The organism is Phyllobacterium sp. 22229, assembly GCF_052056495.1.
Taxonomy (GTDB): domain Bacteria; phylum Pseudomonadota; class Alphaproteobacteria; order Rhizobiales; family Rhizobiaceae; genus Phyllobacterium; species Phyllobacterium myrsinacearum.
This window is the reverse complement of record NZ_JBQEPA010000016.1, coordinates 1-114,718: the sequence shown is the minus strand read 5'-3', so window position 1 is coordinate 114,718 and position 114,718 is coordinate 1. Positions and strand designations below refer to the sequence as shown.

Here is a 114,718-nt window from a genome sequence, read left to right as displayed (position 1 = left end):
AGGCCCGGCAGGCAGATGACCAGCATGGCCAGGAACAGGCCGACGAGATGCAGGACTTTCAGGCCGCGGCGCTTGAGACGATGTGCGTTGTTCTGATCCATCTTACCACTCCGCTCCGATCTGCTGGCGCGCCGCGGCGAGCTTTCTGAAGAAATACACGGTGAACAGGATGGAGAGCAGGATCGAAATATAGGCCATGGCATTGGCCATGCCCATGCGCGCATCGCTGTAGGCGGTGCGGCCGACCAGCGTCCACAACAGTTCCGTGCGTTTGGCCGGACCGCCATCGGTCATGATCTTGACGATGTCATAGGCACGCGCCACGTCGAGCGAGCGGATGGTCATGGCGATCATGGCGAAGGGCATGAGGTAAGGCCAAGTGACATAGCGGAAGGTCTGCCACGGCGTGCAGCCATCGACACGCGCGGCTTCCACGGGCTCCTGCGGCATGGCCAGCAGGCCGGCAAGGATCAGGATCGCGAAGACCGAGGTCGAAGACCAGATTTCCGCGACAATGATCGAGAACAGCGCCAGATTGCCGTCGATCAGCCACGGGATGGCCGATGTGGTTATCCCCAGCGACTGCAGCACATTGTTGACGAAGCCGATATTGTCATTGAACAGGAATTTGAACTGAAAGCCGACGAGCACCGGTGAGAACATCATCGGGAACATCATCAGCGTGCGCAACAGACGCTGGCCGCGCGTGGCCTTGTTGACCAGCATGGCAACACCGAGGCCAAGGAACATTTCGGCATTCAGAGCGATGGTCAAAAGCAGAACCGTCCGCCCGAACGCCGTCCAGAATTCCAGGCTGGTCAGCGCGCTCACATAGTTGCGGAAGCCGATGACAACCCAGATCGTCTCGGGTTTCGTCAGCCGGAACGGCGTGAAGCTGGAGTAGAGCGAAAACAGCAGGGGCAGGACGATGACGGCAGCCAGAACGATAATGGCGGGCAGCAGCAGAAGCGTCGGCGCTGATAATTTGGGAAATTTCATCTGGAGTATGGGCCTTTTAATCTCTGCTCCCGGATAGGTTGCATGCGTTACCCCCTGTCCGGCAGGATAGAAGCGGGGTGATATCCATCACCCCGCCTCCCAACCGCATCAAAGCTTGCCGGCATCCTTGAGAATATCGGTTGCCTTCTGGGCAGCGGTGTCGAGCGCTTCCTTGGAGGTCTTGTCGCCAAGGATGGCGGCCTGCAGCTCCGGATAGACGGCGTTGGAAATCTCGATCCATTCGGCCAGCGGCGGAACCGGGAAGGCATTCTTCGCCGCTTCCTGGAAAGCCGCCAGAACCTCCGTCTTGTACGGATCGCTCTTGGCCTGATCGATATCCCAGGCCCAGACCGCCGTGCGGGTCGGCAACGGCCCGGCCTTGGCTTCCAGCTTCTGGCTGTCTTCATTGGTCAGCCACCAGACGAGCGAAGCGGCGGCGTCCTTGTTGGCGCAGGCTTCCGTGACCGAGAAGCCGTGGCTGCCGGACCAGCCGGTCCGCTTGCCCGATGACCCCGCCGGTTGAACCTTGACGCCGACATTGCCGGCAACCTTTGAGGACTTCGGATCATTGAAGAAGCTTGCCCAGCCCGGCCAGTCCAGATTGATGGCAATGGAGCCGGAGGCAAAGCCCTGGCCAAGATCGTCCCACAGATAGTTGGTTGTACCGGCGGGAACAGCCTTGGCCTTGTAGAGATTGACGAACCAGTCGAGCGCCTTGATGCCCGCGGCCGAATTGAAGGCGGGCTTGCCGTCCTTGTCGATGTACTCGCCGCCCTCGGCAACCAGCATTTCATAGAAGCGGCCGTTGATCGCCTCTTCCTTGCCGGCAAATTGCGTGCCGTAGAAATCCGGCGCCTTGGTGAAGAACAGCGCCTGATCCGTCACCTGCTGCCAGGTATCGGGCGGTGTCAGCTCATAGCCATACTTGGCCTTGAAGGCCTTCTTGTTGGCTTCGTCGGCATAAATGCTCTTCTGGTAGTACAGCGCGGAAACGTCGAACTGCGCGCGCGGCAGCATCACCAGCTTGCCGTCGAGGGTCGAGGCCTTGATGTTGGCCGGCACGAAAGCAGCGACTTCCGCCGCCGGTATCAGCGGCGTCAGATCCGTATAGATGCCCGGATATTGCGGCGCAAAGGATGAATGGTTCGAACCGACGCACCACTTCAGGCTGCCCGAAGCGATATCCGACTTGATCTCCTTGTCGAGCTCGAAGTGATTCTTCTTGGACAGGATGTTGACCTTGGCGCCGGTCAGCTTCTCCCATTCGCCGATACGCTCATACAGCGGCTCATATTGCTGGCCGCCGATCAGTTTGGCGTCGATGGTGACGCCCTCGAACTTGCCCGGCAGTTCAGCGCCAAAGGCAAGGCTTGTGCTCAAAAGCGCAATAGCGCCGGCCGAAACACTGGCTAGCAGGTTTTTCATGCAGTTCCTCCCAACATCCAGAGTGCCGCCTCCCGGCACTTTTCTTCACCCATATATGGGCGTGTCATTCATATACAAACATTTACAGGCTTGACCGTCAAGCGCGGAAACGCTTTCCTATGAAGATAATCTTCGTATATGCATTGGGTGAAATGAGGGGATAACCATGTTGGAAGAAGACGACAGCGACCGGTATCGCGCCCCGGCACTCGACAAGGGACTGGACATTCTCGAGCTGCTTTCGGGCATTGATGGCGGCCTCACCCAGGCGGAAATTGCCAAGCATCTTGGCCGCAGTCCCAATGAGTTCTACCGCATGCTCGACCGGCTGGTCCGGCGCGGCTATGTCACCCGGCTCGAGGGCGACCGCTATTCCCTGACCCTGAAACTCTTCGGCCTCGCCCAGCTGCATGCCCCGGTTCGCCGGCTCGCCTCCTATGCCACGCCGCTGATGCGCGATCTTGCGGTCCTGACCAAGCAGGCCAACCAGCTCAGTGTGTTTGACCGGGGTGCGGCCGTCGTCATTGCCCAACAGGAGGCGCCTGATTATTGGGGCATTTCCATCCGCGTCGGCTCGCATATCAGCCTCTTCAACACCGGCTCCGGTCATGTGCTTCTGGCGTTCCGCTCGGATGAGGAACGCGCCATGATGATTGCCGAATATGAAAAACATGCCGACGACATTGCCCAGCCTGCGGATTTTCGCGAGCGGCTCGACCATATCCGTGCGCGCGGCTATGAGATCATGCCCAGCGCCCAGACCGCAGGCGTCTACAATATATCCGCGCCAATCCTGGGACCCGATGGGCGGTCCATCGCGGCCCTGACCTGCCCCTATATCAAGCTCCTGAACATCCCCGACGCGCCGGACGTTGATCAGGCGCGCGAAATGCTGGTGACGACAGCACACAAACTCTCCGAGCTTGCGGGCGCGGATGTCATCCATTCCAGCGTTGTGCGCCACGCGTGAACGGGAGCAGATCAGGCATGTTCATCGATACACACCTTCATCTCATCGACCAGTCGGCCCTGCATTATCCTTGGCTTGCCGGTGTCGAGGCACTCAACCGGGATTTTCTCTACGGCGAATATGCGCTGCAGGCGCAGCGGGCCGGAATTACCCGGGCGCTGCACATGGAAGTGGATGTGACCCCATCCGAAATCCAGACCGAAATTGACTACGTCGCGGGCCTTTCGAAGGGTGAAGGCAGCCTGATTGCCGGGGCGATTGCCGCCTGCCGCCCGGAAGAGGCCGGCTTTTCCGCCTACCTTGAACGCCAGCGGGCCAACCCGTTCGTCAAAGGCTTTCGCCGCATCCTGCACACCATGCCGGACGATCTGTCGGAGAGTTCCCTCTTCCGCGACAATATCCGGCGTATGGGCGGATCGGGCCTGACCTTCGATCTGTGCGTGCTGCCGCGCCAGACGGACCGGGCGATCACACTGGTTGATCTTGCTCCTGATGTGACCTTCATTCTCGATCATTGCGGCGTGCCTGACATCAAGGGCGATGATTTCGCCGTCTGGCGCGGCGGGATCACCGAAATCGCCAAACGCCCCAATGTCATCGCCAAGATTTCCGGCGTCGTTGCCTATGCCGATGCGCAATGGCAGGCGGAAACGCTCAAACCCTATGTGCACCACGTCATCGGCAGTTTCGGCTGGGACCGGATTGTCTGGGGCAGCGACTGGCCGGTCTGCACGCTGGGCGGCGGCCTTGCCACATGGATCGCCGCCACGCACGCACTGGTTTCGGGATGCAGCGAAAGCGAAAAGACCAAACTGTTTTCCGGTAACGCCGAGCGGGTGTGGACGCTTTAGGCGTTGGTTCACCTCCCCCCCCCTCTGGTAGGGCAGAGGGGGGTGATAAACCATCCGCAAGCTCAAATCCCTTGCCTGCCAGGCCCCGGCGCTTTACCTCTGGTCACCAGCAGCACAACCAATGGCGGGAGATACAATGGCAGCGGAGCTTCACGGACCGGACCTTCTCAGTGCCGTCGTGCTTTTGGGAGCAGGCGTTGTCGCCGTGCCCGTCTTCAAGCGGCTCGGGCTTGGTTCCGTCCTCGGCTATCTCGCCGCCGGTCTGGTGATCGGGCCTTTCGGCCTTAAATTCTTCTCCGATCCGCAGACGATCCTGCACGTCGCCGAACTTGGCGTCGTCATGTTCCTCTTCATCATCGGCCTTGAGATGCAGCCCTCCCGCCTCTGGGGCCTGCGCAAGGAGATTTTCGGCCTTGGCGCCCTGCAGGTCGGCGTGTGTGCACTCCTGCTCACCGGGGTTGGCATCGCCACCGGCTTTCCCGTCGCCATATCCTTCGTCGCCGGTGCCGGTTTCGTCCTGACGTCGACGGCCATCGTCATGCAACTGCTGGAAGAGCGCGGCGAGATATCGAGCACCAAGGGCCAGCGCATGGTCTCGATCCTGCTGCTGGAAGACCTTGCCATCGTGCCGCTTCTCGCCCTCGTCGCCTTCCTCGCGCCGATCGCCGCCACCGACGCGCCGCCGTCGGGCCTGCGCTGGATGGATATCGGCATTGGTGTCGGCGCGGTCGTCGGCCTCATCGTCGCCGGCCGTTACCTGCTCAATCCCCTCTTCCGTTTCCTCGCCCAGTCGCGGGCACGCGAGGTCATGACCGCCGCCGCGCTCCTCGTCGTGCTCGGCGCCGCGCTCGTCATGCAGGTCAGCGGCCTCTCCATGGCGATGGGCGCTTTTCTTGCCGGTGTCCTCCTGTCCGAATCCACCTTCCGGCATCAGCTCGAAGCCGATGTCGAACCGTTCCGCGGCATCCTGCTCGGCCTGTTCTTTCTCGCCGTCGGCATGTCGCTGGACCTGAGCGTCGTCACCACCAACTGGCGCAGCGTGCTGTTCTATGTCGCCGCCTTCATGGTGGTGAAGGGCATCGCGATCTATATCGTCGCCCGCCTGATGCGCTCGTCCCACACGGAAGCGCTGGAGCGCGCCGTCGTGATGGCGCAGGGCGGCGAATTTGCCTTCGTGCTCTATTCCACCGCCACCTCGGTCGGCATTCTCGATGGCCGCGCCAATGCCATGCTGACGGCCATCATCATCATCTCCATGGTGCTGACCCCGATCGCCATCATCGGCCTGCGCTATATCCTGCCGCGCGAAAAACAGTCGCTCGATGGCGTCGATGTCGCGGAAGGCCTGTCGGGCAGTGTCCTCGTCATCGGCTTCGGCCGGTTCGGCCAGATCGCCAGCCAGCCTCTGCTGATGCGCGGCGTCGATGTCTCGATCATCGACAATGACATCGAAATGATCCAGGCGGCAGCCGAATTCGGCTTCAAGGTCTATTACGGCGACGGCACCCGTCTCGATATCCTGCATGCCGCCGGCGCAGGCCGCGCGCAAGCCGTCCTCATCTGTGTCGACAAGCCTGACACCATTCTCGCCATCGCCGAGCATATCAAGGCGGAATATCCGCTTGTGCAGGTCTATGCCCGCTCCTTCGACCGCGGCAACACGCTGGCGCTGATCAAGGCCGGTGTCGAGTATCAGATCCGCGAAACCTTCGAGTCCGCTTTGTCATTTGGCGAGAACACGCTCATCGGCCTCGGCGTCGCGCCAGAGGAAGCAGCGGAGATCATCGGCGACGTGCGCCAGCGTGATGCCGAACGCCTCGACCTGCAGCTTGCCGGCGGCATCCATGCCGGCAATGACCTGATGAAGGGCAATGCACCGGTTCCAGGACCCCTGGTCAAACCTCGGCAATCCGGCCGGGCTCTGAGCGAAGAAACCGCCCGCGTGCTGCCGGCGGCGCAAACCGCCGACAGTGCAAACTGATTGCAACCACCATGGAAGGACAAGCAATGGCTGAAACCGATCAGGCGATCATCGACGGTATTGTCGGCTTCTGGCGCAAGGCCGGTGCCGACGCCTGGTTCAAGAAGGACGCGGCGTTTGACGAAACCTTCCGCCAGACCTTTCTCGACAGGCATTTCGCCGCCGCCCGGCGCGACTATAACCACTGGATCGAGACCGCCGATGGCGCGCTGGCATTGATGATCCTGCTTGACCAGTTCCCGCGCAATTGCTTTCGCGGCACCGGTCACATGTATGCGACGGACTCGCTGGCGCGCCATTACGCCGGAGAGGCGCTGGAAAGAGGCCACGATCTTGCCCTCGAGCCGTCCGTGCGCGGCTTTCTCTATCTGCCCTTCATGCATTCGGAAGATATCAATGAGCAATTGCGCTGCGTGAAGCTTTACACCGCATCGGCCCCGAGCCAGCTCGAATGGGCCGAAGATCATTACAATATCATCCGCCGGTTTGGCCGGTTTCCCCACCGCAACGCCATTCTCGGGCGGAAATCCACGCCGGAAGAACAGACTTTCCTCGATGCGGGCGGCTTTGCCGGGTAGGCGGATTTCCTGCCCCGCTGCCGAATTTTCGCCACATCCTCTTGAACGCAGCCGTGCAGACTGCCATTATAAGCGCACCTGGCACCCGTAATTTTCACCAATGACGCCAGTCAAACAGGGACTGACCGCGCCTCGATGCCGGACGAACAATCTGAAGAGCCTCCAAGTCCGGACTTGCGAAGCAAGCTGACTCTGCCCGTGCAGCGTCAGCAACAACTCCCGTTTATCTCCCCAAAATTCGATTTGGCCTGCATTGCGGGCGGATGTGCGCTGGCTTTCCCAGCCGCATCCGCACGCCATGCCGTGCACTGACCCGTATCTCTTAGAAGGAACCGACTTCCCAATGGAATGGATTGCCGACCCCAATGCCTGGATTGGTCTCGCCACGCTGATCGTGCTCGAGATCGTACTCGGGATCGACAACCTCGTCTTCATCGCCATCCTTGCGGACAAGCTGCCGCCCAGCCAGCGCAACCGCGCGCGCATCGTCGGCCTGTCCCTCGCCCTCATCATGCGCCTGGCACTGCTCGCCTCCATCTCCTGGGTGGTGACGTTGACCACGCCGCTTTTCAGCGTGGCGGGCTTCGGTTTCTCGGGGCGCGACCTCATCCTGATTGTCGGCGGCCTGTTCCTGCTGTTCAAGGGCACCATGGAGCTGCACGAGCGCCTTGAAGGCCATATGTCCGCCAAGGAATCCAATGGTGTCCATGCGGTCTTCTGGCAGGTCATCGCCCAGATTGTCGTGCTCGACGCCGTCTTCTCGCTCGACAGCGTGATTACCGCCGTCGGCATGGTGAAATATCTGGAAGTCATGATGATCGCCGTCGTCATCGCCGTGGGCGTGATGATGCTGGCCTCCAAGCCGCTGATGGCCTTCGTCAGCCGTCATCCGACCGTTGTGATCCTCTGTCTCGGCTTCCTCATGATGATCGGCTTCAGCCTGATCGTCGAAGGCTTCGGCTTCCATATTCCGAAGGGCTATCTCTACGCCGCCATCGGCTTCTCCGTGCTCATCGAAGCTGCCAATCAGGTTGGACGGCATAACCGCGACAAGCGCATCACCACGATGGATCTGCGTGACCGCACGGCAGGCGCGGTGCTGCGCCTTCTGGGCGGCGGCCGGACCGGCGATGCCAGCCACCACTCGGATGCGCTGGATGTGATTGCCGAGCAGACAGCCGCCGGTGAAGTCTTCCATCCGGAAGAAAAGGAAATGATCCGCGGCGTACTCGACCTGGTGGAGCGTCCGGTGCGCTCCATCATGTCGCCGCGCAACGAGGTCGAATGGCTTGACCTTGATGAAACCAACGAGGAACTGCTGGCGGAAATCCGCACGCTCTCCCATAGCCGCGTGGTCCTCGCCCGGGGACGGGTCGATGAATTTGTCGGCGTCGCCCTGACCAAGGACCTGCTGTTCGCCATTCTCGACGGCGGCAAGATCGACTGGGACAAGGTCACCCGCCAGCCGCTGATCCTGCATGAAAATGCCAATGTCCTGCGCGTCATGGAGCAGTTGCGCGGCACGACGGTGCAGATGGCGATTGTTCTCGACGAACATGGCTCATTCGAGGGCGTGGTCACGCCAACCGACATTCTCGAGGCCATTGCCGGCGACTTCCCGGACGAAGGCGAGGAAAGCCCGATCCTCGAGCGGTCGGAAGACGGCAGCATGGTGGTGGACGCCTATATCGACATCCGCCGCCTCGGCGGTCTGATCGAACGCGATCTCGTCGATGACGGCGACCGCTACACGACGCTGGCCGGTTACATCCTGTGGAATCTCGGCCACATCCCGGCCCAGGGCGAAAAGCTGAAAGTCGATGATTACGCGTATGAAATCGTCGAAATGGACGGCCGCAACATCGGCAAGGTGCGGATTTCGCCCACGGAGACGGCGGCTTATATTTGATCCTGCCCAAAAATATTCCCGCCCCGGCTGACCCCGGGACGGGAATGAGGCATCGCCCGTCAACACGACGCGATGGATTTGGCCAATGGTCCCAACGGTGTGATCGTCGTATTTATCGTGCGACGCGCAAGCGATAACCCGATCAATCCGGCCAAAATCAGGCGGCCTGCCGCGCCCAGCTGGGAAATGGGTCGAACAGGTCCTCCCATTTACCCGGCGTGAACGCCTCCGCATCCACCAGGCACGCGTCCAATTGCGCCCGCAGATGCACTTCGTTCATCGGATCGACTCCGATGAAGACAATCTCCTGCCGCCGGTCGCCCCAGACCTTGTGCAGGTAGGGTTTCATGGATTTCAGCCATTCCGGATGCTCCGGCCAGCGGTTGCGCGGGATCGACGACCACCACAGGCCGCGTTTTTCCGCGCGCACCAGCGCACCCGCCTGGCTCAGTTCGCCGACGTAATCCGGCCGCGTCGCCAGCCAGAAGAATCCCTTCGAGCGGATGACGCCGGGCCAGTTCTTGTCGAGAAAGGCCTGGAATTTCTGCGGATCGAACGGACGCCTCTCCCGGTAGACGAAGGAGCGGACGCCATATTCCTCGGTCTCCGGCACATGGTCGGCAAAGCCGTTGAGTTCCTTGAACCAGAGCGGATGCTCCTGCGCCTTGTCGAAGTCGAACAGGCCGGTACTGAGCACCTCATCCAGCGGCACGTCGGCAAAATCCGTCTCGATGAGTTTTGCATCCGGGTTGAGCGCGCGGATGATCTTGCGCGCCAGATCGCGGTCGTACAGGGACGAGTCGGAAATCTTGTTGAGGATGATGACATCGGCAAACTCGATCTGATCAACAAGCAAATCCACCAACGTACGGTTGTCGGTATCGCCGAGCGATTCACCCCGGTCCTTCAGAAAATCCGCCGAGGCGTAATCCTTCAGCAGATTAGCCGCGTCGACCACGGTCACCATGGTGTCGAGCCTTGCCACATCGGACAGGCTGCGGCCGTTCTCATCACGGAAATCGAAGGTCGAGGCCACCGGCAACGGTTCGGAAATGCCGGTCGACTCGATGAGGAGGTAATCAAAACGTCCCTGCTTGGCCAGGGCTTCCACCTCCTGCAGCAGGTCATCGCGCAAGGTGCAGCAGATGCAGCCATTGGTCATTTCGACCAATTGTTCATCGGTGCGCGAAAGATTGGCGCCGCCGTCGCGTACAAGCGCGGCGTCGATGTTCACCTCGCTCATATCGTTGACGATGACGGCAACGCGCCGCCCCTCGCGGTTGTTGAGAATATGGTTGAGCAAAGTGGTCTTGCCGGCTCCGAGAAAGCCCGAGAGCACCGTGACCGGAAGGCGGTTGGGTATGGCTGTGTTGTGCATGGCTATTGCCCTCTTGGAATGGCCTGCCGCGAGGGCCGCAGCAGGCCGGATAACGTCAGTCGTGAACTTCGCCGGAGCCGCCGACGGCCACGACATTGAAAGGCTTGCCTTCGAGTGCGACCTCGCGGTCCTTCGCGAAGGCGGCCGCCTTGATCACGTGCAGACGGCTCTTCAGGGGATCGCTGACGATGATCTCGTCACCGGCAACGGCGATGCGCGGCCGCGGCAGGCTCCAGTGACCATCCATGCTGTAGGGTTCCGTCAGCTTGATCGACTGTTCGATTTTGGCGGTAATGACATTCAGCTGATGCAGCTGCCCGTCCTCGGTGAAGATGTAGGCGAACCGCGGGCGCGCCGAATCGACGGCGAAATGCACGCGGCGGGCGGGCAGTTCGATCCGGCGGAACGGTTCGGCATTGCCCGGCTCGACCAGCACCACCGCCTGCGGACCGTAATTGCCGAGGAAATACTGCAAGCCCTTGCCGCCGAGAAGCGTGGTGATCTTGCCGTCAGGCAGCGATGACGCATAGGCGAGATGGTTGATCTCGGGCGCATCCGCGCCGGATTTGACCAGAAGCAACCCGGTCTTGCAGGCGATGGCCAGAATATTGCCGGACGACGCTTCCCCATGCAGGTCGGGACATGCATGCAGCGCGCCGACGGGATAGCCGTCGCCGCCGAGAACCTTGATGCCGATGGGGAGCTCATCCACCGGCTTTTCCGGGTGCGGCTCCGTCACCAGCACCGCGCCACCATAGGAGACGGCAACGCCGTGATGCGGTGACGCGAGCTTGATGCTGCGCACATCGGTTTTTCCGGCAAGCACATCCTTTTCCCTGACGACCTTCACCACGCCATCGCCGTCAAAGAACTGGGCGATGTTGCCGTTGTGATCGACGAAGTGCGAAGGCCGCTGGCCTTCCAGCTTCAGATCAAGCAGTTTCGGCGCCTCGACCTTGAGATCGCCATGGGCGCCGTGGTCCTCGACGGCAATCCCGGTCGACAGGACCGCCACCTCGCCGCCGTCCCGCTGTACCGCAAAAATTGTTTTCCCGCTGTCGGACAGCGACAGCCCGGCCGGTGCCTTCACCTTGAACGTATCGACAATCCCGCCGGTTCGCGGGTCGAGCACGCGGATGGTCGGCTCCGCATGATCGGAGACGAAAACGCGCCAGGCGGTCTGCTCATTGGCCAGTGCGGGCAAGGCGGCAAAGCCGAGGACCATGGCGAGGGGCAAAACTTTTTTCAGATGTCGTGACATGCTTGTTCCTTATGCGTCGTGGGAGTCCGCTGAGATAATGTAATAACATTACATTCGTGCCAATGAAAAAAGCGGAGTCATCCCCCGCTTTTTCCGCTTCGGCCGATCAGCTGCCGAGAATGGCCTTTTTGAAGGCGCTGATATTGTGGTGCATCATGTCGATATAGGTGCTGGCGCCTTCGCCCGGTTCCGACAGGGCATCGGAAAACAGTGTGCCGCCGACATTCAGCTTGGTCTCGCTGGCGATCTGCTCTATCAGGCGCGGGTTGGTGATGTTCTCGACGAAGATCGCCGAGGCCTTGTCTTCCTTGACCTGCTTGATCAGCGCGACGACATCGGCAGCGGACGGCTCCGCATCCGTTGAAAGACCTTCGGGCGCCAGGAACTTCAGCCCGTAGGCATGCTCGAAATAGCCGAATGCATCGTGGGAGGTGATGATCAGGCGCTTGGCCTCCGGAATGGCGGCAATACCGGCCTTCACGTCGATCTCGGTCTGATCCAGCTTCTTCGTATAGTCCGCACCATTCTTCTTGTAGGTGTCGCAATTCGCCTTGTCGGCATTGCAGAAGGCATCAACGATGTTCTTCACATAGATCTTGGCATTGGCAATCGACTGGAACGCATGCGGGTCGAATGCACCGTGGTGGTGATGTTCGCCGCCGGCCTCCGCGTGCCCTTCCTCTTCTTCCTGCGCCTTGAGCGGTTCGACACCCTTGGTCAATTCGACAATGGGCGCCTTGGTGCCGCTGGCCTCGACCAGACGCGGCAGGAAGCCTTCAAACCCCAGGCCATTGACCAGAACGACATCGGCCTTTGCCAGTGCCGCCGCATCGGAAGGCTTGGGCTCATAGACATGGCTGTCGCCGTTCGGGCCGACGAGGTTGGTCAGGGAAATCTTGTCGCCGCCGACATTCTTGGCAAAATCCTCGATAATGGAAAAGCTGGAAACAACCTTCAACTCGGCAGCAAAGGCCGTGGAAGAACCCGCACCAAGTAATAGTATAACGTTTAAAGCCGTGGCGAATGTGAAAGCCTTGTGCATTGATAGTCTCCTTTATCTGGGTTTAGGCGGTTCTGTGGCGGTGGGAACGCATGCGGCTGCTGAGAACGCCGCGTGAGCCGGCAAGAATGGAGGCGATATACATCGCGCCAGCGGAAAGGATGATCGCCGGGCCGGACGGCAGGGCGAAATGATAGGAGATCAGCAGGCCCGCGATGCAGGATATGACCCCGATAAGAATGGCGACGGCGCACATCGGGCCGACACGGGTCGTCCAGAAGCGGGCGCCGGCGGCAGGCAGCATCATCAGGCCGACCGACAGCAGCGTCCCGAGCGCCTGGAAGCCGCCGACGAGATTGAGCACCACCAGCGCCAGGAAGATGAAATGCACGGGCGTGCCGATGCGGCTGACCGAGCGCAGGAACAGGGGATCAAGGCACTCGGCCACCAGGCCGCGCCAGAAAATGGCGAGGGTCACGATGCTGACGCCGCAGATCAGGCCGATCAGGCTCAGCGCTTCGTTGTTGAGGGCAAGGACCGTGCCGAACAGCACATGCATCAGGTCGACATTCGAGCCGCGCAGCGAAACGATCATCACCCCCAGCGCGAGGGATATCAGGTAGAAGGCAGCCATCGAGGCGTCTTCCTTTTGGATGGTGAAGCGGGACACCGCCCCGGCGCCAAGCGCCACGATCACCCCGGCGATCAGCCCGCCAATGGTCATCGGCACGATCTGCAATCCGTAGAGCAGGAAACCGGCGGCAGCACCCGGCAGGATGGCATGCGACATGGCATCGCCGGTCAGGCTCATCCGCCGCAGCATCAGGAACACGCCGACGGGACAGGAGCTGAGCGACAGCGCCAGCGAACCGAGCAGGGCGCGCTGCATGAAGCTGTAGTCGACGAAGGGTGCGATGAGAAAATCATACATCCGGATCAGGCCCCTGCCCGGCTGTGGCCATCATGATGGGCATGGTGCGGATGATCATGCACATGATCATGATTGTGACCGCCGGCGGCGGACGATTGCGCGTCATCCTCGCACCAGGGCGCACTCTCGGCCCAGGCCTCATGGAACTGGCGGGCATGCAGCAGGTTTTCAGGACGAAGCGTCTCCCGCGAGGCACCCCAGGCAATGGGCTTGCGCGCCAGAAGCAGGGTTTCGGGGAAATGCTCCCGCACCAGGTCGAGATCGTGGACCACGACCATGATGGTGCGCTTTTCGCCGTGCCAGCGCTTGATCAGCGCAATGAGATCGCCAACCGTTTTGGCATCGATGGCATTGAACGGTTCATCGAGCAGGATCAGATCGGCATCCTGCACCAGCACCCGGGCAAACAGGGCGCGCTGCAATTGCCCGCCGGAAAGACTGTCGATGGGGCGCTTTTCAAAGCCGCCCAGCCCGACACCCATCAATGCCCTTGAAACCTGCTCGCGATCGCCGGCGGTAAAGCGGCCAAGCAGGCCGCGCTTCGGCCACAGCCCCAGGGAAACGAGATCGATGACCCGTGCCGGAAACGAGCGGTCCAGCTCCGATTGCTGCGGCAGATAGGCGACACGGATGTCCTTCTCGACCACGACGGAACCCGACATCGGCTTGAGAACACCGACGATACCCTTCATCAGCGTCGACTTGCCCGAACCGTTCGCCCCCACGACGGCGGTCAGCGACCCGCGCTCAACCACGCCGCTCAGGTGATGAACGGCCGGATGGCTGCGATAGCCAAGGGTAAGGTCACGAAAGGTCAGGCATTGGTCGGTCATGATACATCCGCATGCACGTGATAAGGGAAGTTCAACGGCTCACACCCATCACGTGTTTTCTTGACGTCTCGATATGTGATGTTATTACATTAGTCAACAATGGCGATTTTGAGAACGGGACAAATAATTTATCCACTGGCAGTCAACAGCGCCGCCACCTATCTTAAGGAGAGCAGATTTTGCGAAAAGAGACTTGTTTGCCGCTGTTTCACGCGATAGCTGCTTGGAAGTGCACTTTCAGGAGACCCGAAGGCAATGACAACCGCCCATGAGCTGACGAAGAACCAGGCGCTGGTGTTCAATACGTTGTCGCGCGCCGAAGGCCCCTTGAGCGCCTACACCATCCTCGACCAGCTGCGCGGCGACGGTTTCCGTGCACCGCTGCAGGTCTACCGCGCCCTGGAAAAACTGCTCGACTACGGCATGGTCCACCGCCTCGAAAGCATCAATGCCTTCGTCGCCTGCGCGCATCCCCACAATCACAGCCACAATCATGGCATGATCGCCTTCGCCATCTGCGAGAAATGCGGGCAGGTCTCGGAATTTTCCGACGATGTCATCACCCAGAGGGTCCGGGAATGGACCTCCCAGAACGGGTTCAAACAGACCAAGACGACAATCGAAATCCGCGGCGTCTGCGCCGCTTGCGGCACCGCCTGATCAGGCCTTGTAGGCCTTGAGAAACAGGTCGACGCCCGCCGTCACGGTCTTGCGGATCTGCTCCGGCTCCGGTTCCAGCTCCATCTGGCCGAACAGGCGGCGGCGCAGCAGGCCCGAATGGAAGAGGTCTGAAAGCTGATAGGCTGCCAACTCCGTATCCTCGATCGCGAGAGATCCGGCAGCGACATGTTTGTCCAAAAGCGCGCGCATCAGGGCAAGACCCTTTTTCGGCCCCTTTTCGTAAAAGCTGGAACTCATGGAGGGCATGCGCTCCGCCACGCCGATGATGACGCGCTGCGCCCGGATACCGGCATTCGATGTAATCAGCGTCGACAGTGAGATGCCGAACTGGATCAAGGCTTCGCGCAGGTCGCTGTTATTGCTCTCCAGCGCCTGGTAGATGCCGTCGAACAGTGCCGCCTTATATTGCTGGCACAGATCGATGAACAGCTCTTCCTTGTTGTTGAAATAGACATAGATCGTGCCCTTGGACACGCCCGCCTCACGGGTGATGTCATTCATGCTGGCCGCATCGAAGCCCATCTGCGAGAAGACGCGATTGGCCCCATCCAGTATCTGCTGCCGTTTGACGGGGTCCTGCCCTGCGGCCAGACGGCCGGGGCGTTCGGAAGCGGTCATGCCTGGGTCCACAACGGATGCCTTGGTAGACGACATATTAGTCAAGTTTCCTCATTTTTGATTCTTTTTCGAACCAAGCGGTTCGATCCCCTTGATATGCGCTCTCATTTGCGCTATGTCAACGATCGAACCGATTGGTTCAATCAGTTTTCAGATTGAACATCTGTAGAAAGAGCCCTCTATGTCCGCGCCGAAATCCACCAACGAGGCTGAGATTCGTCAGTTCCCTGCACCTGCCCCTGCTTCCAAGGTGGAAGCACCGGCGAAAAGTGAAGCCCCGCAGCATGAGGTGGCCGCCACGACCCCGGCACCGCCAAAACGCTCGGTGAAGCGCTTCATATTGCCCGTCATCATTGTCGCTGCCGTCGGCGCCGGTGCCTGGTATGGCCATGAATGGTGGACAACGGGCCGCTTCATGGTCTCGACAGACGACGCCTACATCCAGGGCGACATCACGGCCATTGCGCCGAAGATCACCGGCTATATCGATACGATCAACGTCGTTGCCAACCAGCGCGTCAAGGCGGGCGATCCGCTGATCACACTCGACAATGGCGACTATACCATCGCGGAAGAACAGGCCGAGGCGCAGATCGCGACACAGCGCCTGACGCTTCTGCGCATCCAGGCCCAGACGGAAGCTGCCAAGGCATCCGTCAAGCAGGTCGAAGCCGGCAAGGTCGCCGCACAGGCGGTTCTGACCAATGCGGAAGCCGCCGCAACCCGCGCCGGCCAGCTGCATGCGACGCGTTTTGCCTCCCAGTCCCAGCTCGACGACGCCACCGCCGCGCTGGATCAGGCCAAGGCGAACCTCGTTTCCGCCGATGCCCAGATCGCTGCGGCGGTTGCCAATGTCGGTGTGCTCGAAGCCCAGTACAAGGAAGCCGAGGGTTCCATTGCCTCGCTGCAGCTGAGCAAGGACAAGGCCGCCCGCGACCTCTCCTTCACCGTCATCCGCGCGCCTCTCGATGGCGTCGTCGGCAATCTCTCGGCCAAGAAGGGCGATCTGGTCACCCCCGGCCAGCGGCTTGCCGCCCTCGTTCCCGTCAATTCGCTCTATATCGACGCGAATTACAAGGAAACGCAGCTGCGTGACATCGTGCCGGGCGAAAAGGTGCGGGTACGGGTCGATGCGCTCTCCGGTGACACGTTTGAAGGCACCGTCGCCTCGATTGCTCCGGCATCGGGCGCCGTCTTCTCGCTGCTCCCGGCCGAAAATGCCACGGGCAACTTCACCAAGGTTGTCCAGCGCGTGCCGGTGCGCATTGCCCTGCCCGCCGACATTCTGGCATCCGGCAGGCTTCAGGCGGGCCTGAGCGTCATCGTTGACGTCGATACCCGCACGGCACCGGCCAAGTAAGCGTCCCCAGCAGCGGAACCCGGATCATGTCGAGCACGACCATCAGCGGAAAGCCAGCGGCACCGGCCGTGCCGTCCGACCATATCGATCCGAAGAAAGCCATCGCCTTCGTGGCGATGGTCTTCGGCATGTTCATGGCCATTCTCGACATCCAGATCGTGTCGGCGTCGCTTGCCGAAATTCAGGCGGGTCTGAGCGCAAGCTCCGACGAGATTTCCTGGGTCCAGACCTCCTATCTCATCGCCGAAGTCATCATGATCCCGCTGTCCGGCTTTCTCGGCCGGCTCCTGTCGACGCGCGTCCTCTTCACCATTTCCGCGGCGGGTTTCACCGCGGCCAGCATTCTGTGCGCCACCGCCTCCAACATCGACCAGATGATCGTCTACCGCGCCATCCAGGGTTTCATCGGCGGTGGCATGATCCCCAGCGTGTTCGCGGCAGCCTTCACCATCTTCCCGCCTTCCAAGCGCTCGATCGTCTCGCCCATCATCGGCCTCGTGGCAACGCTTGCGCCGACCATCGGACCGACCGTCGGCGGCTATCTCAGCCACGCCTTTTCCTGGCACTGGCTGTTCCTCGTCAACGTCATTCCCGGCATTATCGTTGCCTTTGCCGCCTGGAACCTCATCGACTTCGACAAGGGCGACAAGTCACTGTTCAGCAAGTTCGACTGGTGGGGCCTGGCCGGCATGGGCGCATTTCTCGGCTCGCTCGAATATGTGCTCGAGGAGGGCCCGCGCAATGACTGGCTGCAGGACAGCACCATCTTCTTCTTCGCCATCGTTCTTGTCATCGGCGCGCTGCTGTTCTTCTACCGTGCCTTCACCGCCGAGGAGCCGATCGTCGATCTGCGCGCCTTCAAGAACCTCAATTTCGCCTTTGGCTCGGTATTCTCCTTCATCATGGGCGTCGGCCTCTATGGCCTGACCTATCTCTATCCGCTCTATCTCGGCCGCATCCGCGGCTATGATGCGCTGATGATCGGCGAAGCCCTGTTCGTCAGCGGCCTGGCCATGTTCATGACCGCGCCCGTCGCCGGTTTCCTGTCCAACCGCATGGATCCGCGCCTGATGATGATGATCGGCTTCATCGGTTTTGCCGCCGGCACCTGGACCATGACCGGCCTCACCGCCGACTGGGATTTCTACGAATTGCTGCTGCCGCAGATCCTGCGCGGCTGCTCGCTGATGCTGTGCATGGTGCCGATCAACAATCTGGCGCTCGGCACCCTGCCGCTGTCCCGCCTCAAGAACGCTTCGGGCCTTTTCAACCTGACGCGCAACCTCGGCGGCGCCGTGGGCCTTGCCGTCATCAACACGATTTTGACGGATCGCGGCGTCAAGCATTATGCCCAGCTGTCCGAAAAAGTGCGCTGGGGTAATCCGGAAGCCGAGAATCTGATGGCCAGCATGGCCAAGAATTTCCAGTCCCGCGGCATTGACGGCTCAAGCGCCGCGCTCAGCCGGATTTCCGGCATGGTGCACCAGCAGGCCTCGCTGATGTCGTTCATGGACGTCTTCTATATCCTGACGATGCTGTTCGCCACGCTCGCCCTCTTTGCCGTGCTCATGCGCAAACCCGCACCCGCTGCCTCGGGCGGCGGAGGCGGCGGGCACTAACCCGCCTGTTCGCCCTTGAGGCGGCTTGACCAGTCCTCGACCTTGCCGGTGACCAGACGGCGCTCGGCATAGCGGCGCCATCCATCGGGAAGCCGTTCCAGCGCGGCCATCTGCGCCAGTTCATCGAGGTTCATGGTGTCCACATACAGCGTGCGCCACAGCCGGTGGATAGTCCACTCGGGCGAAGTCCGGTCAATGAGCGCCAGCGTGTCACCGGGTGCGACATAGCCGCTTTGCAGAACCCGGTAATACCAGCCGGTCCGTCCCGTTTTCTGAACCCGCATGGACATGTCGGCGACGCCGAAACGCGCGGTCAGCTTCCAGCAGGGCTGGCGTCCCTGCGAGACCTCGACACGCGCCCCGCCCAGCTGGAACACATCACCGAGCGCCACCGTGGTCTCATCAAGCCCGGTGGTCGATATATTCTCGCCGAAGGCCCCGGCCTGTTCGAGCAGGGGGATTGCCCCGATATCGGCAACCCATTTGTCATAGTGATCGTAGGGATAGTGGTGGACGGCCTTCTCGATGCCGCCATGGCGCACGGGATCGCCCTGCGCATCCCCCTCAAAACCGGTCTCGCCAAGCCAGAGCCGCCCGTTGACCGGCTTTTTTACGATCCCGCTCGGTATTTTTTTGTCGCCGAGCGGCGCGAGGGCACCGGTCAGCAGTGCGATTGTACAATCTTTGATCGTCATGATGCCCGGTTTTCTAGCAGGATTTGCGCCGAATTGCGACCCGAATCCAGCACCGCGATTCCACCGGAAAACGGTGGTGCCGCGGTATCCGCCAGACGCGGCAGATCCCCGAATTTTTGCAAAATAATGTTAGTCCGCTAAGCGGATTTTTCGAGCCGCCGCCGGTCCTTGTGGACGAGCATGTCGCAGGAAATCAAATGCGACATTCATTATTCGGCTAAGTGACGCTCACGCCAATCTTTTTGTCGTTATGGGAGCAATTCCGCGCCCTGTCCGGACACTGTCATAATTCTCGCGCGAGCGAATTGCTAAGCCACCAAAAAAATGTTTCACTTCTTTCCACTGCTCAGGAAAAGACGTTCGCGGGCCTGTCATCTAACTGACATGAGAGCCCTATATCGGGAGGCAGGAACGTCGAAAAAGAGCCAATGACGTTTGTCGCTTAAACAGGGGTGTTAAAATGGTTGTTTCTTCAAAACGCTTGCTCTCTCTATCGACAGCGCTGCTGTTCGCAAGCACCACGCTTTCGTTCGCGGACGCACCAGCCGATCTGGTTGCCGCCGCGAAAAAGGAAGGGTCGCTGACGACGATCGCATTGCCGCACGACTGGTGTGGTTACGGCGACATCATTGCCGGCTTCAAGGCAAAGTATGGCCTGACCGTCAACGAACTCAATCCGGATGCCGGATCGAAGGACGAAGTCGAAGCGATCAAGGCCAACAAGGACAACAAGGGCCCGCAGGCGCCTGACGTCATCGACGTCGGTCTTTCCTTTGGCCCCGATGCCAAGAAAGACGGCCTGACACTGCCTTACAAGGTTTCCACCTGGGATTCGATCCCGGCAGAACTGAAGGATGCCGATGGCCATTGGTATGGCGACTATTACGGCGTCATGTCGTTCGAAGTGAACACCGACATCGTCAAGAATGTTCCGAAGGATTGGGCTGACCTGCTCAAGCCGGAATATGCCAATACCGTTGCGCTTGCCGGTGATCCGCGCGCTTCCAACCAGGCGATTCTCGCCGTCCAGGCTGCCGGCGCATCGACCGGTGCCAAGCCCGGTGCCGCTGCCGCTGAAGCCGGCCTGAAGTATTTTGCCGACCTCAACAAGGCAGGCAATTTCGTTCCGGTTATCGGCAAATCCGGTACGCTCGCCCAGGGTGCAACCCCGATCATCATCAACTGGGACTACAATGCGCTTGCCGGCCGCGACACACTCAAGGGCAACCCGCCGGTTGAAGTCGTTGTGCCAGCATCGGGCGTTCTTGCCGGTGTGTATGTTCAGGCCATCAGCGCCTACGCACCGCATCCCAATGCCGCCAAGCTCTGGATGGAATATATCTATTCCGATGAAGGCCAGATCGGTTACCTCAAGGGCTATTGCCACCCGACCCGCTTCAAGGATCTGGTGAAGAACAACAAGGTACCGAAGGAAGTCCTCGACAAGCTGCCGCCGGCTGCTGCCTACGAAAAGGCCTTCTTCCCGACGCTTGATGAACAGGCTGCCGCCAAGGAAGCCATCACCAAGGGCTGGGACAAGGTTGTCGGCGCCAACGTCAAGTAATCTCTGTCTACCGGGTCCCCGTGGAAACATCCGCGGGGATTCCCCTTTTCAGAGACAGGGCGTCCCGCGGCGGCCTCGGCTTGAACCGGCGGCCAGTTTGTTCGCTTCGCAATTGATGCGGCAGCGGCTATAGTGTAGCTCAGAAAGCGGTCTTCAAAATCCATGAGTGCGATTTCAGAAGCAAGCACCTCCTCCATCCCACCTGCCGCCACCCAGGAGCGCAAGCGCTTGTCGCTTGACTGGCTCGGCGTCATGCCGTTCTTCCTGTTTGCCGTAATGTTCCTGGTTTTGCCGACGATCTATCTCGTCGCCGGCGCGTTTCAGGATGCGCAGGGCAATCTGACATTCGCCAATCTGGTTAACCTGTTCCAGCCGTCCATCATCGATGCATATGTGATATCGATCAAGATTTCGCTGACATCGGCGCTGCTTGGCGCATTCATCGGCTTCAGCATTGCTGCTGCGATCACTTTGGGCGGCCTGCCGAGCTGGATCCGCGCACCGATGATGACATTCTCGGGCGTTGCCTCGAATTTCGCCGGCGTTCCGCTTGCCTACGCCTTTCTGTTCACACTCGGACGCACCGGCCTCGTCACGTACCTTCTGGTCAACGTCTTCGGGTTCAATCTCTACGCCCACGGCTTCAATCTCCTCAGTTTCTGGGGCCTGACCATCACCTATCTCTACTTCCAGATTCCGCTGATGGTGCTGATCATCACGCCTGCGCTGGACGGGCTGAAGCGGGAATGGAAGGAAGCCGCGCTCATTCTCGGCGCAACCGGGCCGCAATACTGGCGCATGGTCGCCTTCCCGATCCTGTGGCCGGCCCTGCTTGGCACCATTCTGCTGCTTTTCGCCAATTCCTTCGGTGCCATCGCCACGGCCTATGCGCTGACCGGCTCATCGCTGAGCATCGTGCCGATCGTCCTCTACGCGCAGATTCGCGGTGACGTCCTGCAGGACCCGCAGCTCGGCTATGCCCTGGCCTTCGGCATGATCGTCATCACCGGTATTTCCAACGGCATCTACATCTGGATGCGTGCCCGCAGTGAACGGTGGCTCAAATGAAGAAAAACCGTTTCTGGTCCTGGGTCGCCCTCGCCTTCGGCATCCTCTATTTCGCCCTGCCGCTGATCGGCCTGTTTGAGTTTTCGCTGCGCATGCGGCGCGGGGTCTATTCGCTTGATGCCTATTGGGTCGTGCTGAGCGATCCCGGCTTCCAGGCGACCTTCGCCTATTCCGTCGTCATGGCCATCGCCACCATTTTCGTCGGCGTGCTGCTCATCGTTCCCACCGCCTATTGGGTACGCCTGCGCCTGCCGGGCTGGCGGCCGTTCATCGAGTTCATCACGCTGCTGCCGCTGGTCATTCCGGCGATTGTCATCGTGTTCGGCTATATCAGGCTGTACAACACGTCATCGATCCTGCCGCTGACCGGTTCGGCCATGGGCACCAACATCCTTTTATGCTTCGGCTACACGACCCTGGCGCTGCCCTACATGTACCGCGCGGTCGATACCGGCCTTGGCGCCATCGATATCCGCACCATGACGGAAGCCGCCGAAAGCCTGGGCGCAAGCCGGATAACCATCATGGCACGCATCATCCTGCCCAATGTGCTGATTGCGGTGCTGTCGGGTGCGTTCCTGACCTTCGCCATCGTCATCGGCGAATTCACCATGGCCGCCCTCCTGAACCGTCCGGCATTCGGGCCGTTCCTGCAGCTGCTTGGCGCCAACCGCGCCTATGAACCGGCGGCACTTTCCGTCATCGCCTTTGCCATCACCTGGGTTTGTATGGGGCTTATCCAGGTCGTCACCCGTTTCAACAAATCCCTCGCTGCAACCAAGCGATAATCGGGAACCTTGCCAATGTCATTTCTCACCATCAGCCATTTGAAAAAAAGTTTTGGACCCACGACGGTCGTTCACGATTTCAATCTGGACATCGAGAAGGGCGAATTCATCTCCTTCCTCGGCCCCAGCGGTTGCGGCAAGACGACGGTGCTGCGCATGGTGGCAGGCTTTGAAACACCGACGTCGGGCACGATCAGCATCGGCGGCAAGGACGTCGTCAATCTCAAGCCCAACCAGCGCAATATCGGCATGGTGTTCCAGGCCTATGCGCTTTTCCCCAACATGACCGTGGCGCAGAATGTCGCCTTCGGCCTGAAGGTTGCCAAGAAGCCGCAGGCGGAGATCAACGCGACGGTGCATGAGATGCTGTCGCTGATCAAGCTCGACCATCTGGCCGAGCGTTTCCCCTACCAGCTCTCCGGCGGCCAGCAGCAGCGCGTGGCGCTTGCCCGCGCCCTTGCCACCAAGCCGCAGGTTCTCCTGCTCGACGAGCCGTTGTCAGCGCTCGATGCCAAGATCCGCGTGTCGCTGCGTGAAGAGATCAGGGCGATCCAGCGCAAGCTTGGCATCACCACGATTTTCGTCACCCACGATCAGGAAGAGGCCCTGTCGATCTCCGACCGCATCGTCGTCATGTATGAGGGCAAGGCCGAGCAGGTCGGCGCGCCGTTCGAGATTTACAACCAGCCCTCGTCGCGTTTCGTCGCGTCCTTTGTCGGCACGCTCAACACGCTGGATGCGGTTGTGCGCGACGCGGCCACAGGCACCATCACCGTCGACGGCAAGGATGTTTCGATCGGCCTGAAGCGGCTCAACGGCCACAAAACAGGCGACAAGATTTCCCTGGCCGTGCGCCCGGAAGCCGTGAGCCTCGGCGACGCGACCGGCAACCGCGAGACGACGCTGGACGGCAAGATCAACAGCGTGCATTTCCTTGGCTCGGTCATCCGCATCCGCGCCTCGCTCGGCCAGAACACCGTGTCCTTCGACACGTTCAACGATCCAAGCGCACCGCCGCCGGTGCCCGGCGAAGATGTCAAGGTCAGCCTTGCCGCCAAGGACCTGCTGGTTCTGGAGCATTAATTTCCAGCGTAATGGCTAAACAAAACGGGGTGCTGCTGCCAGCACCCCGTTTCAATTTGACGATTGAAGCAGGCCGGAGCCTATCCTTCAATCGCTTCGTCCAGCAGCTTGAGCGCTGCTTTCTTTGTCAGTTTGACCGGATTGCCGCCGGCGGTCGGATCGACAATCGCCATGTCGGCGATCAGTTCCTTCTGCTTCTTGCTCATGTTCAGATCCTTGATCAGACCAGGCAGCGCATGCGGCACCTTCAGCTCCTTGCGCAGCTTGAGGATCGCCTTGGCAAAACCGTCGAATCCGCCCTTGATGCCGATATAGCTGGCCAGCCGCGCAATGCGCTCTTCCACCGCATCGCGGTTGAAAGCCAGCACATAGGGCATGAACACCGCATTGGTCATGCCGTGGTGGGTGTCGTACAGCGCGCCGATGGGATGCGACAGCGAATGGATCGCGCCGAGGCCCTTCTGGAAGGCGGTGGCGCCCATGGCCGCGGCGCTCATCATATGGGCGCGCGCCGTCAGGTCCTTGCCATTGGCATAGGCCTTGGGCAGGTTTTCGAACACAAGCCGGATGCCTTCGACCGCGATGCCGTCGGCCATCGGGTGATAGCCCGGCGCACAATAGGCCTCGAGGCAATGCGCCAGCGCGTCCATGCCGGTACCGGCGGTGATGAAGGCGGGCATACCGACCGACAATTCCGGATCGGCGATGACGATTGCCGGGAGAAGTTTCGGATGGAAGATGACCTTCTTGGTGTGGGTCTCTTCATTGGTGATGACACCGGCGCGGCCCACTTCCGAACCCGTCCCCGCCGTGGTCGGCACGGCGATGATCGGCGCGATGACATCGCTGTTGGCGCGCGTCCACCAGTCGCCCACATCCTCGAAATCCCAGACCGGCCGGGTCTGGCCCGCCTGGAAGGCGATGAGCTTGCCAAGGTCGAGCGCCGAGCCGCCGCCAAAGGCGATGACGCCGTCGTGCTTGCCCTTCTTGAACACGGCAATGCCGGCGGTGAGGTTGGATTCGACCGGGTTGGGTTTCACCTCGGAGAAAACGCCGTAGGGAACTTTGGCGTCATCGAGGATTTTCAGCGTGCTCGCCACCACCGGCAGCTTGGCCAGGCCGGGATCGGTGACGAACAGCGGCCTCTTGATGCCGGTCGCCTCGAGAACCTCGGGCAGTTCCTTGATACGGCCCGCACCGAAGCGAACGGTGGTCGGGTAATTCCATTTGGAGATCAGCTTGCTCATCATGTGTCTCTTTCAGAAAATCAGATCGCTTCACGCAGGTGGAAGGATTTGGGACGGGTCAGGTTGCCGTAACCGATGGCCGACATGGCGGCGCCCTTGCCGGTTTCCTTGACGCCGGTCCACACCAGCGCCGGATCGATATAATCGCAGCGGTTCATGAACACCGTACCGGTTTCGATCCGCTCGCCAATGGCGGCGGCCCGGTCCGTATCGGTGGTCCACAGCGACGCCGTCAGGCCATACTGGCTGTCATTCATCAGCGCGAGGGCTTCCTCGTCATTGCGCACCTTCATGATGCCGACAATCGGGCCAAAGCTTTCCTCGCGCATGACGCTCATCTGGTGGTCGACGCCGGTCAGCACTTCGGGCGCAAGATAGGGCGATCCGGCCGCGTCATTGGCAACGCGCATATTGACATGCGCCCTGGCGCCCTTGCGCAGGGCTTCCGCCTTCTGTTCACGGATGAGTTCGGCAAAGCGCGTCTGCGCCATCGGCCCCATCGTGGTGGCCGCATCCAGCGGATTGCCGACCACATACTGCTTCGTCAGGTCGACAAAGCCATCGACGAAACGGTCATAGACATCCGCATGCACATAGATGCGCTCGATGCCGCAGCAGCACTGGCCGGAGTTGAAGAAGGCGCCGTCGACCAGATTGGCCACCGCATGGTCGAGATTGACATCAGGCAGCACATAGGCCGGGTCCTTGCCGCCAAGTTCAAGCCCGAGCGACATGAAGGTGCCCGCCGCCGCCTTTTCGATGGCGCGGCCGCCACCGACCGAGCCGGTGAAGTTGACGTGGTCGATCCGGCCCGACCCCAGCAGTTTCTCGGTCTGGGCATGGTTCAGCACAATGTTCTGGAACACGCCTTTCGGCAGCCCGGCCGCAGCAAAAGCCTGGGCGAAACGCTCGCCGACAAGCAGCGTCTGCGCCGCATGCTTGAGGATGACGGTGTTGCCAGCCATCAGCGCCGGGATGATCGTGTTGACGGCGGTGAGATACGGATAGTTCCATGGCGCGATGACCATGACGACACCCAGCGGCACGTGCCGGATGTAACGGCGGAAGCCCGGCTTGTCATTTTCGATAACAGGCGCAAGCGCCCGTTCGGCAATCGCGACCATGTAGCGGGTGCGTTCCTCCACGCCGCCCTTTTCCCCGCCATAGCGCACCGGACGGCCCATCTGCCAGGCGATCTCGGGCACAATCTCGTCATTCATGGCAAGCAGCGCATCCAGCGCCGCAAGGCAAAGCCGGCCGCGTTCGGCAATGCTGGTCTGCGACCAGCCGGCCTGCGCCTGCCTTGCCGCTTCCACGGCCGCGTCGATGGCCTTGTCCGTTGCAACGGGACGCTCCGCGTAGACGGAGCCGTCAATGGGGGTGATCAGTTTGACCGTCTCGGTCATGGGTAAACCTCTAGCCTGTGTTTTCCAAAAACTGGCCCTGCCCCGCAAATGCTTGCCGCGGGACAGGCCTTTGCCGTGATCTTCAATACCGTTCGAAACCGCGATGCAACTCCCAATCGGTGACGCGGCGGTCATATTCGAACTGCTCCCACTTGGCGGTGTGCACGTAATGCTCGACCACCTCGTCGCCGAGCGCCGTCTTCAGCATTTTCGACTTCGCCAGCGTTTCGGTCGCCTCGCGCAGGGTCTTGGGGATTTCGCGCAAGCGCGCCCCGCCATAGGCGTCGCCCTGGAACGGTTTGTCGAGTTCCAGTTTCTCGTCGATACCCGCCAGACCCGACGCGATCAGACCGGCAAAGGCGAGATAGGGATTGAGATCAGCCCCGCCAATGCGGCATTCGATGCGGATGCCCTTGGTGCCTTCGCCGCACAGGCGGAAGCCCGCCGTCCGGTTGTCGAGGCTCCAGACATTCTTCGTCGGCGCGAAGGTGCCCGCCTGGAAGCGCTTGTAGGAGTTGATATAGGGCGCGAGGAAGAAGGTGAAATCATCAGCATACTTCAGCTGCCCCGCCACCCACTGCCGCATCAGCGGCGACATGGTGTATTCGGCGTTCTTGTCATAGAACAGCGGCGTCTTGCCATCGGCGCTCCACAGCGAGTTGTGCACATGGCTCGAGCTTCCGGCGAGCGCATAATCGTACTTCGCCATGAAGGTGATTGCCTTGCCCATCTGGGTGGCGATTTCCTTGCAGCCGTTCTTCATGATCACATGCCGGTCGGCCATTTCAAGCGCTTCGGCATAGCGCACGTTGATTTCCTCCTGGCCCGGACCCCATTCGCCCTTGGAGTTTTCCACGGGAATGCCCGCATCGAACAGACCGTTGCGGATGGCGCGCATGACGGCGTCTTCCTTGGTGGTCATCTGGATCACATAGTCCTGGATGTAGGGCGATGCGGTGGTCATGCCCTTCCAGTGCTTGGCACGCGCACTCTCATAGGTCTCGTCGAACAGGTAGAATTCCAGTTCCGAGGCGAAGTAGGCGAGATAGCCGCGATCCTTCAGCCGCGCCAGCTGGCGCTTCAGGATGGCGCGCGGCGAATGCGTGAGATCCTCGTGATGGTGATGGTCGAGAATATCGCACAGGACCAGCGCGCATTTTTCCAGCCACGGGATATGGCGGATGGTGGAAAGGTCGGGCTTGATGACGAAATCGCCATAGCCCTGCTTCCAGCTGGCGGCCTTGTAGCCGGGCACCGGCTCCATATCGATGTCATTGGCCAAGAGATAGTTGCAGCCATGGGTCTCGTCATGGGCGGAGTCGACGAAGAAGCTGGCATGAAAGCGCTTGCCGATCAGGCGGCCCTGCATGTCGACGAAGCAGGCCAGCACCGTGTCAATCTCGCCATTGGTTACATGGCGCTTTAATTCGTCGAAACTCCAATGTCCGGGCATTTCGTGTCTATCCTCAAACAGAATTTGGATTGGGTCAAAAGACAGGGCGGCGGGCTCAAGCCGGCCGCCCCCGTTTTTGCAATCAGCCGCGTTCGCCGACGGCCTTTTCAGCGGCAGCAATATCGGCGGCACGCTTGGCCACGGCATCGCCGATGGGCGGGCCCTGGAAGCGGCGGCGTTCGAAACCGAACCAGACAAGAGCCGTCACCACCAGGAAGCCGACGGTGATGTACAGCGCCCATTCATTCGGCGGCTGGATGCCGATGATGAAGATCAGCGCCATGGCGAGGATCGACAGGATGGCGAACAGCTTGAACATGCCTTCGCCGAGATTCCATGGCCCCATCCGGTTCCATTTCGGCGTGCCCCAGGCGAAAAAGCCCAGTGCGATCGGAATGGCGAAGGAGAAGAACAGGAAGATGACCGTGCAGGAAACCACCACCGAATAGACCGGCGTGTCACCGATGGACACCATGTTCGAACCCCAAACGAACAGCACCGCCAGGGTGGCGCCCGTCCAGATCGCGGCGACAGGTGTGCGGTATTGCGGGCTGACCTTCGACAACAGGCTCGATCCCGGCAGGCCCTTGTCGCGGGCAAAGGCGAAAATCATGCGCGAGACCGAGGTGACCGTCGCCAGGCCGCAGAGGAACTGGCTGATGAAGATCAGGAAGTAGAGAATGTTCTTGACGACAGGATTGACCTGTTCGCCCATCGCCCAGAAGAAGACATTCCAGCCCTGTGCCGCCGCCGCATCCATGTTCGGCAGCATCAGCACGAACGAGCACAGCATGATATAGCCGAAGACGGCCGACCACAGCACCGACGAAACCATGCCGCGCGGCACGGAATGCGCCGCCTTGACGGTTTCTTCGGATGTATGGGCGGATGCATCATAGCCGGTGATCGTATAGATCGGCAGCAACAGGCCGAGCAGGAACACCCACAGGCTTGAGCTTGTCGGCCAGACCGGGCTGCCGGTCATCGTTCCGTCCGCCGCCGGTGTCGGCATGCCGGAATAGTTGGCGAAGGTGAACAGGCGGCTGAATTCGAACGACTTGGCCGAAGCGAGGCAGACCACCGACAGGGCAATCGCCGTGGCGAAAATCAGATAGCCGGAAAAGTCGGTCAGCTTGGCGGTGAGGCCGATGCCCATATGGTTGACCAGGGCCTGGATGCCGGTCAGGATGATCAGGAAGATGATCTGCACCGTGATGGAATCCGTGATCCCGAGATAGGTGCCGAAGGCGCCGATGAAGAAATAATAGGTGCCGACATTGATGGCGCCGAGCACGGTGATCAGGCCGAGCAGGTTGAACCAGGCTGTCAGCCAGCCCGTGCCGCGATTGCCGAGGATCGATCCCCAGTGATAGAGGCCGCCTGCGGTCGGGTAGGCCGAGCTGATCTGCGCCATGGCGATGGCGAAGACCGCCGACACGAGGCAGCCGAGCGGCCAGCCGATGCCGATGGCCGCACCGCCGGCACCAGCCGTCGCCTGTCCCAGCGAGTTGATGCCGCCGGACAGGATGCAGATGATCGAAAATGAAATGGCGAAGTTGGAGAAACGGCTCATGCGCCGTTCCAGTTCCTGGGCATAGCCCATGCCGTGGAGAACTTTGATGTCCTCCGATTTATCCACGTCGGTATAATCTTGGTGTGTCATCGCACTCACGTTCCCCGTTATTCTTGAGAGATTTCTAACGTCAGATACCAGTCTTCCTCAGATCCTGTTTGCAGCCTTCCTGGTTGTGGAAAGCGGCCCTTGGGCAATTTCCTTCAAAATGGCCGAGAGTGTCCCGGCCCATGCTTTTTCTTCTTTGGGCGTGGTGATGAGATCGTTGCGGATCTCGATCATCACCGCGGCAAGTCCTTGCGCCGATGCGTGGCGGTCAAGCGTGTAATAGACCCGGTCGGCGGGCGAATAGGGCTCATTGATGCCGACGCAGTATTGATCGAGCGCCTGCAGGCCCGCGATCAGCGGTGCGGCAACCTGATCGTATTCGTCATGAATGATGCCGATGTGCCAGGGCCGGTCGACCCCGCGATAGACCGGCGTGAACGAATGCACCGCCACATAGACCGGCGCCGGAAATCCCTTGCGCGCACGGTCCCTTGCCAGTTCTTCGATGGCCGCATGATAGGGCTGATGCGACAGTGCGATACGCCGCTGCCTTTCCAGCGCATCGAGGTCCGTATTGGCGGGAACCGTGGTCAATTCGCTCGTGGCCGGGATGAGATCGGGCGCATCGAGCGGCCGGTTGCAATCGATGATCAGCCGCGAGACGCAGGATTCGACCAGCGGCGCATCCAGCAGCGCAGCCATCCCCTGGCTGACCCCCAGCGCGCCGGGGTCCCAGGCGATATGCTTCTGCAGATCGTCCGGCTCAAGGCCGAGACGGCCATAGGGCGCGGGAATGTGGTTGGAAGCATGATCGCACAGAATGACAAACGGCGAACCGCCATCGGGGTTGGATACCCGGACCGGCTCCCAGACACTGTGCGTGGCCTGCGATAATCCCATTTTGCCCTCTTCGGCAATTTGTACTTTGTATTACATTTTGTATTTTTATTTCCACTCACGTATGATTTGATACACAAGTCGCAAAATTGTCAAATGCGAAAATTGCGTTTCTTGACTTTGACCGAAAGAAGTTTGATGGGAACAAGCATTTCCGAACTGATCAGCGAAAAAATCGATGCCATGTCGACGTCGGAGCGCAAGGCCGCGCAGACCCTCATCGCCAACTACCCGCTGATCGGCCTGCGCACGGTGGCGGAGTTTTCGGCGCAGGCGGGGGTCAGTTCGCCGACGATCCTGCGTTTCGTCTCGCGTCTCGGCTTTCAGGGCTATCCGGAGTTCCAGCAGGCCCTGCAGCAGGAACTCGCCGCCCAGATCCAGTCGCCGCTCAACCGCGCGACGATCATTCAGTCATCCAAGAGCAGCACCGCTTACCCGCTGATGGAAGCAGCCATCGAGAACATCCGTGAAACGTTTCACCATCTTTCGACGCAGCAGCTCGACGATGCGACGGAAGCGCTCAGCCGCACCCGCACCCATGTCTATCTGCTCGGCGGCCGCTTCACCGATCCGATCGCCATCTACATGGCCGCGCATCTGAAGATCATCCGTTCCGGCGTCACCCATCTCACCGGCCAGGAAAGCAACTGGCGCGACCAGCTGATCGACATGGGCAAGAAGGACGTCCTCGTCATCTTCGATATCCGCCGCTATCAGGACAGCCTCATCCGCTTCGCCGAGAAGGCACAGGTGCGCGGTGTCGAGATCGTGCTGGTCACCGACCAGTGGCTGTCGCCCATCGCCCGCTTTGCCCGCCATGTCATTGCCGGGCGCACCGCCGTGCCTTCGCCCTGGGACTCCTCCACCACGCTTTTCCTGATGGCGGAAACCCTGATCGCCGGGGTAACGCAGAAGCTGCAGAACAGCAGCGCCGAACGCATCCGTGACATGGAACAGCTGCGCGACGGCTGAGATTGTCATTGCCCGGAATACACATTGATATACAAATGCTCACCCGGGCTCTGGGCCTGCGTTCGAATCGAATAAAGCAAGGACATAATCATGCAGCAAGCTGACATTGGATTGATCGGCCTTGGCGTCATGGGTGCCAATCTCGCGCTCAATATTGCCGAAAACGGTTATCGCGTCGCGGTTTACAACAGGACGGTGGAAAAGACCCACGCCTTCCATCAGGAAGCGGGCGCCCTCAAAGACAAGATCATTCCCTGCGAAACGCTGGAAGACCTGGCCAAAAACATCCGCGCGCCCCGTCCGATCATCCTGATGGTAAAGGCCGGTGAAGCCGTCGATGAGCAGATTGCAGCGCTGAAGCCCTTCCTTGCCAAGGAAGACATCATCATCGACGCGGGCAATGCCAACTTCCACGATACGGTCCGCCGCCTGAAGGAACTCGGTGCCAATGATCCGACCTTCGTCGGCATGGGCGTTTCCGGCGGTGAAGAAGGCGCGCGCCACGGCCCGTCGATCATGGTCGGCGGCACGCCCGAATCCTATGCGCGCATCGAACCGGTGCTGACTGCCATTTCGGCGAAGTATGAAGGCGAATCCTGCGCCGCGCTGCTCGGCCCCGATGGCGCCGGTCACTTCGTCAAGACGATCCACAACGGCATCGAATATGCCGACATGCAGATGATCGCCGAAATCTACGGCATCCTGCGTGATGGGCTCGCACTGTCGCCGGTTGAAATCGGCAAGATTTTCGACACATGGAACAAGGGCCCGCTCAATTCCTACCTGATCGAAATCACCGCCAAGGTGCTCGCCGCCACCGACACGGAAACCGGCAAGCCGGCCGTCGAGATCATCGTCGACAGCGCGGGCCAGAAGGGCACCGGCCGCTGGGCCGCCATCGAGGCGCAGATGCTTGGCATTCCCGCAACCGGGATTGAAGCGGCGGTTGCCGCGCGCTCGATTTCGGCGCTGCGCGACGAACGCGCCAGGGCGGCCAAGGCCTATGCTTCGCTCGGCGCCCCCAAGCTTGCGGGCACGGATCAGTCATTCATCGATGCACTCGAACAGGGCCTTCTCGCTGGCAAGATTGCCGCCTATGCGCAAGGCTTTGCCGTCATGTCAGGCGCTTCGGCCGAGCATGGCTGGAACATCCCGCTCGACACCACGGCGAAAATCTGGCGCGCCGGCTGCATCATCCGTTCGCAGTTCCTCGACGAGATCGCCTCGGCGTTCGCCGGTGGCGGCCAGGACAATCTGCTGCTGGCGCCATCCTTCGTCGAACGCATGAAGACAGCCTCGACGGCATTGCGCGATGTGGTTGCCAAGGCGGCCCTCGCCGGTCTGCCGACCCCGGCGCTGGCCGCCGCCCTCGGCTATTTCGATGGTTACCGGCAGGCACGCGGCACGGCCAATCTCATCCAGGCCCAGCGGGACTTCTTCGGCGCCCACGGCTTCAAGCGCGTGGACAAGGAAGGCGATTTCCACGGCCCGTGGTCGGATATCGGCTGATCACGGCATTCCCCGCGCCCCGCTTGGCGGGGTGGCGTGGATGCGGCCCCAGGCGCGGCGCAGCTGCCGCGCCGAAGCGAACCCCGTGCGCTCCGCCACACCTTCCATGTCAAGCCGCGTATGGCTGAGGATTTCCTGCGCCAGCGCCACCCGCAGGCGGTTGAGGTAATCGGGAATGCTCATGCCCGCATGTTCGTTGAACAGGCGTGACAGATGCCGCGGGCTGGTTGCGGCGATATCCGCCAGGCTTTCCAGCGTCCAGCGTTGCGCCGGGTCGGCGGCAAGCCGGTCCTGCACCCGGTGGATCGCCGGGTGGATGTGATTGCGCCCGTCCAGCCATGGCGACCATTGCGGATAGGTGCCGCTGCGCCTGAGATAGACCACCAGATAGCGCGCGACGGCCACCGCGCAGGCGGGCCCGGCCATCTGGCTGACCAGATGCAGCATCAGATCGATGCCCGCCGTGATCCCCGCGCTGGAAAAACGGTTGCCGTCCTCGACATAGAGCCGGTTGTCCAGCACCCGCGCCGTCGGCGCCAGGGCGCGCAGATCGTCAACGGAGGCGAAATGGGTGGTGCAGCTGCATGCATCGAGCAGACCGGCCCGCGCGGCGAGAAGCGCGCCGGAGCAGATCGTCACCAGCGTCTGGCTTTCCCCCACATGTGCCTTCAGCCAGGCGACAATCTCCCTATCGCGGTGTCCATGCGCCTCCGCCCCGCGGCTCGCCGCCGTGTCCATAAGGATCGTCGTATCGCCCGCCAGCATGATCATCGCATCATCCGGCACATGGTGGGGCAGCGGCTCGATCCCGCTGATGGTCAAGCCGATGGATGTGGTGACGCTCGCCAGCGGGCCGACATAGCGCACGCCGAAATGCACCGCGTCCTGCTCCAGATTGGCCTTGCGCAGCACCTCGACCGGCCCGGCAATATCAAGCAGCAGCGCCCTTGCGGGCACCACCACCAGAACATCGATGTGCCGGCGTTCCTCCAGCGTCATGCGGCCAGCGCCTGCCCCGCCCCGTTCAACGCCTCGTCGACGGTGACGATGCGGGCAAAGCGTCCGTCCAGCACCAGTTCGGTGCGGGCACGGATCTCGTCGGCGCTGAAGGTGCGCCCGGCGGCATTGGTCATGGCGAAGGTCAGCGTGGCCTCGGAGACGTAATCGACGGTATAGCCGAGGTCCGACGCATGGCGCGTCGTGGTTTCGCAGCACTGTTCGGTGCGGATACCCGATACCAGTAGCTTGCGGATGCGGTTCTCCGTCAGCCAGACATCAAGCCCGCTGCCGACAAGCGCGCTGTGCCGGGCCTTGTGGAACACGATATCGGCCTCGAGCGAAACCGGTGCCAGCGGCTTGATGAAGCCGGAGTCCAGCGCAAACGGACCGTCGCCGTCGACATGGAAAATCTGGATGACCGGCAGGCCGGCAGCCTTGGCCCCATCGATCAGGCGCTGGATGTTGGCAATGAAAGGCTGCGCTTCGGCTTCGTTCCAATAGCCGCGCTGGCGAAAGGATTCCTGCACGTCGATGACGATAAGAGCAATATCTGCGGACATTTCTGGCATCTCCTGTGTGTTGATAGCCCAACAATACAACGCGATGCAATCGGCTGATACGCATGCAATGGACGGGAAGCGGACAAAAAAGGACATCGATTGATGGAGTACATCCATTGCAAGCGTTGTCAAAGATTTCAGAACCATGCGCGCCCGCTGTCTACGCCACGGAGACAATCCATCAAGCGGCGGGCAGCTTTCACGCCAGCCGCCGCCGCGCCATATGTGAGGCAACACGCACAATCACGAAGCCCGGCGCCGGGCGGAAAGGACGGACATGTCTGCGAACACCTATCAGCACCGCATCCATGCAGCGCATACCCCGAACAGCCCCCTCTTCTTCGTTTTTCACGGAACGGGCGGCGACGAGAACCAGTTCTTTGATTTCGCCCGCCGCCTGATCCCGTCTGCGGGTATCGTCTCGCCGCGCGGCGATGTCTCGGAGCATGGCGCCGCGCGCTTTTTCCGCCGCACCGCCGAAGGCATCTACGACATGGACGATCTGGCGGTGCGGACGCAGGCCATGGCGGATTTTGTCAAAGCCCATAAGGACGCTGCCAATCCATCCGGCGTTGTCGGTCTTGGCTATTCCAACGGCGCCAACATTCTTGCCTCGGTCATGCTGGAGCAACCGGAGCTGTTTGACACGGCCATCCTGATGCATCCGCTGATTCCGTGGACACCGGCGCCCCAGCCGAAATTGGCGGGAAAGCGCGTGCTCATCACCGCCGGGCAGCGCGACCCGATCTGCCCGCCCGGCCGCACACAGGCGCTGGCGGATTATCTTGCGGCTCAGGGAACGGATGTGCGTATTGCCTGGCATCCCGGCGGACACGAAATCCAGCAGAGCGAGATCGGCGCAATCCAGGACTTTCTGACCCGCTAAACAAAAAGCCGGCCAAAGGGCCGGCTTTTCCATTCAGGCGGAGAACCGCAGCGAGACCGGAATGATCCGCATTGCCCGCGAGGAGCGGCGGCCTTTCGGCGTCAGCAGGCCCTTGGCACCATCCAGATGCCCCGGCTTCAGCTCCAGCGCGAGGAAGCGGCGGCGTTCGACCGGACCCGGCATGGCAAGCCCCGCCGTCTTTGCACCGGTAAAGCCGAAGCGTTCGTAATATTCGGGATCGCCGACCAGGATGATGGCGCCATGGCCGAGCCGGGCGGCTTCCTTGACCGCATGGCGCATCAGCGCCGAACCGATGCCGAGATCCTTCGATGCGGGATCGACGGCAAGCGGTCCGAGCAGCAGCGCGCGCACGCCCTTGCCCGCCGCGTCATGGCCGGCCTGGATGTCCCAGAGCCGGACCGTACCGAGCAGCGCGCCGCCGGCACCGCGTGCCGAGAAGGCAAGACCTTCCGACGGCAGGCGGCCGCGGCGCAGCTTTTCCGACGACTTGCGGCGGCGGCCCTCGCCCATGGCGCGGTCAAGCAAATCTTCGCGCGCCTTCTCGTCCTGCGGCAGTTCATTGACGATGGTATAGGCACCTGCGCCGGCGAAATACAGGCCGTCGGGTACCAGGTTCTGTTCGATGTTTTCTGCTGCGTCCATTGTCTCGACCAATCATCTCATGTGCGTGTCACCGCTGCCCGGCGCGTTGCCGGGCAGAACGTTTCAACCGGGCTCAATGCCGGTTTAGATGACGTATGATCGGAGTGGTTCGAAGCCGTTGAAGGCCACCGCGGAATAGGTCGTGGTGTAGGCGCCCGTTCCCTCGATCAGCACCTCATCGCCGATGGTCAGCGAAATGGGGAGCGGATAGGGGTTCTTTTCGTACATCACGTCGGCGGAATCGCAGGTCGGACCGGCCAGCACGCAGGGTTCGCTGCGATCGCCATCCCGCGGGGTGGTGATCTGGTAGCGAATGGCTTCGTCCATGGTCTCTGCCAGGCCGCCGAACTTGCCGATGTCGAGATAGACCCAGCGAACATTGTCATTGTCGGCCTTCTTCGACACCAGCACGACTTCCGCCTTGATGACACCGGCATTGCCGACCATGCCGCGGCCGGGCTCGATGATGGTCTCGGGCAGGCGGTTGCCGAAATGCTTGCTCAGCGACTGGAAGATCGCCTGGCCATAGGCCTGCGCGGTCGGCACGTCCTTGAGGTAACGGGTCGGGAAACCGCCGCCCATATTGACCATCTTCAGCGTGATGCCTTCTTTGGCCAGCGCGTCGAAAACCTGCTTGGCATCGCCCAGGGCACGGTCCCAGGCAGCCAGGTCCGTCTGCTGCGAACCGACATGGAACGACACGCCATAGGATTCGAGGCCGAGCTTCTGCGCTGCACGCAGCACGTCGACGGCCATGGCCGGCACGCAGCCGAACTTGCGCGACAGCGGCCATTCGGCGCCCGCACCATCGGTCAGGACGCGGCAGAACACGCGGGCGCCGGGAGCGGCACGGGCAACCTTTTCGACTTCTTCAACGCAGTCGACGGCGAACAGGCGGATGCCGAGTTCGAAGGCGCGGGCAATGTCGCGCTCCTTCTTGATGGTGTTGCCGAAGGAAATACGGTCGGCCGATGCACCGGCATCAAGCGCCATTTCAACTTCTGCAACCGACGCGGTGTCGAAATTCGAGCCAAGCGAAGCCAGGAGGCGCAGGATTTCCGGCGCGGGGTTGGCCTTCACGGCATAGAAAATCTTCGAGTCCGGCAAGGCCATCTCGAAATTGTGGAAATTTTCGCGCACGACTTCGAGGTCGAGCACCATGCAGGGGCCATTCGGGCGTCGGGTATTGATGAAATCGAGAATGCGCTGTGTAGCCATCTTGGGTCTCCAATCGTGACGGCACTTCCGGCCGCCTCAACAAGTCGCGATCGCAGGGGTTTCTCCCCCGTATGACCGCCAGGACAAAGTGCGTGAATCCATCTCGCGCGAAGCCAGCCTTTGGAGATGCTGGAAACACGGACAAGTTCATGCGGCGATGGATCTACGCTAAGCCAGCGTTGATCCGCTTTGTCTGCCTTGGTTTGGATGAAGCCATCCGCACTACCGGCAATGAAGGTGTGCCTCTTCAGTAATTCCGGCTTATGGACAGCCGAAAGACACCAGAAAGGCCCGCACCGTCGTTGCTTCAAGATGTCCTCAGTTTGGCAGTAGGCCGTCAAACTGACTGGAGGGGTTAGTTCCAGGTACCATACCGTTTCTTCACCATAATGAAGATCGGCGGACACCCATGGGGCACGTGCGACTTTGGGCAAGGGCGATATAAGTCCAAACTTGTGTCCAATCAATGACAAATCTCGCATCTGCGAAATTTTTTTATTCATTGAACAAAGGGGGCCAAATCACATAGAATTATTGAACGATGCGCACGATTTCACCGCTGAATGCCCTGCTGAATCTGCCTTTTCAGGCCTTTCCACCGGTGGAGGGTCCGCTGAGCGGTTATACGCTCGCCGTCAAGGATATTTTCGATGTGGCCGGTTTGCCAACGCAATGTGGCAATCCTGGGAAAAATCACGAATCAGCCGCACATGTTACCGCGCCGTCGGTGCAGAAATTGCTGGATTCAGGCGCCCGTTTCATCGGCAAGACGCAGACGGATGAGCTGGCGTTTTCGCTGATGGGGCAGAACAGCCACTACCCCTTTCCGGTCAACCCGAAGGCGCCGGACCGGGTCACCGGCGGATCGTCATCCGGTTCCGCTTCCGCCGTGGCGGGCGGGCTGGCCGACATTGCCACCGGGTCCGACACCGGCGGCTCGATCCGCGCTCCGGCAAGCTTCTGCGGACTGATCGGCTTGCGCACCACGCATGGCCGCATTTCGCTGGCCGGCACCATGCCGCTTGCCCCCTCACTCGACACGTTCGGTTGGTTCGCCCGCGACAGGCACCTCTACGAAAAGGTCGGCGCGGTCCTGCTTGGACCGGATGCGGAGGATTTCAAGCTCAACCGCCCGCTGTTCATTCCGCTGCTTGAGCACTATCTGCTCGGCGAGGCGGAAGACGCCGCCTTCCGCGCCATGTACCGGCATATCGCCGCCCATCTCGGCCATGCCAAATCCGCCCGCCAGTCCACAGCCTCCATGGACGATCTCTATCTCTGCTTCCGGCAGATTCAGGGCTTCGAGGCCTGGGCTTCCCATGGCGCCTGGATATCGGCAGGCGAGCGCGGCCTCGGTCCCGGCGTCAAGGACCGTTTCGACTATGGTTCTGCTATCGATGCGCAGACCTATGAGGCACAGACCCGGCGGCGCGATCTCTTCCGCCGCGAGCTTGCCGATGTGCTGGGAGATGACGGCGTCATGGTGCTGCCGACCGTTCCCGGCGCCGCGCCGCTGGTCAGCTCGCCCTTCGAAGACCTGCAGACCTACCGGGAACGCGCCCTGCACCTCCTCTGCCTGTCCGTCCTTTCGGGCTTTCCGCAGATCACCTTGCCGCTCGGCGAAGTCCATGGTGCACCGTTCGGCATTTCCCTGCTTGGCCCCAAGGGCAGCGACAGCGCCCTCATCCGGCTTGGCAGCGCCATCCTGTCCGCCGCGGAAGGAAACCACTGACATGGACACACTCACGCGGATGCGGGCCTATATCGATGTGGTGGAGGCGGAAGGCTTTTCCGCCGCAGCCCGGAAGATCGGCCGCTCCAAGGCGCTGTTGTCCAAATATGTGCGGGAGCTGGAGGACGAGCTCGGCGCGCTGCTGCTCAACCGCACCACCCGGCAATTCTCGCTGACCGAAGCCGGGCACACCTATTACCAGCGCGCCAGCGAAATCCTGCGCGAGGTGGAGAGCCTGCAGGAAACGGTGCGCGAATCGAGCAGCGACATCAAGGGCCGCATCAAGATATCGGCGCCGCGCACCTTCGCCGATGCGGATATCGGCCAATGCCTGATCGACTTCTGCATCGAGCAGCCGGATATCATTCTCGATGTGCGCCTGGACGACCGGTTCGTCGACCTGGTCGAAGAGGGTTTCGACCTCGCCATCCGCATCACCCGCCTGCAGGATTCCTCGCTCATTGCCAAGCGCATCGCCCCCTTCGGGACGCTGCTGTGCGCCTCGCCTGAACTGATCGAGCGGGTCGGCCGCCCCACCCGTCCCGAGCAGCTGGCCTCCCTGCCCTGCATCATCGACACCAACAACCGCTCGCGCAACAATTGGCAGTTTCTCAACGACAGCGGCCCGACGATCTCCGTGCAGGTATCCGGCCGGATGGAAATCAACAGCCCGCTGTCCACCCGCCGTGCCGTGCTGGCCGGGCTGGGGTTCGGTTCCATGCCGGATTTCATCGCCAGGCCCGATATCGAAAGCGGCAGGCTGGTCAGCGTGCTGGAGGATTTTTCGCTGCGCGATGGCGGGATTTATGCGGTTTACCCGCACCGCCGCTATCTGCCGGCCAAAGTGCGCGTGCTTGTTGACTATCTGGCAAAATGGTTCAAGGACAACCGCCGGGCGTGAATATGTTATATCGTCCCAATTTCGACACGTTCGGAATGTCCTTTGCGCTCATGTTACAGGCGGAATAATGCATCAACGAATCGCGATTTTCGTCGCAACCCTCGCAACAGGCCTGATGATCGCCACGCCGGCGTATGTGCATCCGCACGTCTTCGCCGAGGCGCGTCTCGATATCACCATCAATCCCGACGGAACCGTGCAGAAACTCGGCCATGTCTGGCGTTTCGACGATCTCTTCTCCAGCACCGTCCTCGTCGAATTCGACAAGAACGGCGATCTGAAGCTGGACGAGAAGGAACTGACCGATCTCGCAAACACCATCAATGCATCGATTTCCGAATTCGACTATTTCCAGACCGTGACGCTCGACAACAAGAAGGTCGTCATGGCGCCGCCGGAGCACCTGATCGCCGATTTCCAGAACAATCAGCTGCTGATCATCTTCGAGAGCAAGCCGAAACAGCCGCTGAAGCTCGGCAAGGTCACCAGTTTCGGCGTCTATGATCCGACCTTCTACACGGCGATCGATTACGTCAATGACAGCGATATTCACGTCACCGGCCTGCCCGCCAACTGCAAATCCAAGGTGGTGCGGCCCAATCCGGATGAAGCGCTTGCCGCCAATCAGGCAACGCTGACCGATTCGTTCTTCAACGACCCATCCGGGACCAACATGTCGAAAATCTTTGCGACCAAGCTGGAAATCGACTGCCCGGCAAAAGGATAAGATGATGCGGAAAACAACCCTTGTTTGTGCCCTGGTTCTCGCAGCGCTGGCCGGCGGCCATGCATGGGCGCAGACCTCCTCGCTCGGCATCGGCTCGAACGAGGTGGCGATGCAGCCGACCGGGCCTTTCGCCGAAATCATCCTGTGGATCAACATCCAGCAGCGCAATTTCTACCTCGCCATGACCCATGCGCTCAAAGCCATGCGCGAGGATCCCTGGCAGGCCTCGGTGCTTGTTGGCCTCTCCTTCCTCTACGGCATCCTGCATGCGGTCGGCCCCGGCCATGGCAAGGCGGTGATATCCTCCTACATGCTGGCCAACGAGACCACGCTCAAGCGCGGCATCCTGTTGTCCTTCGCCTCGTCCATGCTGCAGGCCATCACCGCGCTGTTCATCGTCGGCCTGGCCTGGCTCGTCTTGCGCGGCACCACCGTGTCGATGAACGATGCGGCGCGCTATATGGAGATTGCCAGTTTCGTCCTGATCATCGCCTTCGGCCTGTCCCTGCTCTGGCGCAAGCTGCCGCTCCTGTTCGGCCCGCGCGTCGCCCATCTCATGCCGGAAAAACACGATCACGGTTCGGTGCTGACCGACCACCACCACGACCATCATCACAGCCATGACGATGACTGCGGTTGCGGACATGACCATCATGACCATGACCACCACAGCCACGCGGCGCATGCGCATGATCACGCCCATCACGCGCATGATCATCACGATCACCATCATGCGGCGGGCGAGGTCTGCGCCACCTGCGGGCATTCGCACGCGCCTGATCCGGCGATGCTTGGCGGCGAATTCAACTGGAAGACCGCATGGTCGGCCATTGTGGCGGTGGGCCTGCGCCCCTGTTCCGGCGCGCTGATCGTGCTGACATTCTCGCTGTTGAACGGGCTGATGCTCGGCGGCGTGCTCTCGGTCTTCGCCATGGCTTTTGGCACCTTCATCACCGTGGCGGTGCTGGCGACGCTGGCGGTCACGGCCAAGAATGTCGCCCTGAGGATTTCCGGCGGCGGTGCGCTTTCAACCCGCGTTCAGAACACCATCGAAGTCGGCGGTGCGCTGTTCATCGTGCTGGTCGGCGTGCTGCTGCTGACGGCAGCGCTGCGTTTTTAACGGAAAGGCTCTAGAGCCTTTCCTGCTTAAATAGAATCGTTCTGCCGGAGGGAATTTGGTTCAAGACCGAGGGGTTTGGCGAGACCGATGTTTATCCATCGGGCGAAGCCGAAGCCCGATGGCATTGGGCCAAATTCACCCGGCCCTTCGGGTTTCCGGTTGGCGGACACCCACTTTGTCAGGCAGCGTCGTCCGATGGATAAACATCGGCCTCGCTACCTTCCGCGTGGATTGTCTCGCCATCCGGGAAACAGAACTGGTTCTATTTAAGCAGGAAAGGCTCTAGTCCCTGCGGCGCTGGCTCCTGCCACGCAACCAGAACACCAGAAAAAAACCAACCACAAAGACAGCAGCGAAAATGCCTGCCAGCATGGGCGAGCGGGCACCCAGCGCGATCATCATGGTGGGCATGTAGAATGCGGCAATTCCGAAACCAAGCATGATACAGGCTGCGGCGATGGCAGCATTGCGGCTTTTGGGATCACTCACGGTCATGGTCTTTCCTGGGTACAACAGTCGCAGCCTTTTTAGCCCCGTTGCGCCCGAACGCAAGCTCTAACCCGCGCGCAAATCCTCAAGCCGTCTGATCTGCATGCCCTGAGCATCGAAATTATCCGGCGACAGCCATGCCTGATAGGCGGCTTTCAGCGCCGGCCATTCGCTGTCGATGATCGAGAACCAGGCGGTGTCGCGGTTCTCACCCTTCTGCACCATGTGCTGGCGGAAGATGCCTTCGAAGGTGAAGCCGAACCGCTCGGCCGCCCGCTTGGACGGCTCATTGGCATTGTTGCATTTCCACTCGTAGCGGCGGTAGCCGAGCGTGTCGAAGATATAGGAGGCGAAGAGATACTGCGCCTCGGTGGCCGCCGGTTTGCGCGCGATCAGCGGCCCCCAGTAGATGTTGCCGATTTCGATGACACCGAAGGCCGGGTCGATCCGCATCAGGGTCTGCCGTCCCGCTACCTCACCGGATGCCTTGTCGATGACGGCAAAGAACAGCGGGTCCTTGCTGGCCGAGACCTTTTCCAGCCACGCGTCGAATGCCGGGCGGTCGCCCGCTGGCGTTTCAAACAGATAGCGGAAACGGTCGGCCGCGTCCGCAACGCTCGATGCCGCGTAGAGCCCGTCGCCATGCCTGGCGGCGTCCAGCGGCTCCAGAGTGACGTATCGCCCCTCAATGGCTTCGCGGGCGGGCAGAGGGCGCGGTGTCCAGTCCTTGAGATCGGTCATGCTACCAAACCTGTTTTGCATATGAGTATTTGACTCCATACAATCGGAACCGCACAAAGCAGAAGACATAAATTGTATGTGAGACAAGATAATGCTGCGTACCATCTCCGGTTTCGACCGTATCGGTGAAGAAAATGCCTTCGCTGTTCTCGCCCGCGCCACCGCCCTCGCCGCCCAGGGCAAGGACATCATCAATCTCGGCATCGGCCAGCCGGATTTCAAAACGCCCGCCCATATCGTCGAAGCCGCCATCAAGGCGCTGCGCGATGGCCATCATGGCTATACGCCGGCAACGGGGCTGCTCGCCGCGCGCGAGGCCGTGGTGCGCCGCACGCTGACCACCACGGGTGTGGAAGTCTCGCCGGAGAATGTCATCATCGTTCCCGGCGGCAAGGTGACCATGTTTGCCGCCATCCTGATTTTCGGCGAGCCGGGCGCGGAAATTCTTTACCCCGATCCCGGTTTCCCGATCTATCGCTCGATGATCGAATTCACCGGCGCGACGCCGGTTCCCGTGCCGGTCCGCGAGGAGAACGGCTTTGCCTTCTCGGCTGAGGAGACGCTTGCGCTCATCACGCCCAGGACGCGGCTGCTGATCCTCAATTCACCTGCCAACCCGACCGGCGGCGTCACCCCGAAGACCGAGATTGAAAAGCTGGTCAAGGGGCTGGAGGCGCATCCGCATGTCGCCATCATGTCCGACGAGATCTACGATGTCATGACCTATGATGGCGAGGAGCACTGTTCGCTCCTGACCTTCCCGTCGATCCGCGACCGGCTGATCGTGCTCAACGGCTGGTCCAAGACATGGGCAATGACAGGCTGGCGCATGGGCTGGTCGATCTGGCCGGACAGCCTTTACGACAAGGTGCGCAAGCTCGCGGTCAATTGCTGGTCCTGCGTCAACGCCCCCAGCCAATATGCCGGCATCGCCGCCATCGACGGCCCGCAGGACGATGTGGAAAAGATGTGCCGCGCCTTCGACAGCCGCCGCAGAATCGTCGTCGACGGCCTCAACAGCCTGCCCGGCATCAGCTGTGCCACGCCGAAGGGCGCGTTCTATGCCTTCCCCAACATCAAGCAGACGGGATGGCCGGCCAAGCAGCTGGCGGCGGCCCTGCTGGATGAAGCCGGTGTGGCGCTGATCGGCGGTCCCGATTTCGGCATTCTCGGCGAGGGCTATATCCGCCTCTCCTACGCCAATTCGGAGGAAAACATCCTGCGCGCCATCGAGCGCATCGAGCGGTTTCTCGCCAAGTAACGGATCAGCCGCGCAACACGCCGCGATCCACCGATGCGGCCTTGACCAGGGCGAACACCGCCTCGCCCTGTTTGAGCGCAAGCTCGCTCGCCGACTTGCGCGTCAGCCGCGCAACGATGGTCTGGCCGCCAATGTCGAGCGTCAGGTCGCAGTCGGGACCGTCATTGCCGGTGATGGCGGTAATTTTCGCGGGCAGGATGTTACGCACGCTGATGGCCTGCGGCAGTGCGCGGGCGATGGAAACGTCCCGCGCCCTTATCCGCAGCCGCAGCTTTGTTCCGGCGGCAAAGCCGAGCCTGGCGATCTGGAACGGCTGGCCGCCAATGTCGAGGGATGTCAGCCCGAAAGCCTCGTCGCTTGCCGTGACCACGCCCGTCACCAGTGCACCGGCATCGTCGTGGCTGCCGAGCCGCGAAAAGATCGCCTCGGCCGGTCCGCTCGCCGTGACCCGGCCGCCCTGCAGCAGCACGATCTCGTCGGCGAGCCGCGCCACCTCGTCGATCTCGTGGCTGACATAGAGGATCGGCAATCCGGTTTCATCGCGCAGGGTTTCGAGGAAAGGCAGGATTTCCTGGCGGCGCGAATGATCGAGGGACGACAGCGGCTCGTCCATCAGCAGCAGCGCCGGATTGGACAGAAGCGCCCGCCCGATCGCCACGCGCTGGCGCTCGCCGCCGGACAGGAGCGCCGGGGCGCGTTGCTGCAGATGCTCAAGGCCGAGCAGCGCCACCACCCGGTCATAGGACAGGCCTTCGCTGCGCCGCCCGGCCCAGCGCGCATAGGTCAGGTTGTTCCTGACCGAAAGATGCGGAAACAGCCGCGCATCCTGGAAGACATAGCCGATCCGGCGCTGTTCCGGCGCAAGGTGAATACCCCTGGCGCTGTCGAACAGCACGTGATCGCGGATGGCGATCCGGCCCTTGGCCGGGCGCGTGACCCCGGCAATCATTTTCAGAAGCGTGGTCTTGCCCGCACCGGATTCGCCGAACAGCGCGGTGACGCCGCCGCCTGCCGTGAATGCGGCGGTGACGGGGAATGACCCGACCTGGCCCTCAACCGAGACGAACAACGTATCGCTCATGTCCGCCCTCCGCTGAGCCGCCGCTGCAGCCATTCGGATGCCACCACCGCGACGATGGAGATCACCACGGAAACCAGAATCAGCCGCAGCGCGGCCACGTCGCCATTCGGGCTCTGCAGCAGCGAATAGATGGCCAGCGACAGGGTCTGTGTTTCGCCGGGAATATTGGACACGAAAGTGATCGTCGCGCCGAATTCGCCCAGCGCCTTGGCAAAGCCCAGCACCGCACCGGCGAGAATACCCGGCAGCAGGAGCGGCAGCGTCACCGTCAGGAACACCACGATGCGCCGGGCGCCCAGCGAGCGCGCCGCCTCCTCAAGGCCGCGATCGAGACTTTCGATGGAAAGCCGCATCGGCCGCACCAGCAGGGGAAAGGCCATGACACCGGCCGCCAGCGCCGCACCGGTCCAGCGGAAGGAAAAGGTCAGCCCGAACACGTCATTGAAGAAGCCGCCCAGCATGCCGCGCGCGCCGAACCACACCAGCAGGAGATAGCCGGTGACGACGGGCGGAATGACCAGCGGCATGGTGATGAGCGCCTGCAGCAGGCTTTTGCCCCAGAAGGAAAAGCGCGCCAGGATCCAGGCGAAAACGAAAGCAAAGGGCAGAGCGACGAGGATCGCGACCAGCGCGACCCTCAGCGACAGAAGAACAATGGCCCATTCTGTCTCACCCGGCACGATCAGCCTGCCTTGTCAGATGCGCCGACAAAGCCCTTCGACTTGATGATCTCCTGGCCTTCATCGCTGGCGAGGAAATCGAGGAACGCCTTGCCTTCAGCCGAAGGCTCCTTGCCGACCAGCGCAGCCGGATAGAGAATGGGCTTGTGCGTCGAACCGGCGAAACGATAGGCTTCGATCAGTTCCGGCGCAGCGGTATGATCCGAGGCGTAGACGATGGCGGAATTCGCCTCGCCGCGGCGCACGAATTCCAGCGCCGCGCGCACATTCTCGGTGAAAACGGCGTTCTTGGCGACGTCGTCCCAGACTTTCAATGTCTCCAGCGCACTCTTGCCATACTTGCCCGCCGGCACGTTGCTGGGATCGCCCATGGCAAAGCGCCCGGCCTTCAGGATGGCCGCGGCATCACCCTTGTCAGCCTTGGTCAGAATGACAAGCGCATTGCCCGCAACAATCTTGCGCGACGGCTTGTCGATGAGATTGCGCTGCTCGAGATAGTCCATCCAGTCGAGATCGGCGGAAATGAAGAGGTTCGCGGGCGCGCCCTGCTCGATCTGCTTGGCCAGCACCGACGATGCGGCAAAGGAGGAGGTCACTTTCGTGCCGGTCTTTGCTTCAAATTTCGCAGCCGCCGTTTCGACCACTTCCTTCATGCTCGCCGCGGCAAACACCGTTACCTTTTCGGCGGCAGAGGCACCGTTGACACCCGCCATCGCCGCCAGAACCATAAAGCCCAGAATGAGAATTTTTTTCATGAGGTCCACCCCTGTCCACGAATCCATGGCGGTCTCACACCGGCCATGCATCCAGTTGCATACATCAGACATGATGGTGGGTCCGAACAAAGCGCGCGCGACCCGGACGCTCTCAAAACCCTTGACGCAATGGCAGCCATCGACACTGCCCTTATGTCCTGACGAACCCTCGGCCCCGAGTCAGAACGCGTCAAACTAGACTGGAGTCGTTCGTCTTGTCGAGAGCAAAACACCCGCCTTGCGGGGCGGGTGTCTTCAATGCCGGTTCGCTCGCCGTTACGCCTGCGGCGCGGGCGTTTTCACATTGGCCACGGTGGCTTCGATATGATCGATGAGATTATCCGGCAGTTTCAGACGTCCCGCCAGAAGATCGAGATAGCCGCGTTCGGCGCGGGTCTTGGCCTCGATGGCAAGGCGCGACGCCGTGTAAAGCTCGACCTTCTGCGCATCGGTGACAGCGGCGGCAACCAGCGCGTCGACATTGACGGGGGCATTCAGCTCCGTGGCGAGGAATTCCTGCGCGTCGCTGTTCATGCCGGACAGCGAGAGCTTTTCAACGATGCGGGCACGCTCCGCCTCATCCACATGGCCGTCAGCGCGGGCAGCGGCAATCATGGCGCGCACCAGCACCAGCGCGAACGCATGCTCGCCCTGCGGCGCCGTCGCCGGATGGAAGCTTGAATCGTCAGGCGGCGGCAGCAGGTCCGGCTCCCCGGTCTTTGCCGTCTCAGCCGGTGCATTGCCCGACTGGTAATTCTGATAGGCCTTGTAGGCGAGCCCGGCCACGGCAGCGAGGCCGCCGAGCTTCAGCGCACCGCCAGCGATGTCGCGGCCCGTGCCTGTGCCCAGCAGCACCGCAGCCAAAGCGCCTGCCGCCAGCGGATTGTCCTTGGCCATCTGTGTTGCCTTGCCGGCCGTATCTCGAACGGAGGTTCCAGTTCCGGGAATACTGCTTCCCAGAAAATCATCAAGAATCTTCTTCGGGTCGAACATGCAAATCTCCTCATGGCTGCACGGATGCGTCCCGACCTAGTTAGGGTCGGCATGGCGGCATTGCAATGACCGATGGATTTTTTGTGATCAGGAGCCGATATGCTGCTTTTCGCCGCGCAATTTGGCGAGTTTCACCTGTTTTTGCCGTTCGGCAAAGCGGGCGCGGTCGGCATCCGTCCGCTCGTGATAGCAGTTCGGGCAGGAAATGCCTTCGGCAAACAGCGGGGACAATTTGTCCTCCGGCGCAATCGGATTGCGGCAGGCATGGCACAGCTCCGCGTCGCCCTCGACCAGTCCATGACCGACCGAGACGCGTTCGTCGAAGACAAAGCACTCGCCTTCCCAGCGGCTTTCCTCGGCGGGCACGTCCTCGAGATATTTGAGGATGCCGCCCTTCAGGTGGAACACATCGTCAAAACCCAGCCCCTTGACGAAGGCCGTCGCCTTCTCGCAGCGGATGCCGCCGGTGCAGAACATGGCGATCTTCTTGCCTTCCAGTTCGTCGCGGTGGTTTTCCACCCATTGCGGGAACTCGCGAAACGTCTTTGTCTGCGGGTCGACCGCATTGGCAAAGGTGCCGATCGCCGTTTCATAATCATTGCGCGTATCGATGACGATCGTGCCGGGATCGGAAATCAGCGCGTTCCACTCCTGCGCGGACACATAGGTGCCGACGCTCTGGAGCGGGTCGATATCCTCGACGCCCATGGTGACGATTTCCTTTTTCAGCCGCACCTTCATGCGCTTGAACGGCATGTCGCTCGCGTAGGAATATTTCAGTTCCATGCCCGCAATGGCAGGCTCCGCTTCAAGAAATGCAACCAGCCTGTCGATGGCTTCAGCCGAACCGGCCACCGTGCCGTTGATGCCTTCGCCCGCCAGCAGCAGCGTGCCCTTGATGCCCGCCCCGCAGCACAGCTGCGCCAGCGGCTCCTGCAACGACTGGTAGTGTTCCAGCCGGGCAAAACGGTAGAGTGCTGCCACTTTGAAGGGCAAGTTTGCTGTGTGATCGGTCATGATCCCCTGCAACTACTGCTCCCAGGCGATGATTTCAAGAGTTTTACACCACCAACTTATCAACCACCCGCCAAAGCGCCCGATAATCCCTGGTGAACAGGTACAATTCCCGAGGAACTGAGAACATGCTTTCACAACAGGATATGGGCGACATCCGCGACGAGGCGCAGCGGGCCGAAATCGAACCGGCGGCGCTGCTGGCCGTCGTCGAGGTGGAAAGCGGCGGCGTCTGCCTTTACCGGATCGATGGGCGCAGCGAACCGCCCATCCGCTTCGAGGGACACTATTTCGACCTGCGTCTGACAGGCGGCCAGCGGCAGATCGCCCGCAGCAAAGGTCTCGCCAGCCCGACCGCCGGTGCGGTCCGCAATCCCGCATCACAGGCGGCGCGCTGGCAGCTGCTGGAGGCCGCCATCGCCATCAACCGGCCGGCAGCGCTGGAATCCGTATCCTGGGGGATCGGGCAGGTCATGGGCGCCCACTGGAAATGCCTTGGCCATGACAGCGTCGAGGCGCTCGTCGCCGAAGCGCGCGCTTCGCTCAAGGGGCAGCTGCGCCTGATGATCCGCTTCATCGCGCACAACGACCTCATGCCCGTCCTGGCACGGCATGACTGGAAGAGCTTTGCCCGCGCCTATAACGGTCCAAAGTTCACACAGAACCGCTATGATGCCAAGCTGGCCCTCGCCTGGCGCCGTTTTGCCGCGGCCGAATCCCGCGGCATCACAGCAAGCGGTGGACAAAGCGGCCCGGTATGACTAAATCGATTGAACCCAACAACAGCGGAGAGTTTGACATGGCCCAGAAGACCGATTTGCTATTACCCGTTCTGAAGGGCCAGCCGGTTATCCCGGTCATTCTCGTCAACGATGTCGCCCATGCGGTGCCGCTGGCCCGTGCGCTGGCCGCCGGTGGCCTTCCGGCCATCGAGATCACCCTGCGCACACCCGCCGCGCTCGACGCCATCCGCGCCGTCGCCAATGAAGTGCCCGAGGCCATCGTCGGTGCCGGGACCATTCTCAATGCGCGCCAGTATGAAGAGGCCAGCGCCGCCGGATCGCGTTTCATCGTCAGCCCCGGCGCCACGCCGCAGCTGTTGAAGGCTGCGAGCTCCGGCAAGGTGCCGCTGCTTCCCGGTGCGATCACACCGGCGGAAATCATGGCGCTGCGCGAAGAAGGCTATACAATGCTGAAATTCTTCCCGGCCGAGCAGGCAGGCGGAGCGTCCTTCCTCAAATCCCTGTCGTCACCCTTTGCCGGTATCCAGTTCTGCCCGACCGGCGGTATCGGTGCGGGCAATGCAAAAACCTATCTTGATCTGCCGAACGTTGTCTGTGTCGGCGGCTCCTGGGTTGCGCCGGAAAATCTGGTTCAGGCCGGAAACTGGGATGAAATCACCAGGCTTGCCGCCGAGGCCGCCAAGCTGGCGAAGGCATAAAGCGGTATTTTTAAGCATGCCTCTTAGTGCATGGTGCAGCAGATACCGGAATTCATGAAAAAGGGCGGCCCGTTTCGGAGCCGCCCTTTTGTTTGACCCGTCAACGGGCGATCAGTTGGTTGCGGTGAACTTCGCAATCGACAGGAAGGTCACAGCCTTGCCCGTGAACTTGTTGGTGTCGGCCACCGGCAGCGCCTGCTGGAAGCCTGCCGTATAAACGGTCGTCGGCGCAGTGCGCATGGCTTCGTTGCGCAGGACGGCCGGTTCGACATTCGGCGAGGTCTCGGCGACCTGCTGGCTGGACAGCGCGCGGTCCGGCACTTCCGAGGCAACCTGGATAGCCTTGGCACCCTGGTTCTTGGCCGACTGGCGGCGCGGCTTCGAGGTCTTGCCCGTGGTGATCACACCGCTGTCGAGCATGGCAACCGGATCGGCCGAACCGCCCGCATCCAGCATGGTGCGGCGCAGCGACGGCTGAGGCTCAGCCGATGCGAGCTGCGTGTTCTGGGCCGGTGCCGGCTTGTTGCGGACGACGCGGCCGCCCGTGGTTGCCGGTACAGTCGGCATGGCCTGGGCCGATGCAACGGCCGGTGCCTTGGCATGGGCTGCATCGGACTGCTTGATGATGGTTTCCAGATCGTCATTCGGGACCGGGATCACATCATGCTCGGATGCCGCGGCAACCTGTACCTGCGCAGGCGGCATGGCCGGGCGCGGGTTCGGCACCACCGAGGCCACCATCATGTCGGTACGCTTGGGACCGGACTGCGGCTTGTCAAAGGGAACGGGAACCAGCGCATTGACCATTTCCGGCTGAGCGGCCGGTGCCGGTTCGTTGGCCGGAGTGTTCACATTGGCGGCGATCATGTCACGGATGGCACCGGCGCTGTCGGTGGGACGCGGCGTCGGCAGGGCTGCGACAACGGTCGACTGATCCTCGGCGAGCGCGTTCAGCGTGGCGGGAGCGCCTGTTTCAGGCGCAGCCGGCGCATAGTCCGGACGGCGCAGCGGCACGGGAACGGCAAAGGCGAGCGCGGCATTGTCTTCCGGCGAGGCTTCGACCGGTGTTTCAGGCCGCGGCGCTGTCAAAGGCGCAGGCGCATTGCGGGTTGGCAGGGCAGGCGCAGCCGGAGCTGCGGCAGGGGCAGACTGTCCGACCGCCACGCCCGGCAGCGATGTTGCACCGCCGCCTTCGTCATCATCCGATGCAGCCGGCCTTGCAACGCGGGCTACGCCGCGCGATGGGGTCGGCGCGGAGGCCACGGCGACGCTGCCTTCGCTGGAATCCTCCTCGTCGTCGGCACCGCCGCCGCCAAAGAGCATGCCGAACAGGGTCTTGCCGCGACGGCCGGAGCTGGAGGAATTGCTGGCGACCTGCACGGAACCGCCGCTGCGCTTGCGCGATTCATAGGCGGCAACAGCCTGTTCATAACCGGGCAGCGGCTTGCCATCCGCGGGGATGTGCATCGTCTTGCCGTCGGGGAAGACGGCCAGCAGTTCGCGGCGGCTCATGCGCGGCCACATGCGGACATTGCCGACGTCGGTGTGGACGAAAGGCGAGCCGGATGTCGGGTAATAGCCGACGCCGCCGGCCTGGAATTTCAGCGCGGTCACGCGCAGGGTCGAAAGTTTCACGCCGGGAAGATACCAGTCCATCGCCTTGCCCAGCATATGCTGGCTTTTCTGGGCGACGCCGCGGCTGCGCGAGCGCAGCATGGAATTGGTGGCCGGAGACCGGTAGGCAGAAACCACATGGATGTAATCGGAGCCGCCAACGGCCTGATAGACCTGCCAGACCAGATCGAACAGGCGGGGATCCATGTTCGTCGGTTCGTTGCGGCGCCAGTCGCGCAGGAAGCGGTTGAGCTTGTTCAGGCCGTCCTGCTGATAGCGTCCATTCTTCTTGAACGTGATTTCCGCGCGTTCCTTGGTGTGAATGAAATAGAGCTTGAGCGTGCGTGTCTCAGCGGAAGCCTGTGCCGATGCGAACAGCATCGAGCCGAAGACCATGAGGAACACAAACCAGCTGGCGCGTACAAAAGAACCTGCCGTCGATTTGCCGTTCTGTGCATGAATCATGTTTGACAATGTCGTCCCAACCTTGACCGTTTTTTCCAGTCCCCGAATATCTGGATTATCCGATTTAATGGTTAATGGTCACTTATTGAAGAACAAATACGTTGAGAGCATGGCAAAAACCCAGACGCGAAAAGCTGATTCAAGACATGGTCAACGGGTGGTTAACAGCACCATTAAGACCTTTTGGCGTCAGAATCCACCCTTCTTAGGTCTTACACACGCACGTTTTGTAAACGCGGAATACGCAACTGGAACAATCGCCAATGGACTTTTAACATCTGGCTCGCCGAAACTATCTCTCATGATTCGCGTTTGAACAAGCGGTCGATTGCCAAAAAACGGTGCCAAAATGAATTTCGAAATCAAGAACCCCATGCCTTCCGCAAAGTCCGGCGCTGCCGCCGTCAAGGCGGATCAGAGCGCGCTCGGCGCCCTGCCCGAGTGGAATCTGGCCGATCTTTATCCGTCGGCGGACAGCAGTGAACTGAAAGCGGACCTGCAGAAGGCCGATGAGCTGGCCGTGCTGTTCGCCAAGCGCTGGAAAGGCAATCTGGCGACGGAAGCCGCCAAGCCCCAGGGCGGCGCCTTTGCCGAAGCGATCAAGGAATTCGAAGCGCTGGAAGAACTGATCGGCAAGATCGTCTCCTATGCCGGGCTGGTCTATGCGGGCGATACCTCCGATCCCAAGCGCGCCAAGCTCTATGGCGACATCCAGGAAAAGATGACCAATGCCAGCGCGCATCTGATCTTCTTCAGCCTCGAACTCAACCGCATCGACGATGCGGTGATCGAAAAGGCGATGGACGGCAATCCCGCCATCGGCCATTACCGGCCCTGGCTGGTCGATCTGCGCAAGGACAAGCCCTACCAGCTCGACGACAAGATCGAACAGCTGTTCCACGAGAAGTCGATCACCGGACGCGGCGCCTGGAACCGCCTGTTCGACGAAACCATGACGGCACTGCGCTTTGATGTCGATGGGGAAGACCTTGCGCTCGAACCGACGCTCAACATGTTGCAGGACGCCGATGGAGCCGTGCGCAAAAAAGCATCCGACGCGCTGGCAAAGACCTTCAAGGCAAATCTGCGCACCTTCACGCTGATCACCAATACCCTGGCCAAGGACAAGGAAATCTCCGACCGCTGGCGCGGCTTTGCCGATATTGCCGACAGCCGCCACCTCGCCAACCGCGTCGAGCGGGAGGTGGTGGACGCCCTGGCCGAGGCCGTGCAGGCGGCCTATCCGCGCCTGTCGCACCGCTACTACGCGCTGAAGGCCAAATGGCTCGGCCTCGACTACCTCAACAACTGGGACCGCAACGCACCCTTGCCGGAAACGCCGCAGGCGGTGATCCCGTGGACCGAAGCCAGAGACACGGTGCTGTCGGCCTATCGCGGTTTTGCGCCTGAGATGGCCGATATCGCCCGCGCCTTCTTCGAGAAAAACTGGATCGACGCGCCCACCCGCCCCGGCAAGTCGCCGGGCGCCTTCGCCCATCCGACCGTGCCATCGGTGCATCCCTATGTGCTGCTCAACTATATGGGCAAGCCGCGTGACGTGATGACCCTTGCCCATGAACTCGGGCACGGCGTGCATCAGGTTCTGGCCGGTGATCAGGGCGCGCTGATGGCGTCAACACCGCTGACCCTCGCCGAAACCGCCTCCGTCTTCGGCGAAATGCTGACCTTCCGCTCGCTGCTGGAAAAAACCCGCGACAGGCGCGAGCGCAAGGCCATGCTGGCCCAGAAGGCCGAGGACATGATCAACACGGTCGTGCGCCAGATCGCCTTCTACCTGTTCGAACGCCGGGTGCACACCGAGCGCGCCAATGGCGAACTCACCTCAGACCGCATCGGCGAGATCTGGCTGGACGTGCAGAAGGAAAGCCTCGGGCCGGCGATCCGCTTCGGCCCCGGCTATGAGACATTCTGGACCTATATTCCGCATTTCATCCATTCGCCGTTCTACGTCTACGCCTATGCCTTCGGCGATTGTCTGGTGAATTCGCTGTATGCGGTCTACCAGAATGCCGATGCGGGCTTTCAGCAGAAATATTTCGACATGCTGAAGGCGGGCGGCACGAAACACCATTCGGAGCTTTTGGCTCCTTTCGGTCTCGATGCCACCGATCCGGCATTCTGGCAGAAGGGTCTTTCCGTCATCGAAGGCATCATCGACGAGCTGGAGGCGATGGACAACCCGGAATGAGTGCGCCCGCTCACACGCCATATGACGGTTCGGCGCAACCCTTCACCATCGGGTTGCACCAGCTTGACCTGAAGGACTGGATCGAGATTGACGCCAATCTCGTTCCCTACCTCAGGGAAAAGCGACGGCTATTCGGGCTGCATGCGGGGAAGATTTTTGTCGAGGAACCCGGCACGCAGGACGCGCAAAAGGAAGTGCTCGACCTCTTGAGCGCGCATCTTGCCGGGCACTACCCAGCGCTTTACCGGCGGGACGGCGAGGATATCGCGATTGCCGGCTGGGACGAGCAGGTGGCGCTCGGCGGCGCCGGTTCGCCCTTTCTGCATCGGGCCGCCAATATGGTGCAGGAAGACCTCGTCCTCATGCGCAAGGATGAACGGCGCGGCTGGCATCTGGCGGCGGCATCGCTGTCCTTCCCTTCCTCCTGGACCCTTCTGGAAAAATTCGGCCGCTCCATGGAGGATATCCACGCACCGGTGCCGGATTTCGGCGCGGGCACGCGCAATGCCGGCCTGATCAGCCGCATGTTCGACAATCTGCGGCCGGACCGGTCGGTCTATCGCATGAACTGGTCGTTGCAGCCGGACGGCGATCTCTACCACCCGTTGTCGAGCCACCAGAAGGGCGCACGCTACACGGATGCGGACATTGTTACCCAGAGCTTTATCCGCGTCGAACGCCAGACCCTGCGCAAGCTGCCGGCATCCGGCGCCATTCTCTTCACCATCCGCATTCATCTCGATCCGGTGAGCGCCTTGAAACGGCACCCGGAATGCCGCGGCGTGGCCGAAGCCTTTGCCCGTCAGCTCCAGTCGCTGAACGAGGCGCAGGCGCATTACAAAGGCATTATGGCTGTCCGCGACCGGCTTGTCACGGCTTTAAAGTCGCTTTGAAGCATTTCAATTAACAGTAGTTGCAGTTTTCACCCCTTTCGGGTGAACGGTTGTTTGCTCTTTGTCATCACTATGCTCTATGGTTTCTTTGAAGCGGTGAAATAACCGCTGCCCTCATTGATGGAGATTAAAAAATTAGGAGTAGCAAAAAAATGGCGAAGGCGAATTGGCCTGTACATGGAGAAATTACTGGTCCGATCGTGATGATCGGTTTCGGGTCCATCGGACGGGGTACCCTGCCCCTCATAGAGCGCCACTTCAAATTCGATAAGTCCCGCCTGGTCGTCATCGACCCGAGTGATGCCAACAAGAAACTGCTCGACGAGCGTGGCATCCGCTTCATTCAGGAAGCCGTTACCAAGGAAAATTACAAAACGCTGTTGAAGCCGTTGCTGACCGCAGGCGATGGCCAGGGTTTTTGCGTCAATCTGTCCGTCGATACATCGTCGGTCGATATCATGCGCCTGTGCCGCAAGCTCGGCTCGCTCTATATCGACACCGTCATCGAGCCATGGCCCGGATTTTACGTTGCGGGCGGTGACAACGCAAAACGCACCAATTATGCGCTGCGCGAAACGCTGCTGGCGGAAAAGCGCCGCAAGCCCGGCGGCACCACGGCTGTCTCCTGCAGCGGCGCCAATCCCGGCATGGTGTCGTGGTTTGTCAAACAGGCGGTTGTCAATCTCGCCAGGGATCTGGGCATCGAGCACACCGAACCGGCGCGCAATGACCGCGACGGCTGGGCGCGCCTGATGCGCCAGACCGGCATCAAGGGCATTCACATTGCCGAACGCGACACGCAGCGCGCAGGCGAGCCGAAGCCGTTCGGCGTGTTCTGGAACACCTGGTCGGTGGACGGCTTCATTTCCGAAGGCCTGCAGCCAGCGGAACTGGGCTGGGGCACGCATGAAAAATGGCTGCCCAAGAACGCCCGCAAGCAGAAGAAGGGCAACAAGGCCGCGATCTTCCTCGAACAGCCCGGCGCCGATACCCGTATCCGCACCTGGTGCCCGACCGAGGGACCGCAGTTCGGCCTCCTGGTGACACACAATGAGGCGATCTCGATTGCCGACTTCTTCACCGTGTTCGACAAGAAGGGCAAGGCTGCCTACCGGCCGACCTGCCACTACGCCTATCACCCGTCCAACGTGGCAACGCTGTCGCTCGACGAAATGTTCGGCGCCGCCGGCCAGCCGCAGCCGATCCATCACGTTCTGGAGGAATCCGAGATCGTCGATGGGGCGGATGAGCTGGGTGTCCTGCTCTATGGCCACGACAAGAACGCCTACTGGTACGGCTCGCAGCTGACCATCGAGGAAGCCCGCAAACTGGCGCCTTACCAGAATGCAACCGGCCTGCAGGTCAGCTCGGCCGTTCTTTCCGGCATGGTCTGGGCGCTGGAAAATCCGCAAGCCGGCATTGTCGAAACCGACGAGATCGATTTCCGCCGCTGCCTTGAAATCCAGAAACCCTATCTCGGGCCGCTCAAGGGGCACTATACCGACTGGACGCCGCTGGAAAACCGTCCTGGCTTCTTCAAGGAAGACATCGACACCAGCGACCCCTGGCAATTCCGCAACATTCTCGTGCATTGATCAAGAACGGCAACCCAAGGGTTGCCGTTTTCATATCCGCTGCGTGGCTGTGGTGCGTGGTTCGACAGCACTCTCTCCCCGTTGCCACGCCCGCAAATGCGTCTGGCTGTTGAGAGAGGAGAATGACGGGCGGTCCTTGGAACGCGGGTCTTGGGTAGTCTATATGCGATGCTTGCGATCCAAGGACCACCCGCCCCGGCAAACGGTTTCGCCCAACATAGCATGATTGGACTTAACCTTCCCGGCCTGGGGTCTCCCACAGGCCGAAGCGCCGATCCTTTCCCGACTTTCGAAGGTTTCCGGAAGCATTCCCGCCGGAAAGGACGAGGAGAAGGATAAGCGAGGTTGGGAGAACGTGGATAAGTTGCTGGTGAATTTCTTATAAACAACAGTTTTGCAGAAACCGCAGATGACGAAACTCCGCCGCTGATTAAACTTATGTCTTGTTTTTGCTTGGTTTTCGCGGCATTTAAGAGGGCAACCCATCAGGAGATTGATCGGATGAAACGTATTTCACTGGCCTTCAGCGCAGCGACCATGGCAGTGGCACTTGCTGCTTGCCAGAGCAGCGGCCCCATTCACGACAACGGACCGGTGCAGGCTTCCCGCCCAACCGATGCCGTGCAGGGCCAATGGTTTGATACATCGGGCGTTGCCTTCTCGAATTTCAACGGCGGCGTTTTCGAGACCCGCGCCAACGACACCAAGGAAAAACTGGCCGAAGGCAGCTATCGCTTTGCCTCTGCCAGCCTCATCGAGATCAACCTGCGCTCGCTCGCCCGCGGCACGCAGTCCAAGGTCAATTGCGCCCTCGTCAATCCCGGCCAGTTGAATTGCACCTCGTCCAGCGGCCAGCAATTCTCGCTGACACGCCGCGGCAGCCAGACCGGCTGACAGATCGCCGGCCGGGACAGGCCACTGTACCGGCCGGCTTTACCTTGAGCGGCAAAAACCGCCGCTCTTCCCTTGCATGCCACGCCAAGGAATGAAAGCATCGGCGCATCTGTCACACGGATGCCAACGACCGGTGACAGCATCAGGCGACCGCAACAGGGGAACAGTTCATGTCAAAAATCCTCGCCCGAATTCTGCTCGGCACCACGGCTCTCGTCATGACCGCCGGTGCGGCCATGGCCGACTACACGCTCACCATTCTCCACATCAACGATTTCCACTCGCGCCAGGAATCGATCAACAAATATGATTCGACCTGCTCCGCCGAGGAGGAGAGCAAGAACGAGTGCTTTGGCGGCATTGCCCGGGTGAAAGCCAAGATCGACGAGCGCCGCGCCGCCCTCTCCAGGGATGGCGGCAACGTCATCGTGCTCAATGCGGGCGACGAATTCCAGGGATCGCTGTTCTACACGACCTACAAGGGCGACGACACGGCCGAATTCATGAACGGCATCGGCTATGATGTCATGGCTCTCGGCAACCATGAATTCGACGATGGCGTCGACACGCTGGCAAAATTCCTCGGCAAGGTGAAATTCCCGGTTATTTCGGCCAACACCATTGCCGCCGACGGCTCGCCCATTGCCGGCAAGTACAAGCCCTATGTCATCAAGGACATCGGCGGCCAGAAGATCGGCGTTGTATCGGCCATCACCACCGACACGGCGGATATTTCAACGCCCGGACCGACGGTCAAATTCGCCGATGAGATCGAAACCCTGAAAAAGCAGGTCGAGGCGCTGAAGGCCGAAGGCGTCAACAAGATCATCGCGCTCAACCATGACGGCTATGTCAAGGACAAGCAGATCGCCGCCAGCGTTGCCGGGATCAGCGTGATTGTCGGCGGACACAGCCACACGCTGCTGTCGAACACCGATCCGCAGGCGCTGGGGGCCTATCCGACCCTCGTCAAGGGACCGTCCGGCCGGGACGTGCCGATCGTCCAGGCGAAATCCTATTCCAAATATCTGGGCGAGCTGAAAGTCACCTTCGACGATGACGGCAATGTCATCAAGAGCGAGGGCGCGCCGATCCTGCTCGATTCCTCCGTGGTGCCCGATCCCGCCTATCTCGCGCGGGTCAAGGAGCTGGCCAAGCCCATCGAAGCCCTGAAAGCCCAGAAGGTGGCCGAATCCACCGGCGTCATCGAAGCCGCACGCGAGGTTTGCCGGGTGGTTGAATGTTCCATGGGCAATCTTGTCGCCGATGCCATGCTCGACCGGGTCAAGGGCCAGGGCATGAGCATCGCCATCATCAATGGCGGCGGCCTGCGGGCATCCATCGATGCCGGGGATGTGACCATGGGCGAAGTCCTGACGGTGCTGCCGTTCCAGAACACGCTGTCGACCTTCCAGCTGAAGGGGGCCGACGTGGTGACCGCGCTGGAAAACGGCGTCAGCCAGATCGACCAGGGCGCGGGCCGTTTCGCGCAGGTCTCGGGCCTGAAATACGCATTCGACGTGTCAAAGCCCGCCGGCCAGCGCGTTTCCGCCGTTGATGTGCGCGACGGCAGCGGCTGGAAGCCGATTGACCCGGCGGCAACCTACGGCGTCGTCTCCAACAACTACATGCGCGCGGGCGGTGACGGCTACAAGATTTTCGCCAGCAATGCCCAGAACGCCTATGATTACGGCCCCGGACTTGAAGCCGTGGTATCGGACTATCTCGCCAAGAACACGCCGTACAAGCCCTACACCGACGGGCGCATCACCGTTCTGGCCGCAGCGGCCACACCAGCGGCAGCCGACCCCGCACCGCCCGCCAAGCCTGCGGCGCAAACAGCAGCACCAGCACCCGCAGCAGCTGCCACGCCATCGGCCTATACGATCAAGCGCGGCGACAGTTTCTGGAACATTGCCAAACAGATCTACGGCAAGGGCTCGGACTGGAAAAAGCTGGCGGCAGCCAATCCGCGGATGATTGCCGGCAAACTGCCCATCGGCGGCGCGATGACGATCCCGCCGCGCTAATTCCAGCTTGGACAAACGGTCCTAGTGGTCCGATTCTGACATTTGCATCCCGGTGATACAGGCCGTTCAGGCAAATGTCAGAATCAAAGGACCACTAGTAACGATATGATTCTAGTGGAACTTTGAATTTGACGTTCGCATGCTGCCCGTGATGTGAAATGGGATGCGAACGTCAAATTCGTTCCACTAGGACGGTTATTTCGACCCGGTGCAACTTGAATGTTGTGCCGGGTTCTTTCATATCTGCCGCGAATTGACCCGCCGGATTGCGATTTACCCCCTTTTGCTGCGTCTTTTCGCGCCCTTGCAATCCCGGCCCCCGCCACTAGGTTCCAACCGCAAAGCAGGAGTTGAAAGAGATGGTGATGTCTGGTGAGGCTGGTGCGGCAATAATCAAGCCCGGCGACCATCCGCGCATCGAAACGTCGAAAGTTGGCGTGCTTCTCGTCAATCTGGGCACGCCTGACGGCACGGATGTCACCTCCATGCGCCGCTATCTCAGGGAATTCCTGTCGGACAAGCGCGTGATCGAATGGCCGCGCGCCATCTGGCTGCCGGTGCTTTACGGCATCGTGCTCAACACCCGCCCGAAAAAATCCGGCGCGCTTTACGACAAAATTTGGAACCGCGAGCGCAATGAATCGCCTTTGCGCACCTATACCCGCGCGCAAAGCGAAAAACTGGCCGCCCGCCTCGCCGCCCATCCCGATGTGATCGTCGACTGGGGCATGCGCTACGGTCAGCCTTCCATCGAAGAGGCGCTCGAGCGGCTCGACAGGCAGGGCTGCAAGCGCATCGTCATGTTCCCGCTTTATCCGCAATATTCGGCAACGACCACGGCGACGGTCAACGACAAGTTCTTCGAGGCGCTGATCAGGATGCGCTTCATGCCCGCCACCCGCACCGTTCCCTCCTATCAGAACGAGGCCGTCTATATCGAGGCGCTTGCCGCCTCCATCGAGAAGCATTTTGCCGCATTGGATTTCGAGCCGGAAGTGGTGGTTGCCTCCTATCACGGCATCCCGCAAAGCTATTTCAAGCGCGGCGACCCCTATCCCTGCCATTGCTGGCAGACCACGCGCCTGTTGCGCGAGCGGCTTGGCTGGGATGAGAAGAAGCTGATCACCTGCTTCCAGTCCCGCTTCGGCCCGGAAGAGTGGATGCAGCCCTATACGGACAAGACGATGGAAAAGCTCGCCGCGGACGGCGTGAAGTCCGTTGCCGTGTTCAATCCGGGTTTCGTCGCCGACTGCCTGGAAACGCTGGAGGAAATCGCAGTCGAGGCCGGCAACACCTTCCGCGAGCATGGCGGCGTCAACTTCACCCATATCCCCTGCCTGAATGATTCCGATGAGGGCATGCGGGTGATCGAAGAGCTGGTCCGGCGCGAATTGCAGGGCTGGATCTGAGCAGCAGGAACGCCTGTATAATTCCCGCTCAAGCCTTTCTGAGATCAAGACTTTAGTCTATCTTGGCCGCGTCCGTATAAAGGGCGATGATGCGAGATGACATTGGTCCTGATGTCAGGCAAGGGGGAGTACAATGCCGTTCAGCGGTTTCGATTTTACCATTCCGGTGCTGGTTGTTCTGGTTCTGGTCGTGCTGTTTGCGGGCGTCAAGACCGTGCCGCAGGGTTACAATTACACCATCGAGCGTTTCGGCAAGTATACCCGGACCCTCGCACCCGGCCTCAACCTTATCGTCCCGTTCTTCGACCGCATCGGCGCCAAGCTGAACATGATGGAACAGGTGCTTGACGTGCCGACCCAGGAGGTCATCACCAAGGACAACGCCAACATTGCCGTCGACGGCATCGCCTTCTACCAGATCCTCAATGCACCACAGGCTGCCTATCAGGTCAGCGGGCTGCAGAATGCCATTCTCAATCTCACCATGACCAATATCCGCACGGTCATGGGCTCGATGGATCTCGACGAACTCCTGTCCAATCGCGATGCGATCAATGACCGCCTGCTGCGGGTGGTGGACGAAGCCGCCCATTCCTGGGGCATCAAGATGACCCGCGTCGAAATCAAGGACATCAACCCGCCGAAGGACCTCATCGATTCCATGGCGCGCCAGATGAAAGCGGAACGCGACAAGCGCGCGCTGGTTCTGGAGGCCGAAGGCAACCGTGCCGCGCAGATCCTGCGCGCCGAAGGCCTGAAGCAGGCCCAGATTCTCGAAGCGGAAGGCAAGCGCGAAGCCGCCTACCGCGAGGCCGAGGGCCGCGAACGCCTGGCCCAGGCCGAAGCCAAGGCGACCGAACTTGTGTCCGCCGCCATCAACTCGGGCAGCGTGCAGGCCATCAACTACTTCGTTGCACAGAAATACACCGAGGCTTTCGCCAAATTTGCCACCAGCAACAACCAGAAGCTGATCCTGATGCCGATGGAGGCCTCGTCGCTGGTCGGCACGCTCGGCGGTATCGGGGCGATTGCCAGGGAAGTGTTCGGTGACGCAGCGCAGAGCGAACGCGCCGCAACGCCAGCGCAGCCGGGACGCGGGCGCACCGTTCCCGGCACGGGCGGCGGAACCGGCTCGGCGGTCTGACCGCCCGGCAGAGAGGAGGAGCACCCATGCTCGAACATCTCTTCCAGGAACTCGGCCCATGGAACTGGGTCGTGCTCGGTTTCATCCTGCTGATCTTCGAAGTGGCGGTGCCCGGCATCTTCCTGCTGTGGTTCGGCATTGCCGCCATCATTGTCGGCTTCCTGACCATTCTCGTGCTCGGGCCGATGCTCGCCATCGGCTGGCAGCTGCAGATCATCCTGTTTCTGCTTCTGTCCGTCATCACCGTCTTCATCGGCCGCAGGCTGATGGGAGCGGCTGACGTGCCGACCGATGAGCCGCTGCTCAACCGGCGCAACGAACAGATGATCGGCCAGATCGTCGTGCTGGAGGAAGCAACGGTGAACGGGCACGGGCGCGCCCGCATCGGCGACAGCCTCTGGCGCGTCAAAGGTCCCGATCTGCCCGCCGGCAGCCGGGTCAGGATCACCGGCACCGATCAGGGAACGCTGACAGTCGAAGCGGCTTGATCAGGCGGCGCCGATCCGCAACAGGTCGTGGAAATGCACGATGCCGACGGGGAAGCGGTCTTCGGTCACGATCAGCGCGCCGATATTGTGCTCGTTGAGCAGGGCAAGCGCGGCGCTCGCCAGCATGCTCGTCGGCACGGTCTTGGGATTGCGGGTCATGATTTCCTCGACCCGCACCGTCACCAGATTGCGGTGAAGATTGCGCGAGAGGTCGCCATCCGTGATGATCCCGGCCAGCGAGCCGTCATCATTGTGCACCGCGATACAGCCGAAGCGTTTTTCCGACAGCACTTTCATCGCATCGGGAATAAGCGTTCCCAGCGGAACCAGCGGAATCTCGTCGCCGCGATGCATGATCTCGCGCACATGGGTCAGGCTGGCGCCCAGCGATCCGCCGGGGTGGAATGTCTTGAAATCGACGGCGGTGAACCCCCGCGCTTCCAGGAGGGCGATGGCGATCGCATCGCCCATGGCCAGCTGCAGCAGCGGCGATGTGGTCGGTGCCAGCCCGTGCGGGCAGGCCTCGGTGGCCCTCGGCAGCAGCAGGACGACGTCGGCGGCCAGTGCCAGTGCCGAATTTTCCCCTGCCGTGACCGCGATGAGCGGAATGCGGAACCGTCTGGAATAGCTGACGATCCCCTTCAGCTCCGCCGTTTCGCCCGACCATGACAGGGCCAGAATGGCATCGTCGCTGCCGATCATGCCGAGATCGCCGTGATTGGCCTCAGCCGGATGCACGAAAAAGGCGGGTGTCCCGGTCGAGGCAAAGGTTGCGGCGATCTTCGAGGCGATATGGCCGCTCTTGCCGACCCCGGTGACGATGATTCTGCCACGGACTGCGGCGATGCGTTCGATGGCCTTGCCGAAGGCATCCGCAAGGCTGCCGTCCAGCGCATCGCGCAGCGCGCTCAGCCCGTCTCTTTCGGTTGAAATCGTCCGCTTGGCGGAATCCACCGCTGCGGTCTTGTCCAGTTCGGTATCGTTTATTGCCTGCATGGCGAGGACTGTTAGCGCTTTGCCGCACCGCTGTCCATTTTTTGTTGCGCCGCCCGCTTCAAACCCGTCGGGCAGGCCAAGCGGAAACCAGTCATTAACCATGACAGTTTACGCTCCATAAACGTTCGAACTCATTGGCAATGTCATTTATGTATCATCGGCAATCCCGCATCGGAGCACCGGCCTATCGCGGCAGCTTCACCTCTGCGATCAACCTGTGTCTGTGGACGGGGCTGATGGGCAGCGTTGCGTTGTTTTCCGGTGGGACGGCCCTGGCCCAGCAGGCCGTGCCCCTGCGCGGCGCGGTCGATGAAAATATCCTGCAAACCCAGCAGAATACGCCGCCGCGCCCGGTGCGGCGGGCACCTGTGGTTGCCGCTGCGCCAGCGCCGGCCACCGGCACCGCCAGCGGCATTCCCGCCGATCCCTATGAACCCGTCAGCCCCGGCGCCCTGCCCATTGACGATGCGGGCACCGCAGCGCCAGCAACCGGGACAGCAAACGCCGGTTCACTGTCATCCGGACCGGTGAACAACAGCCGCACGCTGAGCCCGCTCCCCACCGCCACGCCCGGCACCATTCCCCTTCCGGCCGATCCGGCCACCGCCGCAACGCAGCGGACACAGCCTGTTCCCCGCGCCCAGCGCAACGGGCGGGCACCGGCCGCGCTTACCACCGGCAGTATCGCCGATGACACGGATGGCAATGCGCGGCTGCAGCGCGAGAGCCGGGACAATCTGCCCGAAGCCGCCATCGAGCGCCGCACCGTGCGGCCGGACCCGGACCCGTTTGCACCCTTCGGCATCAGGGCCGGTACCGTCACACTGCGGCCGTCCATTTCGCAAGGGTTGCGCGCCACGACCAACGCCGATGGCAGTTCCTCCGGCAAGAGCGCGATTCTCTCGGAAACGCGGCTGCGCCTGCGGGCGACAACGGACTGGTCGCGCCACTCGGCTTTCCTCGATTTCGACGGGGTCTATGACAGAACGCTGTCGGGCCAGGACTATTCGGCACCCAATGTCGGGCTGCGCGGCGGCTTCAAGCTTGATCTTGGCAACCGCACGACAGTGACCGGCGAAGGCGGCTACCGCTACCGGCAGGAGGATGCCAGCGCCCCGACGGCGGTTGTCGGCGCATCCAACAGGCCCGGCGTGCAGGAACTGGATGGCACATTGGGCGTGCGGCACGAATTCGGCCGGTTTTTTGGCGAGTTGAAGGGCAAGGTCGACCGGACAACCTATGGGCAGGCCCAGTTCCCCGACGGGACGACCCTCAGCCAGAAGGATCGCGACAACACCTTTGCCAGCATCGCCCTGCGCGGCGGCTTCGAAATGTCCCCGGCGATCAAACCCTTCGCCGAAGTGGAGATCGGCAAGCTGATCTATGACGAAACCGAGGATTCCAATGGCTTTCGCCGCTCCGGCATGCGCACCGCGCTGCGCGGCGGCATCGAGGCCGATTTCGGCGAAAAACTCTCAGGCGAGCTGGCGCTGGGTTATCTGCGCCAGAGTATCGACGACGCGCGGCTGTCCAACATCGATGGCTTCAGCGTCGACGGGGCAATCAAATGGTCGCCGCAGCGCGGCACCGATGTCAATCTCGGCCTGCTCACCCGCGTGGAAGGTGCGACGACACCCAATGACAGCGGTTCGATCTTCTACGAGGGACGGCTTGGGGTCAAACGCCAGATCCGCTCAAATCTCAGCGTCAATGCCGAGTTGACCGCATCGCTGCGTGACAACAAGGATGGCAGCGGTCTCGACAAGGGCTTTGGCGCGCAGGTCGGCGCCACCTACTGGTTCAACCGGTTCCTCGGGCTGGATGTCAGCGCGCGCCACCGCATCACGCGCAGTGAGGTCGATACCCGCCAGACCAGCGAAAGCAGCGTCTATATGGGCCTGACGCTGCAGCGGTAGCGCTATGCCCGTGAGCTGCCGCGAGGGATCAGTCGAACCGCACCCAATGGCGATGCAAGAGTTACATACACTTTCATCCCCCTCTGGGCTGCCGCCCATCTCTCCCACAAGGGGGGAGATCAGCTGTCACGATTGTTTCAGCCAATCTTCAAGGGTGAAAATAATACAGAATCATCGATGTCGATGTGATCTCCCCCCTTGTGGGGGAGATGTCCGGCAGGACAGAGGGGGGTGATGATATCCCCCCTCACCGCATCTCAAACCTTGCGCGGCTGGATGGTTTTCAGCATGTTGCCGATATTGTCGATGACACCGTTGCGGATATCATTGCGCCACAGGGCAAACGCCACATTGGCTTCGACAAAACCTTCCTTCGAACCCGTATCATAGGTGCGGCCCTGGAAGTGATAGCCGAAGAAATCCTGTTGCTTGGCCAGTTTCAGCATGCCGTCGGTCAGCTGGATTTCATTGCCGGCACCGCGTTCCTGATGCTCGAGAATATCGAAAATCTCCGGCTGCAGGATATAGCGGCCATTGATGTAGAGATTGGAAGGCGCGGTACCCTTGGCCGGCTTCTCGACCATTTCGGTGAGCTCGAAACCGTTGCCGACATCCTTGCCCTTGCCGACGATACCGTATTTGTGGGCCTCTTCCGGATCGCATTCCTGCACGGCAACGATATTGCCGCCGCCCGCCTGATTATACAGCTCGACCATGTCGGCAAGGCAGCCGTTTTTCTCCGGCTGCATGATCATGTCGGGCAGAAGCAGCGCGAAAGGCTCATCACCGACGATATCGCGGGCACACCACACGGCATGGCCCAGCCCCATCGGCACCTGCTGCCGGGTGAAACTGGTCGTACCCGGTCCCGGCTGGATGCTCTGCAACTCGTCGAGCAGCGCCGTCTTGCCGCGCTCGGCCAGGGTTGAATAGAGTTCGTACTGGGCATCGAAATAGTCCTCGATGACAGCCTTGTTGCGGCCCGTGACGAAAATGAAGTGCTCGATACCGGCCTCGCGGGCTTCGTCCACCACGTACTGGATGACCGGCTTGTCGACAACGGTCAGCATTTCTTTCGGGATAGATTTGGTTGCCGGAAGAACGCGGGTGCCAAAACCTGCGACTGGAAAAACGGCTTTGCGGATTCTCTTCGCTGTCGTCACAATATATTCCCCATCTCACACAAAAACTCAGTTAACATTGGTAATGGACATTTGCCCTGCAAAGAATGAAAATAGTTTGAGCTGCATAATAAACATTTTTTTCGACCGGTAATGTTCCCGCAGGAACCGCCCGTCAAATATGCATGGTAAACCAATTCCTAACTTTGATGTGCATAATTTATTGTTTGCCGGAATAGGTGGAAACCCAGTTCAAGGAGACAACATGTTCAAGAGCCCGTCGAGTTTTGCAAAGCGAATCATGATTTTGGCCGCAACCGCGAGCCTGGCTTTTGCAGTGACGGCGACCAATGCCTCCGCCGATGCAAAATTCCAGACGTGGATTGCCAATTTCCGCACCACGGCGCTGCAAAGCGGTATTTCCGCATCGACGTTCCAGCGCGCCTTTGCCGGCGTCAAGGATATCGATCCCGAAGTGCTGCAGAAGGCGGCCTATCAGCCGGAATTTACCGCGCCAGTCTGGGATTACATCGACAACCGCGTCAACGAGCATTCCATCACCACCGGGCGGGACATGGCGCGCAAATATAGCCGCTGGCTCGCGGCCATCGAGAAATCATTCGGCGTCGACCGCAATATCCTTTTGGCAATCTGGTCGATGGAAACCAATTATGGCGAAGCCATGCAGCGGCCTGACATCATGCGCGATGCGGTGCGCTCGCTTGCAACCCTCGCCTATGCCGACCAGCGCCGGGCGAAATATGCCCGCACCCAGCTGATTGCCGCGATGAAGATCCTGCAGACCGGCGATATCGACCGCAGCCATCTCACCGGTTCCTGGGCGGGCGCCCTTGGCCATACGCAGTTCATTCCCACGAGCTACCTCGCCTATGCCGTCGACATGGATGGCAATGGCAAGCGCGATATCTGGACCTCCATACCCGATGCCCTGGCAACGGCTGCCAACCTTCTGGCCAAGAACGGCTGGGAATCCGGCCGGACCTGGGGTTATGAAGTGATACTTCCGGCCGGGCGCAAATTCCCCGCCGGTTCGAAGACCATGGCGGAATGGCAAAGCCTTGGCGTGGTGCGTGCCAATGGCAAGCCGTTCCCGCGCGGCGGCGAAAAGGCCCAGCTGAAGGTGCTCGACGGCCGCGAAGGCCCCGCCTTCCTCATGACCCGGAATTTCTCGGTCCTGAAAAACTACAACAATGCGGATAAATATGCGCTTGGCGTTGGTCTCCTTGCCGATCAGATCGGCGGTGCACCGCCGCTGCGCCGCGACTGGAATCGCCCGTTCACGCCGATCTCCATGAAGGAGCGTGAAGAATTGCAGACACATCTGCGCGCATTGGGTTATTATGACGGCGAAGTGGACGGAAAAATCGGCTCCGGCTCACGGGATGCCATCCAGGCATTCCAGAAGAAAATGGGGCTCGATCCCGATGGTCATCCCAGCAAGGAAGTACTGACCATTATCCGCAAGCGATAAGGTTTGGAAATGCCATGGATACAATGAAACGGCCGGCTCGCCTCATCCGTTGCATCGTTGTGTCCGTATCTCTCGGTGCGGCTGGCGGGCTTGTCTTTACCGACATCGCCGCCGCCCAGCAGCGCACGCTGCTCGACATGCTCTTCGGCCCGCGCCGCGAAGTCTACCGCGAAAACACCGACCGGATGATCTTCGACGAAAACAACCGGCCCGTCCGCCCCTCCAAGAATCGCACGACCAAACGGGCCGAGCGGCCGCGGCCACAACCGGCGGCTCCCGCCAATCAACCCTCGGCGCCTGCGGCCGAACCGGTCATTCCATCGAAACTGGCCGATGCGAAAACCATTCTGGTTGTCGGCGACTTCATGGCCAGCGGCCTTGCCGAAGGCCTCAACGCGGCCTTCATGGATTCGCCTGGCGTGCGCGTGGTCGACAAGAGCGACGGCTCATCCGGCTTCGTGCGCAGCGACCACCGCAACTGGCCCGCCACCATCGGCAGCCTGATCGACGCGGAAAAACCGGCTGTTGTCGTCATGATGATCGGTGCCAACGACCGCCAGCAGTTTGCCAACGGACCCGCACCGCAGAGCGAGGCCTGGACAAAGGAATACCAGAGCCGCATCAACGCCTTCCTTGAAGCGGTCAAGAAGACGGGGCACCCCGTGGTCTGGGTCGGCCAGCCCTCGTTCAAGTTCAAGAACATGAGCACCGACCTGCTGGCGTTCAACGAGCTTTACCGTAATGCGACGGAGAAGGCGGACGGCAAGTTCGTCGATGTCTGGGAAGGCTTTGTCGACCAGGGCGGCAGCTTTACGCTGTCGGGCTTTGACATCTCCGGCCAGACCGCCCGCCTGCGCAACAATGACGGCGTCGGCCTGACCACCGCGGGCAAGCGCAAACTGGCTTTCTACGCGGAAAAACCATTGCGCCAGATGCTCGGCAACGCCACCTCACCGGCCATCGCCGCGGTCAAGCCGGGCTCGCCGGTGCAGGCACTGCCAGAAACCCCGCAGGCACCGGTCAAGGTCGACCGCATTGCGCCGATCAGCCTGAGCGATCCGGAACTGGATGGCGGCACCGATCTGCTCGGCGCCGCACCGAAAGGCGCAGCCGCCGACAAGTCGGCGCAGGACAAACTGCTTCTGGAAGGCAAGGCGCCGGACGCCCAGCCGGGCCGCATCAACGACTATGCCTGGCCGGCAAAGTCTGACGCGGCACCGAAATAACGCCCCGCTTATCGCGGCAGAACCGACGATCCCATCAGCGCGACATCGATGGCCTGTGCCGCCTGGCGGCCCTCACGGATCGCCCAGACGACCAGCGACTGGCCGCGGCGGATATCACCGGCGGTAAACAGCTTGTCGACGCTGGTGCGGTAATCCTTGTCATCGGCGGCAATCGAACGGTTGCCGCGGCGATCCGCCCGCATCTCCAGCGCATCGCCCAGTTCCCTGACGACACTGGTTTCGAACGGGCCGGAAAAGCCGATGGCGATGAAGGCGAGATCCGCCTTGATGTAGAATTCGGTGCCGGGAACCGGCTTGCGCGCTTCATCGACCTCGCAGCACTTGACATGGGTCAACGCGCCATTCTCACCGATGAATTCAAGCGTTGCCACCTGGAACTCGCGGTCCGCGCCTTCCGCCTGCGAGGAGGACGTGCGCATCTTCGTCGCCCAATAGGGCCAGACGCTGAGCTTGTCTTCCTTTTCCGGCGGCTGCGGGCGGATATCGAGCTGGGTGACCTTCACCGCGCCCTGGCGGAATGCGGTGCCGACACAGTCGGAGGCGGTATCGCCGCCGCCGACGACAACCACATGGCGGCCTGACGCCACAATCGGATCGCTCGGCCAGGCCACCGATTCGATGTTTTCACGGCCGACGCGGCGGTTCTGCTGTACGAGATAGTTCATGGCATCGTGGACGCCGTCGAGATCCGCACCCGGAATACCAGCCGGACGCGGCGTTTCGGCACCGCCGCAATAAAGCACCGCATCATAGGTATCGAGCAGTTCCTGCACCGGCTTGTCGATGCCGACATTGACGCCGTAGAAGAAGGTGACGCCTTCGCCTTCCATCTGCGCCACACGGCGGTCGATGAAATGCTTCTCCATCTTGAAATCGGGAATGCCGTAGCGCAGCAGGCCGCCGGCGCGGCTTTCGCGCTCATAAACATGCACTTCATGGCCGACGCGGGCAAGCTGCTGCGCTGCGGCCAGACCGGCCGGGCCCGAACCGATGACAGCCACTTTCCTGCCGGTCTTCGACGCTGCAGGCTGCGGGATGATAAAGCCCTTTTCATAGGCCTTGTCGGCAATCGCCTGTTCCACCGTCTTGATGGACACCGGCACATCTTCGAGATTCAGCGTGCAGGCTTCCTCGCACGGGGCCGGGCAGATACGGCCGGTGAATTCCGGGAAATTGTTGGTGGAATGCAGGTTGCGGATCGCCTCATCCCAATTGTCGTTGTAGACGAGATCGTTCCAGTCCGGAATCTGGTTGTGGATCGGGCAGCCGGTTGGCCCGTGGCAGAACGGGATGCCGCAATCCATGCAGCGTGCCGCCTGCTTCTTCACTTCGCCATCGGTCATGGGAATGGTGAATTCCCGGAAATGGCGAATACGGTCAGACGCGGGCTGATACTTACCGACCTGCCGGTCGATCTCGAGAAAACCTGTTACCTTACCCATAAAACTGCTCCCCTCACCCTTGGAGGACCACCCGTTCCCATGTTGGGTCTGGGCAGCATTGGACCCCATGCCGAGCATCAGGATGATGACGCTCGAAGCAGGAGTGCGTTGATTTTATTCCGCTGCGACACCCATCCGCATGCGCTCCATGTCTTCGAGCGCGCGGCGGTATTCGACCGGCATGACTTTCACGAATTTCGGCCGGAAGGCTTCCCAATTGTCGAGGATTTCCTTCGCCCGGCCCGAGCCCGTGTAATGCATGTGGTTCGAGATGAGCTGCACGAGGCGTTCCTCGTCATGCCTGGTCATGTTGGCCGAGACATCGACGCGGCCCTTATGGGCCAGATCGCCGCCGTGATGGTGCAGTTTTTCGAGGATGTCATCCTCTTCCGGCACCGGCTCCAGCTCGACCATCGCCATGTTGCAGCGCTGGGCAAAATCCCCGGCTTCATCAAGGACATAGGCCACGCCGCCGGACATGCCGGCGGCAAAGTTGCGTCCGGTCTGGCCGATGACCACGACGACACCGCCGGTCATGTATTCGCAGCCATGATCGCCCGTGCCTTCGACCACCGCGATGGCGCCGGAGTTGCGCACGGCAAAGCGTTCACCCGCCACGCCGCGGAAATAGGCTTCGCCTTCAATGGCCCCGTACAGCACCGTATTGCCGACGATGATCGAATTCTCCGGCACGATTTTCGTATCGTCCGGCGGACGGACAACGATACGGCCGCCGCACAGGCCCTTGCCGACATAGTCATTGCCGTCGCCGATCAGCTCGAACGAAATGCCGCGGGCAAGGAATGCCGCGAAGGACTGACCGGCCGTCCCGGTGAAGGTGACCGAGATCGTGTCTTCCTTCAGTCCCTTGTGCCGGTAGCGCTTGGCCACTTCACCCGACAGCATCGCGCCAGCCGAGCGGTCGACATTCTTGATCGGCAGTTCGATCTTGACCGGCGTCTTGTTTTCCAGCGCGGGCATGGCCTGCTCGATCAGCGTGCGATCCAGGATATCGACGATCGGATGGTTCTGCCGTTCCGTCCAGCGTGTCTTTTCCTCCGCCGCTTCCGGCTTGTGGAAGATGCGGGTGAAATCGAGACCCTTGGCCTTCCAGTGATCGATCATCGCGCGCTTTTCGAGCAGTTCGGCCTTGCCGACGATCTCTTCCAGCCTTGTATAGCCCATGTCCGCCAGGAACTGCCGCACCTCTTCCGCCATGAAGAAGAAGAAGTTGATGACGTGTTCCGGCGTGCCCTTGAAGCGCTTGCGCAGGACCGGATCCTGCGTTGCCACGCCGACCGGGCAGGTGTTGAGATGGCACTTGCGCATCATGATGCAACCGGCCGAAATCAGCGGCGCCGTGGAGAAGCCGAATTCGTCGGCGCCCAGCAGGGCACCGATGATCACGTCACGACCCGTGCGCAGACCGCCATCGACCTGCAGGGCGATGCGCGAGCGCAGGCCGTTGAGCACCAGCGTCTGCTGGGTCTCGGCAAGGCCCATTTCCCACGGGGAACCGGCATGCTTGAGCGAGGTGAGCGGCGATGCACCCGTGCCGCCGTCATAGCCCGATATGGTGATGTGATCGGCGCGCGCCTTGGCAACACCGGCCGCAACCGTGCCGACGCCGACTTCCGACACCAGCTTGACCGAGACATCGGCTTGCGGGTTGACGTTCTTCAGATCGTAGATGAGCTGCGCCAGATCCTCGATGGAGTAGATGTCGTGGTGCGGCGGCGGCGAAATCAGGCCGACACCGGGTGTCGAATGGCGGGTCTTGGCAACCGTTGCGTCGACCTTGTGGCCGGGCAGCTGGCCGCCCTCGCCGGGCTTGGCACCCTGCGCCACCTTGATCTGCATCATGTCGGAATTGACGAGATATTCGGTCGTCACGCCAAAACGTCCCGATGCCACCTGCTTGATAGCCGAGCGTTCCGGGTTCGGCTTGCCGTCCGGCAGCGGATAGAAGCGATCCGGCTCTTCGCCGCCCTCGCCCGTGTTCGACTTGCCGCCGATCCGGTTCATGGCGATGGCAAGGGTCGTGTGCGCCTCGCGGCTGATCGAGCCGAACGACATCGCCCCGGTCGAGAACCGCTTGACGATATCCTTGGCCGGTTCGACCTCATCGATGGAGACGGGCTTGCGCCCGGCATCCTCAGCCATTTTGATCTTGAACAGGCCGCGGATGGTCTGCGCCCGGGCCGACTCGCTGTTCACCAGATCGGAATATTCCCTGAACGTCGTCGCCGACTCCGTGCGCACCGCGTGCTGCAGCTTGGCCACCGCATCGGGTGACCAGAGATGCGCCTCGCCGCGCATGCGGTAGGCATATTCACCGCCGACATCCAGCGTGCTCAAGAGGACCGGGTCATTGCCGAAGGCATCGCGGTGGCGGCGCACCGTCTCCTCGGCCACTTCCTCCAGACCGACACCTTCGATGGTCGTCGCCGTACCGAAGAAGAAGCGGTCGACGAATTCCGACTTGAGGCCAACAGCGTCGAAAATCTGCGCGCCGCAATAGGACTGGTAGGTGGAAATGCCCATCTTGGACATGACCTTGAGGATGCCCTTGCCGATGGACTTGATGTAGCGCGACACAACTTCCCTGGAGTCCACCTCCGGCGGGAATTCGCCGCGCTTGTGCATGTCGAGCAGCGTGTCGAAGGCAAGGTAGGGATTGATCGCTTCGGCGCCATAGCCAGCGAGGCAGCAGAAATGGTGCACTTCGCGCGGCTCGCCCGATTCCACGACCAGACCGACCGAGGTGCGCAGGCCCTTGCGAATGAGGTGATGGTGAACAGCCGCCGTCGCCAGCAGCGCCGGGATCGGGATGCGGTCCGGCCCGACCTGACGGTCGGACAGGATGATGATGTTATAGCCGCCATGCACCGCCGCCTCGGCGCGGTCGCACAGACGCTCCAGCGCACCGGTCATACCGTTGGCGCCTTCCTCGACATTATAGGCGATATCGAGCGTCTTGGTGTCGAAGCGGTCTTCCGTATGGCCGATGGAGCGGATCTTTTCCAGATCGCCATTGGTCAGGATGGGCTGGCGCACTTCCAGACGCTTGCGGCGCGAGGTGCCGACCAGATCAAAAATGTTCGGACGCGGACCGATGAACGAGACAAGGCTCATCACCAGCTCCTCACGGATCGGATCAATCGGCGGGTTGGTGACCTGGGCAAAGTTCTGCTTGAAATATGTATAGAGCAGCTTCGACTTGTCGGACATGGCCGAGATCGGCGTGTCCGTGCCCATCGAACCGATGGCTTCCTGACCCGTCGTCGCCATCGGCGACATCAGCAGCTTGGTGTCTTCCTGCGTATAGCCGAAGGACTGCTGGCGATCGAGCAGGCTGACATCCTTGCGCAGCGCGCGTGGCTCGACCGGGCTCAGCTCTTCAAGGATGAGCTGGGTGTTCTTCAGCCATGTCTTATAGGGATGGCGGTTGGCGATCTCGGACTTGATCGTGTCATCGGAGACGATCTCGCCCTTTTCCATGTCGATCAGCAGCATGCGGCCCGGCTGAAGCCGCCACTTCTTGACGATCTTTTCTTCCGGCACCGGCAGCACCCCGGCTTCCGACGCCATGATGACGAAATCGTCATCGGTGACGATATAGCGGGCCGGACGCAGGCCGTTGCGGTCGAGCGTCGCGCCGATCTGGCGGCCATCGGTGAAGGCAACCGCCGCCGGGCCATCCCATGGCTCCATCAGGGCGGCATGATATTCGTAGAACGCCTTGCGGTCGTCCGACATCAGCTTGTTGCCCGACCATGCCTCGGGAATGAGCATCATCATCGAATGGGCGAGCGAGTAGCCGCCCTGGAACAGGAATTCCAGCGCGTTGTCGAAACAGGCCGTATCGGACTGGCCTTCATAGGAGATCGGCCAGAGCTTCGAAATGTCGTTGCCGAAGAATTCGCTGTCGACGGAAGCCTGACGGGCCGCCATCCAGTTGACGTTGCCGCGCAGGGTGTTGATTTCACCATTGTGCGCAACCATGCGGTAGGGATGCGCCAGCTTCCATGACGGGAAGGTGTTGGTCGAGAACCGCTGATGCACCAGCGCCACCGCGCTGACGAAGCGGGGATCCTTCAGGTCCTTGTAATAGGCACCGACCTGATAGGCGAGGAACATGCCCTTGTAGACGATGGTGCGCGCCGACATGGAGACGACGTAGAAGTCGCTCTCCTTGCCGCCGTTCTCCTGGTAGATGCGATTGGAAATCACCTTGCGCAGGATAAACAGACGGCCCTCGAAATCCTCGTTGGTTTCGATGTTGGGGTTGCGCGCGATGAACACCTGGCGGTGGAACGGTTCCGTCTCCGCAATATGCGGTGCCTTGGACAGGGACGAATTGTCGACGGGAACATCGCGGAAGCCGATCAGCGTCTGACCTTCCGAGGCGATCACTTCCGTGATGACGGTTTCGATATGGGCGCGCTCTTCGGCATCCTGCGGCATGAAGAGATAGCCGACCGCGTAGTGATTGACCGGTGGCAGCTCGACACCCTTTTCCGCCCATTCCGCGCGGAAAAACGCATCGGGAATCTGCACGAGCATGCCTGCGCCATCGCCCATCAGCGGGTCGGCACCGACGGCACCGCGATGCGTCAGGTTTTCGAGCATGAACAGCCCGTCTTCAATGATCTTGTGCGACTTGACGCCCTTCATATGCGCGACGAAGCCGACGCCGCAGGCGTCATGTTCATTGCGCGGATCGTATAAGCCTTGCCGGGTGGGAATGCCGGACGATTTATTGGTTTTGACCGCACGGTTCTGTACGGCCTGAGCAAATTCAGTCGTTACAGATGGCGTCAAATCCGACATCGTCAATTCCTCCAAATGGGCCCCTTGGGGCGGTCAATTCCTCGCGGGACGGAATACCATATATTCCTGCCCCTTCTGGTGCGGCATATCTTCCGGTTGCAAACTGCGGTCACCATTTTGAGGACGGAAGCACTTCTGCTTGCCATCCCGCGCTTGGATCGTGCAAATTAGGACAGCATTGCTGTCATATCCTCGTATGCCAGAATAATTCCAAACAAACAAGATGGAAAAGCAAAAAATAACAGCATTGGACGAAATATCATTGCGCAAACCACTGGTGATTTATGCATTTCATTTCGATGCAGGCGTTTTTCCCTAAATAAACGAGGAAATACAGTTGGTTCCGCCAAGCGCGGTGAAAATCCCCTGCCGGAAAGACATCATCTTCTGCTTTCCAGCCCGCAGGGAAAAGCGTAAGCGTGACGGCGTCAGTCATAAATCCGAGGTCATTTCATGCTTTTTGCATCCGATAATTGGGCCGGAGCCCATCCGAAAATTGCCGAAAATCTGACCAGACACGCCGGCGGTTTCGCTGCGGCCTATGGCACGGGCGATCTCGACCATGCCGTCCAACAGACCTTCAGCACAATTTTCGAGCGCGACGTCGCCGTCTTCTTTGTCGGGACCGGAACAGCGGCCAATTCCCTGGCACAGGCCAGCATCGTACGGCCGGGCGGCATCACCTTTGCCCACCGGGAAGCGCACATGATTGCCGATGAGGCCGGTGCCCCCGGCTTTTTCGCCCACGGCGCACGGGTGCAGGCCATCGACGGGCCAACCGGCCGCATCGCCATCGATAATCTGAAAGCCGCCCTCAACGGCTTCCCCGAAGGCCATGTTCACGCGGGCCAGCCGATGAGCGTTTCGATCACGCAATCGACCGAAAGCGGCACGCTGTATGAACTGGCCGAGATCGCCGCCATCTCGGCATTGTGCCGGGAAAATGGCCTGCCGCTGCACATGGATGGCGCCCGCTTTGCCAATGCGCTTGTCGCGCTCGGCTGTTCTCCCGCCGAAATGACCTGGAAGCAGGGCGTCGATATCCTGTCGTTCGGCGGCACCAAGAATGGCTGCTGGTGTGCCGAAGCGCTGGTCTTCATGAACCCCGAACAGGCTCGGCAGATGCCCTATATCCGCATGCGGTCGGCGCAGAATTTTTCAAAATCACGCTTCATCGCCGCCCAGTTCGAAGCCTATTTCGCCGGCGGGCTCTGGCTGGAAACGGCAGCCCATGCCAATGCCATGGCGGCCGAACTGGCCGGGCGGATCAGCGCATCGAAGGAGCTGCGCCTTGCCTGGCAGCCGCGCGCCAATGAAGTGTTCGCGATCATGACAAAGCAGACATCGGCAAAACTGCAGGCGGCGGGCGCCGTTTTCTATGACTGGCACACACCCCATGCCGAAAAGGGCCATGTTGCCGAAGACGAGACGATCACCCGCTTCGTCACAAGCTTTGCCACAACCCCCGAAGACATCCGCCGCTTCGGCGCTCTCATCGCATAAAAAAAGCGGCGCAAACGCGCCGCTTCTTTCACTCCTGCTTTCGCAGCTTAGTTCGTGGTCCTGGCTTCGATCTGCTTGGCCGTCTTTTCAGACAGCGCAGTCACAGCGATCTTGCGCGGCTTCATTTCCTCGGGAATTTCGCGCTTGAGATCAATGTGCAGCAAGCCGTTTTTCAGGCTGGCGCCACTGACTTCAACGAAATCGGCAAGATGGAAGCGGCGTTCGAACGCGCGGGAAGCAATGCCGCGATACAGGGTTTCAGCACTGCCATCCGATGTTTCGGCAGCCTTCTCGCCGGTCACCTTGAGCTGGTTGCGATGGGCTTCGATCTGGATTTCGTCTTCCGAGAAGCCGGCAACGGCCATGGTGATGCGGTAGGTGTTCTCGCCGGTCCGCTCGATATTGTAGGGCGGATAGGACTGGGCACCGTCTGGCTGAGCCAGCGAGTCGAGGATGGTGAAAAGCCGGTCAAAACCGACAGTCGAACGATAGAGTGGGGAAAAATCCACGTGACGCATAGTAAGCCCTCCTTTAGAGCGACAATGTTGCGTGTTCTGGCTCGTCAAGAGACCCCCTCAATCGGCAGGTCCCGCTGAACCAGTGACCCCGTTATGGCGGTCACACCAGATATCTGGGAAACGGCCAAAGCCATTTCAAGCCCTTTTCTGCCTCCGAAAGCCTTCCACAGCGATGAACGCAAGATGAACGCACCTTTCGGGATACGTTCACACGCCCTCCCCTATAAACACATCCAACGCCGGGATTTGACCGGCAAGAGACGAGGACAAGATGATGAAAAAGACTGTTCTGGCACTGACCGCCGCCGCCCTGCTGGTCACGGGCTTTTCCGCTTCGGCCATGGCCGACGACTTCATCTATCGCGGTGACCGGGCAATCTACATGGATGGCCGCGGTGACATGGATGGCCTGCTTGTCCAGGACCGCCGCTACTATGGCGATCAGCGTGGGGAATGGCGCCGCGATGAGCGCTTCCGTGACCGGATGGGTCCGCGCGAGGTAACCCGCATGCTGGAGCGCCGCGGCTACCGTGTCCGTGATGTGAACGTCGAACGCGGCCGTTATTTTGTTCAGGCATGGCGCCGCGGCACGCCGGTGCTGGTCACCGTGTCGCGAGACGGCGACATTCTCGATACCCGCGTGATGGGCGATCGTCGCGGCTACCGCGACCGCCGCAGCGATAACGGGTTCAGCATCGAGATCCGTCCGGCGAACGACTACTGATTTTGAGATCGTTCCAGGTGTAACGTCCCTTCCGCCTGGAATGTACTGACCGGAAGCCCTCCCCAGGGTTTCCGGTCATTTTTTTGTTTTTACGCGGACCCGGTTTGACCTTTATTGCCATGCATTTTATCAAAAGATGCAAATGCACCCGTGTGATCCCCTCATAGGCGGGACGAGGACTGACCGGTATCCATGACCCATCCGCTTGTCGAAACAGCCGCCAATCCGACGCCGCAGGATGCCCGTGTTGCCGCATTGCCGCTCAAGGGCGGCAGGCAGCTGCGCTACGCCATATTCCCCGCCACCACCCATCCCGTCCAGGGCACCGTGATCATCCTGCAGGGCCGCAACGAGTGCATTGAAAAATATTTCGAGACCATCCGCGACATTGCCAAGCGGGGTTTTGCCGTCGCCACCTTCGACTGGCGCGGCCAGGGCGGATCGAGCCGCCTGCTGAAAGACCCGCTGCGCGGTCATGTCAGACGTTTCGACCATTATGCGGCCGATCTGGAACTGCTGTTCGAAAGCGTGCTTCTGCCCGATTGCCGCGGACCGTTTTACGTGCTGGCCCATTCCACCGGCGCGCTGGCGGCGCTTCTTGCAGCGCCTGCCCTGGCAAACCGCATCCGCCGCATGGTGCTGATGGTGCCGCTTCTCGACGTCAATGGCAGCCGGCTCGGCAAGATTCTGCTCAGCGCCGTCGCCAATAGCCTGCGGTTAACCGGTCTTGGCGGGATGTATATCCGCGGCGGAAAGCCGGTGATCAAACCCTTCGCGCTCAACGAGGTGACATCGGATGCCGCCCGCTACCTGCGCAACAGCGAAATCGTGAAGACCGCCCCGGAGCTTGCTATTGGCGGCCCGACCGCCGGATGGATCGCCTCGGCAGCCAAGGCGATCAAACGGGTGACAAACCCCGATTATATCGAGGCAATCCGCATCCCCACCCTGGTCGTTGCCGCCGGAGCGGACAGCGTTGTGTCCACTCCGGCGATCGAACGGTATGCCCTGCAACTGCGCAATGCGACGCTGATCACCATCGACGGCGCCAAGCATGAAATCCTGCAGGAAAAGGATTTTTACCGCGAACAGTTTTTCGCGGCATTCGATGCCTTCATTCCCGGAACCGGCGGCGACATGGCCGGGATCGAGAACGAACAGGCCACGTAGACGTGAGCTTTCAGCGGTTGAGAAGGTCCAGCGCCTGTGCGTGCAGTTCCTTTGAGCCCGCCGCCACGATATCACCCGCCTTTTCCGCCGGGCCACCGTCCCAATTGGTGATGACGCCGCCCGCCTTTTCGATGATCGGCACCAGCGCGACGATATCGTAGGGATGCAAGGCGGTCTCCACCACCAGATCGACGAAACCGGCGGCAATCATGGCATAAGCATAGCAGTCCGCCCCGTAACGCGGCATGCGCACGCTGCGCTCAACGCGGTCATAGGCCTCGCGCTTTTTGTCCTTGAACAAAGCGGGGGTCGTGGTGAACAGCGTGGCCTGCGCAATATCCGGGTTCTGCCGGGTTTTCAGCTGGCGTGCACCGCCCGGTCCCTCATAATAGGACGCGGTGCCGTCGCACAGGAACAGCTCCCCGGTGAAGGGCTGCGCCATGACGCCGGCCACCGCATCGCCATCGACGGTCAGGCCCGCAAGCGTGCCCCACACCGGAAGCCCCGATATGAAGGCGCGGGTGCCATCGATGGGATCGATCACCCAGACATGCGAGGCGTCGAGATTCTCCGAACCGAACTCCTCGCCCATGATGCCGTGACCGGGATGGGTGCTGTTGATCAGCGCGCGAATCGCCCGTTCGGCTTCCCTGTCCGCCTCGGTGACCGGGTCGAATCCAACCTGATATTTGTTGTCGATGGACGAAATGGTGCGAAAGCGGGGCAAAGTCTGCGCTGCCGCAACTTCGGCAATCCGCCGCAAAAACGAAAGTTCAATGGCCAAAACGGTTCCTCGCGATCAGAATTTTCTCATTTATCTGCATTGTCGGCTAAATTATTGCATTTTTTTTAGGCACATAATTATCGTGCTCAAAAAACCGCACAAATCACTTGACATTTGTGCGATGCAGCATAGATTGGTTAACGGACGGGGTGACCTGTCTATGCCCTCCTTGGGCGTTTCCTCCCTAGACTTGGACCGCGCATCTGCGCGGTCTTTTTTTGTTTTCAGACGGGCCGCAGCAACTGGGTCTTATTCCGCCGCGAGCGGAACATCGAGGAAATGGAAGTCCGGCAGCGAGACGAGATCGGCCAGGAACTGGCTGATATCACGCTGCAGCTGTCCGAAGCCGGATTTGCGCTCGTAATTGTGCTCATTGAGATAAAGCCCGCGGTTGACCTCGATCTGCAGCGCGTGGAAACGCTTGAGCGGACGCCCGTAATGCTCGGTGATGTAACCGCCGGCATAGGGCTTGTTGTGCGCCACCGCATACCCCATCTCGCGCAGGAGATGGATGGCGGCATGCGTCAATTCCGGCGAGCAGCTGGTGCCGAACCGGTCCCCGATGATGAAATCCGGGCGCAGGCCGCTCTCCGGAAACCGGATGCCGGTGGGCATGGAATGGCAATCGACGAGGACGCCATAGCCAAAGCGGCTGCGCGTTTCCACCAGCATTCCGGCAAGCAGCGCGTGATAGGGCTTGTAGATCGTGGCGATGCGGCCGAGCGCTTCCTCGACGGGCAGTTTCTGCGCGTAGATTTCCTGCCCTTCGCCGACAAGGCGCGGCACGGTGCCAAGACCGCCGGCAACCCGGGCCGAATTTGCATTGGCATAGGAGGGAAGCGAATCGCTGAACATCTTCGCATCGAGTTCATAGGGCTCGCGGTTGACGTCGAGATAGGCGCGCGGGAAATGCGCCACCAGCATTGGTGCGCCGAGCATGACGCTGGCGGCAAAGAGCTGATCGACAAAACAGTCTTCCGAGCGGCGAATCGTTTGCGCATCGAGCTGCGACTGCTGCAGGAAGGCCGGCGGGTAAACCTGACCGCTGTGCGGCGAATTGAATACAAACGGAATACGCTGGTCAGCCGGCCGGCGCAGTTCATAGGGCAGCTTGTCAGGGAAATCGCGCTCGAGGGTCATTCTTCACTTCGACGGTTTGCTTGAATATACCTTACTTTAGAGCAACTTCGCCCCGGAGGGAATTGATCAGCCGTCAAAGGCGGTGGAACTTTTCGGGGCTGACCGGTCGGCGCGCATTCTTCGCGCGTCCAGCTGCGATCTTCCTCGACTTTTCCGGGGTTCCCCCTTATTTTCAGCAAATCATTCACGCGATCTTTACCAAAAAAGCGTCTTGTTAAGCATGATGGGACGCCTGTCTGGGGATGATCAGGCGATAGACAATTCGGACGGACTGATGAAGAGAATCCTGCTAGCAGAAGATGACAATGACATGCGGCGCTTCCTGGTGAAGGCGCTGGAGAAGGCAGGATACCACGTCACGCCTTTCGACAATGGCGCCAGCGCCTATGACCGGCTGCGCGAAGAACCGTTCTCACTGCTGCTGACCGACATTGTCATGCCGGAGATGGACGGTATCGAACTGGCACGCCGCGCATCGGAAATCGACCCCGATCTGAAAATCATGTTCATCACCGGTTTTGCCGCCGTTGCGCTGAACTCCGATTCGAAGGCGCCGAAGGATGCGAAAGTGCTTTCCAAGCCTTTCCACCTGCGCGATCTCGTCAATGAGATCGAAAAGATGCTGGTAGCGGCCTGATCAAAGGCCCTATCTGCCTGCTCCGGTGAAGAAAGCCTGATAACTTCTTCCAACCCTATTGACGGACCGGAATCAATATGGTGTATGCGCCCCTGTCGGATGGGCGTGTAGCTCAGCGGGAGAGCACTACGTTGACATCGTAGGGGTCACAGGTTCAATCCCTGTCACGCCCACCATCCGAAACCTCCAGCCTCAAATTGCATTGCAGATCCGGCAGCTCCGCGATGCGGAGATCTGACCGGTTACAAGCAGCCCAGATCAGACAGCGTCTGCCGCACCGCCTCGTCGATCGGCGTCCTCGGCTCGGCGCCGAGTGTGCCGGTCAGCCGCGTGTTCGTCATGCGCAGCGGTTGCTTCCACAGATACCGCATCTCCTTCAATTCGTGCATGAACGCATTAAAGGGTGCCATGATCGGCACAATCCACCACAGAAACGACCTCACCTTCACCGGACGGCCAACCACGCGCCTGATGGCGGCAGCCATCTGCATGCCGTCCGCATCCCAGAACCCTTCCATGTGATAGACCGCAAAACGAGGGAGGCTGCCGGCCCGCTCGACCAGTTGAGCCATTGTTTCGGCGACATCGGGAAGAAACGCCCATTGGTGTCCGATACCGCGCCTTGAGGGGTTATTGACGAGCGATACCGGCTTTCCCGGCGTGACAAGCCCTTGCGAAAACCAGTTGTTTGCGGCCTTCGGGCCAAAGAAATCGCCAGCGCGCACGATCAGGACGTCGAGACCGGATGCGGAAGCATCCTTCAGACGCTGCTCCATCATGACACGCAGCCCGCCCTTTCGCGTGAGCGGATGTTGCGGGCTGTCTTCACCCAGAACGGGGAATGCGTCGGGTCCGAAATTATAGACAGTGCCCGGCAGAAGCACGCGGGCGCCCACCTGCCTTGCCGCCGCGATGGTATTGTCGAGCATGGGCACAACAAGCTTCTCCCAGTCCCGGTATCCGGGCGGGTTGACGGCATGGACGATCAGGCACACGCCCTCCGCGGCCCGGCTGACATCGCGCGGATTGAGGGCATCACCCGCAATCCACTCGAAATCTCCCTCGACCTTTGCAGCCTTGGCCAGATCGCGGGTCAGGGCCTTGATATGCCAGCCTCGCTTCAGAAGGTTGCGTGCGACCGCACCACCGATGCCACCTGTTGCGCCCAGTACCAGCGCCATCTTCTGCTCTGTTGATTGCATGCTCGTTTTCTCCGTTGTTCCGGCAACAGTGCACCAGCAATAAGATAAACAAAATTGACAAAATTCATTGACTAGCTATACATAAATGATGCAACAGATGCCGAACTGGGATCTTTACTGGACTTTTCTTCACGTCATCCGACATGGCTCGCTGTCAGCAGCGGCGCGCGAACTCGGTTTGACACAACCTACGGTCGGACGGCATATCGATACGCTGGAAGACCTTATTGGTGCCCAGCTCTTCACCCGCTCGCCGAATGGCCTGCTTGCAACCGATGCCGCGCTGGAACTGCAACCCTACGCTGCCGCCATGGCTGCCAATGCCGCAGCACTTGTCCGTCTGGCCACAGCGCAGCGGGACGCGGTGGAAGGCACGGTACGCATTGGCGCGAGCGAGGTTATCGGCACCGAAGTCCTTCCGCAGATACTGGCGCCGCTGCTTGAGACCTATCCCGCCCTGCACATCGAATTATCCGCCTCCGATACGGTCGAAAATCTCTTGAACCGCGAGGTCGATATTGCTGTCAGAATGGCAGAGCCCACGCAGGAGGCGCTGCTTGTGCGCAATGTCGGAGACATTTCGCTCGGGCTCTACGCGCACCGGGCCTATCTTGCCAGATATGGCGTGCCCCGTACGCTGGCAGAATTGAAAAATCACCGGCTCATCGGGTTCGACAGGCAGACCGCCTTCATACGCAGCGTCGAGAAACGCTTTCCGATGTCGCATGAGCTCAAGTTCAGCTATCGCACGGACAACAATCTGGCCCAACTCGCCGCTATCCGGTCAGGAATTGGCATCGGCATATGCCAGGACAGTCTCGGCCAGGCAAATCCCGACCTCGTGCGCCTGCTGCCCGGCGCGTTTTCGATCGTCCTTCCCACCTGGATCGCCATGCACGAAAACCTGCGGTCTTCACACCGCTTTCGGCTGATCTTCGATACGCTGATCAGAGGCATGCTTGCCCATATTGAACTGGCGTCAGGCAAGAAGGTGCAAGGCCCCCTCGCGTTTTGACGCGCTGATCATAACGGTGAAACGATGGGGTGACGCGCAAGGGATGACATTTGACTCATAAAAGTCTATCGACACCTCCATCAACGATCTGATCCAATATTTCGGAAAGCCTGGGAACCATGAAGAACGCAATCACGCTCAAGCAGTTGAAAGCCGGCATCGGCACAGAAATCGGCTGTTCGGAATGGCGCGTGGTCAGCCAGGACATGATCAACAAGTTTGCCGATGCAACCGATGATCACCAGTTCATCCATACCGATCCGGAGCGTGCGGCCAAGGAAACGCCGTTCGGCGGCACCATCGCCCATGGCTTCCTGACCATCTCGCTGCTGTCGACGCTCGCCTATGAGGCGCTTCCGATGATCGAAGGCGCCACGATGGGCATCAATTACGGCTTCGACAAGGTGCGCTTCATGGCGCCGGTCAAATCCGGCAAGCAGGTGCGCGCCCGCTTCAAGCTGGTCGATGCGGATATCCGCCCGTCCGGCCGTGTGCTCAACAATTATGAAGTCACGCTGGAAATCGAAGGTTCGATCAAACCGGCACTCGTCGCCAACTGGCTGACCATTGCCGTGCTCGAGCATCCCCCGGAAATGGACTGATCAGGCGCGGACTGTCTCGACAAGCCGCCCGGCATCGTCGAGCGGCGCTGCCCTGTCGTGCATGGCCAGATCCTGGAAGGCAAACGGCCCCTGCACGAACATGCCCATGTCATAGGCATTGCGGATCTGCGCGCCCTTCAGGAACAGAAGGTGCATCTTGAAAAAATTCTTCTTGGCACGCGCATAGCGTTTGGCGCTGTGAATGTGCTTGAACCGGATACGCCGGATCAGCGGCTCGGTGCGCGGGATTATCCCCAGCGCCGCTGCCGGGTTCGACCGGTAGAAATGCACGATATCCGCAATGGTCTGATACTCCGCCCACAGAACCGGCGTATCCTGCAGGACAACCCGGACATCTTCCCGCAAATCCGTTGCACGCGGATGAAAGGCAATCATCAACAGGCATGAGCCGGTCGCCACCAGCGAAACGGGCTGCTGCCTGATGAGCTGCGGCGCACTGCGCCAGACATCGGCAATGGCCTCGACAGCCGGCACCGTGCCCAGGCTGTGCCCGATGATGACCACTTCGTCCGCGCCGCTCTCGCGCAGCTTCCTGGCGAGGTGATCGGCAAAGGCCTTGCGCCGTTCCTGCAATGCCGGGCTGCGGCGGTAAATCCGGTCTGACGCCGCCGCCCAGTCATCCAAGAGATAGGACAGGAACACCTTTTCCCCCGGCCAGCGGATCATGAAGCGGGCGATGGCGAGCGCAAGGGGAATGGTCCAGACCATGTGGTAGGCGCTGAAACCGCCAAACAGCGGTCCAAGCCCGATCAGCAGCGCAACGAGCGAAATGAAACAGGTCAGCGCAAACGGCCACATGAAAAAGATGCAGAACCGCCAGCTTGTGCGCAGATACCGCCAGAAAGTGCCGGTGATGAGAATATCGAGAAACGCCATCAGGCCGGTGGCAAAGCGCGTTACGACATTGCGCGCGGAATAGGCATCGAAGATGTCAGCCGTGCCGTACTGGCAGAACTCGGTTTCAACCGTCCAATTCGCTCCGGTTGTGTCGAGCCGCATCGAAGCGATGTTCGGCCCCTCCGGCTGCATGGGGCCCGCTTTGGTTTTGGTGTGCCAGAGCGTGTTGAAATCGGCCGAGGCATTCAGATAGCGCCCGCGCACGGCATCGGGATGCAGGCCTTCATAGCCTGTAAAATTGATAACAAGGCGCTTTTTGACAGCCATAAACCACTCTCGCGACGCGACCGCGCGAATCGGCAGCCATCGGCATTCTCATTATGGCAAAGCACGGCGCAATTGTGATCGATAACTTCACCGGCGATCAATCTGCACACTATTATTACGCGGGGCTGTCAAATACCCGCACATTCGGCAAAAAGATCATCGTTGCTGACCGTCTGCCCGTCAGACGGCCACGTCCCGCGCGGATTCCTGCAGAAAGCCGTAGGCATAGCCGGAGAAAGAGCGCCAGCACTCAACCCGGAACGTGTCCTCGGCCGTCCGCCACAGCACGATCTCGATCTTGCCGAGCACCGTGCGCGACGCCGCGCCAACCGGGAAAGCACCCAGCGACAGGTCCTGCGGGCAACCGCCATTGACAACCGCATCGGCGCCCCTGCCGGAAACGATGATCCCGATATTGCGATGGGAAATGTCGACGGCGGAATGCAACACCTTGACCTTGGCAAGATCGGCGACGAGCGAACTGCCGTCCGCATCGAGAACAAGCCATTCATCCGGGCCGATCCACAGGGCGGCGCGGTTGCCCGCAGTCGCCGTTGTCTTCGGTTTCAGCGGCAGGGAAAGGCCGAGCGCCTTCGACAGGGCCGCCACCGCATCGGGCCGCGCCCGCAGCGACACGCGGGTGGCATTGTCAGCCGGGGTGACCGATACGGACCCGATACCGGCTTGGCCGGCCTGCAATGGATGTGCGCGCTGCGCTGCTTGAGCAAGGTCAGCCATTCAACCGTTCTCCCTTTTCGTCGAAGAACACCGTTCCGGTCACTTCCACTTCAATCACGCCATCGGGCATCGGCACATAGAGCGTTTCGCCGAGCCGCTTTGTTCCGTCGATCACCAGCCCCATGGCTATCGACCGGCCGCAATTCTGCGACCAGTAGGACGATGTCACATGGCCGATCATGGTCATCGGCACCGGCTGGTTCGGATTGGCTACAATCTGCGCACCCTCTTCCAGCACCACGTGGGCATCTTTGGTCTTCAGGCCAACCAGCTGCTTGCGCCCGTCCGCCACCAGATCGCGGCGCAACAGGCCGCGAATGCCGACATAATCCGTCTTGTTCTTGCCGATGGCCCAGGTCAGGCCCGCATCCTGCGGCGTCACCGTGCCATCCGTGTCCTGGCCGACGATGATATACCCCTTCTCGGCGCGCAGCACGTGCATGGCCTCGGTGCCGTAGGGCGTCAGACCCAGCGGCTTGCCGCGCTCGTAGACGGCTTCCCAGACGGCCCGGCCATAATCGGCAGGCACGTTGATTTCATAGCCCGCTTCACCGGTGAAGGACATGCGGAACAGCCGTGTCGGCACGCCGCATATCCTGCCTTCCCTTACGCTCATGTGCGGCATGGCCTCATTGGAAAGATCGATGCCTTCCACCAGCGGCGCGATGATCTCGCGGGCCTTCGGCCCCTGCACCGCAATGACGGCCCATTGCTCGGTAGTCGAGGTCAACCAGACATTGAGATGCGGGAATTCCGTCTGCAGATAATCTTCCATGTGGTTCATGACGCGCGGCGCGCCGCCGGTCGTCGTCGTCACGTGGAAGCGATCCTCGGCCAGGCGGCCAACAACGCCGTCATCATAGATGAAACCATCTTCGCGCAGCATGATACCATAGCGCAGGCGGCCGACACCGAGTTTTTCCCACGGATTGGTGTAGAGCAGCTCGAGGAATTTCGCCGCATCGGGCCCAACCACTTCGATCTTGCCGAGGGTCGAGGCGTCGAAGATACCGGCCTGATTGCGCACGGCGACGCATTCGCGGTTCACTGCCGCATGCATGTCCTCGCCTGCCTGCGGATAATACCAGGCGCGCTTCCACTGCCCAACATCCTCAAAAGCCGCACCCTGCGCCGCATGCCATGCATGCATCGGCGTGCGGCGGGTCGGATCGAACAGGTCATGGCGGGCATGGTTGACGATCGCACCGAAAGTGACCGGCGTGAATGGCGCCCGGAAGGTTGTCAGGCCCACGGCCGGGATCGGACGGTTGAGCGCTTCGGCGGCAATCGCCAGCCCGTGCAGGTTGGAGGTCTTGCCCTGATCGGTGGCCATGCCGTTGGTGGTGAAGCGCTTGACATGCTCGATGGAATGCATGCCTTCGCGCACTGCAAGGCGCACGTCCTTGGCGGTCACATCGTTCTGGAAATCGACGAAAGCCTTGACCGTTGTATCGGCACCCGCACCCGGCGCCGAGCCGATCATGCCGAGCACCCAGTCTGTACCACCGGTTGCCTTGAGCGCTTTGGTCTTGCCCTTGAAACCGGTCTCACCGGCAAGCTTGCTGCCAGCCGCTGCTGCTTCGTCCAGCGCCTGCTGCAGCCCGTCGCTGCCATTGCAGGCGCCGACCGAAACACAATCCTGCGCATAGGTGCCGGGCAGGAACCGCTCATTGGCGGCATCCCACGCCACCTTGCCGCGCGACTGCGAGAACAGGTGCACGGAGGGTGTCCAGCCCGCCGACATGATCAGCGCATCGACCACGACCTTGCGCTCGCTGCCGCCCCGGTTGGGGCGGATACTGATGGAGGAGACGCGGCGTTTGCCCCCGGCGCTGAACACCGCATGACCGGTCACAACGTCGATACCGAGCGAACGGGCTTCCTCGATCACCGGCGAGGATGGATTGTCACGCGTGTCGACAATAACGGGAACGTCGATGCCGGCCCGCTTCAGATCGATGGCCGCCGCATAGGCGGAATCATTGGCGGTGTAGACGCCGACCTTGCGGCCGACCGCGACCCCATACTGGTTGAGATAGGCGCGCGCTGCCGAAGCCAGCAGAATGCCGGGACGGTCATTGTTGGCGAAAACCATGTGCCGTTCGATGGCGCCGGTCGCCAGGATGACCTTCCTGGCACGCACCTGCCACAGGCGCTCCCTTGGCATGTCGGAACCGGGATTGCTCAGATGGTCGCTGATGCGTTCGACAAGGCCGACAAAATTCTGGGCGTAATAACCGAACGCCGTGGTGCGGGTGAGAACCGTGACGTTTTCCATGGCGCGCAGGGATGCCAGCGTTTCCGTGGCCCAGTCATAACCCGGCTTGCCGTCGATGGTCACGTCGGTCTCATAGCGCAGCGCGCCGCCCGCTTCCGGCTGCTCGTCGCAGATGATGACCTTGGCACCGGTTTGCGCGGCGGTGAGTGCCGCAGCCAGACCGGCAGCGCCGCCGCCGACAACCAGAACATCACAATGGGCAAACCGGTTGGAATAGCGGTCCGTGTCGGCTTCACCCGGAACAACACCAAGACCAGCAGCCGCACGGATCTTTGGCTCATAGATGGTTTTCCATGCAAACTTCGGCCACATGAATGTCTTGTAGTAGAAGCCTGCGGGCAGCATGGGCGAGAACAAATCATTGATCGCACCGACGTCAAAGGTCAGCGACGGCCAGCGGTTCTGCGACTTGACCTTCAGCCCGTCATAAATCTCCTGCACGGTCGCCCGCACATTCGGCTGCTTGCGGGATTTGTCGCGCTCGATATCAACCAGCGCATTCGGCTCTTCGCTGCCTGCGGAGAGGATGCCACGCGGACGGTGGTATTTGAATGAACGGCCGACCAGATGAATGCCGTTGGCCAGCAGCGCCGAGGCCAGCGTGTCGCCTTCAAGACCCGTCAGGCTCTGCCCGTCAAAGGTGAAGCGAACGGTCTTGGCCGGGACGAGACGGCCGGCGCCGGCAATACGGTTGCTTCCGGAATGGGCTGTGGTGCTCATCGCTTACAGCTCCCCTTTCTTGGCGCGGGGCGCGCGTTTCTTTGCAGGTTCAGCGGCGGCGGCAGACACGGAAGCGGCTTCCGGATTGAGAAGCGCCTCGACATCCGGGCGCGGCTCGCCCGCCTTGTAGACAGTCAGGAACTTGTCGGAGACGGAATCGCGCACCGCATTGAAGAAACGGCCGCAGCCATGAATGTGCCGCCAGCGCTCAAACTGCAGCCCCTTGGGATTCTGGCGGAAATAGAGGAAGGCGGCAAAGTCGTCGTCCGATTGTTCCGATATCGCCGGGGAGCGCACAAGATGCGCCTCACCCGCGTTGCGGAATTCCAGCTCCGGGCGCTCTTCTTCGCAATAGGGGCATTTGATGAGAAGCATTGTCGTCGTCTCGTTTCTTGAATCTGTCAGTGCGCCACGGCGGCGGCGGCGGCTTCGTCGATCAGGCGTCCGGTGGTGAAGCGCTCAATCGTGAACGGCGCATTGATCCGGTGCGGCTCGTCCCTGGCGATCGTGTGGGCGAACACATTGCCGGAGCCGGGCGTTGCCTTGAACCCGCCGGTTCCCCAGCCGCAATTGACGTAGAGACCGGGGACAGGCGTCTTGGCGAGGATCGGCGAGCGGTCGGGCGTCACGTCGACGATACCGCCCCAGGACCGCAGCATTTTCAGCCGTGTCAGCACCGGGAACATTTCGCAGATCGCGTCCAATGTGTGGTTGATGATGTGCAGGCCGCCGGTCTGGGAATAGGAGGTGTACTGGTCCGTCCCCGCGCCGATGACCATTTCGCCCTTGTCCGACTGCGAGATATAGGCATGCACGGTGTTCGACATGATCACGCACGGGATCAGCGGCTTGACCGGCTCGGACACCAGCGCCTGCAGCGGATAGCTTTCCAGCGGCATGCGCACACCGGCCATGTTCATGATGACGGAGGTGTGCCCGGCGGCAACCACTCCGACCTTCTTGGCATTGATCGGGCCGCGATTGGTATCGACGCCGACAACCGCGCCATTGGCAGCGCGGCGGATGCCGGTGACTTCACAGTTCTGGATGATGTGAACGCCGCGATCGGCAGCCGCGCGGGCATAACCCCAGGCAACGGCATCGTGACGGGCCGTGCCGCCGCGCCGCTGCAGGGCTGCGCCGATGATCGGGTAGCGCGCATCGGCGGACAGGTTGATCGGCGGGCAGAATTCCTTGACCTGTTCGGGCGTGAGCCATTCATTGTCGATGCCGTTGAGCCGGTTGGCATGGATATGGCGCTTGAACACCTGAACGTCGTGGATATTGTGCGCCAGCATCATCACGCCGCGCGCCGAATACATAACGTTATAGTTCAGGTCCTGGCTCAGGCCCTCCCACAATTTCACCGCATGTTCGTAGATGCCGGCCGATTCGTCGTAGAGGTAATTGGACCGGATAATCGTGGTGTTGCGGCCGGTATTGCCGCCGCCAAGCCAGCCCTTTTCCAGAACCGCGACATTGGTGATGCCGTGTTCCTTCGCCAGGTAGTAGGCGGTGGCAAGGCCATGTCCGCCAGCGCCAACGATGATGACGTCATATTCCGACTTGGGTTCGGGCGATGTCCATTGCTGATCCCACCCCTTGTGGGCACGCAATGCCTCGCGGGCCAAAGCAAACACTGAATATTTCCGCATCATTCAATCCTTTGCAGAGCTTTCGGCCGTTTCGTTTGACCTTGGCAGAGCGTTTTGTTCCACGATTTGCGAGAGCTTTATCCTGTCCTGAAATCGACATCGATTTTCAAGCGCAGGATCGCACTTTTATGCATCAGTAACGCATCCGCCCGAAGGTCTTTTGCCATTTTGCGACGGAGATTGGCGTTCCGTGCCGGTTATTCTAAAATTGCACGGGCACGCGAAGCGGCGGCGGGAAAGAATATCCGCCATTTTAAGCGGCTTCACCATGGACATTCCATTGCCATTCTGATAATGGCCTCGTCAGTTTGCGATGGATGACCGTCGCGAAGTTTGGATTGCTGACCCACTGACCAAGGATACGGGTTCAAATCCAGGCTCAACGAAATTCTAAGAGATACAGGATAAAACGTGCAGGTACTCGTACGCGAAAACAATGTTGATCAGGCTCTCCGCGTTCTCAAGAAGAAGATGCAGCGCGAAGGCATGTTCCGCGAAATGAAGATGCATGATCATTACGAGAAGCCCTCGATCAAGCGCGCCCGCCAGAAGGCAGAAGCCATCAGCCGCGCCCGCAAGCTTGCCCGCAAGCAGGCCCAGCGCGAAGGTCTTCTGCCAATGCCAGCACGCAAGGCACCGGTCCGCGCTTCCGCGGCTCGTTGATCAGCACTTTATTAACGCCTTGACACAATAACGGGGTGGAGTGGCTTGCGTCACACCGCCCTTTTTGCGTTTTCGATTGAACGGGATACCAAGAGTATGACACATTCGCTTGAAATGGTTTCGTATCGCGACCCGCAATCGGCATTCAAGGCGTTGCGCACCACCGGACTGGTGATCGCTTCGGTTCTCACCCTGGCTGTTGCCGGATGCCAGACCTCGACCTCCGACATGACCGGGATCGACAAGGCGCAAGGGTCTTCCGAGAACATCAGTTCGCTCGACAACGTCATCCGCAACAATCCCCGTGATCCCGAAGCCTACAATGTGCGCGGCTCTGCGTTTGGCCGGGCTGGCCGCAACAGCGATGCCATCAAGGATTTCAACACGGCGTTGCAGTTGAACCCGAATTTCTACCAGGCCTATGCGAACCGCGCGCTGGTCTACCGCAACATGGGCAACACGGCCCAGGCAGCGGCAGACTACAGCAAGGCCATCCAGATCAATCCGCAGTATGACGCCGCCTATATCGGCCGCGGCAATCTCTACCGCCTGTCGGGACAGCTCGACCGGGCCTTCAACGATTTCCAGCAGGCCATCCAGCTCAACACAACCGATCCCCGCGCCTATCACAATCGCGGCCTGATCTATCAGGCGCGCGGCCAGCACAAGCAGGCGATCGAAGATTTCTCCACGGCCATCTCGCTGCAGCCCGATGCGGCCGAGCCCTATAATGGCCGCGGCATTTCCTACGTGGCCATGGGTGATGACGACAACGCCTTTGACGATTTCAACAATGCGATCAAGCTGGACGGCACGATTGCCGAGGGCTGGGCCAATCAGGCATTGATCTACGAGCACCGCGGCGACAAGGCCCGCGCGGCGAAATCCTATGCCAAGGCGGCACAGCTCGACCCCAAATACAAGCCCGCCCTTGATGGCCTGGCGCGTACGCGCTCCTGATCCCATCCCATGAAGCGGTTCGTTGTTGTTTCCGCTCATCCTCTGAAAGAAAGCCTGTGCGGGCGCCTGACCGCGCTGGTGGCGGAACAGATTGCCGCGTCACCGCATGAATTGCAGCTGTTCGATCTTTATCAGCGTGGCTTTGATCCCAGGCTTTCGCCCGGGGAAAGGCAAAGCTACTACACCACGCAATATCACACGGCTGGCATCGCCCACGACTCCGCCGCATTGCAGAATGCCGATGTGCTCATCCTGGTTTTTCCCACCTGGTGGTTTGGACTGCCTGCCATATTGAAGGGGTGGATCGACCGGGTTTTCGTGCCAGGCACCGCCTATGATCATGCGCCGGACTTCGGCCGGATGATTCCCCGTCTCAATGCCATGACCGCCTGCATCGCCATCACCACGCTCGGATCACCCTGGTGGATCGACCGGCTGATCATGTTCCGTCCGGTGCGCCGTATTCTCGGCACGGCCATCATCGGCCCCTGCGCGCCCAAGACGCGCTTCTCCATGCTGTCGCTCTACAATTGCGAAAAGCTCGACCCGGCCCGGCTTACGGCCTTCGAACGGAAGGTCCGGCGGGCGATCCAGAAGACCCTGACATGAAAAAGCCCGCCGGTTTGGCGGGCTTTCCATTTGTTCCGTCAGCAACCGGATCAGTGATCCAGCGCCTTGACGATGTTTTCGACCATCTTCTTGGCGTCGGCAAACAGCATCATCGTGTTGTCGCGGAAGAACAGCTCGTTCTCGACACCCGCATAGCCCGAGCCCATGCCGCGTTTGATGAACAGAACCGTACCCGCCTTGTCCACGTCGAGGATCGGCATGCCGAAGATCGGCGATTTCGGATCAGTCTTCGCCGCCGGGTTGGTGACGTCATTGGCACCGATGACGAAAGCCACGTCGGCCTGCGCAAACTCGGAGTTGATGTCTTCCAGCTCGAACACTTCATCATAGGGAACATTGGCTTCGGCCAGAAGCACGTTCATATGACCGGGCATGCGGCCCGCGACCGGATGGATGGCATATTTGACTTCCACGCCCTCGGCCTTCAGCTTGTCGGCCATTTCACGCAAGGCATGCTGGGCCTGCGCCACCGCCATGCCGTAACCCGGCACGATGATGACCTTGGAGGCGTTCTTCATGATGAAGGCAGCATCATCGGCCGAGCCCTGCTTGACCGGGCGCTGTTCGACTTCACCGGCCGCAGCACCACCGGTCTCGCCGCCGAAGCCGCCGAGAATGACCGAGATGAACGAGCGGTTCATGCCCTTGCACATGATGTAGGACAGGATGGCACCGGAAGAGCCCACCAGCGCGCCGGTGATGATCAGCGCCAGGTTGCCGAGGGTAAAGCCGATACCGGCCGCAGCCCAGCCCGAATAGGAGTTGAGCATCGACACCACGACGGGCATGTCGGCGCCGCCGATCGGCACGATGATCAGCACACCCAGAACCAGTGAGAGCAGGACGATCAGCCAGAAGACGAAATGGCTTTCGCTCATCACCAGCGCCACGACCAGCACGACAATGGCAATCGCCAGACCGGCATTGAGCACATGGCGGCCCGGCAGCATGATCGGCTTGCCGGACATGCGGCCATCGAGCTTGAGAAAGGCGATGATGGAACCGGTAAAGGTGATCGCGCCGATGGCGACACCCAGCGACATTTCCACCAGCGCCTGCCCATGGATGGAGCCGACCTCGCCGATCCCGAAGGAGTTGGGCGAGTAGATGGCGGCCGCAGCCACCATGACGGCGGCCAGACCGACCAGCGAGTGGAAGGCGGCAACCAGCTGCGGCATGGCCGTCATGGCAATGCGTCTGGCCGTATAGGCACCGACGCCGCCACCGATGGCAAGGCCGATGACGATCAGGCCAAGGCCTCTGAAGCTCGGCTCGGCAAGCGTCAGCGTGGTGAGGATCGATATGCCCATACCGATCATGCCGTAGAAATTACCCTGACGGCTTGTGGTGGGATGCGACAGGCCGCGCAGCGCCAGAATGAACAGGACGCCGGAGACAAGATAAAGAAAAGCTGCGAGATTTACGCTCATTGCTCAGGTCTCACTTTTCTTTTTTCTTGTACATGGCGAGCATGCGATGGGTCACAAGGAAGCCGCCAAAGATATTGACGCTGGCAAGCACAAGGGCGATGAAGCCGAAGCCGGTGGCAAAGCCGCTGGCAGACAGGCCGACCGCAAGCAGCGCACCGACGACGATAACCGATGAGATGGCGTTGGTGACGGCCATGAGCGGCGTGTGCAGGGCCGGTGTGACCGACCAGACCACGTAATAGCCGACAAAGATCGCCAGAACGAAGATCGCGAGGCGAAACACGAAGGGATCGACGGCGCCGCCGGTCACCGCATGGGCCGCGGCACCAGCCGCTTCCGGCATGTTTTCAGCAGCCTGGCGAACCGTTTCGGCTGCCTGATTGAGACTATCAAGCGCTTTTTCGAGTGCGGTATCAGCCATCACGCCTCTCCTTCAGTCTTTTTGGGGGTCGCCGTCTTGGCCGCGGTTTTCCTGGGTGCAGCAGCCTTTTTCGGCGCAGCCTTGGCCGTAGCCTTCTTGGGTTCGGCCTCAGCCGGTGCGGCTGGCGCCGCCTTGGCTGCAACCTTTTTGGCCACAGGCTTTGCCGCAGGGGCAGCAGCCGTTGTCGCCGCAGCGGCAAAGTTCGGATGAACCACCTTGCCGTCATGGGTCAGCACGGTTGCCTTGACCAGCTCGTCATCGAAATTGATCTTGATGGCCTTGGCATCCTTGTCGACCAGCGTCTCGACGAAAGCCACAAGGTTCTTGGCGTAGAGCTGCGAGGCGGTCGCAGCGATACGGCCGGCGACGTTAAGGTGACCGACAATCTTCACACCGTCGACATCGACGGTCTTTCCCGCCACAGCCCCTTCGACATTGCCGCCGCGTTCGACCGCAAGATCGACAATGACCGAGCCGGGGCGCATGCGTGCATACATCTCCCGGGTGACGAGCCGCGGTGCGGGCCGTCCGGGAATGAGCGCCGTGGTGATGATGATATCCTGCTTGGCAATATGGTCGGCAACCAGCGCCGCCTGCTTTGCCTGATATTCCTTCGACATTTCCTTGGCGTAGCCGCCGGCGGTTTCAGCCGCCTTGAACTCGTCGTCCTCGACGGCAAGGAACTTCGCACCGAGCGACGCAACCTGCTCCTTCACGGCGGGGCGCACGTCCGTCGCGGTGACGACGGCGCCCATGCGGCGCGCCGTGGCAATCGCCTGCAGACCGGCAACGCCGACACCCATGATGAAAATCTTGGCGGCAGGAACAGTACCGGCCGCCGTCATCATCATCGGCAGAGCCCGGTCATATTCCCCGGCCGCATCGACCACCGCCTGATAACCGGCAAGATTGGCCTGGCTGGACAGAACGTCCATGACCTGCGCCCGCGTGATGCGCGGCATGAATTCCATGGTGAAGGCGGTGACACCCGCATCGGCCAGTTCTTTGACGGCAGCATCATTGCCGTAAGGGTCGAGCATGGCGATGACGACAGCGCCCTTTTTGTAGGATTTGAGCTCAGCGGCGGATGGACGCCGGACTTTCAGAACGACATCGGCGGTCCTGATGTCGGCGGTTTTGCCGATGGTCGCGCCCGCCGCTTCGAATTCACGGTCGGGAATACGGGACAAGACACCCGCACCGCCTTCCACAATGACTGAAAAACCAAGACCGATCAGTTTTTTGACCGTTTCCGCCGAACCGCCAACCCGCGGTTCATTTGCGTCGGTCTCTTTCGGTATGAACAGTGTCTGAGCCAAGCCCTCACCCCCAAGCATGTTGTCACTATACAGACAGTGGCCCGAAGACCCGCGCGCCTGCCCCGCTATGACGATTGGCAATCCTGGCGGCAGGCCCGCTCATGCAAGCCGATGTCAACAGGATTATCCGCCCGGCTCATGAACAACGCTGATGGAGCGTGTTTACAGAACGAACCAGGCAGCAACACAAATAAGAATAAACAGAATGGTGGCGGAGAAGAAGCCGCCGACGAAAAAACCAAAAGCCATCGCAACCATCAAGGCTACGCAGATAATCACACCCCATTTCGACAGAGCGATGAACAGATCATAGGTCTTTTCATGCTCGTTGTAGTCCATGGGTGCGCCCAGTTCTGCGGGCGCCGTGTCGTGATGTTCAGCCATGTTCAAACCTCATAAAGTCTTAGTCCTATTGGCAATAGCGAAAAGCCCGCAGCAGCGCAATGCGCAGATGGTCGCTGAAAAGCCTCCCAATCGATAAAAATGGCACCTGCGCTGATTTTACCGGCCGAGCATTTCGTCCCGCCGCATTCAGCTGAGCAGATGCGGGAAAAGTCCGGTCACACCGATGATGATCAGATAGAGCGCAACCACGTAATTGAGCAGGCGCGGCGCGATCAGGATGATGATCCCCGCGATCAGTGCGACGAGCGGCGCAATGGCAATTTGTGCAATCATGACAACGGTACTTTCCTGTTGAGTCTGGCCTTGTCGGTGGCCGGAGTTTTGGACAAGATCGGCAACAGGTCAAGCGCAAGTGTGCAGATCGTGCCGGAGAAGCGGTGCCTGCCGCCCGGTCAGCCGGCCGCCGCAATCCCGCCGTTGCGGGGCTTCACCGGCAATTGCACCATCTCGATATCGAAGTTCTTGGCGATATTCTCCGCCGTGGTGGCCGCGCCGTAGAGAAAGCCCTGCACATATTCGGCGCCGATCCAGCGGTTGATCAAGGCAAACTGCTCGCGTGTCTCCAACCCCTCGATTGTCACGGACAGGCCAAGCTCATGCGTCATCTGGACAATGCCGCGCAGAAGTTTCAGCGAACGGCCCTCCTCGGTGATATCGGTGATGAAGGAGCGGTCGATCTTCACCTTGGTGACCGGCAAATCCTTCAGATAGCTCAGGCTGGAATAGCCGGTACCAAAATCGTCAATGGCCACCTGCAGCCCCATGGCCTTCAGGCTCTGGAGAACGCCTCCCGTTGCCTCCCGGTCCGTAATGATGGCGCCTTCCGTCACCTCGACTTCGATCATCTCCGGTTCGACATTGTGACGCAACAGGGCGGAACGGATGATATCGGCCATGTCCATGTTCTGCAGGTCGTGCGACGACAGATTGATGGAAACTGCAATGCGCGAACCCCAGAGGCTGCAGTCCTTGATGGCCTGTTCCACAACGTTTTGGGTCAGGTCCGAAATCAGCCCCATTTCCTCCGCCATGGGAATGAACTCCGCCGGCGAAATCGGCCCGTATTCCGGATGGTTCCAGCGCGAAAGCGCTTCGCACCCGACCATGCGCAGGGTGCGGACGTTGATGATGGGCTGATAGGCCACCGACAGCGTACCCTCGGCAATGGCCTTGCGCAGATCCGACTTGAGCCGCTGCTTGCTGCGGAAGGACTGGTCCATTGTCTCGACGAAGACCGCCCAATGTTTCTGGCTGTCCTTCTTGGCGACATCAAGCGCCAGATCCGCATTCATGTGCATGACCGCCAGATCAAACTCCGCTGCGCAGACGATCACCACCCCGGCATGCGCCCCGGTCAGGATTTCATGGCCGGAGATCGTGTACTGGCCCGATATCGTTGCCATGATGCGCTCGACACTCTGCAGCAGATCATCACGTGTGGCGGCCTGGAACAACAGCACGAATTCATCGCTGCCGAATCGGGAAATCACCGGGTGCTTCACGTCGACCGAGGCAAGCCGGTCGGCAAAGGCGCGCAGCAACTCATCGCCGATGCGATGGCCGAACGTGTCATTGGTCCGCTTCAGACCGTCGACATCGACGACCATCAGGGCAATCTGCGTGCCCGGCTCGATGCCATCGATGTAGGTCCTGGCGATCTCGGCGAACTGGCTGCGATTGGGCAGACCCGTCAGGCTGTCATAGCGCGCCATGCGGCTGATCTGCGCCTCCGCTTCCGCCCGCCGGGTCACATCCTGAAAGATCAGCACCGTGCCGTGCTCCGGATCCGGCGTCGCGGTGAATTCATAATGACGCTTGGCGGGGGAGACGAACATATCGCGCTCCTTGCGGCCGCTGAGCAGGTCCTGCATCTTGCCGGACAACGAAGCCTGCGTTTCCTCGGGGAAATAGGCTTTCACGCGGGCAAGCCGCAACAAGCTCTGCAGGGAATGGCCATGAACCTGGTCGGGTTCGTCAAAGCCCATCATTTTCGCCGCCTTCATGTTGGCGACGGTGATCGTCTGATTGCGATCGAACATCAGCAGGCCTTGCGGCATGCCGTTCAGCGCAGCGTCGAAGTGGCTGACGACAACGCTCAATTGCTGTTTGCCCAGCAGTGCATCCCAGAGCGATTGCCGCAGCTTGGACGCAATGCGGATGTTGCTCCAGAAATAAGGCAGGATCAGCAGCGCCAGCAGCCAGTTGTAAATGCCGCCCAAGAGCACGAATGTCAGGAACAGCGGCGCCAGGACACCAATGGACATACCGATGACGACGGTCGGCGAAACGTAGTTGCGCGTGACCAGAGCCACCATCGATGCGACCACAATTGCAACGCTGGTGATGGCAGCCGAGGGGTCCGCGAGGACATAGATGCTGACCAGGCAAAGCAGGCCGAGCAGGATGCATGTGCTGATGGCCCCGACGAGATAGCGCCACTCCCATGTCCGCAGGTCGGCCATGGTGGCGGATGAAAGATCTTTTTGTTCGAATGCGTTGGCGTTTGCAGTACGCCCAAGCACAATCAGGAAGAATGCAAGGGCAAAAGCCGCGTAAATGGGGTGATCCGTTTTGACGTAAATGACGAGTGTCGCAAGAATCTGGATGACGGAGGTCCACCAGACAGCCTTCTTGTTCGCGTAAAGCGTGCGAAGAAACAAAATTTCGAGAAAAATACTCTCGTTGCGTTCAATTTTCATCAAAATGTCCGTGAATAACTGTACCCATAATTGGATACGTTAACGAATACTTTCGAACAAACGCCAACGATACTCAGATTATGTATGAGGCATGCATTTAGAATATTTATTTGCCCCCCATGTCAAACTGATATTTATCAAATGGGAAACAGAATTACCAATTCCTAAAAGGATTGAACCGGCGTCATAAACCGGCACCGCATGTTGGCCCTGGCCTGAAGGATCAGGCCGGACAGGCGACGGCATTGCTGTCGGGCTTGTCCTTGTCCGGGTTGGGATCGTAGAACGGACCGACCACCAGCGGCCTGTTGGGCAGCACGGACTCATCCGTATCGGATATCATGGTCCGGCTGATCGTCTGCAGCAGCTTGCCCCCGGCATCCTCGAGGCGGATCGTGACCTTGTATTCGCGATCGGCTTTCACGCATTTGACGGGCGGGCTGTCGACCGAAATCTTTTCGGCCGCGGGCCAAACGTTCTGCCGGACAATGAACGGCTCTCCTCCAGCCGGGTTTTCAAAGGTGGTCTCAAGCACGGCATCATCGGGAACCTTGCGGACCTTTGTGAGCGTCAGATGATAGGTCGCCTGGGCAATCCGGTAATTGAAGACAAACAGCTTTCCCGCAACGGCGAGATAGTCGCCCTCGCCGGAATCGCGGCAGGCCGCCAGGGCCAATGCGCCTGCCATTACGGGCAACAGAACAAGCCTGTGCCAGCGCGTCACGCCCCTATCCATGACCGGAGTCCGATGATTCGCGGTTGCGGCGATAGTGCCTTTGCGCCTTGGCGCGGTTTCCGCATACGGTCATGTCACACCAGCGGCGGCTGCGGTTGCGGCTTTCATCCAGATAAAGCCAATGACAATTCGGGCAAATCTTTACCCGCACCAGCCGCGCCGGCTCCAGAAGCCGCATGGCGGACAGGAAAGCGGCGGTGCCAAGCGACAGATCGCGCGCGCCCATGCCCGATCCCGGCAGCGCCAGGTCCTGCCTGCCCGGTTCATCGCACACCAGCGCCGAGCCAAGCTGCAGGAACGCGGCCATGTTCGCGGGCTGAAGCCCGCCGCCCCGCACAGCCGTGCGGAAGAGCGTGTTGATGGCCTCGCGCACGTCGATAAGCCGGTTGATCTGCGCCGGATGTTCCGGCGGGCGGAAGCGGGCATCGCCCCATTCGCCCTGCCGGAACTGCGCCGCAGCCCGGGCAAAGCCTTGCAGTTGCGAATGATCTGAAAACCGGTCCAGCGCCCGGTCGGGCGCATCACGGAAAACCACCGTGTTGGCCAGATCGAGAGCCAGCACGCCGCCACTGAATCGATGCGCATTCCAGTCAAAGGTCATGGCAAAATTCTAACTGGTAAAATCAATTTTGCAAGTTAGTATGAATGGAAATCTGCGGGTGACCGATGGCCTATTTCCTTCAACTGCTGATCAATGGCCTGCACAGCGCCGCGCTTTACGCGCTGCTGGCCTATGGCTATGTGCTCATCCATGGGCTGACCCATCGGACGGATCTGTCGCTCGGTGCCCTGTTTGCCTTTTCAGGCCAGACATTCATTCTGGCCACGGCGTTCGGCTGGACGGTCCTGTGGATGACATTGCCGCTGGCGCTCGGGTTCGGGCTGATGGTCGCTGCCATATATGTCGGCCTCGGCGGCTACGCCATCGCCAGACTGATCTACACGCCGCTCGAGACAAGCAGCCGGAATACGATTCTGGTGGCAACGCTCGGCCTCAGCATATTCCTGATGGAGCTGTCGCGGCTTGCCGCCGATACCAGGGATTATTGGCTGCCGCCGATGCTGGCTGAACCGGTGCAGGTGCTCGGTGCGGCTGCCGGCATCAGTCTGACCCGCATCCAGCTGATCAATATCGGCGTGGCCCTGATTGTCATCGCCTCGGGCGAACTGGTCATGCAACGCACCAGCGCCGGACGGATTTGGCGCGCAGTGAGCGACGAGCCCTTCGCGTCGTCCATGTGCGGGATCGACCCGCGCCGCGTCCGTACGCAAGCGATCCTTGCCGCCTGCGCGGTCTGCGCTCTCGCCGGTTTTCTCGCAGCGCTCTATTACGGCAATGTCAGCTTCAACACTGGAATGATCTTCGGCCTGAAAATCCTGTTCATCACCGCCGCCGGCGGTCTCTCAAGACCGCTGCATGCGGCATTGGGCGCTGCCGCAGTCGGTGTCGTCGAATCCCTGTGGGGCGGGTATTTTTCGGTCCTGTGGCGCGATGCCGCCGTCTTCGCGCTGCTGGTGTTTGTTCTCGCCCTGCGCACGAACAACAATGAGGCGGAGAGAATTTAACCCTGCAGGCTGTGGCCGCCGTCAACGGTGATGACGGTACCGGTGATGTAACTGCTGGCGTCCGATGCGAGCAACAGGACGGCGCCGTCGATGTCCTCGGGATCGCCAAGCCGGCGCATCGGGTTTTTGCCCTTGAGGAACCCTTGTGCCGGACCGTTCATGATGGATTCGTTGATGCGCGTCGGAAACCACCCCGGCGCAATGGCGTTCACCCGGATCGCATGGGACGCCCATTCCAGCGCCAGGGAGCGGGTCATCTGGCTGATCGCGGCCTTCGACATGGCATAACCCGCCGACCCCTTGACCGGGGCATCGGCAAGGATGCTGGACGAATTGATGATCGACCCGCCGACCCCGGCGGCAATCATCCGCTTGGCTGCCTCCTGGGCCACGAAAAATGCGCCCTCCACATTCACTTCAAAAATGTGCCGCAGCTGTTCACGCGTCGTGGTCAGCGCGCGCTCCATCGTGGCGACGCCGGCATTGTTGAAAACCACCGTGACTGTTCCAAGCCTCTCCTCGGCCTCATCAAACGCCCGCCCGATATCGGCGGCAACCGTCACGTCGGCAAGAATATTGAGAATGTTGGGGCTGTGTTCATGGTCCGGCGCCGATGTGCGCGAAATGGAGACAACATGTGCACCATGCGCGGCAAGCACCTGGACCATCCGCAGGCCCAGACCTGACGATCCGCCCGTTACGGCAATGGTTTTTCCTGCAACGGAAAGAGAAGAGGCACCTGTCATTACAATAAATACCAACCCCGGACTGCTTTACTCACTGTTAGACTGCCCGTGCAGCGATGACAACACCGAACCGGCACCGCCGCGAAAACGAAGGCCGGAGCGCGATATCGCGGGTTGATGCACCGGTATCAGGCTGGTAACACTTCAGATGGAATATTCGGGAGGGATAGCCGAAACCAACGTATTGCCGCCGTTTTCACGAGCGGCCGAAGGCTGTCCAGACGCGTTTCCCGGCAACGGAGGGTTGCCGGACGAGGGGGAGGAACTGCATGCCGGCTTTGCTTGCCGTATCGAGAGTCATTGACCGTTTCAACGCATTTGTCGGCCGCAACGTCGCCTGGCTGATTTTCCTGGCCGTGGTGGTGAGTGCCGGCAACGCCATCGTGCGCAAGGTGTTCAACCAGTCATCCAATGCCTGGCTAGAGTTGCAGTGGTTCCTGTTTGGCGGCGCGTTCATGCTGGCCGCAGCCTATACGCTGCAGCAGAACGAGCACATCCGCATCGATATCGTCTACGGCGCCTTTTCGCGCCGCGTGCAGCACTGGATCGATCTTCTCGGGCATCTGTTTTTCCTGATGCCCTTCGTCCTTCTCATGTGCTTTTACTTCGTCCCCTATGTCAGCCTGTCCTACCGCAGCGGCGAAGGATCACCCAGCGCCGGCGGGCTGGTGCAATGGCCGGGCAAGCTGATCCTGCTGGTTGGCTTCCTGCTTTTGGCCATTCAGGGCGTTTCGGAAATCATCAAGAAAATTGCGGTGATGCGCGGCGACATCCCCGATCCCAACCCGCCTCTCAGCCTGGAAGAGATAGCGGAACAGGAAGTCGCCATGGCGGAGGCGCGCAATGATTGAATTTATTGCGCAGAACATGGCGCCGATCATGTTCGCTTCGCTGATCATCTTCATGCTGATCGGCTATCCCGTCGCGTTCGCCCTTGCGGCAAACGGGCTGCTGTTCTTCTTCATCGGCGTTGAACTTGCCCCCTATTCCAACGGCACGATCACCCTCGACTGGCCATTCCTCTATGCCCTGCCCGAGCGGTTCTGGGGGGTGATGTCGAATGACACCCTGCTCGCCATTCCGTTCTTCACCTTCATGGGCATCATCCTTGAACGGTCGGGTATGGCCGAAGATCTGCTCGATACGATCGGCCAGCTGTTCGGCCCGATTCGCGGCGGCCTTGCCTATGCGGTCATCTTCGTCGGCGCCCTGCTTGCCGCCACCACCGGCGTCGTCGCGGCATCGGTCATCTCCATGGGCCTGATTTCACTGCCGATCATGCTGCGCTATGGCTATGACCGCCGTGTCGCATCCGGCGTGATCGCTGCGTCCGGCACGCTGGCGCAGATCATTCCGCCATCCCTCGTGCTGATCGTTCTGGCCGACCAGCTCGGACGTTCCGTCGGCGATATGTATCACGGCGCACTGATCCCCGGCCTCGTGCTGACGGGGCTTTACATGGTCTATGTCCTGACCCTGTCCATCTTCAAACCGAAATCCATGCCTGCACTTCCCGCCGAAGCGCGCACATTGGGATCAGGCGTCACATCGCTCATCATCGCCCTGGCTGTTGCCGGTGCGATCGCCTATGCGGCGATTGTCTGGCTGACACCCGTGGCGGGAACCAATGCGGATATCTGGGGCGCGACCATCGGCACCATCGCCGTCTACGTGTTCGCGCTGGCGGACCGCTCATTCCACCTCAATCTGATGTCGCGGCTGGCGCAGCAGGTCATTATCGTTCTCATTCCGCCGCTCGCCCTGATTTTCCTCGTCCTCGGCACGATCTTCCTCGGCATCGCGACGCCGACGGAAGGCGGTGCCATGGGGGCCGTCGGCGCCCTGCTGATGGCCGCATCGAAGGGGCGCCTCGGTTTCAGCGTCGTCAACCAGGCGCTGGCCTCAACGACCAAACTGTCGTCCTTCGTGCTCTTCATCCTGCTTGGTGCGCGGGTGTTCTCGCTCACCTTCTACGGCGTCAACGGCCAGGTCTGGGTCGAACACCTGCTGGTATCCCTGCCGGGCGGACAGGTCGGCTTCCTGATCGTCGTCAATATCCTCGTGTTCTTCCTGGCATTCTTTCTCGATTTCTTCGAGCTTGCCTTCATCATCGTGCCGCTGCTTGCACCGGTGGCGGACAAGCTCGGCATCGATCTGATCTGGTTCGGCGTGCTGCTCGGCATCAACATGCAGACGAGTTTCATGCATCCGCCCTTCGGTTTTGCCCTGTTCTATCTGCGCTCGGTCGCCGCCAAGGTGCCCTATATGGACAAGATCACCGGCAAGAAAATCCAGCCGATCACCACGGGACAGATCTACTGGGGTGCCGTGCCTTTCGTCGGCATCCAGATCCTCATGGTGGCCCTGACGATCATGTTCCCGCAAATGGTGATGCATTACACCGGCCCTGCCAGCACGATCAATCCGGCAACCATCCAGATTCCGAATTCCGATCTCGGCGGCGGCCTTGGCGGCGGTTTGGGTGGTGGACTTGGCGGCGGCCTCGGCACCGACCTCAGCGCGCCGCCGCTTGGCGGTCCGGCGCCCAACCCGGCGCAGCCCGCGCAACCGGCAGCGCCGGATTTGAGCCAGCCGCCCAAAATGTGACGGCAAACATGAAAAAGCCCGGCAGCGATGCCGGGCTTTTTGTTTGGTGAAACAACGGAGCTAGAGCTTGCCGTTGCGCTGCTGAACCATCATGAACGTATCGAAGGTGTATTCAGCCACCTGAGCATAGAGGAAATGCTCGTTGCGGAAAGCCTTGATGGAGTCCCAGATCTTCTTGAACGGTGCGTTGGTGGCTTCGATTTCCGCATAGACCGTATTGGCTGCCTCGAAACACGCATTGAGGACTTCCGGGGTGAACGGGCGCAGCTGTGCTCCGCCGGCAACCAGCCGCTTTATGGCCGGAGGATTCACATAGTCATACTTCTGCAGCATGTTGGCATCGGTTGCCTGGGCCGCCGTGCGGAACAGCGACTGGTAGCTTGGCGGCAGCGAATCCCATTTCTGCTTGTTGACCATGAAGCTGACCGTCGGGCCGCCTTCCCACCAGCCGGGATAGTAATAATAGGGCGCCACCTTCTGGAAGCCGAGCTTTTCATCATCATAGGGGCCAACCCATTCGGCCGCATCGATCGTGCCCTTTTCCAGCGACGGATAAATGTCGCCGCCGGCGATCTGCTGCGGCACGACGCCGAGCTTCTCCAGCACCTTGCCGGCAAAACCGCCGACGCGCATCTTGAGGCCCTTCAAATCCTCGACGGTCTTGATTTCCTTGCGGAACCAGCCGCCCATCTGCACGCCGGTATTGCCGCCCGGATAGGCCTGCAGGCCCTGCTTGTTGAAGAACTCGTTCATCAGGTCAATACCGCCGCCCTGATACTGCCAGGCATTCATGCCGCGGGCATTGAGCGCGAAGGGAACGGCAGCCCCCAGAGCCCAGGTGGGGTCCTTGCCCCAGTAATAATAGGCAACGGTGTGGCACAATTCGACCGTACCTGCCGCCGTCGCATCCGCCGCCTGCAGCCCCGGAACAACTTCACCCGCCGCGAAGGGCTGGATGACAAAATTGCCGTCTGTCGCTTCCTTCAGATATTTCGACAGGACCTCGGCACCGCCATAGATCGTATCGAGTGATTTTGGAAATGACGACGCACAGCGCCATGTGATCTTCGGCATCGACTGCGCGATGGCCGGCGCAGCCAGCGTGGTAGCCGCAGCCACCCCCGCGCTTGCAAATCCGGCATTCCTGATGAATGAACGACGATCCATATACTCTCCTCCCGTATTTTCGGTTCGGACCCCCCGGACAATCAGTCCATTTCTCCCGGTCCGCCGACCACCATACACACTCGACTCTTCAAGTCCAGACGCTGAAAACACAAACGGAGCGCGGTGCAAAGCCGGCGAAAATCCGGGGAAACCTCACAGAAAAGCCGTCTTTGCGGCCGAATGCGTCTTAAGGTCCGGACCCATTGGAAACACCCCCGAACTGCACTACATTCTATCGAGATTTGTTTATGGAGCATTCCCATGCGGCAGCCACTCGTCGCCATCACATCCGACGTTCGCGCCTTTGAAAACTACACGTGGCACGCAGCGCCCGACCAGTATCTGAAAGCGGCCTACGAAGCGGCGGGTGTCATTCCCCTGATTGTCCCGTCTTTCGGCGATGGCCTCGATATCGACGCCATTCTTGACGGCGTGGACGGAGTTCTGGTGACGGGCTCCAAATCCAATGTCCACCCATCGCTCTACGGCGTCGAGCCCACCGAGGCGCACGAGCCCTACGATCCCGCCCGTGATGCGACCTCATTGCCCCTGATCCGGCGCGCCATCGAGCGCGGTGTTCCGCTGCTCGCCATTTGCCGGGGTATTCAGGAGCTGAACGTGGCGCTTGGCGGCACGCTCGCCACCGAAATCCAGGAACTCGACGGCCGCATGGATCACCGGGCGCCGCAATCCGAGCAGCAGGCGGAGCGCTTTGCCATCCGCCACCCCGTGCGCATCAAGCCGGGCTCGTGCCTCGCCAATGTCATGCAGGCGGATATGGTTCAGGTCAATTCCGTGCACCGGCAGGCTATCGACAGGCCCGCGGCCCAGCTCGATATCGAAGCCGTGGCGGAAGACGGCACGATCGAGGCGGTCTCGGTCAAAAATGCCCGCGGATTTGCCGTCGGCGTGCAATGGCATCCGGAATACTGGGTGAAGAGCGACAATCCCTCGCGCAAGATTTTTGCCGCTTTCGGTGATGCCGCCCGGGCGCACAAGGCCAGCCGCGAAAGGCTTCAGGCGGCGGAATAGTGCCGGACTAGAACAGCGTCAGCCCGCTCGCCGACAGCGAGAGCAGGACAGAACGCGGCGCAACGCTGACATAGGCCCGTCCGTCACCGGGGCTGAATTCAACGATGGTTTTCCCCGCCTGATCCGCAAGAGCAATGGTTCCGTCCTGATTGTTGCGCCACTCCTTTGCCCCTGCAAGGGGTGCATATAGTGCCGCGCAACCCTCGGCAACGCGCACCGCATCATGGCCCGGCATGCCATTGCCCTGCGGGAATATCTTGCACTTTGCCGCGCCTCCCGGACTGCTGATGAGAAAGGTGGGCCGGTCAAACTCTGTCAGTCCAATGGAAGCGGTGGTTGTCGGATCAACCTGCAGGGACGGCGCGCTTGCAGACGACAAAAAACCCCCAAGCACCGCAGCGGCGGCGAAAAAGGCGGCAAGGCCAATCCCGGCAGGCAAACTCAGCTTCACGACGATCTCCCCGGGGATTACTGGCCTGGGGAGACCTTAGGCAAACAGCCTTAATCAAGCTTTAAGCCGCCCGATGAAAACGCGGCGATGAGCCCCGCTTACCGTTCCTTGGGTTTGGATGTGGATTGGCGGATGCGCAGTTCCGGCTTGATCAGCTCCTGTCGGGCATGGGTATCGGCGCCATTGAGCTGATCGAGCAAAGCACGCGCCGCACGCTGGCCGACCTCGCGCTGACCGTTCCAGACGGTTGTCAGCGCTGGCGTGGCAATCGCCGCCTCTTCCAGGTCGTCATAACCGGTCACGGAAATATCGACGCCAGGCAGCAGCCCGGCACGGGCAATGCCGTTCATCATGCCGATGGCAGCCAGGTCATTCCAGCAGACGGCCGCCGTGGGATGATCCTTCAATGCCAGAAACTGCGGGGCGGCGTCAAAACCGGCCTGCTTGGTGCGCGGTCCGGGAATGCGCCACTCCGGCTTGACCTCAAGCCCAGCCTTCTGCATCGCCAGAAGATAACCCTCGTAGCGGTCGCGGCCGGTCGAGGTCTGGTCCGTGCCGCCGACCATGGCAATCCGCGTATGGCCCAATGAAATCAGATGGTTCGTCGCCAGGCTGATACCGTAGGAATCATCGCCCCGGAACACCGGCACATTGGCATCCTTGACCGAGCGTGCAATCAGCACCACCGGCAGGCCATTGTCTTCGGCCATGCGGATATCCTCAGCCGGCGTGCCGATGGCCGGCGACATGATGACGCCGTCGCCGCCCAATTGCAGAACGGTCTCGATGAATGTGCGCTGCTTGTCGAGCTGGTCGTAATGGTTCGACAGGATGAAGGTCTGGCCGGAGCGATCAAGTTCACCCTCGATGGCGCGCAGGATTTCGGCAAAGAACGGGTTCATGATGTCATGAACCACCACACCGACAATGCCGGAACGCGACGTCCGCAGGCTGGCCGCGCGGCGGTTGTAGATATAACCGATGGCGCGCGCGTGTTCCTTGATCTTTTCGCGGGTCTGGTCGGCAACAAGGGGACTGTCACGCAGCGCAAGCGATACGGTTGCAGTGGACACTTTCAGCGCGTCGGCAATTGTCGATAGTTTGATCTTTTGCGCCAAAAACCGCCTCCCCGCCGTCTAGCCAGACAAGTACATTGTCATTCTCTGGCGTTATGCCATTGCAACCCGATAAATCAAAGCCCTTTCGCCGCCTGTGCTCTGCAAAGCAGCATTGAACCGGCTACGCCCGGATGCAGACGCCGGTCAGGACTGCCGCCGCAACCGGTGCTCGCGATGCACGACGTAAAGCCCGCTGCCGATGACGATGACCGCGCCGGCAAGCGTGTAAACATCGGGAAACTGGCCGAAAAACACATATCCGAACGCCAGCATCCAGACGATCTGCAGAAACGGGTACGGGGCGAGTGCGGCCGTGGTGGCGCGCCGGTAGGCGAGAATGATGAAATAGTGCCCGACCCCGCCGAAGAAACCGAGCATGAGCAGAAGCATGATCTGGAACCAGGTCTGCGGCATCACGGCCTCGGTGATGGCGGGCGAAATCAGCACGGCGGGCGCGAGCGCGGAGAAAAAGATCAGACTTTCCGGTGATTCGGTGGCAGCCATGCGGCGGGTCAGAAGCACGTAGAGCGAGTAGCTGAGCATGGCCAGTATGGAATAGGGCAAGCCGGGATTGAGCGTTCCAAAGCCGGGACGCGCGATGATCAGCACGCCGATGAAGGCCACGATGATCGCCGCCCAGCGGCGCCAGCCAGCCCACTCCCCCAGCAGTGGTCCAGCCAGGGCAGCAATGACCATCGGCGCGGCGAAGGTGATCGTGATCGTCTCGCCCAGCTGCATGGTCTGCAGCGCGTAGAAGTTGAAATAGGTAGAACCGAACAGGCACAGGCCGCGCAGCAGCTGAAAGCGGATGCTCTTGACCCTGAACAGCGCCGGATTGGTCCAGCCGCGAAAGAAGATGAGAACCAGCACCGCATGCTCGGCAAACCGCATCCAAGAAATGAATGCGGGCGGGATGCCCTGTAGAACCAGGTATTTGGCGCTCGAATCCAGACAGGAAAACAGGATACCTGCCGCAAAGATGTAAAGAATTGCGGCAGCAGGAACGGCTTCCTGAGAGGAAGGAGCGGGTACGGACAAGGAGCTAACCAATCAGACGGCGGGAAGTGCCATCATGTTAGCAATTTCACAGCATTTGTAACGGTAAATCGCCCGGAGCGAAGAGAAAACTACTCTTCGTCGCCCTCGTCATCCTCGTGGTCATCGTCAGGACCGGTCTGGCGCAGCAATTCGGCAGCCGACAAATTGATCTCCAGCCGCTGCAGCATTTTGATCAGGGCCTTGCGTTCCTTCTTGTCGAAACCCTTCATCGCATCCTTCTCGGTCTTGCGGATGGATTTTTCGATCGCCCTGATTGCTTCATTGCCGGTATCGGTCAAAAAGATATGGGCCTGGCGCTGATCTGTCGCCGACCCTTCCTTCTTGACGAAACCCTGCGTTTGCAGCCGGGAAATGGTTTTGGTGATTGTCGGCGGCCGGACGCCGAGGCGTTTTGCCAGAACGCTCGGGGACAGGCCGTCCTCATGCGCCAGTTGCAGCATGACGGCATCCTGCCCGGCATAGAAACCATGGGCCAGCAGCCGGGTTGCCAGGGCCGTTCGCGTCAAGCGAGCGGTTGATTGCAGTCGATGAAGGATGAGAGGCTTGCGTTCCTTGACCATTCAGATTCCTGCTCGCTGTGAACCCATTGTCCGGTTGATGATAAGGCGGCTAGCTCTTTTTGGTAAATGGCAATTATCAGGCGAAGAATATCGGCGCTGCACAGTCCTCAATTGTATCGAAAACAGCCCTTGGCGCCCCAACATTCAGCTCCGCACCATAAGTCCAATCCCCCGATGAATCCGCGTTACAATTCTTATATGACATTCTGATGAAATTTGCCGACGAATTGCTGCCGCGCCCGAAATAAGCCTGTAAAAATCCATCTGCGGGCGCCTATCCTCGGTGCATCGCGCCATTTATGCTAACAGCATCCATGCAACCCCGTGAGTGCCCCATGCCCGCTTCCGCCGCCAGAACGATTGCCCTTCTTCCGCTTGGCGCCCACGAGCAGCATGGCCCGCATCTGCCGTTCGAGACCGACACGCTGATTGCGCAAGGGCTTACCGGGCGCCTGAAACAGGCGCTCCCCTCCACCCTTGCGGTTGATATCCTGCCGGTTGAACCGGTCGGCTACTCCATCGAGCACATGGATGTGGACGGCACGAAGACGCTCGCCTTCGACGCGGCTGTCCGGCGCTGGATCGACATCGGCGAGGGCGTCGCCGCGCGCGGCCTGTCCAAGCTGGTGATCCTCAACGCCCATGGCGGCAATGCACCGCTGATGACCATCGTCGCGACGGAACTGCGTGTTCGTTGCAATATGCTTGCCGTGGCAACAAGCTGGACACGCTTTGGTTTGCCGGATGGCTTGATCTCGCCGGAAGACAAGGCGCTCGACATTCATGGCGGCTTTATTGAAACATCGGTGATGCTGGCGCTCTACCCGGAAACAGTCGATATGACCAAGGCGCAGAACTTTGATTCGAGCCAACGCGCCTATATCGGTGACTACAAGCACCTGCGCGCCTACGGTCCGCACGCGTTCGGCTGGAAGATGTCGGATCTCAACCGGCTGGGCGTTGCCGGCAATGCGGCCCGCGCCACGGCGGAAGCGGGCGAACAGATCATTGCCCACAGCGTGAAAGGCATCATCGAACTGCTTGAGGATGTCGACCGCTTCGACGTTGCGGTTTTGCGGCCGTGACAGGCTCAATCCGGTTGAACAAACCATTCATGCAATTGAATACAGTTGATGTAGCAAAAGCGGCTGCGATCACCTATATCCTGTGTTCATCCATTCAAAGAGGCACACGATGAGTGAAGCTCAGACGACCACCAGTGCAGCGCCCGACGCGGTGCGCGCGCCCCAGATCCCCGTTACCGTCCTGACCGGTTATCTCGGCTCCGGCAAGACGACGCTGCTCAACCGCATTCTCAGCGAAGACCATGGCAAACGTTATGCTGTTATCGTCAACGAATTCGGCGAGATCGGCATCGACAATGATCTGATCGTCGAATCCGACGAAGAAATCTACGAAATGAACAATGGCTGCATCTGCTGCACGGTGCGCGGCGATCTGATTCGCGTTGTCGAGGGCCTGATGCGCCGTCCCGGCCGTTTCGACGCCATTATCGTCGAAACAACCGGCCTTGCCGATCCCGTCCCCGTCGCCCAGACCTTCTTCATGGATGACGATGTGCGCAGCAAGACCATGCTGGATGCCGTCGTGGCGCTCGTCGATGCAAAACACCTGCCGCTGCGCCTGAAGGACAGCCGCGAGGCGGAAGACCAGATTGCCTTTGCCGACGTCGTCCTCCTCAACAAGACCGATCTGGTTACGCCGGAGGAACTCGCCGCCGTCGAAGCCACGGTGCGGGCCATCAATCCCTATGCCGTCATTCACCGGACCGAGCGCGCCAGTATTGACCTGACGCGGGTGCTTGACCGCGGCGCTTTCGACCTGACGCGCGCCTTGGAAAACGATCCGCATTTCCTCGACCACGATCATCCCGATCATGCCTGCGGCCCCGATTGCGACCATGATCATGATCACGCGCACCATCATCACGATCATGGGCATGATCACGGGGGGCATGATCACCATCACCACCATGATCATGCCTCGCCGATTCACGACACAACGGTTGTTTCGGTCTCCTTGCGTGCCGGCGAACTCAATCCCGACAAATTCTTCCCGTGGGTGCAGAAGATCACCCAGGAACAGGGCCCGAATATCCTGCGCCTCAAGGGCATTCTCGCCTTCCGCAACGATCACGAGCGCTATGTCATCCAGGGCGTCCATATGATCATCGAGGGCGATCATCAGCGGGCCTGGAAAGACAACGAAAAACGCGAAAGCCGGCTTGTCTTCATCGGCCGCGACCTCGACCATGATGCGCTGAAATCCGGACTTGAAAGCTGCCTTGCCTGATGCCGACCATTGCCCCGCTTGATCTCGCCGGCCATTGCGTTGACGCGCGCTTTATCCAGGATGTCCCCTTCTTCGCGCTTGCCGACGGCAGCGTCCACCGGCTCGACAACGGCCACAAGACCGTGGAAGCCCATGACGGCCTTCTCTGTGCCATCGCCGCATTCGATGGTAAGTCACTGCTTACGAGCGGTGAAGATGGCCGCGTCTGCTCGATCGGCCTGAACGGGGAAGTGACCGAGCTGAGCAGGATACCGCGCAAGTGGATGACGGCTCTGGCGGCGGCACCCAACGGCGCCATAGCCTATGCCTCGGGAAAAACCGCCTGGGTGCGCGCACCCGACGGATCCGTGCGGGAACTCACGCATGAACGCAGCGTCGAAGGACTTGCCTTTGCGCCCAAGGGCCTGCGGCTGGCGGTCGCCCGCTACAACGGCGTGACGCTGCACTGGCCGGCAACCAACGGCACGCCGACCGAGCTTGAATGGAAAGGTGCCCATGTTTCGGTGATTTTTTCGCCCGACAACCGTTTTCTCGTTACCTCCATGCAGGAGAACGCCCTGCATGGCTGGCGCCTGGAAGACAACCGCCATATGCGCATGACCGGCTATCCCAACAAGGTCAAAAGCTGGTCATGGAGCCCCAAGGGGAAGTGGCTGGCGACATCTGGCGCACCGGCAACGGTCGTCTGGCCGTTTTCCGGCAAGGACGGTCCGATGGGCAAGGCGCCGCTCGAGCTTGGAACCCGCGGCGACAGCACGGTAACGGCAGTGGCCTGTCATCCGGTCGAGGATATCGTCGCCATCGGTTATTCCGACGGCATGATCCTGGTCGGGCGCTTCGGCGACCAGAAGGAAGTGCTGCTGCGCCGCCCCGGCAAGGGCGCGATTTCGTCCATGGACTGGGACAGGACCGGCCATCGTCTGGTGTTCGGCAGCGAGAGCGGCGACTGCGGCGTGGTTGATATCACCGCATAGGTTGCGCTGTTATTCTTGCCCCTTTTATAAACACCAAAACCCGGTTTATGGCGGTGTTTTGGTGTTTTGTGAGAAGCTGGTTCTGCGATTGTGAGTTGGTTTTGGTTTTGGGGGACGGCTTTGTCCGTTCGGCCTTAAAACAGTCTGGTTGACTGTTTTGCCGGGCTCTGCCCGGACGCCCTCACCCTTCAGGTTCTTCGCCTGACGTGAGACTGGGTGTTTTGAGATGTATCTGGGAGATTGGT

At 60.7% G+C, this 114,718-nt stretch carries 104 protein-coding genes and 1 tRNA gene (1 of these 105 cut by a window edge); 50 read left to right on the top strand and 55 right to left on the bottom strand.

The annotated features are described in order from the left end of the window. The 3 genes from ACTJJ7_RS19415 to ACTJJ7_RS19405 form a co-directional block, all read right to left on the bottom strand. Nucleotides 1-101 carry the 5' portion of a carbohydrate ABC transporter permease gene (locus tag ACTJJ7_RS19415; RefSeq protein ID WP_105731924.1) on the bottom strand. It extends 766 nt beyond the left edge of the window, so the window shows 101 of its 867 coding nt (coding positions 1-101); its start codon is at nt 99-101; the stop codon falls past the left edge of the window. 1 nt (nt 102) lies between these two features. Further along, nucleotides 103-999, bottom strand: a complete 897-nt coding sequence (locus tag ACTJJ7_RS19410; protein ID WP_440968526.1) for a carbohydrate ABC transporter permease — start codon at nt 997-999, stop codon at nt 103-105. A gap of 108 nt (nt 1,000-1,107) precedes the next feature. After that, a complete protein-coding gene (locus tag ACTJJ7_RS19405; RefSeq protein WP_130269650.1) occupies nt 1,108-2,424 on the bottom strand; it encodes an ABC transporter substrate-binding protein in 1,317 nt (438 codons plus the stop codon). Between the two features lie 166 nt (nt 2,425-2,590). On the opposite strand from ACTJJ7_RS19405, the gene ACTJJ7_RS19400 reads away from it, so the two are divergent. The 5 genes from ACTJJ7_RS19400 (at nt 2,591) to ACTJJ7_RS19380 (ending at nt 8,713) form a co-directional block, all read left to right on the top strand. Continuing rightward, the gene (locus tag ACTJJ7_RS19400; protein ID WP_374042760.1) at nt 2,591-3,394 is read left to right on the top strand and encodes an IclR family transcriptional regulator; all 804 of its coding nucleotides are present in this window, start codon (nt 2,591-2,593) and stop codon (nt 3,392-3,394) included. A gap of 17 nt (nt 3,395-3,411) precedes the next feature. Then, nucleotides 3,412-4,245 (top strand): amidohydrolase family protein, encoded by an 834-nt coding sequence (locus tag ACTJJ7_RS19395; protein ID WP_440968525.1) that lies wholly within the window; start codon nt 3,412-3,414, stop codon nt 4,243-4,245. Nucleotides 4,246-4,381: 136 nt separating this feature from the next. Beyond that, nucleotides 4,382-6,226 (top strand): monovalent cation:proton antiporter-2 (CPA2) family protein, encoded by a 1,845-nt coding sequence (locus ACTJJ7_RS19390; protein WP_440968524.1) that lies wholly within the window; start codon nt 4,382-4,384, stop codon nt 6,224-6,226. Nucleotides 6,227-6,252: 26 nt separating this feature from the next. Continuing rightward, complete coding sequence (locus tag ACTJJ7_RS19385) at nt 6,253-6,804, top strand: DUF924 family protein (RefSeq protein WP_440968523.1); 552 nt, start codon at nt 6,253-6,255, stop codon at nt 6,802-6,804. A 343-nt stretch (nt 6,805-7,147) separates the two neighbouring features. Continuing rightward, a complete protein-coding gene (locus ACTJJ7_RS19380; protein WP_105731918.1) occupies nt 7,148-8,713 on the top strand; it encodes a TerC family protein in 1,566 nt (521 codons plus the stop codon). 157 nt (nt 8,714-8,870) lie between these two features. Here ACTJJ7_RS19380 and zigA read toward each other — a convergent pair whose 3' ends face one another. The 5 genes from zigA to aztA all read right to left on the bottom strand — a co-directional run bounded on the left by zigA (nt 8,871) and on the right by aztA (nt 14,116). Continuing rightward, a complete protein-coding gene (gene zigA, locus ACTJJ7_RS19375) occupies nt 8,871-10,091 on the bottom strand; it encodes a zinc metallochaperone GTPase ZigA (protein WP_440968522.1) in 1,221 nt (406 codons plus the stop codon). A 55-nt stretch (nt 10,092-10,146) separates the two neighbouring features. Beyond that, on the bottom strand, nt 10,147-11,352 hold the full coding sequence (gene aztD / locus ACTJJ7_RS19370; protein ID WP_440968521.1) for a zinc metallochaperone AztD: 1,206 nt from the start codon (nt 11,350-11,352) through the stop codon (nt 10,147-10,149). Nucleotides 11,353-11,458: 106 nt separating this feature from the next. After that, nucleotides 11,459-12,394, bottom strand: coding sequence for a zinc ABC transporter substrate-binding protein AztC (aztC, locus tag ACTJJ7_RS19365; RefSeq protein WP_440968520.1), 936 nt, complete (start codon nt 12,392-12,394; stop codon nt 11,459-11,461). 22 nt (nt 12,395-12,416) lie between these two features. After that, entirely contained in the window at nt 12,417-13,283 is an 867-nt protein-coding gene (gene aztB / locus ACTJJ7_RS19360; RefSeq protein WP_440968519.1) for a zinc ABC transporter permease AztB, read from the bottom strand. A 5-nt stretch (nt 13,284-13,288) separates the two neighbouring features. Further along, entirely contained in the window at nt 13,289-14,116 is an 828-nt protein-coding gene (gene aztA / locus ACTJJ7_RS19355; protein ID WP_440968518.1) for a zinc ABC transporter ATP-binding protein AztA, read from the bottom strand. Nucleotides 14,117-14,371: 255 nt separating this feature from the next. On the opposite strand from aztA, the gene ACTJJ7_RS19350 reads away from it, so the two are divergent. After that, entirely contained in the window at nt 14,372-14,776 is a 405-nt protein-coding gene (locus ACTJJ7_RS19350) for a Fur family transcriptional regulator (protein WP_105731912.1), read from the top strand. On the opposite strand, the gene ACTJJ7_RS19345 is transcribed toward ACTJJ7_RS19350, so the two are convergent. Continuing rightward, a complete protein-coding gene (locus ACTJJ7_RS19345) occupies nt 14,777-15,451 on the bottom strand; it encodes a TetR/AcrR family transcriptional regulator (protein WP_105731911.1) in 675 nt (224 codons plus the stop codon). Between the two features lie 145 nt (nt 15,452-15,596). On the opposite strand from ACTJJ7_RS19345, the gene ACTJJ7_RS19340 reads away from it, so the two are divergent. Both ACTJJ7_RS19340 and ACTJJ7_RS19335 read left to right on the top strand, forming a co-directional pair. Beyond that, on the top strand, nt 15,597-16,775 hold the full coding sequence (locus ACTJJ7_RS19340; RefSeq protein WP_440968517.1) for an HlyD family secretion protein: 1,179 nt from the start codon (nt 15,597-15,599) through the stop codon (nt 16,773-16,775). Between the two features lie 26 nt (nt 16,776-16,801). Further along, nucleotides 16,802-18,394 (top strand): DHA2 family efflux MFS transporter permease subunit, encoded by a 1,593-nt coding sequence (locus ACTJJ7_RS19335; RefSeq protein WP_105731909.1) that lies wholly within the window; start codon nt 16,802-16,804, stop codon nt 18,392-18,394. On the opposite strand, the gene ACTJJ7_RS19330 is transcribed toward ACTJJ7_RS19335, so the two are convergent. Continuing rightward, nucleotides 18,391-19,089 carry an MOSC domain-containing protein gene (locus ACTJJ7_RS19330; RefSeq protein WP_440968516.1) on the bottom strand — a complete coding sequence of 233 codons (699 nt, stop codon included), beginning with the start codon at nt 19,087-19,089 and terminating at the stop codon, nt 18,391-18,393. The two genes, ACTJJ7_RS19335 and ACTJJ7_RS19330, sit on opposite strands and share 4 nt — an antisense overlap. Before the next feature lie 460 nt (nt 19,090-19,549). On the opposite strand from ACTJJ7_RS19330, the gene ACTJJ7_RS19325 reads away from it, so the two are divergent. From ACTJJ7_RS19325 to ACTJJ7_RS19310, 4 genes are all read left to right on the top strand, one after another. Continuing rightward, complete coding sequence (locus tag ACTJJ7_RS19325; RefSeq protein WP_105731907.1) at nt 19,550-20,653, top strand: ABC transporter substrate-binding protein; 1,104 nt, start codon at nt 19,550-19,552, stop codon at nt 20,651-20,653. A gap of 252 nt (nt 20,654-20,905) precedes the next feature. After that, nucleotides 20,906-21,721: an ABC transporter permease gene (locus tag ACTJJ7_RS19320; RefSeq protein WP_425350416.1), complete on the top strand. Its 816-nt coding sequence runs from the start codon at nt 20,906-20,908 to the stop codon at nt 21,719-21,721. Further along, nucleotides 21,718-22,509: an ABC transporter permease gene (locus ACTJJ7_RS19315; protein ID WP_105731905.1), complete on the top strand. Its 792-nt coding sequence runs from the start codon at nt 21,718-21,720 to the stop codon at nt 22,507-22,509. Before ACTJJ7_RS19320 ends, ACTJJ7_RS19315 begins: the two co-directional genes overlap by 4 nt. Nucleotides 22,510-22,524: 15 nt before the next feature. Beyond that, nucleotides 22,525-23,592, top strand: coding sequence for an ABC transporter ATP-binding protein (locus ACTJJ7_RS19310; protein WP_105731904.1), 1,068 nt, complete (start codon nt 22,525-22,527; stop codon nt 23,590-23,592). 80 nt (nt 23,593-23,672) lie between these two features. On the opposite strand, the gene ACTJJ7_RS19305 is transcribed toward ACTJJ7_RS19310, so the two are convergent. From ACTJJ7_RS19305 to ACTJJ7_RS19285, 5 genes are all read right to left on the bottom strand, one after another. Next, nucleotides 23,673-24,839, bottom strand: a complete 1,167-nt coding sequence (locus ACTJJ7_RS19305) for an iron-containing alcohol dehydrogenase (RefSeq protein WP_105733040.1) — start codon at nt 24,837-24,839, stop codon at nt 23,673-23,675. 20 nt (nt 24,840-24,859) lie between these two features. Then, nucleotides 24,860-26,245, bottom strand: a complete 1,386-nt coding sequence (locus tag ACTJJ7_RS19300) for an aldehyde dehydrogenase family protein (protein WP_440968515.1) — start codon at nt 26,243-26,245, stop codon at nt 24,860-24,862. Between the two features lie 82 nt (nt 26,246-26,327). Next, nucleotides 26,328-27,698 (bottom strand): glutamine synthetase family protein, encoded by a 1,371-nt coding sequence (locus ACTJJ7_RS19295; RefSeq protein WP_440968514.1) that lies wholly within the window; start codon nt 27,696-27,698, stop codon nt 26,328-26,330. An 82-nt stretch (nt 27,699-27,780) separates the two neighbouring features. Further along, nucleotides 27,781-29,361, bottom strand: a complete 1,581-nt coding sequence (locus ACTJJ7_RS19290; protein ID WP_440968513.1) for an APC family permease — start codon at nt 29,359-29,361, stop codon at nt 27,781-27,783. A gap of 57 nt (nt 29,362-29,418) precedes the next feature. Next, entirely contained in the window at nt 29,419-30,219 is an 801-nt protein-coding gene (locus ACTJJ7_RS19285) for an N-formylglutamate amidohydrolase (RefSeq protein WP_440968512.1), read from the bottom strand. A gap of 135 nt (nt 30,220-30,354) precedes the next feature. On the opposite strand from ACTJJ7_RS19285, the gene ACTJJ7_RS19280 reads away from it, so the two are divergent. Then, nucleotides 30,355-31,188, top strand: coding sequence for a MurR/RpiR family transcriptional regulator (locus ACTJJ7_RS19280; RefSeq protein WP_440968511.1), 834 nt, complete (start codon nt 30,355-30,357; stop codon nt 31,186-31,188). Nucleotides 31,189-31,278: 90 nt separating this feature from the next. Beyond that, nucleotides 31,279-32,697, top strand: a complete 1,419-nt coding sequence (gene gndA, locus ACTJJ7_RS19275; protein WP_105731896.1) for an NADP-dependent phosphogluconate dehydrogenase — start codon at nt 31,279-31,281, stop codon at nt 32,695-32,697. On the opposite strand, the gene ACTJJ7_RS19270 is transcribed toward gndA, so the two are convergent. Continuing rightward, the gene (locus tag ACTJJ7_RS19270) at nt 32,698-33,696 is read right to left on the bottom strand and encodes a GlxA family transcriptional regulator (RefSeq protein ID WP_440968510.1); all 999 of its coding nucleotides are present in this window, start codon (nt 33,694-33,696) and stop codon (nt 32,698-32,700) included. Then, the gene (locus ACTJJ7_RS19265) at nt 33,693-34,256 is read right to left on the bottom strand and encodes an isochorismatase family protein (protein ID WP_440968509.1); all 564 of its coding nucleotides are present in this window, start codon (nt 34,254-34,256) and stop codon (nt 33,693-33,695) included. The genes ACTJJ7_RS19270 and ACTJJ7_RS19265 overlap by 4 nt, the downstream gene beginning before the upstream one ends. Nucleotides 34,257-34,533: 277 nt before the next feature. On the opposite strand from ACTJJ7_RS19265, the gene ACTJJ7_RS19260 reads away from it, so the two are divergent. Continuing rightward, nucleotides 34,534-35,142, top strand: coding sequence for an alpha/beta hydrolase (locus tag ACTJJ7_RS19260; protein WP_440968508.1), 609 nt, complete (start codon nt 34,534-34,536; stop codon nt 35,140-35,142). 33 nt (nt 35,143-35,175) lie between these two features. On the opposite strand, the gene ACTJJ7_RS19255 is transcribed toward ACTJJ7_RS19260, so the two are convergent. Together ACTJJ7_RS19255 and odc2 are read right to left on the bottom strand one after the other, a co-directional pair. Beyond that, nucleotides 35,176-35,805, bottom strand: a complete 630-nt coding sequence (locus ACTJJ7_RS19255) for a GNAT family N-acetyltransferase (RefSeq protein WP_105731892.1) — start codon at nt 35,803-35,805, stop codon at nt 35,176-35,178. An 84-nt stretch (nt 35,806-35,889) separates the two neighbouring features. Further along, entirely contained in the window at nt 35,890-37,023 is a 1,134-nt protein-coding gene (gene odc2 / locus ACTJJ7_RS19250) for an ornithine/lysine decarboxylase (RefSeq protein ID WP_105731891.1), read from the bottom strand. A 541-nt stretch (nt 37,024-37,564) separates the two neighbouring features. On the opposite strand from odc2, the gene ACTJJ7_RS19245 reads away from it, so the two are divergent. From ACTJJ7_RS19245 to ACTJJ7_RS19230, 4 genes are all read left to right on the top strand, one after another. Beyond that, entirely contained in the window at nt 37,565-38,755 is a 1,191-nt protein-coding gene (locus ACTJJ7_RS19245; RefSeq protein ID WP_440968507.1) for an amidase, read from the top strand. Nucleotide 38,756: 1 nt separating this feature from the next. Continuing rightward, nucleotides 38,757-39,656, top strand: coding sequence for a LysR family transcriptional regulator (locus ACTJJ7_RS19240; protein WP_440968506.1), 900 nt, complete (start codon nt 38,757-38,759; stop codon nt 39,654-39,656). Between the two features lie 67 nt (nt 39,657-39,723). Continuing rightward, on the top strand, nt 39,724-40,383 hold the full coding sequence (locus ACTJJ7_RS19235) for a DUF1007 family protein (RefSeq protein WP_440968505.1): 660 nt from the start codon (nt 39,724-39,726) through the stop codon (nt 40,381-40,383). Nucleotides 40,384-40,387: 4 nt separating this feature from the next. Then, entirely contained in the window at nt 40,388-41,503 is a 1,116-nt protein-coding gene (locus ACTJJ7_RS19230; RefSeq protein ID WP_130270684.1) for a nickel/cobalt transporter, read from the top strand. Between the two features lie 282 nt (nt 41,504-41,785). On the opposite strand, the gene ACTJJ7_RS19225 is transcribed toward ACTJJ7_RS19230, so the two are convergent. Beyond that, nucleotides 41,786-41,998 (bottom strand): hypothetical protein, encoded by a 213-nt coding sequence (locus ACTJJ7_RS19225; RefSeq protein ID WP_165401835.1) that lies wholly within the window; start codon nt 41,996-41,998, stop codon nt 41,786-41,788. A gap of 60 nt (nt 41,999-42,058) precedes the next feature. Further along, entirely contained in the window at nt 42,059-42,733 is a 675-nt protein-coding gene (locus ACTJJ7_RS19220; RefSeq protein WP_105731887.1) for a GNAT family N-acetyltransferase, read from the bottom strand. Nucleotides 42,734-42,824: 91 nt separating this feature from the next. On the opposite strand from ACTJJ7_RS19220, the gene ACTJJ7_RS19215 reads away from it, so the two are divergent. Beyond that, nucleotides 42,825-43,994 (top strand): pyridoxal phosphate-dependent aminotransferase, encoded by a 1,170-nt coding sequence (locus tag ACTJJ7_RS19215; protein ID WP_440968504.1) that lies wholly within the window; start codon nt 42,825-42,827, stop codon nt 43,992-43,994. A gap of 4 nt (nt 43,995-43,998) precedes the next feature. On the opposite strand, the gene modC is transcribed toward ACTJJ7_RS19215, so the two are convergent. From modC to trhO, 5 genes are all read right to left on the bottom strand, one after another. Beyond that, nucleotides 43,999-45,075, bottom strand: a complete 1,077-nt coding sequence (gene modC / locus ACTJJ7_RS19210; protein ID WP_440968503.1) for a molybdenum ABC transporter ATP-binding protein — start codon at nt 45,073-45,075, stop codon at nt 43,999-44,001. Continuing rightward, a complete protein-coding gene (gene modB / locus ACTJJ7_RS19205) occupies nt 45,072-45,755 on the bottom strand; it encodes a molybdate ABC transporter permease subunit (RefSeq protein WP_440968502.1) in 684 nt (227 codons plus the stop codon). Before modB ends, modC begins: the two co-directional genes overlap by 4 nt. 2 nt (nt 45,756-45,757) lie before the next feature. Beyond that, nucleotides 45,758-46,510, bottom strand: a complete 753-nt coding sequence (modA, locus tag ACTJJ7_RS19200) for a molybdate ABC transporter substrate-binding protein (protein ID WP_440968501.1) — start codon at nt 46,508-46,510, stop codon at nt 45,758-45,760. Between the two features lie 276 nt (nt 46,511-46,786). Next, nucleotides 46,787-47,503, bottom strand: a complete 717-nt coding sequence (locus ACTJJ7_RS19195) for a tellurite resistance TerB family protein (RefSeq protein ID WP_440968500.1) — start codon at nt 47,501-47,503, stop codon at nt 46,787-46,789. 87 nt (nt 47,504-47,590) lie between these two features. Further along, nucleotides 47,591-48,520, bottom strand: coding sequence for an oxygen-dependent tRNA uridine(34) hydroxylase TrhO (gene trhO, locus ACTJJ7_RS19190; RefSeq protein WP_440968499.1), 930 nt, complete (start codon nt 48,518-48,520; stop codon nt 47,591-47,593). A 125-nt stretch (nt 48,521-48,645) separates the two neighbouring features. On the opposite strand from trhO, the gene ACTJJ7_RS19185 reads away from it, so the two are divergent. Both ACTJJ7_RS19185 and ACTJJ7_RS19180 read left to right on the top strand, forming a co-directional pair. Next, a complete protein-coding gene (locus ACTJJ7_RS19185) occupies nt 48,646-49,278 on the top strand; it encodes an N-acetylmuramidase family protein (RefSeq protein WP_440968498.1) in 633 nt (210 codons plus the stop codon). Between the two features lie 38 nt (nt 49,279-49,316). Further along, complete coding sequence (locus ACTJJ7_RS19180; protein WP_440968497.1) at nt 49,317-49,958, top strand: 2-dehydro-3-deoxy-phosphogluconate aldolase; 642 nt, start codon at nt 49,317-49,319, stop codon at nt 49,956-49,958. A gap of 111 nt (nt 49,959-50,069) precedes the next feature. On the opposite strand, the gene ACTJJ7_RS19175 is transcribed toward ACTJJ7_RS19180, so the two are convergent. Beyond that, the gene (locus ACTJJ7_RS19175; RefSeq protein WP_440968536.1) at nt 50,070-51,953 is read right to left on the bottom strand and encodes a DUF882 domain-containing protein; all 1,884 of its coding nucleotides are present in this window, start codon (nt 51,951-51,953) and stop codon (nt 50,070-50,072) included. 457 nt (nt 51,954-52,410) lie between these two features. Between ACTJJ7_RS19175 and ACTJJ7_RS19170 the strand changes: the two genes are divergently transcribed. The 8 genes from ACTJJ7_RS19170 (at nt 52,411) to ACTJJ7_RS19135 (ending at nt 62,699) form a co-directional block, all read left to right on the top strand. After that, the gene (locus tag ACTJJ7_RS19170; protein WP_440968535.1) at nt 52,411-54,246 is read left to right on the top strand and encodes a M3 family oligoendopeptidase; all 1,836 of its coding nucleotides are present in this window, start codon (nt 52,411-52,413) and stop codon (nt 54,244-54,246) included. Then, nucleotides 54,243-55,139 (top strand): heme-dependent oxidative N-demethylase family protein, encoded by an 897-nt coding sequence (locus ACTJJ7_RS19165; RefSeq protein ID WP_440968496.1) that lies wholly within the window; start codon nt 54,243-54,245, stop codon nt 55,137-55,139. The genes ACTJJ7_RS19170 and ACTJJ7_RS19165 overlap by 4 nt, the downstream gene beginning before the upstream one ends. A gap of 152 nt (nt 55,140-55,291) precedes the next feature. Beyond that, entirely contained in the window at nt 55,292-56,734 is a 1,443-nt protein-coding gene (locus ACTJJ7_RS19160; RefSeq protein WP_440968495.1) for a homospermidine synthase, read from the top strand. A 501-nt stretch (nt 56,735-57,235) separates the two neighbouring features. Next, nucleotides 57,236-57,628 (top strand): hypothetical protein, encoded by a 393-nt coding sequence (locus ACTJJ7_RS19155; protein WP_105731878.1) that lies wholly within the window; start codon nt 57,236-57,238, stop codon nt 57,626-57,628. Nucleotides 57,629-57,798: 170 nt separating this feature from the next. Further along, complete coding sequence (locus tag ACTJJ7_RS19150) at nt 57,799-59,658, top strand: 5'-nucleotidase C-terminal domain-containing protein (RefSeq protein ID WP_440968494.1); 1,860 nt, start codon at nt 57,799-57,801, stop codon at nt 59,656-59,658. Between the two features lie 365 nt (nt 59,659-60,023). Continuing rightward, the gene (hemH, locus tag ACTJJ7_RS19145) at nt 60,024-61,067 is read left to right on the top strand and encodes a ferrochelatase (protein WP_425350400.1); all 1,044 of its coding nucleotides are present in this window, start codon (nt 60,024-60,026) and stop codon (nt 61,065-61,067) included. A gap of 133 nt (nt 61,068-61,200) precedes the next feature. Beyond that, complete coding sequence (locus tag ACTJJ7_RS19140) at nt 61,201-62,211, top strand: SPFH domain-containing protein (RefSeq protein WP_440968493.1); 1,011 nt, start codon at nt 61,201-61,203, stop codon at nt 62,209-62,211. Between the two features lie 26 nt (nt 62,212-62,237). After that, nucleotides 62,238-62,699, top strand: coding sequence for an NfeD family protein (locus tag ACTJJ7_RS19135; RefSeq protein ID WP_105731874.1), 462 nt, complete (start codon nt 62,238-62,240; stop codon nt 62,697-62,699). On the opposite strand, the gene ACTJJ7_RS19130 is transcribed toward ACTJJ7_RS19135, so the two are convergent. Next, the gene (locus tag ACTJJ7_RS19130; RefSeq protein WP_105733034.1) at nt 62,700-63,695 is read right to left on the bottom strand and encodes a KpsF/GutQ family sugar-phosphate isomerase; all 996 of its coding nucleotides are present in this window, start codon (nt 63,693-63,695) and stop codon (nt 62,700-62,702) included. It abuts the gene before it with no gap. A 149-nt stretch (nt 63,696-63,844) separates the two neighbouring features. On the opposite strand from ACTJJ7_RS19130, the gene ACTJJ7_RS19125 reads away from it, so the two are divergent. Continuing rightward, the gene (locus ACTJJ7_RS19125) at nt 63,845-65,611 is read left to right on the top strand and encodes an outer membrane beta-barrel protein (protein ID WP_440968492.1); all 1,767 of its coding nucleotides are present in this window, start codon (nt 63,845-63,847) and stop codon (nt 65,609-65,611) included. 257 nt (nt 65,612-65,868) lie between these two features. Here ACTJJ7_RS19125 and galU read toward each other — a convergent pair whose 3' ends face one another. Beyond that, the gene (gene galU, locus ACTJJ7_RS19120) at nt 65,869-66,774 is read right to left on the bottom strand and encodes a UTP--glucose-1-phosphate uridylyltransferase GalU (RefSeq protein WP_105731872.1); all 906 of its coding nucleotides are present in this window, start codon (nt 66,772-66,774) and stop codon (nt 65,869-65,871) included. Nucleotides 66,775-66,997: 223 nt separating this feature from the next. On the opposite strand from galU, the gene ACTJJ7_RS19115 reads away from it, so the two are divergent. Further along, entirely contained in the window at nt 66,998-68,224 is a 1,227-nt protein-coding gene (locus tag ACTJJ7_RS19115; RefSeq protein WP_105731871.1) for a lytic murein transglycosylase, read from the top strand. A 23-nt stretch (nt 68,225-68,247) separates the two neighbouring features. Continuing rightward, a complete protein-coding gene (locus ACTJJ7_RS19110; RefSeq protein ID WP_440968534.1) occupies nt 68,248-69,450 on the top strand; it encodes an SGNH/GDSL hydrolase family protein in 1,203 nt (400 codons plus the stop codon). Nucleotides 69,451-69,458: 8 nt separating this feature from the next. On the opposite strand, the gene ACTJJ7_RS19105 is transcribed toward ACTJJ7_RS19110, so the two are convergent. The 3 genes from ACTJJ7_RS19105 to ACTJJ7_RS19095 form a co-directional block, all read right to left on the bottom strand. After that, nucleotides 69,459-70,913 (bottom strand): glutamate synthase subunit beta, encoded by a 1,455-nt coding sequence (locus ACTJJ7_RS19105; protein WP_105731870.1) that lies wholly within the window; start codon nt 70,911-70,913, stop codon nt 69,459-69,461. Nucleotides 70,914-71,027: 114 nt separating this feature from the next. After that, the gene (gene gltB / locus ACTJJ7_RS19100) at nt 71,028-75,746 is read right to left on the bottom strand and encodes a glutamate synthase large subunit (protein WP_440968491.1); all 4,719 of its coding nucleotides are present in this window, start codon (nt 75,744-75,746) and stop codon (nt 71,028-71,030) included. A 259-nt stretch (nt 75,747-76,005) separates the two neighbouring features. Beyond that, nucleotides 76,006-76,182 carry a hypothetical protein gene (locus tag ACTJJ7_RS19095; RefSeq protein ID WP_440968490.1) on the bottom strand — a complete coding sequence of 59 codons (177 nt, stop codon included), beginning with the start codon at nt 76,180-76,182 and terminating at the stop codon, nt 76,006-76,008. Nucleotides 76,183-76,199: 17 nt separating this feature from the next. Here ACTJJ7_RS19095 and ACTJJ7_RS19090 point away from each other — a divergent pair, with 17 nt between their 5' ends. Then, on the top strand, nt 76,200-77,249 hold the full coding sequence (locus tag ACTJJ7_RS19090; protein WP_440968489.1) for a threonine aldolase family protein: 1,050 nt from the start codon (nt 76,200-76,202) through the stop codon (nt 77,247-77,249). A gap of 47 nt (nt 77,250-77,296) precedes the next feature. Here the strand turns inward: ACTJJ7_RS19090 and ACTJJ7_RS19085 are convergent, their stop codons facing one another. Continuing rightward, on the bottom strand, nt 77,297-77,767 hold the full coding sequence (locus ACTJJ7_RS19085) for an Hsp20 family protein (RefSeq protein ID WP_440968488.1): 471 nt from the start codon (nt 77,765-77,767) through the stop codon (nt 77,297-77,299). Nucleotides 77,768-78,041: 274 nt separating this feature from the next. Between ACTJJ7_RS19085 and ACTJJ7_RS19080 the strand changes: the two genes are divergently transcribed. Both ACTJJ7_RS19080 and ACTJJ7_RS19075 read left to right on the top strand, forming a co-directional pair. After that, complete coding sequence (locus tag ACTJJ7_RS19080) at nt 78,042-78,491, top strand: hypothetical protein (protein WP_130502066.1); 450 nt, start codon at nt 78,042-78,044, stop codon at nt 78,489-78,491. A gap of 192 nt (nt 78,492-78,683) precedes the next feature. Then, a complete protein-coding gene (locus ACTJJ7_RS19075) occupies nt 78,684-79,661 on the top strand; it encodes an alpha/beta fold hydrolase (protein WP_440968487.1) in 978 nt (325 codons plus the stop codon). A 10-nt stretch (nt 79,662-79,671) separates the two neighbouring features. On the opposite strand, the gene hisN is transcribed toward ACTJJ7_RS19075, so the two are convergent. Next, nucleotides 79,672-80,445 carry a histidinol-phosphatase gene (hisN, locus tag ACTJJ7_RS19070; RefSeq protein ID WP_105731864.1) on the bottom strand — a complete coding sequence of 258 codons (774 nt, stop codon included), beginning with the start codon at nt 80,443-80,445 and terminating at the stop codon, nt 79,672-79,674. Nucleotides 80,446-80,694: 249 nt separating this feature from the next. Next, nucleotides 80,695-81,585: an N-formylglutamate amidohydrolase gene (locus ACTJJ7_RS19065; RefSeq protein WP_105731863.1), complete on the bottom strand. Its 891-nt coding sequence runs from the start codon at nt 81,583-81,585 to the stop codon at nt 80,695-80,697. A gap of 274 nt (nt 81,586-81,859) precedes the next feature. Here ACTJJ7_RS19065 and cpdR point away from each other — a divergent pair, with 274 nt between their 5' ends. Together cpdR and ACTJJ7_RS19055 are read left to right on the top strand one after the other, a co-directional pair. Further along, on the top strand, nt 81,860-82,222 hold the full coding sequence (cpdR, locus tag ACTJJ7_RS19060; protein WP_091878276.1) for a cell cycle two-component system response regulator CpdR: 363 nt from the start codon (nt 81,860-81,862) through the stop codon (nt 82,220-82,222). A gap of 101 nt (nt 82,223-82,323) precedes the next feature. Then, nucleotides 82,324-82,398, top strand: a tRNA-Val gene (locus ACTJJ7_RS19055). A gap of 66 nt (nt 82,399-82,464) precedes the next feature. On the opposite strand, the gene ACTJJ7_RS19050 is transcribed toward ACTJJ7_RS19055, so the two are convergent. Continuing rightward, nucleotides 82,465-83,424: an NAD(P)H-binding protein gene (locus ACTJJ7_RS19050; protein ID WP_440968486.1), complete on the bottom strand. Its 960-nt coding sequence runs from the start codon at nt 83,422-83,424 to the stop codon at nt 82,465-82,467. Between the two features lie 88 nt (nt 83,425-83,512). Between ACTJJ7_RS19050 and ACTJJ7_RS19045 the strand changes: the two genes are divergently transcribed. Both ACTJJ7_RS19045 and ACTJJ7_RS19040 read left to right on the top strand, forming a co-directional pair. Then, on the top strand, nt 83,513-84,439 hold the full coding sequence (locus ACTJJ7_RS19045) for a LysR family transcriptional regulator (protein ID WP_130270678.1): 927 nt from the start codon (nt 83,513-83,515) through the stop codon (nt 84,437-84,439). Between the two features lie 119 nt (nt 84,440-84,558). Further along, nucleotides 84,559-85,041, top strand: coding sequence for a MaoC family dehydratase (locus tag ACTJJ7_RS19040; RefSeq protein ID WP_105731860.1), 483 nt, complete (start codon nt 84,559-84,561; stop codon nt 85,039-85,041). Here the strand turns inward: ACTJJ7_RS19040 and ACTJJ7_RS19035 are convergent, their stop codons facing one another. The 5 genes from ACTJJ7_RS19035 to ACTJJ7_RS19015 all read right to left on the bottom strand — a co-directional run bounded on the left by ACTJJ7_RS19035 (nt 85,042) and on the right by ACTJJ7_RS19015 (nt 91,617). Next, nucleotides 85,042-86,226: an alpha/beta hydrolase gene (locus ACTJJ7_RS19035; protein WP_440968485.1), complete on the bottom strand. Its 1,185-nt coding sequence runs from the start codon at nt 86,224-86,226 to the stop codon at nt 85,042-85,044. It abuts the gene before it with no gap. Between the two features lie 180 nt (nt 86,227-86,406). Then, entirely contained in the window at nt 86,407-86,964 is a 558-nt protein-coding gene (locus tag ACTJJ7_RS19030) for a sarcosine oxidase subunit gamma (protein ID WP_440968484.1), read from the bottom strand. Further along, the gene (locus tag ACTJJ7_RS19025) at nt 86,957-89,962 is read right to left on the bottom strand and encodes a sarcosine oxidase subunit alpha (RefSeq protein WP_440968483.1); all 3,006 of its coding nucleotides are present in this window, start codon (nt 89,960-89,962) and stop codon (nt 86,957-86,959) included. Before ACTJJ7_RS19025 ends, ACTJJ7_RS19030 begins: the two co-directional genes overlap by 8 nt. A 3-nt stretch (nt 89,963-89,965) precedes the next feature. Continuing rightward, nucleotides 89,966-90,337, bottom strand: coding sequence for a sarcosine oxidase subunit delta (locus ACTJJ7_RS19020; RefSeq protein WP_130269570.1), 372 nt, complete (start codon nt 90,335-90,337; stop codon nt 89,966-89,968). Between the two features lie 26 nt (nt 90,338-90,363). Then, nucleotides 90,364-91,617 (bottom strand): sarcosine oxidase subunit beta, encoded by a 1,254-nt coding sequence (locus ACTJJ7_RS19015; RefSeq protein WP_105733032.1) that lies wholly within the window; start codon nt 91,615-91,617, stop codon nt 90,364-90,366. Between the two features lie 411 nt (nt 91,618-92,028). Here ACTJJ7_RS19015 and rpsU point away from each other — a divergent pair, with 411 nt between their 5' ends. The 3 genes from rpsU (at nt 92,029) to ACTJJ7_RS19000 (ending at nt 93,849) form a co-directional block, all read left to right on the top strand. Next, nucleotides 92,029-92,280 (top strand): 30S ribosomal protein S21, encoded by a 252-nt coding sequence (rpsU, locus tag ACTJJ7_RS19010; RefSeq protein ID WP_099997993.1) that lies wholly within the window; start codon nt 92,029-92,031, stop codon nt 92,278-92,280. Nucleotides 92,281-92,394: 114 nt separating this feature from the next. Beyond that, the gene (locus tag ACTJJ7_RS19005) at nt 92,395-93,240 is read left to right on the top strand and encodes a tetratricopeptide repeat protein (protein ID WP_245420996.1); all 846 of its coding nucleotides are present in this window, start codon (nt 92,395-92,397) and stop codon (nt 93,238-93,240) included. Between the two features lie 9 nt (nt 93,241-93,249). Then, complete coding sequence (locus tag ACTJJ7_RS19000; RefSeq protein WP_440968482.1) at nt 93,250-93,849, top strand: NAD(P)H-dependent oxidoreductase; 600 nt, start codon at nt 93,250-93,252, stop codon at nt 93,847-93,849. A gap of 50 nt (nt 93,850-93,899) precedes the next feature. Here ACTJJ7_RS19000 and ACTJJ7_RS18995 read toward each other — a convergent pair whose 3' ends face one another. From ACTJJ7_RS18995 to ACTJJ7_RS18960, 8 genes are all read right to left on the bottom strand, one after another. After that, entirely contained in the window at nt 93,900-95,300 is a 1,401-nt protein-coding gene (locus tag ACTJJ7_RS18995; protein WP_105731853.1) for an NAD(P)(+) transhydrogenase (Re/Si-specific) subunit beta, read from the bottom strand. A gap of 10 nt (nt 95,301-95,310) precedes the next feature. Further along, a complete protein-coding gene (locus ACTJJ7_RS18990; protein ID WP_105731852.1) occupies nt 95,311-95,721 on the bottom strand; it encodes an NAD(P) transhydrogenase subunit alpha in 411 nt (136 codons plus the stop codon). After that, nucleotides 95,721-97,040, bottom strand: a complete 1,320-nt coding sequence (locus tag ACTJJ7_RS18985; RefSeq protein ID WP_440968481.1) for a Re/Si-specific NAD(P)(+) transhydrogenase subunit alpha — start codon at nt 97,038-97,040, stop codon at nt 95,721-95,723. Before ACTJJ7_RS18985 ends, ACTJJ7_RS18990 begins: the two co-directional genes overlap by 1 nt. A gap of 162 nt (nt 97,041-97,202) precedes the next feature. Beyond that, nucleotides 97,203-97,424 (bottom strand): aa3-type cytochrome c oxidase subunit IV, encoded by a 222-nt coding sequence (locus tag ACTJJ7_RS18980; protein WP_105731851.1) that lies wholly within the window; start codon nt 97,422-97,424, stop codon nt 97,203-97,205. Between the two features lie 147 nt (nt 97,425-97,571). Next, complete coding sequence (locus ACTJJ7_RS18975; RefSeq protein WP_091878304.1) at nt 97,572-97,718, bottom strand: DUF3096 domain-containing protein; 147 nt, start codon at nt 97,716-97,718, stop codon at nt 97,572-97,574. Between the two features lie 119 nt (nt 97,719-97,837). Beyond that, nucleotides 97,838-100,144 (bottom strand): putative bifunctional diguanylate cyclase/phosphodiesterase, encoded by a 2,307-nt coding sequence (locus tag ACTJJ7_RS18970; RefSeq protein ID WP_440968480.1) that lies wholly within the window; start codon nt 100,142-100,144, stop codon nt 97,838-97,840. Nucleotides 100,145-100,367: 223 nt separating this feature from the next. Further along, a complete protein-coding gene (locus ACTJJ7_RS18965) occupies nt 100,368-100,868 on the bottom strand; it encodes a hypothetical protein (protein WP_440968479.1) in 501 nt (166 codons plus the stop codon). Between the two features lie 4 nt (nt 100,869-100,872). Continuing rightward, nucleotides 100,873-101,481, bottom strand: coding sequence for a CGNR zinc finger domain-containing protein (locus tag ACTJJ7_RS18960; protein WP_440968478.1), 609 nt, complete (start codon nt 101,479-101,481; stop codon nt 100,873-100,875). A gap of 65 nt (nt 101,482-101,546) precedes the next feature. On the opposite strand from ACTJJ7_RS18960, the gene ACTJJ7_RS18955 reads away from it, so the two are divergent. Then, nucleotides 101,547-102,446: a branched-chain amino acid ABC transporter permease gene (locus ACTJJ7_RS18955; RefSeq protein ID WP_440968477.1), complete on the top strand. Its 900-nt coding sequence runs from the start codon at nt 101,547-101,549 to the stop codon at nt 102,444-102,446. On the opposite strand, the gene ACTJJ7_RS18950 is transcribed toward ACTJJ7_RS18955, so the two are convergent. Continuing rightward, nucleotides 102,443-103,192: an SDR family NAD(P)-dependent oxidoreductase gene (locus ACTJJ7_RS18950; protein ID WP_105731846.1), complete on the bottom strand. Its 750-nt coding sequence runs from the start codon at nt 103,190-103,192 to the stop codon at nt 102,443-102,445. The two genes, ACTJJ7_RS18955 and ACTJJ7_RS18950, sit on opposite strands and share 4 nt — an antisense overlap. A 269-nt stretch (nt 103,193-103,461) precedes the next feature. Between ACTJJ7_RS18950 and ACTJJ7_RS18945 the strand changes: the two genes are divergently transcribed. Together ACTJJ7_RS18945 and ACTJJ7_RS18940 are read left to right on the top strand one after the other, a co-directional pair. After that, on the top strand, nt 103,462-104,043 hold the full coding sequence (locus tag ACTJJ7_RS18945; RefSeq protein WP_105731845.1) for a TRAP transporter small permease subunit: 582 nt from the start codon (nt 103,462-103,464) through the stop codon (nt 104,041-104,043). Further along, nucleotides 104,036-105,799 carry a TRAP transporter large permease gene (locus tag ACTJJ7_RS18940; RefSeq protein ID WP_105731844.1) on the top strand — a complete coding sequence of 588 codons (1,764 nt, stop codon included), beginning with the start codon at nt 104,036-104,038 and terminating at the stop codon, nt 105,797-105,799. Before ACTJJ7_RS18945 ends, ACTJJ7_RS18940 begins: the two co-directional genes overlap by 8 nt. Nucleotides 105,800-105,859: 60 nt before the next feature. Here the strand turns inward: ACTJJ7_RS18940 and ACTJJ7_RS18935 are convergent, their stop codons facing one another. Then, the gene (locus ACTJJ7_RS18935) at nt 105,860-106,966 is read right to left on the bottom strand and encodes a TRAP transporter substrate-binding protein (protein WP_440968476.1); all 1,107 of its coding nucleotides are present in this window, start codon (nt 106,964-106,966) and stop codon (nt 105,860-105,862) included. A gap of 261 nt (nt 106,967-107,227) precedes the next feature. Between ACTJJ7_RS18935 and ACTJJ7_RS18930 the strand changes: the two genes are divergently transcribed. Continuing rightward, nucleotides 107,228-107,998, top strand: coding sequence for a gamma-glutamyl-gamma-aminobutyrate hydrolase family protein (locus ACTJJ7_RS18930; protein WP_440968475.1), 771 nt, complete (start codon nt 107,228-107,230; stop codon nt 107,996-107,998). A 7-nt stretch (nt 107,999-108,005) separates the two neighbouring features. Here the strand turns inward: ACTJJ7_RS18930 and ACTJJ7_RS18925 are convergent, their stop codons facing one another. The 4 genes from ACTJJ7_RS18925 to ACTJJ7_RS18910 all read right to left on the bottom strand — a co-directional run bounded on the left by ACTJJ7_RS18925 (nt 108,006) and on the right by ACTJJ7_RS18910 (nt 111,186). After that, nucleotides 108,006-108,449 carry a hypothetical protein gene (locus ACTJJ7_RS18925; RefSeq protein ID WP_440968474.1) on the bottom strand — a complete coding sequence of 148 codons (444 nt, stop codon included), beginning with the start codon at nt 108,447-108,449 and terminating at the stop codon, nt 108,006-108,008. A gap of 98 nt (nt 108,450-108,547) precedes the next feature. Further along, entirely contained in the window at nt 108,548-109,567 is a 1,020-nt protein-coding gene (locus tag ACTJJ7_RS18920) for a LacI family DNA-binding transcriptional regulator (RefSeq protein WP_105731840.1), read from the bottom strand. 144 nt (nt 109,568-109,711) lie between these two features. After that, complete coding sequence (locus tag ACTJJ7_RS18915) at nt 109,712-110,605, bottom strand: DMT family transporter (RefSeq protein WP_440968473.1); 894 nt, start codon at nt 110,603-110,605, stop codon at nt 109,712-109,714. Between the two features lie 89 nt (nt 110,606-110,694). Beyond that, nucleotides 110,695-111,186 carry a MarR family winged helix-turn-helix transcriptional regulator gene (locus ACTJJ7_RS18910; RefSeq protein ID WP_105731839.1) on the bottom strand — a complete coding sequence of 164 codons (492 nt, stop codon included), beginning with the start codon at nt 111,184-111,186 and terminating at the stop codon, nt 110,695-110,697. 335 nt (nt 111,187-111,521) lie between these two features. Between ACTJJ7_RS18910 and ACTJJ7_RS18905 the strand changes: the two genes are divergently transcribed. The 3 genes from ACTJJ7_RS18905 to ACTJJ7_RS18895 all read left to right on the top strand — a co-directional run bounded on the left by ACTJJ7_RS18905 (nt 111,522) and on the right by ACTJJ7_RS18895 (nt 114,473). After that, a complete protein-coding gene (locus tag ACTJJ7_RS18905; RefSeq protein WP_425374703.1) occupies nt 111,522-112,271 on the top strand; it encodes a creatininase family protein in 750 nt (249 codons plus the stop codon). 109 nt (nt 112,272-112,380) lie between these two features. Next, nucleotides 112,381-113,499 (top strand): CobW family GTP-binding protein, encoded by a 1,119-nt coding sequence (locus ACTJJ7_RS18900; protein WP_130269550.1) that lies wholly within the window; start codon nt 112,381-112,383, stop codon nt 113,497-113,499. Then, nucleotides 113,499-114,473 carry a WD40 repeat domain-containing protein gene (locus tag ACTJJ7_RS18895; RefSeq protein ID WP_130269548.1) on the top strand — a complete coding sequence of 325 codons (975 nt, stop codon included), beginning with the start codon at nt 113,499-113,501 and terminating at the stop codon, nt 114,471-114,473. Before ACTJJ7_RS18900 ends, ACTJJ7_RS18895 begins: the two co-directional genes overlap by 1 nt. Nucleotides 114,474-114,718 lie beyond the last annotated feature (245 nt).

Coding starts and splice junctions, on each gene's coding strand:
- ACTJJ7_RS19085 (WP_440968488.1), bottom strand. CDS start 77,767: ATGCGTCACGTGGATTTTTCCCCACTCTATCGTTCGACTGTCGGTTTT.
- ACTJJ7_RS18950 (WP_105731846.1), bottom strand. CDS start 103,192: ATGACAGGTGCCTCTTCTCTTTCCGTTGCAGGAAAAACCATTGCCGTA.
- ACTJJ7_RS19390 (WP_440968524.1), top strand. CDS start 4,382: ATGGCAGCGGAGCTTCACGGACCGGACCTTCTCAGTGCCGTCGTGCTT.
- ACTJJ7_RS19220 (WP_105731887.1), bottom strand. CDS start 42,733: ATGACCGATCTCAAGGACTGGACACCGCGCCCTCTGCCCGCCCGCGAA.
- ACTJJ7_RS18935 (WP_440968476.1), bottom strand. CDS start 106,966: ATGGATCGTCGTTCATTCATCAGGAATGCCGGATTTGCAAGCGCGGGG.
- ACTJJ7_RS19215 (WP_440968504.1), top strand. CDS start 42,825: ATGCTGCGTACCATCTCCGGTTTCGACCGTATCGGTGAAGAAAATGCC.
- ACTJJ7_RS19035 (WP_440968485.1), bottom strand. CDS start 86,226: ATGGCTGTCAAAAAGCGCCTTGTTATCAATTTTACAGGCTATGAAGGC.
- aztA (WP_440968518.1), bottom strand. CDS start 14,116: ATGACCGACCAATGCCTGACCTTTCGTGACCTTACCCTTGGCTATCGC.
- ACTJJ7_RS19180 (WP_440968497.1), top strand. CDS start 49,317: ATGGCCCAGAAGACCGATTTGCTATTACCCGTTCTGAAGGGCCAGCCG.
- hemH (WP_425350400.1), top strand. CDS start 60,024: ATGTCTGGTGAGGCTGGTGCGGCAATAATCAAGCCCGGCGACCATCCG.
- ACTJJ7_RS19130 (WP_105733034.1), bottom strand. CDS start 63,695: ATGCAGGCAATAAACGATACCGAACTGGACAAGACCGCAGCGGTGGAT.
- ACTJJ7_RS18895 (WP_130269548.1), top strand. CDS start 113,499: ATGCCGACCATTGCCCCGCTTGATCTCGCCGGCCATTGCGTTGACGCG.
- ACTJJ7_RS19075 (WP_440968487.1), top strand. CDS start 78,684: ATGACCCATCCGCTTGTCGAAACAGCCGCCAATCCGACGCCGCAGGAT.
- ACTJJ7_RS19115 (WP_105731871.1), top strand. CDS start 66,998: ATGTTCAAGAGCCCGTCGAGTTTTGCAAAGCGAATCATGATTTTGGCC.
- ACTJJ7_RS19330 (WP_440968516.1), bottom strand. CDS start 19,089: ATGACGATCAAAGATTGTACAATCGCACTGCTGACCGGTGCCCTCGCG.
- ACTJJ7_RS19195 (WP_440968500.1), bottom strand. CDS start 47,503: ATGTTCGACCCGAAGAAGATTCTTGATGATTTTCTGGGAAGCAGTATT.
- ACTJJ7_RS19140 (WP_440968493.1), top strand. CDS start 61,201: ATGCCGTTCAGCGGTTTCGATTTTACCATTCCGGTGCTGGTTGTTCTG.
- ACTJJ7_RS19110 (WP_440968534.1), top strand. CDS start 68,248: ATGAAACGGCCGGCTCGCCTCATCCGTTGCATCGTTGTGTCCGTATCT.
- ACTJJ7_RS19270 (WP_440968510.1), bottom strand. CDS start 33,696: ATGACGCTGGAGGAACGCCGGCACATCGATGTTCTGGTGGTGGTGCCC.
- ACTJJ7_RS19050 (WP_440968486.1), bottom strand. CDS start 83,424: ATGCAATCAACAGAGCAGAAGATGGCGCTGGTACTGGGCGCAACAGGT.
- gltB (WP_440968491.1), bottom strand. CDS start 75,746: ATGTCGGATTTGACGCCATCTGTAACGACTGAATTTGCTCAGGCCGTA.
- ACTJJ7_RS19325 (WP_105731907.1), top strand. CDS start 19,550: ATGGTTGTTTCTTCAAAACGCTTGCTCTCTCTATCGACAGCGCTGCTG.
- ACTJJ7_RS19295 (WP_440968514.1), bottom strand. CDS start 27,698: ATGCCCGGACATTGGAGTTTCGACGAATTAAAGCGCCATGTAACCAAT.
- ACTJJ7_RS19065 (WP_105731863.1), bottom strand. CDS start 81,585: ATGACCCTCGAGCGCGATTTCCCTGACAAGCTGCCCTATGAACTGCGC.
- ACTJJ7_RS19125 (WP_440968492.1), top strand. CDS start 63,845: ATGTATCATCGGCAATCCCGCATCGGAGCACCGGCCTATCGCGGCAGC.
- aztD (WP_440968521.1), bottom strand. CDS start 11,352: ATGTCACGACATCTGAAAAAAGTTTTGCCCCTCGCCATGGTCCTCGGC.
- aztC (WP_440968520.1), bottom strand. CDS start 12,394: ATGCACAAGGCTTTCACATTCGCCACGGCTTTAAACGTTATACTATTA.
- ACTJJ7_RS19240 (WP_440968506.1), top strand. CDS start 38,757: ATGGACACACTCACGCGGATGCGGGCCTATATCGATGTGGTGGAGGCG.
- trhO (WP_440968499.1), bottom strand. CDS start 48,520: ATGACCGATCACACAGCAAACTTGCCCTTCAAAGTGGCAGCACTCTAC.
- ACTJJ7_RS19255 (WP_105731892.1), bottom strand. CDS start 35,805: ATGGACGCAGCAGAAAACATCGAACAGAACCTGGTACCCGACGGCCTG.
- ACTJJ7_RS19030 (WP_440968484.1), bottom strand. CDS start 86,964: ATGGCTGACCTTGCTCAAGCAGCGCAGCGCGCACATCCATTGCAGGCC.
- ACTJJ7_RS18940 (WP_105731844.1), top strand. CDS start 104,036: ATGATTGAATTTATTGCGCAGAACATGGCGCCGATCATGTTCGCTTCG.
- ACTJJ7_RS19045 (WP_130270678.1), top strand. CDS start 83,513: ATGCAACAGATGCCGAACTGGGATCTTTACTGGACTTTTCTTCACGTC.
- ACTJJ7_RS18960 (WP_440968478.1), bottom strand. CDS start 101,481: ATGACCTTTGACTGGAATGCGCATCGATTCAGTGGCGGCGTGCTGGCT.
- ACTJJ7_RS18995 (WP_105731853.1), bottom strand. CDS start 95,300: ATGAGCGTAAATCTCGCAGCTTTTCTTTATCTTGTCTCCGGCGTCCTG.
- ACTJJ7_RS18980 (WP_105731851.1), bottom strand. CDS start 97,424: ATGGCTGAACATCACGACACGGCGCCCGCAGAACTGGGCGCACCCATG.
- ACTJJ7_RS19405 (WP_130269650.1), bottom strand. CDS start 2,424: ATGAAAAACCTGCTAGCCAGTGTTTCGGCCGGCGCTATTGCGCTTTTG.
- ACTJJ7_RS18910 (WP_105731839.1), bottom strand. CDS start 111,186: ATGGTCAAGGAACGCAAGCCTCTCATCCTTCATCGACTGCAATCAACC.
- ACTJJ7_RS19305 (WP_105733040.1), bottom strand. CDS start 24,839: ATGAGCAAGCTGATCTCCAAATGGAATTACCCGACCACCGTTCGCTTC.
- ACTJJ7_RS19300 (WP_440968515.1), bottom strand. CDS start 26,245: ATGACCGAGACGGTCAAACTGATCACCCCCATTGACGGCTCCGTCTAC.
- ACTJJ7_RS19005 (WP_245420996.1), top strand. CDS start 92,395: ATGGTTTCGTATCGCGACCCGCAATCGGCATTCAAGGCGTTGCGCACC.
- ACTJJ7_RS19235 (WP_440968505.1), top strand. CDS start 39,724: ATGCATCAACGAATCGCGATTTTCGTCGCAACCCTCGCAACAGGCCTG.
- ACTJJ7_RS19345 (WP_105731911.1), bottom strand. CDS start 15,451: ATGTCGTCTACCAAGGCATCCGTTGTGGACCCAGGCATGACCGCTTCC.
- ACTJJ7_RS19015 (WP_105733032.1), bottom strand. CDS start 91,617: ATGCGGAAATATTCAGTGTTTGCTTTGGCCCGCGAGGCATTGCGTGCC.
- ACTJJ7_RS18955 (WP_440968477.1), top strand. CDS start 101,547: ATGGCCTATTTCCTTCAACTGCTGATCAATGGCCTGCACAGCGCCGCG.
- ACTJJ7_RS19000 (WP_440968482.1), top strand. CDS start 93,250: ATGAAGCGGTTCGTTGTTGTTTCCGCTCATCCTCTGAAAGAAAGCCTG.
- ACTJJ7_RS19260 (WP_440968508.1), top strand. CDS start 34,534: ATGTCTGCGAACACCTATCAGCACCGCATCCATGCAGCGCATACCCCG.
- ACTJJ7_RS19400 (WP_374042760.1), top strand. CDS start 2,591: ATGTTGGAAGAAGACGACAGCGACCGGTATCGCGCCCCGGCACTCGAC.
- ACTJJ7_RS19155 (WP_105731878.1), top strand. CDS start 57,236: ATGAAACGTATTTCACTGGCCTTCAGCGCAGCGACCATGGCAGTGGCA.
- ACTJJ7_RS19285 (WP_440968512.1), bottom strand. CDS start 30,219: ATGGGATTATCGCAGGCCACGCACAGTGTCTGGGAGCCGGTCCGGGTA.
- ACTJJ7_RS19080 (WP_130502066.1), top strand. CDS start 78,042: ATGAAAAAGACTGTTCTGGCACTGACCGCCGCCGCCCTGCTGGTCACG.
- ACTJJ7_RS19395 (WP_440968525.1), top strand. CDS start 3,412: ATGTTCATCGATACACACCTTCATCTCATCGACCAGTCGGCCCTGCAT.
- ACTJJ7_RS19335 (WP_105731909.1), top strand. CDS start 16,802: ATGTCGAGCACGACCATCAGCGGAAAGCCAGCGGCACCGGCCGTGCCG.
- ACTJJ7_RS19105 (WP_105731870.1), bottom strand. CDS start 70,913: ATGGGTAAGGTAACAGGTTTTCTCGAGATCGACCGGCAGGTCGGTAAG.
- ACTJJ7_RS19025 (WP_440968483.1), bottom strand. CDS start 89,962: ATGAGCACCACAGCCCATTCCGGAAGCAACCGTATTGCCGGCGCCGGC.
- ACTJJ7_RS19290 (WP_440968513.1), bottom strand. CDS start 29,361: ATGACACACCAAGATTATACCGACGTGGATAAATCGGAGGACATCAAA.
- ACTJJ7_RS19385 (WP_440968523.1), top strand. CDS start 6,253: ATGGCTGAAACCGATCAGGCGATCATCGACGGTATTGTCGGCTTCTGG.
- ACTJJ7_RS19095 (WP_440968490.1), bottom strand. CDS start 76,182: ATGACTGACGCCGTCACGCTTACGCTTTTCCCTGCGGGCTGGAAAGCA.
- ACTJJ7_RS19090 (WP_440968489.1), top strand. CDS start 76,200: ATGCTTTTTGCATCCGATAATTGGGCCGGAGCCCATCCGAAAATTGCC.
- ACTJJ7_RS18900 (WP_130269550.1), top strand. CDS start 112,381: ATGAGTGAAGCTCAGACGACCACCAGTGCAGCGCCCGACGCGGTGCGC.
- ACTJJ7_RS19340 (WP_440968517.1), top strand. CDS start 15,597: ATGTCCGCGCCGAAATCCACCAACGAGGCTGAGATTCGTCAGTTCCCT.
- ACTJJ7_RS18990 (WP_105731852.1), bottom strand. CDS start 95,721: ATGGCTGATACCGCACTCGAAAAAGCGCTTGATAGTCTCAATCAGGCA.
- gndA (WP_105731896.1), top strand. CDS start 31,279: ATGCAGCAAGCTGACATTGGATTGATCGGCCTTGGCGTCATGGGTGCC.
- ACTJJ7_RS19225 (WP_165401835.1), bottom strand. CDS start 41,998: ATGACCGTGAGTGATCCCAAAAGCCGCAATGCTGCCATCGCCGCAGCC.
- ACTJJ7_RS19020 (WP_130269570.1), bottom strand. CDS start 90,337: ATGCTTCTCATCAAATGCCCCTATTGCGAAGAAGAGCGCCCGGAGCTG.
- ACTJJ7_RS19185 (WP_440968498.1), top strand. CDS start 48,646: ATGCTTTCACAACAGGATATGGGCGACATCCGCGACGAGGCGCAGCGG.
- ACTJJ7_RS19040 (WP_105731860.1), top strand. CDS start 84,559: ATGAAGAACGCAATCACGCTCAAGCAGTTGAAAGCCGGCATCGGCACA.
- modC (WP_440968503.1), bottom strand. CDS start 45,075: ATGAGCGATACGTTGTTCGTCTCGGTTGAGGGCCAGGTCGGGTCATTC.
- ACTJJ7_RS18905 (WP_425374703.1), top strand. CDS start 111,522: ATGCCCGCTTCCGCCGCCAGAACGATTGCCCTTCTTCCGCTTGGCGCC.
- ACTJJ7_RS18930 (WP_440968475.1), top strand. CDS start 107,228: ATGCGGCAGCCACTCGTCGCCATCACATCCGACGTTCGCGCCTTTGAA.
- ACTJJ7_RS19165 (WP_440968496.1), top strand. CDS start 54,243: ATGAGTGCGCCCGCTCACACGCCATATGACGGTTCGGCGCAACCCTTC.
- ACTJJ7_RS19320 (WP_425350416.1), top strand. CDS start 20,906: ATGCCGTTCTTCCTGTTTGCCGTAATGTTCCTGGTTTTGCCGACGATC.
- ACTJJ7_RS18970 (WP_440968480.1), bottom strand. CDS start 100,144: ATGAAAATTGAACGCAACGAGAGTATTTTTCTCGAAATTTTGTTTCTT.
- ACTJJ7_RS19135 (WP_105731874.1), top strand. CDS start 62,238: ATGCTCGAACATCTCTTCCAGGAACTCGGCCCATGGAACTGGGTCGTG.
- ACTJJ7_RS19380 (WP_105731918.1), top strand. CDS start 7,148: ATGGAATGGATTGCCGACCCCAATGCCTGGATTGGTCTCGCCACGCTG.
- odc2 (WP_105731891.1), bottom strand. CDS start 37,023: ATGGCTACACAGCGCATTCTCGATTTCATCAATACCCGACGCCCGAAT.
- ACTJJ7_RS18945 (WP_105731845.1), top strand. CDS start 103,462: ATGCCGGCTTTGCTTGCCGTATCGAGAGTCATTGACCGTTTCAACGCA.
- ACTJJ7_RS19265 (WP_440968509.1), bottom strand. CDS start 34,256: ATGTCCGCAGATATTGCTCTTATCGTCATCGACGTGCAGGAATCCTTT.
- ACTJJ7_RS19310 (WP_105731904.1), top strand. CDS start 22,525: ATGTCATTTCTCACCATCAGCCATTTGAAAAAAAGTTTTGGACCCACG.
- ACTJJ7_RS19150 (WP_440968494.1), top strand. CDS start 57,799: ATGTCAAAAATCCTCGCCCGAATTCTGCTCGGCACCACGGCTCTCGTC.
- ACTJJ7_RS19175 (WP_440968536.1), bottom strand. CDS start 51,953: ATGCTGTTCGCATCGGCACAGGCTTCCGCTGAGACACGCACGCTCAAG.
- ACTJJ7_RS19280 (WP_440968511.1), top strand. CDS start 30,355: ATGGGAACAAGCATTTCCGAACTGATCAGCGAAAAAATCGATGCCATG.
- ACTJJ7_RS19315 (WP_105731905.1), top strand. CDS start 21,718: ATGAAGAAAAACCGTTTCTGGTCCTGGGTCGCCCTCGCCTTCGGCATC.
- zigA (WP_440968522.1), bottom strand. CDS start 10,091: ATGCACAACACAGCCATACCCAACCGCCTTCCGGTCACGGTGCTCTCG.
- ACTJJ7_RS19350 (WP_105731912.1), top strand. CDS start 14,372: ATGACAACCGCCCATGAGCTGACGAAGAACCAGGCGCTGGTGTTCAAT.
- ACTJJ7_RS19410 (WP_440968526.1), bottom strand. CDS start 999: ATGAAATTTCCCAAATTATCAGCGCCGACGCTTCTGCTGCTGCCCGCC.
- ACTJJ7_RS19160 (WP_440968495.1), top strand. CDS start 55,292: ATGGCGAAGGCGAATTGGCCTGTACATGGAGAAATTACTGGTCCGATC.
- modA (WP_440968501.1), bottom strand. CDS start 46,510: ATGAAAAAAATTCTCATTCTGGGCTTTATGGTTCTGGCGGCGATGGCG.
- ACTJJ7_RS19170 (WP_440968535.1), top strand. CDS start 52,411: ATGCCTTCCGCAAAGTCCGGCGCTGCCGCCGTCAAGGCGGATCAGAGC.
- cpdR (WP_091878276.1), top strand. CDS start 81,860: ATGAAGAGAATCCTGCTAGCAGAAGATGACAATGACATGCGGCGCTTC.
- ACTJJ7_RS19230 (WP_130270684.1), top strand. CDS start 40,388: ATGCGGAAAACAACCCTTGTTTGTGCCCTGGTTCTCGCAGCGCTGGCC.
- ACTJJ7_RS19245 (WP_440968507.1), top strand. CDS start 37,565: ATGCGCACGATTTCACCGCTGAATGCCCTGCTGAATCTGCCTTTTCAG.
- aztB (WP_440968519.1), bottom strand. CDS start 13,283: ATGTATGATTTTCTCATCGCACCCTTCGTCGACTACAGCTTCATGCAG.
- ACTJJ7_RS18975 (WP_091878304.1), bottom strand. CDS start 97,718: ATGATTGCACAAATTGCCATTGCGCCGCTCGTCGCACTGATCGCGGGG.